We start from the raw sequence: 85,090 nt of genomic DNA, 5'->3' as shown, positions 1-85,090 counted from the left end.
CCAGATCTCCCTGGTGAGCAGCGAGGACCCCAGCGCCAAGCTGGCGTTCGACCCCAACGCTGCCAACAACACCCTCCAGGTCGCGCTGGGCGCCCAGGGCCCCCCCCCCCCCCCCCCCCCCCCCCCCCCCCCCCCCCCCCCCCCCCCCCCGCAGCCAGCGGGGCTACCGGAACTACGCCTTCTTCGCCGCCGCCAGCTCCTCGAACATGGTGCTCAGGAAGGTCCCGCACCAGGCCAGCAACTCCCGCCCGACCACCGGCTTCCCACCGATCCGCGCGGTCGTCGGCCGCGGCACCAGCACCTGCGAGCTGGCCGCCTTCACCTGGCTGCGCGGGTAGAGCCGGTTCAGCCGCAAGGTCTGCGACTCGCGCAGCTCCACCGGCCCGAACCGCACGTTGGCGCCCTGCAGGGTGATGTCCGCGACCCCACAGCGCCGGGCGTACAGCCGCAGCGCCGCCACCAGGAGCAGGTTCTCCACCGGCTCGGGCAGCTTGCCGTAACGGTCCGTCAACTCGGCCCGCACCTGGTCGATGTCGGCCTCCGCGTTGACCGCGGCGATCGAACGGTAGGCCTGCAGCCGCAGCCGCTCGCCGGGGGCGTAGTCGTGCGGCACGTGGGCGTCCACCGGCAGCTCGATCTTCACCTCCAGTGGCTCCTCCTCCGCCTCGCCGCCGCTCGCCAGCGACTCGCGGAACTCGGCCACCGCCTCGCCGACCATCCGCATGTAGAGGTCGAAGCCGACGCCCGCGATGTGCCCGGACTGCTCGCCGCCGAGCAGGTTGCCCGCGCCGCGGATCTCCAGGTCCTTCATCGCGACGTACATGCCCGCGCCCATCTCGGTGTGCTGGGCGATGGTGGCCAGTCGCTCGTGCGCGGTCTCGGTGAGCGGCTTCTCCGGCGGGTAGAGCATGTAGGCGTAGCCGCGTTCCCGGCCACGCCCGACCCGCCCGCGCAGCTGGTGGAGCTGGGAGAGGCCGAAGGTGTCGCCGCGCTCCACGATCAGCGTGTTGGCGTTGGAGATGTCGATGCCCGACTCCACGATCGTGGTGGAGACCAGCACGTCGAACTCCTTCTCCCAGAAGTCGACCACCACCTTCTCCAGGTGGGTCTCCCCCATCTGCCCGTGCGCGGTGGCGATCCGGGCTTCGGGCACCAGGTCCTTCAGCCGGGCGGCCGCCTTGTCGATCGACTCGACCCGGTTGTGGATGTAGAAGACCTGGCCCTCGCGCAGCAGTTCACGCCGGATCGCGGCCGAGATCTGCTTCTCGTCGTACGGTCCGACGAAGGTCAGCACCGGGTGGCGCTCCTCCGGCGGCGTGGTGATCGTCGACATCTCGCGGATGCCGGTGACCGCCATCTCCAGGGTGCGCGGGATCGGGGTCGCCGACATGGTCAGCACGTCGACGTTGGCCCGCAGCTTCTTCAACTGCTCCTTGTGCTCGACGCCGAACCGCTGCTCCTCGTCCACGATGACCAGGCCGAGGTCCTTGAACCTCGTCTCGGCGGAGAAGAGCCGGTGGGTGCCGATCACCACGTCCACCGAACCCTCGCGCAGGCCCTCCAGGACCGCCTTCGCCTCGCTGTCGCTCTGGAACCGCGACAGTGCCTTGACCACCACGGGGAAGTTGGCGTACCGCTCGGCGAAGGTGGAGAAGTGCTGCTGCACCAGCAGCGTGGTGGGCACCAGTACGGCCACCTGCTTGCCGTCCTGCACCGCCTTGAAAGCGGCTCGCACGGCGATCTCGGTCTTCCCGTATCCGACGTCGCCGCAGATCAGCCGGTCCATCGGCACCGACTTCTCCATGTCGGCCTTGACCTCGGCGATGGTGGTCAGCTGGTCGGGCGTCTCCGCGTACGGGAAGGCGTCCTCCAGCTCGCGCTGCCACGGGGTGTCCGGGCCGAAGGTGTGGCCGGGGGCCGCCATCCGGGCCGAGTAGAGCTTGATCAGGTCGGCCGCGATCTCGCGCACCGCCTTCTTGGCCCGCTGCTTGGTCTTCGCCCAGTCCGCGCCGCCGAGCCGGTGCAGGGTCGGGGCCTCGCCGCCGACGTACTTGGTCACCTGGTCGAGCTGGTCGGTCGGCACGAAGAGCCGGTCGCCGGGGTGGCCGCGCTTGGCCGGCGCGTACTCCAGCACCAGGTACTCCCGGGTGGCGCCCTGCACGGTGCGCTGGACCATCTCGACGTAGCGGCCCACCCCGTGCGCCTCGTGCACCACGTAGTCGCCGGCGGCCAGCGCCAGCGGGTCGATCGCGTTGCGGCGCCGGGACGGCATCCGGCGCATGTCCTTGGTGGAGGAGCGCTGGCCGGACAGGTCGGTCTCGGTGATCACGGTCAGCTTGAGCGCCTGGTCCACGAAACCGTGCTCGATCGAGCCGCAGCAGACGTAGACGACGTCGCGGGTGGGCGGCTCGGTCAGGTCGGGGACCAGCCGGGCGGCGATGCCCTCGTTGCCGAGCACCTCGGCCAGCCGGGCGGCCGGCCCTTGGCCCTCGGTCACCATGACGACCCGCCAGTCGGCGGCCAGCCGCTCCTTGGCGTCGGCGATCGCCCGCGCGGTGTCACCGCGGTAGGCCTCGACGGCGTGCATGCCCAGGGTCAGCGTGTTGACGTCGAACTCCAGGACGGAGCTGACATCCGCGTCACTGGTCGCGAACGGGCTGACCGACCACCAGGACAGTCCGATCTCGGCGGCGTGCTCGCGCACCTCGGCCAGCGAGCGCAGCGAGGCGGCCGAGACGTCGATCTGCTCGACGTCGATCGGCCGGTCGCCACCGGCGGCCGCGGCCGCCCAGGAGGCGTGCAGGAACTCCTGACTGGTCGCCACCAGGTCGGCGGCCCGGGTGCGGACCCGCTCCGGGTCGCAGACCACCGCGACCGAGCCGGACGGCAGCACGTCCAGCAGCAGCTCCATGTCGTCCACCAGCACCGGGGCCAGCGACTCCATGCCCTCGACCGCGATCCCCTCGGCGATCTTGTCCAGGATCTCGGCCAGCTCGGGGTGCGCCACGGCCAACTCGGCGGCGCGGGCGCGCACCTGATCGGTCAACAGCAACTCCCGGCAGGGCGGCGCCCACAGGCCGTGCTCGGCGATCTCCAGCGAACGCTGGTCGGCCACCTTGAAGTAGCGGATCTCCTCGACGTCGTCGCCCCAGAACTCCACCCGCAGCGGGTGTTCCTCGGTCGGCGGGAAGACGTCCAGGATGCCGCCGCGCACGGCGAACTCGCCGCGCTTCTCGACCAGTTCGACCCTGGCGTAGGCGGCGGCGGACAGCCGCTTCGCGATCTCGCCCAGGTCCGCCGACTCGCCGCCGCGCAGCGCCACCGGCTCCAGCTCGGCCAGCCCCTTGACCTGCGGCTGGAGCACGGAACGCACCGGCGCCACGACCACCTGCACCGGACCGGCGGCCGGATCGTCCGCCCTCGGGTGGACGATCCGGCGCAGCACCGCGAGCCGGCGGCCGACCGTGTCCGAGCGCGGCGAGAGCCGCTCGTGCGGCAGCGTCTCCCAGGCCGGGAACTCCGCCACCGCGTCCGGCGGCAGCAGCGAGCGCAGGCTGGCGGCCAGGTCCTCGGCCTCCCGGCCGGTCGCCGTCACCGCCAGCACCGGCCGGCCCCGCTCGCCGGCCCCCGCGGCCAGCGAGCGGGCCAGCGCCGCGATGGCGAACGGCCGTGCGGCGGGCGGGCCGACCAGGTCGAGATGAGGGCGGTGGCCGCCGGCCGCCGCCTCGATCGCCTCGGCGAGGGCGGTGTCGCGGACCACGACATCGAGCAAACCGATCAGGCTCATGGAGTCTCTTCGTCCCGTTGCGTCCAGGCGGAGCGCCCGGTGGCGGAACCTGTTCCTGCCGCCGGGCAGCTTGATGGGCCCGGCACGCGGGTACGCAGGGGCCGGGTCAGGCTCCCAGAGTACGCCGAGCGGCCGACCGGACGGCGGCCAGCCACGACCATGCACATGACGGTCGGAGGGGCGGCGATGACCATGCGTTCGGACGCAGTGGCCGATTGTCAAGAAGTGGACATACTCCTGTCACTGGAAGTCCATGGACAGCGCGCAGGATGGATCACGTGCCCGCCGCTCCAACCGTGGGGGATGGACTGGTGGGCCGCACGCACTCCGATGGGGGTCGGGGTGCGAGGCCGGGTGACCCTGGGTGGGGGCACCCGCCCGACCGTCGGGAGTCGTGGCGCCCTTTCCTGGAGGGCGCCACGGGTCCTGGCCGGCTGGTCTTTCCGGTGATCTTCGGGCCGCCCGGAGCCCCTTTCGCAGGCACCCGCCACGGGCACGCCACCGAACCCTGACGCCGCGTCAGGTCCAAGCCCTCAGGTGCGCCGACGTCGCACCGTGTTGGGCAGCGAGTCCAGGCTGACCTCGTCGTCGATGATGACGATCTTCGGGATGATCGCGGTCTCGTCCTCGGCGCGCGGTGCGCCCTCGGTCGGCCGCGCGTCCTCGATCCGTGGCATCAGCGTGGTCTCCGCCGCCGGGTCGGTGGCGGCGGCCACCGGGGGCGGGGTGGCCGGGCGGGGCGGGACCGGCGGCTGGGCGGCACCCGCCGCGCGCAGGGCGGTGCGCGGGTCGGCCTGGGGCTGGGCCGCGGCGGCCGGCGCCTCGAGCGGCCCGGACGGCATCCGCAGCACGGTGGTCGGCTGGTCGGCACCGGCCGACTCGGCGGGGACCGTCTCGGAGGCGGCCGGCAGCGGGACCTCGCCGGTCTCGGCCTCCGAGTCCGGCGCGGGTGCGGCGGGCGCGGGCCCGGCGGGCGCGAATGCAGCGGGCGCGGGTGCGGCGGGCGCGGGTGCGGCGGACGCCTCGCCCGGCTCGATCATGCCGACCGCCTTGCCGGTGAGCGAGGCCAGCGTGCCCTTGATGTGGTCCAGGTGCGTCTGCACCGTCTCCAGGCGCTTCTCGAACTCGGCCCGCTCGGCCGCGGTGCGCGCGTTGATCTGCTCGGCCTCGCGGCGGGCCGCCTCGATCAGCTGGTCGGCCTTGGCCTGGGCGTCGGTGTCGATCTGCTTGATCACGCCGAGCGTGGTCTCCCGGCGCTGCTCGGCCTCCTTGAGGCGGCTGTCGGCGACCAGCGAGATCTTGGCGTCCGCGGCGGCCGCGGCGGCCTCCTCGGCGGCGAACCGCTCGTCGGCGGCGCGGTGCCGCTCGGCCAGCTCGGCCTCGGCCTGCTCGCCCGCCTCGGCGGCGGCGACCCGGATCCGGGCGGCCTCGGCGGTGGCGGCGTCCTGGATCGCGCGGGCGTCCCGGTCGGCGGCGGCGCGCTGCTTCTCGGCCTCGGCGCGGGTGCTCACCTCGGTCCGACGGGCGGCCTCGTCGGCCTCCGCGCGGGTGGCGGTGGCGTAGGCGGTGGCCTCGGCGTGCTGGGTCCGGCCGGCCTCGGCGACCGCGTCACGGCTCTGCACGGCGAACCGCTCGGCCTTCTCACGGATCTGCCGGGTCTCGTTGTCGGCGATCGCCATCAGGTCGCCGGCCTGCTCGCTGAGCGTGCTGTAGTCCGGCTCGGGCGCCTCGGCGGCGGCCTGCTGGGCGGCGGCCAGCGCGGCCTCCAGCTCGCGGATCTGGGCGCCGAGCCGGCTCAGCCGGTGCCAGGCGTGGTCCCGCTGGGCGGTCAGCGCCGCCAGCGAGCGGTCGACCTGCTCGGGCGCGTATCCCTTCCGGGCAGCGGTGAAGCCGTACGACGGGATGGCGTCGCTCATCTACTGTCTTCCCCTCAGTGGCCGGCTGGGCGCGGTGCCTGGCTGGGCTCGATCGTGTGCTCGCTAGCTGCGGTCCTCTTGACCTATTTTGCGCAGATCATTCGTAAAGCCCAAGGAAGCGACACCGCCGGCCGGGGCGGCACCCGCGTGCTGCCCCGGCCCCAGCCGCACAGCGGCTAGAGCAGGCCGTCCCAGAACTGCTCGAGGAGGACCGCCCACCAGGTGTCGGGCGCCTGGAGGGCCGCCGGGTCGAGCGCGGCCAACTCGGCCTGGAAGTCGGCGGTCCAGCGCCCGGCCTGATCCGGGGTCAGGCCGTAGCGCAACGGCCACATCCGACCGAGCAGGGCGAGCGACCGGACGAACTCCGGCACACCACTGTTGACGAAGCGCGGGGCCTCTCCGGTTCCTTCCAGGTCCACCGCGACCACGGCCGCTGTGCCGTACTGCACACAGAGCTGGCGTCCGTAGTCGTTGCCGAGCACCAGGTAACCGCCCGCGTCGGCCGCGGCCGGCCGGCCGCGCTCGGCGGCCAGCTCGGCCAGGGTCGGGATCGGCCGGTCCTTGGGGGCGTGCGCCCAGAAGAACGGCCCGAAGCTGGTCGGCAGACCGGCCCAGACCAGGGTCTGCGCGACCACTTCGGGCACGCCCGCACGGGAGACCGCCCGCTGCTCGTAGCGGAACACGCCCTGGCCGAAGAACTGCGCGAGCTCGGCGCCGAGCTGCTGTGGCGGCACCGGCGGCCGGGGCGGGACGCTCCCGGGTGCCGGCAGCGGCACCCGGACCGGGCGCGGGCGGCGCGGGCCCGCCGCCAGCTGGTGCAGCTCGTCCAGATGGTTGAGCAGGTGGGCCATGCCGGCCTGGCGGGCCTGGTGCTCGCGACCGTACCCGGCCGTGTGGGTGATCCGGACGTTCGGCCAGGAGGAGGCGACCAGCCGCGCGCAGTAGCCGCCCGGCAGGTCGCAGCACTCCAGCTCGGTGTGCAGCTCCAGCACCTGCTCGGCCGGCACGCCCAGGCGGCGCAGCTCTTGCAGGATCTTCCACTCCGGGTGCGGCGTGCCGGGCTCGCTGCGCTGCATCACCTTCTGCTCGGAGCCGTCGGGGGCGCGGTAGCTGAGCACGGCCAGGTAGCCGGGCCCGACGGTGGGCACGCCCGGCGGGACCGGCGCGCCCTGCGGCGGGAGCCCCGGGACCGGCGCGGCGGCACCGGGCACGGGCGCGGCGGGGAACCCCGGACCGCCCGGAGCGCCCGGGAGGGCGGAGGCCAATTGGGTCGCGGCCTGCGCGACACCGCCGCTCTGCGGCGCACGCTGCGGCGCGGGCGCCTTGCTGGTCGCGGCGGAGGCCAGCTCGTCGGCGCCGGGCTCGCCGCGCAGACCCACCGGCGGCGGGGGCGGCGGCGCGCTGCTGGCGCCCCGGCCGGCCGGGGCGGCGTGCGGCTCGCCACCGCCACCCTGGTGCAGCAGACCGCCGGGCGGCGGCGGGGGCGGCGCACTGCCCGCACCACGGCCGCCCGCCGCGGGCGGCGGCACGGGGGCACCGCCCTGGGCAGGCCCGCCACGCAGACCGGGCGGCGCGGGCGGCGGCGGGGCGCTGCCCTCGCCACGGCCGCCACCGGCGGACGGCGGCATCGGCCCGCCGGGGGCACCGGGCGCGCCCGGCAGACCCATCAACCCGGGCGGGCCGTCCGAGGAGAGCATGGTCGGCGCGTACGCGACGCCCTGCCCCTGCCCCTGGCTCTGGGGCGACGGCGTGGCCGGCGGCGGGGCGACGGGCGGCGCGGCGGGAGCCGGAGCGGGCGCGCCGGGCAGACCCATCAGTCCGGGCGGGCCGTCGGCGGCGAGCATGGTCGGCGCGTACCCACCCACCGGCGCGGCGGGGGCGGGCGGCGCCACCGGCGCGGGGGCCGGCGGCGGCGTGGCCGTGGCCGGCGCCTGCGGTGTGTCGGCGACGGGCCGCGCGGGCGGCGGCATCCGGACGGTCAGCGCGTCCGGCGGGGTCTGCGGGGCCGACTCCTGCTCCTCGCCGTGCTCCGCCAGCTCCCAACTGGGCGGCGGGGCGAGCATGCTGGGCGCGTCCCCGGCCGGGCGGTCGGAGATCGGCGGAGCCGTCAGCCGAGCGGGCTCGGGCGTCACCGGCGACGCGGCCGGCGCAACAGGCGCGGCAGGCGCGGCAGGCGCGGCAGGCGCGGGAACGACCGGCGCCGCACCCAGCTGCTCGGCCTCGGCCGCCAGCGCCGCCGCTCCGGCGTCCAGCACCCACTGCGGCGGGCTGAGCAGGAAGGAGGTCGCCTCGACCGGTCCGGGCATCGGCTTGGCCAGCCCGGACGGGGTCGCGCCGGCCGGGCGCCCGTAGGCCTCCTCGTAGCGCCGGACCACCTCGTTGGCCGGCAGCGCGGGCCAGAGCGTGCTCGCCCCGGTGTCCCGGGCGATCACCAGCTTGACCGCACCGCCGTCCGAGGAGGGCCCGCCGTCCCGGTCCTCCGCCCAGCAGACGAAGCCGAGGTCGAACTCCCGCACCCGCACCTCGCGCTGCTGGAAGGGCGGCACCCCGCCGTTGATCCACTCCGCCGCCAGGTCCTGCGCCTGCGCGTACGTCATCATGCCGGGACCGCCTCCGCCCTGTCCGCCACCGCTGTCACACCCATACCGGTACCGCTCGCCGCATGCCTCACGACACCGGCACCGCGCGGGCGAACCCGCCGTCCACCATCAGCTCCGCCACCGTCTCCAGCTCCGGCGGACTGCCGGCCAGCCGGAGCAGGAAGTCGTCGAAGGTGTCGCCGCAGCGCAGCAGCAGCCGTCGCACCCGATCGGTCGGCTCCTCCGGCGCACCGTTGTCGCGGGCGTCGTCGTAGAGGCAGAACCAGACCGAACCGAGCTCCTCGCCGCGCACCTTGAGCGCGAGGATGCCGCCCTGGGCGTACGCGATGCCCAGGTAGTCCTTGGTCAGATGGTCGCGCAGGCACTTGTTGGCATAGACCAGGTCCTCGATCCCGTACTCCTCACCGAGGGTCAGGAAGGGCTGGTCGAGCAGCAGGCCGAGCTCGGTGTCCAGCGCCACGCCGACCGGGGCGTGCCCGCCGGCCAGCTTGAGGAAGCCGCGGTACGGGCCGGGCAGCCGGTAGCCGAGCTTCTCCTCGGCGGCCTGCACCAGGTCCTCGCCGACGCTCAGCGGGCTGCCGCCCTCCTTGGAGAGCGAGAAGTGCGCGGCCTTGCTCTCCTGCAGCGGCCGGGTGCCGCGCCGGGAGTGGTCGGCGGCCGAGGTGGCCAGGCCGCCGTGGTGCCGCAGCAGTGCCTTGACCTCGACCGGCACCAGCTCCATCCGCCGCCAGCCGGGCGCCGCGCGGCCCACCGCGTGGTGCCAGGTCCAGCCGGGCGGGGTGGCCACGGCGACCTCCTGATCGGCCCACAGCTCGTGGCCCTGGCTGAACAGCGCGGCGTTGGCCGAGACGTAGTCGGTCAGCCGCAGCTCGTCCACGCCGAAACCCGCGGGCGGGTCGGCGACCTCGGCGGCGGCCTTGGCGTACGGACCGAAGTCCGGGTAGCCCTGGGCGTCCACCCGCACCCCCTCGGGGTACCTGGCGGCTCGCACCGGGTCGGGAAAGTGGACCACCTGTCCCGCGTAGGCCGCGTTGGGCGCGGCAGCGAGGCCGGGCCGACCTGTCGTCATCTGGGTGCCCCCTGCTGAAGCCGATGTAGCTAGGCACCAGGGTATGGGGTCGACGCTGCGGGCCGTCCCCTGGCCCGGCCGCCCGGGAAAACCGGACCCTCCAGCGCGATTTGTGAATGATCCGTGAACCTGATGGACCATCAGGACACCTGCCCGCCCCCCGGGTGATCCACTGTCCGAGACGTTTGGCAGGCTGGCCCCAGGCTCGCCGTCGACCGGACCAGGCGCGCCGTCGACCAGAGAGGAGCAGCCGTGGACGACACCGCACCGGCCGCGCCGCTGCTGCGCCACCACCGGGACAGCCTGCTGCCCGCGGTGGCCGCCGCCCTCTCGCTGCGCGGCGGCGACGTGCACACCCTGGCCGGGCGCAAGGCCGACCAGGAGCCCGAGTTGCACCCGCTGGTCGGCGAGTTCCTGACCCGCCTGCCGGTGGAGCACCGGGAGCGGTTCACCGGGCGCTGCCCGGAGGCCGTCCTGCTCTCCAACTACCTCGGCACGGTCGAGAGCGGCCGCTCCAAACGCGCCGCGAAGAAGCCGCTCAGCCTGCACGAGGCCCGCAAGGCGCTCAAGGGCGCCAAGCTGACCACGGTGCGGATCCGCGAGCCCGACGATCCGGCCCACGGCACCCACGCGCCACCGTGCCGCTCCTGCGCACCGCTGCTGGAGCACTTCACCGTGCAGAGCGTCGCGGTCGGGCCCCGAGCCCAGGCCTGACCCGGCCTCAGGTCCCTGTCCCCCGAGCCCGGAGTACCCCCTGAACCCGCTCAGCTCAACGACCGCGAGCCCGGTCCGTTCCCAGCCCCGGTTCCCCGCCGAGGTCGCCGCCGCGCTCAAGCAGGCCGGCTGGCACCCGGGCCGGTGGGAGATCCGGCGCGCCGAGGAGTGGGCCGACCAGCTGCTCGGCCGGCCCGCCCCGGACGGCGTCCCGCACGTGGTCTTCCCGGCCGCGATCGAGGCCTGGGCCGAGTTCGGCGGGCTCTCCTTCGACCTGTCGGGCGCCGGCCGCGAGGTGGCCCGCACCCCGTTCCTGCTCGACCCGCTCTGCGGGCTGCACCTGCCGCGCACCCTGGCCGACCTCTCGCGCGCGCTGGACAGCCAGGTGGCGCCGCTGGGCGAGGAGCGCTTCGGGCAGGCGGTGCTGGCGATCGACGAGGCCGGCCGGGTCTACAGCCTGGACCACACCGGTGAGTGGTTCCTCGGCGCCGACCTGGACCACGCGGTCACCACCCTGCTGCTCGGCATCCGCCCCGAACGGCTGCGCACGGTCGCGGACGAGTACTGACCCACCGTCAGCTCAGCCGGTCAGCCGGTCGGCCCGCTCGGCCAGCCGGGAGGGCAGCAGCGCCTCGACCCGGAACCCGCCGTCCTGCTCCGGACCGGCCCGGAAGCTGCCACCCAGCGCCCGGACCCGCTCCTCCATGCCGACCAGCCCGTTGCCCCCGCTGGGCAGCCGGACCTGCTCGCCGCCGACCGGGCTCTCGTTCACCACCGCCACCCGCACCCCGTTGGGCACGTAGGCCAGCAGCACCGAGACCTGGGCACCGCCGGCGTGCTTGTGCGCGTTGGTCAGCCCCTCCTGGACCACCCGGTAGGCGGTCTGCTCCGCCTCCCCCCGGTACGGCTGACGGGCGCCGCTCACCGTGAGGGTGACCCGCATCCCGGCCGCCTTCGACTGGCCCACCAGCTGCTCCAGGTCGGCGAGCCCGCACACGTTCTCGGCCGCCGTGTCCTCGTTCATCCGCAGCACGCCGAGGATCTCGCGCAGCTCGTTCAGCGCCTGCCGCCCGGTCTCGGCCATCAGCTTGGCGCTCTGCGCCGCCTTCTGCGGGTCCCTGGCCACGATCCGCTCCAGCGCGCCGGCGTGCACCACCATCAGGCTGACCCGGTGCGCGACCACGTCGTGCATCTCCCGGGCGATCCGGGTGCGCTCCTCGAGCCGGGCCCGCCGGGCCCGCTCCCTGGCCCGCTCGGCCAGCAGGTCCAGCTCGGCCTCCAGCCCCTGCGCGCGGTCCTTGAGCGACTCGACCAGCCGTCGCCTGGCGCCGATGTAGAGGCCGGTGACCACCGGCGGCACGGTCAGCCCGACCGCCACCAGCACCGAGAGCAGCACGAAGACCCAGCTGGCCGGCAACCGGTCGCCCGGCTGCGGTTTGGTGGTGAACATCGCGAACAGCACCATGCCCAGCGTCTCCACGAAGACCACCGCGGAGAGCGCCATCACCCGGCGCCGCCCCGCCGGCCAGGCCCAGGTCGAGCTGAGCGTGTAGAGCGCGACCACCAGCAGCACGATGCCGAAGAGCCCGGGCACCAGGACCATCGAGACCAGCACCGGCAACGCCGGCCACCGCCGCCGCAGCAGCAGGCTGGCCCCGGCGAGCGCGCCGATCACCGCGGCCGCCACCGCGAACCCGGTCCCCAGGTGCATCCGGTCCAGGACCAGGCTGTAGCCGCCCGTCGCACACTCCAGCGCGGCCAGCGCGGCCAGCAGCGCGTCCAAGAGCGCGCTGCGCCGCCGCTCCCACCACCAGAAGCCACGGTCCTGCGCGCCCGCCCCAGGCGACAAGCTCATGGGCGACAGCCTAAGCGAGGCGCCCCCGGCCGCCCCACCGAGTTCTCGTCACGGGTTCGCCCGGGTCACCTCCGCATCGTGCCGACCGCCCCCGCGCACCGCGCTGTCCGACATGCGACCGGCTCAACCGAGCGGCGAGCGGCGACACATATGCTGATCCGGTCGGACAGCGCGGTCCGCCGCCGCCCACCCACCACCCCAGGGAGCCAGCCGTGACCGCTCCGGTCCCCATCTCGGCCGACCACCCGAGTGCCGACCAGCCGAGCCCGCTCACCACCGATCCCACAGCAACTGATCGCGCGGCCACCAATCGTGCGGCCGACGAACTGCCGCCGCCCGACCCGACCGCCGACAACGCCGCCCTGCGCGCGGACATCCGCCGCCTCGGCGACCTGCTCGGCGAGACCCTGGTCCGCCAGGAGGGCGCGGAGGTGCTCGGCCTGGTCGAGCAGGTCCGGCTGCTCAGCCGCACCGACGGCGAGGCCACCGCGGAACTGCTCGGCAACATCGACCTGGAGACCGCGGCCAAGCTGGTGCGGGCCTTCTCCACCTACTTCCACCTGGCCAACGTCACCGAACAGGTGCACCGCGGCCGCGAGTTCGCCGCCCGCCGGGCCCGCGAGGGCTCGCTGCTGGCGCAGACCGCCGACCAGCTGGTCGAGGCCGACCCCAAGCACCTCGCCGACACCCTGGCCCACCTGGCGGTCCGGCCGGTCTTCACCGCGCACCCCACCGAGGCGGCCCGCCGCAGCGTGCTGAACAAGCTGCGCCGGATCGGCGAGCTGCTGGAGCGCATCCACCGCGAGCACGCGGCCGCCGGCATCTCGCCCACCGACTCGGCCCGGGTGACCTCGGCCAAGCGCTCGGCCGACCGCCGCCTGGCCGAGGTGATCGACCTGCTCTGGCAGACCGACGAGCTGCGGATCGCCCGCCCCGAGCCCACCGACGAGGCCCGCAACGCCGTCTACTACCTGGACGAGCTGTACCGCGAGGCCGTCCCCGAGGTGCTGGAGGAGCTGCACGAGGAGCTGGCCAGGGTCGGCGTCGCGCTGCCCGACGGGGTGCGGCCGCTGACCTTCGGCACCTGGATCGGCGGCGACCGGGACGGCAACCCGAACGTCACCCCGCAGGTCACCTGGGACGTGCTCAACCTGCAGCACGAGTACGGCATCAAGGACGCCCTGGACACCGTCGACGACCTGCGCAACACGCTCTCCACCTCGGTCCGGCTGGCCGGCGCCTCGGAGGACCTGCTCGCCTCGCTGGAGGCGGACCTCAAGGTGCTGCCCGAACTGAGCCCGCGCTACAAGCGGATGAACGCCGAGGAGCCCTACCGGCTCAAGGCCACCTGCGTGCGGCTCAAGCTGGAGAACACCCGCGAGCGGCTGGCTGCCGGCACCCCGCACCTGCCCGGCCGCGACTACCTCGGCACCCGCGAGCTGATCACCGACCTCAAGCTGATCCAGGACTCGCTGCGCTCGCACCGCGGCGAGCTGATCGCCGACGGGCGCCTGGCCCGGGCGATCCGCACCGTCGAGGCGTTCGGCCTGCAGCTGGCCACCATGGACGTGCGCGAGCACGCCGAGGCGCACCACCACGCGCTCGGCCAGCTCTTCGACCGGCTCGGTGAGGAGGCCTGGCGCTACAACGACATGCCGCGCGAGTACCGCCAGAAGCTGCTCGCCAAGGAGCTGCGCTCGCGCCGCCCGCTGGCCCCCACCCCGGCGCCGCTGGACGCCGCGGGGACCAAGACGCTGGGCGTCTTCACCACCATCCGCGAGGGCTTCGAGCGGTTCGGCGACGAGATCGTCGAGAGCTACATCATCTCGATGTGCCAGGGTGCCGACGACGTCTTCGCCGCCGCCGTGCTGGCTCGCGAGGCCGGCCTGATCGACCTGCACGCCGGGGTGGCCAGGATCGGCATCGTGCCGCTGCTGGAGACCACCGACGAGCTGCAGCAGGCCGACCGGATCCTGGAGGAGATGCTCTCCGACCCCTCCTACCGGCTGCTGGTCTCGCTGCGCGGGGACATCCAGGAGGTCATGCTCGGCTACTCCGACTCCTCCAAGTTCGGCGGCATCACCACCTCGCAGTGGGAGATCCACCGGGCCCAGCGCCGGCTGCGCGACGTGGCCCACCGCTACGGCATCCGGCTGCGCCTGTTCCACGGCCGCGGCGGCACCGTGGGCCGCGGCGGCGGCCCCTCGCACGAGGCGATCCTGGCCCAGCCCTGGGGCACCCTGGAGGGCGAGATCAAGGTGACCGAGCAGGGCGAGGTGATCTCCGACAAGTACCTGCTGCCCTCGCTGGCCCGGGAGAACCTGGAGCTCACCCTCTCCGCCACGCTGGCCGCCTCGGCGATGCACACCTCCCCGCGCCAGGCCCCCGAGGAGCTGGCCCGCTGGGACGCCGCGATGGACACCGTCTCCGAGGCCGCGCACACCGCCTACCGGACCCTGGTGGAGCAGGAGGACCTGCCGAAGTACTTCTTCGCCGCCACCCCGGTCGACCAGCTCGCCTCGCTGCACCTGGGCTCGCGCCCGTCCCGCCGCCCCGACTCCGGGGCCGGCCTGGACGGTCTGCGGGCCATCCCGTGGGTCTTCGGCTGGACCCAGTCCCGGCAGATCGTCCCCGGCTGGTACGGGGTCGGCTCGGGCCTGGCCGCCGCCCGCGCGGCGGGCCTGGGCGACGTGCTGCCGGAGATGTACGGCAAGTGGCACTTCTTCCGCAACTTCCTGTCCAACGTCGCGATGACGCTGGCCAAGACCGACCTGCGGATCGCCCGCCACTACGTCGAGCAGCTGGTCCCCGGCGAGCTGCAGCACGTCTTCGACCAGATCACCGCCGAGCACGACCTGACCCTGCGCGAGGTGCTGCGGCTGACCGGCGAGAACGAGCTGCTGGAGCACAACCCGGTGCTCAAGCAGACCTTCACGGTCCGCGACGCCTACCTCGACCCGATCTCCTACCTGCAGGTCGCGCTGCTGCGCCGGCAGCGCGAGGAGGTCTCCGCGGGTCGCCCCGAGGACCCGCTGCGGGCCCGGGCCCTGCTGCTGACCGTCAACGGCATCGCCGCCGGGCTGCGCAACACCGGCTGACGACCGGACGAGGAAGGGGCCCGCACGCCGTCCAGGCGTGCGGGCCCCATCCGTATCCGTATCTCGCCGCTCGGCTGCCGCTCAGGAGTGCTTCTCGCCCCGGCGGCGCTTGAGCAGCCACAGGGCGCCACCGCCGGCCGCGACCGCCACGCCGCCGGCCACCGCCGGTATGCCGGCGTTGCTGCCGAGGGTGGAGATGAAGGCCCCGGAGAGCGCGTTCGGCACGGCGATCGGGGTCGGGACGGGCGAGGGGGCCGGCGGCTGGACGTCGACCAGTTGGGCGTCCAGCGCGGTGGGGTCGGTGGCAGGCCGGGCCGGGCGGACCCGGCCGCCGGCGTGCGAACCGCCGTAGGAGTACACCCTGGTGCGGGTGGCCGTCGGCGTGGGGGTCGGCGTCGGCGTGGGGCAGCCGCTGGGCAGCGGGGCGACGGTCGGCGACGGCGTGGCCGTCGGCGAGGCCGTGGCGCTCGGCGACGGGTCGGCGCTCGCGCTCGGCAGCGGCGGGCAGCTGGGACTGGGGCTGGACGTCGCGGTGGGCGAGGGGCTCGCGCTGGGCGTCGCCGTGCCGGTCTGCGGTGCCCCGGGGGCCGAGGCCGACGCGCCGGCGCCGGGGCCCGGTATCGGCCAGGGGAACGCGCTCACCGACGGGGCCGGCGAGCCGCTCGGCTCAGCGCCAAAGGCGAACCCGGCGCCACCCAGCAGCCCCGCAACCGCCACCATCCACGTACCGGCCACCCGTGCCGTACCCAAGCCCGCGCCCACCAGCGCCCCCATCTTCCCGAGTTCCGGTGAACCGTATCCGATCGGCTGCGGCCTTCCGGCCCCCGAACGGTGCCCGCGGGGAAGAGTTGTACGACTGTTGCCCTGCCTGTCATGCGTGCAGCGGTGATTGACGGACACTCAGGAATCGTCCAGCGGGCTCTCAGGTGTTGTAGGTGCCCTGGGCGCGCTCCAGACCTTCCGTCAGCAGTGCCTCGACCGCGTCCGCCGAGCGGTCCACGAACCAGTCCAGCTCCTTGCGTTCGGCGGACGAGAAGTCCTTGAGCACGAAGTCGGCGACCTCCATCCGGCCCGGCGGGCGGCCGATCCCGCAGCGCACCCGGTAGTAGTCCGGGCCGAGCGACTTGGTGATCGACTTGAGCCCGTTGTGGCCGTTGTCGCCGCCGCCGAGCTTGAGCCGCAGCGTCGCGTAGTCGATGTCCAGCTCGTCGTGGATCGCCACCACGGCCGAGGCGGGGGCCTTGTAGAAGTCGCGCAGCGCGGTGACCGGGCCGCCCGAGAGGTTCATGAAGGTCATCGGCTTGGCCAGCACCACCCGCTGCCCGACCAGCCGCCCCTCGGCCACCTGGGCCCGGCTCTTGTGCGCCTTGAACTTCGCGCCGATCCGCTGGGCCAGCAGGTCGACCACCATGAAGCCGATGTTGTGCCGGTTGCGGGCGTAGCCCTCGCCGGGGTTGCCCAGGCCCACCACCAGCCAGGGGCCGGTGTACTCGTCGCTCATCTCCCACTCCTCCTGTTACGACCACATCATCGCGCGAACGCAGCGCTGCCCCGACTCCCACACGGGAAGTCGGGGCAGCGCTGAAGATACGGACTACCGCAAGGCTCAGGCCTCGGCGGCGGCCTCCTCGGAGGCCTCCTCCTCGACCGGAGCGGCCTGGGCGGCGATGACCTGCACCACGACGGTGTCGGCCTCGACGGCCAGGGTGGTGCCCTTCGGCAGCGCGATGTCGCCGGCGGTGATGGAGGCGCCGGCCTCCAGGCCCTCGACCGAGACGGTGACCGACTCGGGCAGGTGGGTGGCCTCGGCCTCGATCGGCAGCGAGTTCAGCACGTGCTCGACCAGGTTGCCGCCGGGGGCCAGCTCGCCCTCGACGAGCACCGGGATCTCGACGTTGACCTTCTCGCCGCGCTTGACCAGCAGCAGGTCGACGTGCTCGATGGTGCGCTTGATGGCCTCGCGCTGGACGGCCTTCGGCAGCACGAACTCGTCCTTGCCCTCGATCGGGACGACGAGCAGGGCGTTCGGGGTCTTCAGGGCCATCATCAGCGCGTGGCTCGGCAGGTTCAGGTGAACCGGGGTGAGGCCGTGGCCGTAGACGACACCGGGGACGAAGCCGGCGCGACGGGCGCGACGGGCGGCACCCTTGCCGAACTCGTTGCGGGGCTCGGCGGCAAGGCGGATCTCGGACATGCTGCACTCCTGGAGTGAAACGGGTGCAGAAAGCGAAAAACCGCCGAGACCACACCCTCAAGAACATTGGGGCAGCTCGGCGGATATAGATCCAGCGCGTCGATCACGGAGCAAGCGCCCGAAGGCGCACGGCTTCCCTCGCCGAGCAGTCTCACGAGTCTAACCGCACCCCTCGTCAACCGTGAAATCGGCCCCGTCGCTCAGCAGCGACGGGGCCGATCGGGCCGTACCGTTCAGGCCGTGCCGTTCGGACTTGACACGGCGTCAGCGGGGCACCGCCCGACGGTTCAGTGCACGCCCTCGAAGAGCGAGGTGACCGAGCCCTGCTCGAAGACCTCGCGGATCGCGGCGGCGATCGACGGGGCGATCGAGAGGGTGGTGACCTTGTCCAGCTGGAGCTCGGCCGGGCAGGGCAGCGTGTTGGTGAAGACGAACTCGCTGACCCGCGAGTTCTTCAGCCGGTCGGCGGCCGGGCCGGAGAGCACGCCGTGGGTGGCCGCCACGATGACGTCGGCGGCGCCGGCGTCGAAGAGCGCGTCGGCGGCGGCGCAGATCGTGCCGGCGGTGTCGATCATGTCGTCGACCAGGACGCAGACCCGGCCCTTGACGTCACCGACCACCTCGGCGGAGAGGATGGTGTTGGCCTGGCTCATGTCGCGGCGCTTGTGGATGATCGCCAGCGGGGCGTCCAGCCGGTCGCACCACTGGTCGGCCACCTTCACCCGGCCGGCGTCCGGCGAGACGATGGTGAGCTTGTCGCTGGCGACCTTCTGACCCACGTAGTCGGCCAGCAGCGGCAGGGCGAACAGGTGGTCCACCGGGCCGTCGAAGAAGCCCTGGATCTGCGCGGTGTGCAGGTCGACCGCCATGATCCGGTCGGCGCCGGCCTGCGCCAGCAGGTCGGCGATCAGCCGGGCCGAGATCGGCTCGCGGCCCAGGTGCTTCTTGTCCTGGCGGGCGTAGCCGTAGAACGGCAGGATCGCGGTGATGCTCTTGGCCGAGGCCCGCTTCAGCGCGTCGATCATGATCAGCTGTTCCATGATCCACTGGTTGATGGGAGCCGTGTGGCTCTGCATCACAAAGCAGTCCGCCCCTCGGGCGGAGTCCAGGAAGCGGACGTAGATCTCGCCATTGGCGAATTCGAAGGCCTTGGTCGGGACGAGCTCGGTGCCCAGCGCCGCGGCCACCTCCTTCGCCAGCTCAGGGTGGGCACGGCCGGAGAAGAGCTTCAGTTTCTTCTCACCCGACGTCGTGATCCCGCTCACTGCACCGTCTCCTCGTGTTGCTGCCGCATGGTCGCCGCGCCGCACCCGGACGGCAGGAGCCGCCCGGGCCGGTGGTCGACGAGGGAATGGGTACGCCTCGGCACGGGCTACAGCCCCACGGCGCACGTATGTACACCAGGTTACGCGCCCGCTCGCGAAGGACCCGGCCCGGGACCTGTGCGGCTCGCCACTCCAGGCGGCTCAGGCCTCCGGGGCCTCGGCCGCCGCCTTGGCCAGCGCGGCCGCCGCCGCCTCGTCGGAAGCAGTGCCGGGGCGCTTGCGCGCCACCCAGCCCTCGATGTTGCGCTGCTGTGCGCGGTTCACGCCGAGCGCGCCCGGGGGCACGTCGTTGGTGATCACCGAGCCGGCACCGGTGTAGGCGCCGTCACCGATGGTGACCGGGGCGATGAGCATGTTGTCGGTGCCGACCCGGGCGTGCGCACCGATCACGGTGGGGTTCTTGTTCACCCCGTCCCAGTTGGCGGTCACGCAGGCCGCGCCCACGTTGGCGCCCTCGCCGATGGTGGCGTCGCCCATGTAGGAGAGGTGCGGCACCTTGGCGCCGGCCCCGATGCTCGACTTCTTGACCTCGACGAAGGTGCCGACCTTGCCCTTCTCGCCGAGCACCACGCCGCCGCGCAGGTAGGCGAACGGGCCGACGGTGGCGCGGGCACCGATCTCGGCCTGCTCGACCACCGCGTTGGTCAGCGTCGCGCCGGCGCCGACCACGGTGTCGGTCAGCGTGCAGTGCGGGCCCACCTGGCAGCCCGCGCCGAGGTGGGTGGCGCCGTGCAGCTGGGTGCCGGGCAGCACCACGGCGTCCGGCTCGTAGCTCACCTGCGCGTCGATCCAGGTGCTGGCCGGGTCGACCACGGTGACCCCGGCCCGCATCGCCGTCTCCAGCAGCCGGTCGTTGAGCAGCCGGCGGGCCTCGGCGAGCTGGACCCGGTCGTTGATGCCGACGATCTCGCGGTGGTCGGCGGCCACCAGCGCGCCCACCCGGTGCCCGGCCGAGCGCAGGATCTCCAGGGTGTCGGTCAGGTACTCCTCGCCCTGCGTGTTGTCCGTGCCGATCCGGGTCAGCGCCTCGGCCAGCAGCTTGCCGTCGAAGGCGTAGACACCGGAGTTGATCTCGGTGATCGCGAGCTGGACCGGGTCGGCGTCCTTGTGCTCGACGATGCCGGTGACCGCGCCGCCCGCCGGATCGCGCAGGATCCGCCCGTAGCCGCGCGGGTCGGGCACCTCGGCGGTCAGCACGGTGACGCCGTTGCCCTCGGCGGCGTGCCGCCCGGCCAGCTCACGCAGGGTGGCAGCGGACAGCAGCGGGGCGTCCCCGTAGGTGACGATCACCGTGCCGTCCAGCGTGATCCCGTCGACGGCCAGCGCCTCCAGGGCGACCCGGGCGGCGTGCCCGGTGCCGCGCTGCTCCTCCTGCACCACCGAGTGCACCTGCGGATGGGCGTCGGCCAGGTGGGCCGCGACCTGCTCCTTCATGTGCCCGATCACCACCACCAGGTGCTCCGGCGCCAGCTCCTCGGCGGCGGTCACCACGTGTCCCAGCAGGCTCCGGCCACAGATCGGGTGCAGCACCTTGGGCAGTGCCTTGGACTTCATCCGGGAGCCCTCACCGGCGGCGAGCACGATGACGGCGGCAAGGGGGTTGGCACTCACGCGGGAGGCTCCTTGAGGGGTGACCGGAGGACGGGCGGGGATCGTCGACGCGACTCCGCGCACCGCGCGGTCGGCCGGGCCCGAGAATGACCAGTCCTGAGAATAACCGCACAAGGTGATAACACTCGCACACCAGCACGCGTGGCCGGGGCGAACCGCCCCGGCCACGCGCAGTGCTCCGCCGGTTGGATTCGAACCAACACTGCAAGGCTTCAAAGGCCTGCGGGCTGCCGATTACCCCACGGCGGATGGCTGCTCAGACCATACCGGAGTCCTCCCCCGGCTGGGTATCGCCTTCGATCCCCAGGGTGACACCCGAGGCCCGCTCCGCCGCGCCCTGCTTCCCTTGGCGGGCCCGGCAACTTACGATGCCGTAAGTTACGCAACCGTAGGCACCGCTCCTTATCCCTAAGGGACAGCCCATGACGATCCAGGCCGACCAAGCGCCGGCGCCAGCCGCCCGGCCCGCCTCCGAGGTTTCCGCCACCCTGGGCGGCGAGAAGCAGGGACTGGCCGAACGGCTGGCCCTCGGGTTCTTCATCGCCGTGCCGTTCCTCGCCCTGCTGGCCGCCGCACCGGTGGCCTGGGGCTGGGGCCTGGGCTGGCGGGACCTGGCGATCGCGACGGTCATGTACTTCCTCACCTGCCACGGCGTCACCGTCGGCTACCACCGCTTCTTCACCCACCGCTCGTTCAAGACCGGCCGGGCCCTGAAGATCGCCATGGCGGTGGCCGGCAGCCTCGCCGTCGAGGGCCCGCTGGTGCGCTGGGTGGCCGACCACCGCAGGCACCACAAGTTCTCCGACAAGGAGGGCGACCCGCACTCGCCCTGGCGCTACGGCGAGAGCGTCCCGGCGCTGCTCAAGGGCCTCTGGTGGGCGCACATGGGGTGGCTCTTCGACTCCGAGCAGACCCCGCAGCACATCTACGCGCCCGACCTGGTGAAGGACCGCGACATCCGGGCCGTCTCCCGGCTCTTCTGGCTCTGGACCACCATCTCGATGCTGCTTCCGCCGCTGGCCGGCGGGCTGCTCAGCTGGTCCTGGCAGGGTGCGCTGACCGCCTTCTTCTGGGGTTCGCTGGTCCGGGTGGCGGTGCTGCACCACGTGACCTGGTCGATCAACTCGATCTGCCACGCGATCGGCGAGCGCCCGTTCAAGTCCCGCGACCGCTCGGGCAACGTCTGGTGGCTGGCGGTGCTCTCGTGCGGCGAGTCCTGGCACAACCTGCACCACGCCGACCCGACCTCGGCCCGGCACGGGGTGCTGCGCGGCCAGGTGGACTCCTCCGCCCGGCTGATCCGCTGGTTCGAGCAGGCCGGCTGGGCCCGTGACGTCCGCTGGCCCGACGCGGGGCGCATCGACGCCCGGCGCACCGCATGACCCGTCGGCTACAGCATGATGGAGGGGTGAACGGGAGCAACGGAGACAGCGCAGACGGCCATCGCCCGGCCTCCTCCTCGGCGGCCCCGGCCCGCGGGCGAGCGGGCCGGGTTCGGATGACGGGCAAGCAACGGCGCGAGCAGCTGCTGGACATCGGGCGCTCCGTCTTCGCCGAGCGCGGCTACGACGGCACCTCGGTGGAGGAGATCGCCGAACGGGCCGGCGTCTCGAAGCCGGTGGTCTACGAGCACTTCGGGGGCAAGGAGGGGCTCTACGCGGTGGTGGTGGACCGTGAGATGCAGCTGCTGCTCGACATGGTCACCGGGGCACTGACCGGGGGTCACTCGCGGGAGCTGCTGGAGCAGGCCGCCTTCGCGCTGATGGACTACATCGACACCTCCACCGACGGCTTCAAGATCCTGGTCCGGGACTCCCCGGTCGCCCAGGCCACCGGCACCTTCGCCTCGCTGATCAGCGACATCGCCACCCAGGTCGAGGACATCCTCGGCCTGGAGTTCAAGGCCCGCGGCTTCGACGCCCGGCTCGCGCCGATGTACTCGCAGATGCTGGTGGGCATGGTCGCGCTGACCGGGCAGTGGTGGCTGGAGGTGCGCAAGCCGCAGAAGGCCGAGGTCGCCGCGCACCTGGTGAACCTGGCCTGGCACGGCCTGGAGGGGATGGAGCGGCACCCGAAGCTGGTGGGCGACCGGCAGAACTGAGACCGGGCCCCCTAACTGGCGGACCCGCTAAGCCGACGGGTGGTTTCCCGGCGGATCAACGGGCGGTGAACGGTTTCTCGATGTCAAGAGGCTTCATATCGACAGAACCCCCGATACACTGATCCACATGGAGGACGAGGTCGACCGCCTGGTCGCAGCATGGCGCCGAGAGCGCCCCGACCTCGACGTGCAACCGCTCCAGGTGCTCAGCCGGGTCAGCAGGCTCGCCCGCCACCTGGACCGGGCCCGGCGCACGGCCTTCGCCGAGCACGGCCTGGAGCCCTGGGAGTTCGACGTGCTGACGGCGCTTCGGCGGGCCGGGCGCCCCTACCAGCTCTCCCCCGGGCAGTTGCTCACCCAGACCCTGGTGACCTCCGGCACCATGACCAACCGGATCGACCGCCTGGCCGGCAAGGACCTGGTGCAGCGACTGCCCGACCCGGACGACCGGCGCGGAGTGCTGGTCCGGCTGACCGAGACCGGCCAGGAGAAGGCCGATCAGGCACTGGCCGGGCTGCTCGCGCACGAGCGCGAACTGCTCGCCGAGCTGTCGGGCGGTCAGCAGTCCGAACTGGCCTCGCTGCTGCGGCAGCTGGTCGCGCCGTTCGACAACATCCCTGGCTGACCTTCGAGTTCAGCCGGTACGGGCCTCCGGAGTCACTGGGCGCGGCCGGCTCAGGAGGTCGGCGCGCCCGCCGGCTCGGCCGGCCCGACCCCGGCCCGGCGGGCCAGCGCGACGGCGGCCAGGGTGGAGTGCACCCCGAGCTTGCCCAGCACGTTCTGCATGTGGGTGCGCACGGTGTGCGGGGAGAGGTAGAGCCGCTCGGCCACCGCCTGCCGGCCCAGGCCCGCCACCATGCAGCGCAGTACCTGCTTCTCCCGGGGCGTCAGCGACTCGACCAGCCGCTCGCTCTCCGTGCGGTCGCGCCGAGCCGTGGTCAACTCCCGCACCACGCCGGTGAGCAGGGAGGGCGGCAGATGGGTCTCGCCGCGCAGCACCCCGCGCAGCACGGTCAGCAGCCGGGTCAGCGAGCTCTCCTTGGCCACCCAGCCGGCCGCGCCCGCGTAGAGCGCGCGCACCGCCCGGCGCGGATCCTCCTCGGCGGCCAGCACCACCGCGCGCAGGCCCGGATAGGTGTGGCAGGAGCGGCCCAGCAGGGTGATCCCGTCCACCGGGCGGCGCTGCGCCGCCGTGCTGGACGGGCGGGCCTCCACCGGGACGGCGGACGGGCCGACCAGCCGGGCCGGGACCAGCGCGCTGCCGGCCCGGCGCGGGGCCGGCACGACGCCGGTCGGGCGGCGCAACGCCGTCGGGCCCGCGCCCTCGGGCTCCGCCCCCGGCCGCGGGCGGCGCGGCGGGCCGAGCACTGCGGCGGTCGCGCCCAGGTCGGCGTCGACCAGCAGGATGTCGAAGGGCCGACCCTCGGCAGCGGCCCGTTCCAGGGCATGCTCGGCGGCGGCCGCGCTACCCGCGGCGCCGACCTCGATCTCCTGCTCGGCGGAGAGCGCGGTGGCGAGCGCCTCGGCGAAGATCCGGTGGTCGTCGACCACCAGGACGCGGATCCGCCCCATCTTGTTCCCCCTGCTTCGGCTCGGGCCCCCATCCGATACCGGACTCAGGGTACGGGGTGCAGGGCGCGCCGGTGGGGGTTCGGTGAAATTCCGTCAGATCCGGTCATCCTGTGCGAAGTCGACAGCAGGTTCGATCAGCAGGTCGGACCAGCGGATCAGACCAGTCGGCGGGCCCCCGCACTCGCGCTCGCCGGGAAGACCTGCGGAGCCGCGTACCCCGCCGCCAGGAACGCCGCCGTGACGGCCGCTCCGACCGCCTGCGCAGCCTGCTGCGGGGCCAGGGCGATCACCGAACCGCCGAAGCCGCCACCGGTCATCCGGGCGCCCAGCGCACCTGCCAGCAGCGCCGTGTCGACCGCCAGATCGGTCTCCAGGCAGGAGACCTGGAAGTCGTCCCGCAGCGAGGCATGGCCCTCGGTCAGAATCGGTCCGAGCCGGGCGAACTCGCCTCGGTCCAGCAGCGCGATCGCGCGCAGAACTCGTTCGTTCTCGGTCACCACATGGCGCACCAGCGGGCCCAGTTCGGCCGGCAGCGCGGCCAGCGCACCGGACAGCCGCTCGGCGGGCAGGTCGCGCAGCGCCGCCAGCCCGAGCAGCTCGGCCGCCCGCTCGCAGCCGGCCCGCAGCGCGGCGTAGCCGCCGTCCCCGATGTCGTGCTTGACCCGGGTGTCGATCACCAGCAGTTCCAGCCCCTGCTCGGTTGGGCGGAACGGGACCTGACGGTGCGCCAGGTCACGACTGTCCAGGAAGAGTGCGGACCCCTCGGTGCAGCAGCAGGAGGCCATCTGGTCCATCACCCCGCACGGCACCCCCGCGAACCGGTTCTCCGCGCTCTGCGCGAGCAGCGCCAACTCGGCCGAGGTGAGGCCGAGTCCGTACAGCTCGCGGTAGGCCACCGCGACGGCGCACTCCAGCGCGGCGGAGGAGGAGAGGCCCGCACCGGTCGGCACGTCGCTGTCGAAGTACAGGTCGGCGCCGCCGATCCGGTGCCCCGCCTCTCGCAACGCCCAGACCACGCCGGCCGGGTAGCTCACCCAGCTGGTCACCAGGCCGGGCGCCAGCTCGGCCACCGGCAGGTCGGTGACCACATCGTCGCCCTGGGCGCTGTAGAGCCGCAGCCGCCCGTCGGAGCGCGGCCGGGCGGCCACCTTCACAGCCTGCGGGAGAGCGATCGGCAGGGCGAACCCGTCGTTGTAGTCGGTGTGTTCACCGATCAGGTTGACCCGGCCGGGCGCCGCCCACACCCCGGTGGGGGCGGCGCCGAAGATCGACTCGAACTCGTCTCTCACGTTCTCTGCTCTCCCGCAGGGTCGCTACCGCTACTTGGCGTTGAACTTGGCGAGCGTGAAGGCCCAGGCGTCGGCCACGATGGCGTCCAGCTCGGGGCGCTCGGGCGTCCAACCGAGGGCTTGGTGGGCGCGCTCGGCGGAGGCGACCAGGACGGCCGGGTCGCCGGGGCGGCGCTCGGTGGTGACCACCGGGATCTCCCGGCCGGTGACCCGCTTGACCGACTCGATCACCTCGCGGACCGAGAAGCCGCTGCCGTTGCCCAGGTTGCAGATCAGGTGCTCGCCCGGCTTGGCGGCCGTCAGCGCCAGCAGGTGCGCCTCGGCCAGGTCGGCGACGTGGATGTAGTCGCGGATGCAGGTGCCGTCCGGGGTCGGGTAGTCCTCGCCGAAGACCGAGATGTGCGGGCGCTGGCCCAGCGCGGCCTGGAAGACCAGCGGGATCAGGTGCGACTCGGGGTCGTGCCGCTCGCCGTAGGCGCCGTAGGCACCGGCCACGTTGAAGTAGCGCAGGCTGACGGCGGCCAGGCCGTGGGCGATCGCCTCACTGGTGATCAGGTGGTCGACGGCGAGCTTGGTGGCGCCGTAGCAGTTGGTCGGCGAGGTGCGGGCGGTCTCGGCGATCGGGGTGACCTCCGGCTCGCCGTACACGGCGGCGGTGGAGGAGAAGACCAGCTTGCGGACGCCCGTCTTGCGCATCGCGCTGACCAGCTCCAGCGAGCCGGCCACGTTGTTGCGCCAGTACTTCTCCGGGTCCGCGACCGACTCGCCGACCTGCGAGGAGGCGGCGAAGTGCAGCACGGCCTCGAAGGCGCCGCCGTCCAGCACCTCGGCGGCGTCCTGGACCCGGCCCTGGACGAACTCGGCGCCGGCCGGCACACCCTCGCGGAAGCCGGTGGACAGGTCGTCCAGCACGGTCACCTGGTGTCCCGCCTCCAGCAGGTGTGCGGCGACCACGCTGCCGACGTAGCCGGCACCGCCGGTGACCAGGTACTTGCTCATGTTGCGACCTCCCGCAGGCGCTGCGCCGCCGCCTCGGGCGACACATCGTTGACGAACGCGTCCATGCCGGATTCGACACCGGCGAGGAACTTCAGCTTGCCTACCGTACGTCGGATCGTGAACAGCTCCAGATGCAGTGCCAGCTCGGCACCGCCCCTGCGGGGCGCCTGGTGCCAGGCGGCGATGTAGGGGGTGGGGGGCGGCAGCTGGTCCGGGGCCTCGGCGCCCGTGCCGAAGAGCCGGTCGAAGCGGCGCAGCAGCTCCAGGTAGAGGCGCGGGAACTCGGCCCGCTCGGCCTCGTTCAGCGCGGTCAGCGCGGGCACCCGGCGGTTCGGGTAGAGGTGCGCCTCGTACGGCCAGCGGGCGGCGAACGGGACGAAGGCCGTCCAGTGCTCGCCGGCCAGCACCACCCGGACGGGGTCGGCCAGCTCGGCCGCCAGCAGGTCCTCGAAGAGGTTGCGGCCGGTGCGGGCGCGGTGCTCGTTCGCCTGGGTGATCATCTTGACGGTGCGCGGGGTGGTGAAGGGGAAGGCGTAGATCTGGCCGTGCGGGTGAGCCAGCGTCACCCCGATCTCGGCGCCGCGGTTCTCGAAGCAGAAGACCTGGTCGACGTCGGGCAGCGAGCCCAGCTCGGCGGTGCGGTCGGTCCACGCGTCCAGCACCAGGCGGACCTTGGCCTCGTCGAGCCCCGCGAACGAGGCGCGGTGGTCGGCGGTGAAACAGACCACCTCGCAGCGACCGACACCGGGTCGGGCCAGGTGCAGGGTGGGCGACTCGGCGGACGGGTCGGCGGACGGCGCGGTGGACGGCGGCTGGCCGGCCGCCGCCCCTCCCGTCGCCTCGACGTAGGCGGCGGCGTCGGCGGCGAGCGAGGGGAAGCGGTTCTCGAAGACCACCACGTCGTAGTCGGCGGCGGGGATCTCGCTGAGGCGGTCGCCCTGGCTGGGGCAGAGCGGGCACTCGTCGGCCGGCGGGTGGTAGGTGCGGGCCTGGCGGTGCGCGGCCACGGTGACCCAGTCGCCGAGCACGGGGTCGCGGCGGATCTCGGCGAGGCTCGCGGTCGGCTCCAGCGGACGCCGGTCACGGACGTCGCGCAGCGCCGACTCGTCCCGGTCGTAGTAGATCAGCTCGCGGCCGTCCGCCAGCTTGGTCGTGGTCTTCCGCACAGTCTCCGCCCTCGCTGTGGCTATTCGCCGTTCAATGCTTCACACATAATCAAACATTACTCATCAGCAGTCAACAGATCGGGACGCAGATCGGCGTGCCAGGACACGGCGCGACCAAGAAAGATGAGAAGGGCCCGGCGGGCGGGCGCTGTTCGCGGGCCGGCCGGGGGCACACCGAACACCGCTTGGGCCGTGTCGAGCCCGCCCGGGTCCCCGTCGGGCACCCCTCCGGGGACGCGCCGGACGCTCAGGGCGGGGCTACTCGCCGCCCAACCGGGCCAGCAGTCCGGTGCGGTCCGCGACGGCCGCCGCCTCCAGCCGGGTGCGGGCGCCCAGCTTCATCAGCACCCGCTGCACATGCGTGCGCGCCGTGCTCGGGGCGATCCCCATGCCGGCCGCGATCTCCTGGGTGTCCTGGCCCTCGGCGATCCGGGCCAGCACCTGGACCTCCCGACGGGTCAGCGAGCCGAGCAGCCGCAGCGCCTCGTCGTCGGGCTCGTGCACCGGGTGCAGCAACCGCTCGAAGGCCGCCTGGAGCACCTCCACCGCGACCGCCGCCTCGCCGGCCCTGGCCCGGGTGATGGCGCGGTCCACCACGTCGATCCGCTCGTCGCTGCGGACGTAGCCGGCCGCGCCCGCCGCGAAGGCGTTGGCCACCCCCCGCAGGTCGTCCACCGGGCCGAGCACCACCACCGCCACCTCGGGCCGCTCCTGGCGCAGCCGGCGCACCGGCGCGAACGCCCCCGGGGCTCCCGGCCGGGCCACACCGAGCAGGCAGACCTCCGGGCGGCGCTGGGCGGCCAGCTCGGGCCCGGCCGCCGTCGGGCAGCCCACCGCCAGCACTCGGTGACCGCGCACCTGCAGCGCCGCCGCCAGCGCCTCGGCCAGCAATCGGTGATCGTCGACCACGACGAGCCGCACGCCCAAAGGGGCCCTCCCCCGTACCCTGCGCGGAGCCGAACCCGCGCGATGCGTACCGGCCGTACGCCACAGCACTGTTGACGCCCCATCACAGCGCATCGCGGACCTGTTCGCCAGATCTCGGCGGGTCGGATGATGACCGCTCAAGGCAGTGGCAGGAGGATAACGAAAAAGGCCCCCGCCGTGATGGCGAGGACCTTCTCTGATGGAGCCCCCATGCGGAATCGAACCGCAGACCTTCTCCTTACCATGGAGACGCTCTACCGACTGAGCTATAGGGGCGAACCGGTCGAACGAGGAAGACATTACATGGTCATCGGCGGGATTGGGAAATCGGTGCCTGCCCGGATTCACGCGCCCTGCGGCGCGGGGCGCGCCGAGCCGGCCGGCCGGACATGGGCGGCGGACCCGGGCTGCTGACCTGGGCGGCGGACCTGTGCTGCGGAGGGCTGCCGCGCCTCCGGCCACCCCGGTCGACTGGCCTACTGGCGCGCCCGGGCCCACCTCGCAGGACCTCCGCTCACATGGCCGGGCCCCCGCTCAGCGGGCTGGCGGCCCGGCGGCCACGGCGGCCGGCGGGGAGCTGATCACCCGTCAGGTCGAGTCCGCCGGTCTCCGGCAGGAGCAGCAGGCAGAGCACCGAGGCCACCCCGAGCCCGGCCAGATACCAGCCGACCGGCGTCGCCGTCCCGTACGTGGCCGTGAGCCTGGTCGCCAGCAGCGGTGCCGTCCCCCCGCCCACCACGCCACCGAGGTTGTAGGTGAGCGCGGCGCCGGTGTAGCGCACCCGGGTCGGAAAGAGCTCCGGCAGGTAGGCCCCCACCGGCCCGAGCAGCAACCCGATCAGCAGGGCGGAGGCGACCAGCGCGAACAGCACCAGGACCGGCCGCAGGCTCTGCAGCAGCGGGAAGAAGAGCAGCGACCAGGCGACCGCCACCGTGGTGGCCGCCAGGACCGTTCGTCGCCGCCCCCAGCGGTCGGACCCGCCCGAGCTGAACCAGACCGCCAGCGCGCCGGCCGGGGCGGCGAGCAGTTGCAGGGTGAGCATCATCGTCCGGTCCAGTCCCAGTTGACCGGTCGCGTAGGCCAGGGCGTAGGTGTTGGTCAGATAGAAGAGCGCGTACCCGAAGGAGAGCGCGCCACCACCCAGCAGGACGGTCCGCCAGTGCTCGCGCAGCACCGCCAGCACGGGCACCGCGTGCGGGGCCGCCGACCCACCGTCGGCCCCCTCGCCTCCGGTGGCATCCGTGGCACCCGTGGAGTCTGCGGCGTCCGCGACGTCCGCGGCACGGGCCGTCGCCACGGCCGCGACCTCGGCGAAGACCGGGGTCTCCGCGATCCGCAGCCGGACGAAGAGCCCGACGCCGACCAGCAGCAGCGAGCCGAGGAACGGCAACCGCCACCCCCACCCCGCGAACTGGCTCTCGCTGAGCCGGGCCGAGAGCACCAGGAAGACCGCGGTCGCCAGCACCGAGCCGGCACAGGGGCCGAGTTGCAGGTATCCGGCGTACCGGCCACGGCGGCGCACCGGCGCGTACTCCGCGAGCAGCAGCGCCGCGCCGCCCCACTCGCCCCCCAGCCCGAACCCCTGGCAGAACCTCAACAGCACCAGGATCACCGGGGCCCAGACGCCCAACCGCCCGTACCCGGGCAGCACCCCGACCGCCGCCGTCGACAGCCCCATCATCAGCAGCGACGCCACCAGCACGGCCTTGCGGCCCACCCGATCCCCGAAGTGACCGAACACCACCGCCCCGACCGGCCTGGCCACGAACGCCACCGCATAGACCGAGAAGGCCGCGAGCAGCGCGTTGACCGGAGTGAGCACCGGGAAGAACTCACGCCCGAAGACCAGGGCCGCCGCCATCCCGTACAAGAAGAAGTCATAGAACTCGACCGCCGTCCCGACGAAGGCGGCAACCGCCACCCGCCCCAGGCCCTCGCCACTGCCGAGGTCCGGGGCGCCCTGATCCGACGCACCTGACGCCATGTCAATCGCCATACGTCGACGATGCCGGGCGGACCGGGCACCGCGCAGCCGCCAGTCGAGTGACGGGGGCGCACGCCGTTCGTATACGCCCCGGGGTGGTGCGCGGCGATGATTTGTACACCACCCGCCACCGAACGCTATGCTCCGACCACTCACCGTGCCCGCCGGAAACCGGCGGGAATCGCTCCCGATTCGGAGGCCTCATGGGTGGATTCCAGGTCCGGCCCGAGGAGTTGACCGGCGCCGGCCAGTGCGCGCAGGCGATCGCCACGCGCATCCCCGGCCAGAGCGAGCAGCTCACCCCCGCCGGCGCCGCGGCCGCCACCCGGCTCGTGGGCTGGCGCACGGCCGCCGCGCTGCGGGCCTGCGGCGACTCCTGGCGGGCCCTGCTGACTTCCCTGGCGGGCGAGTTGGACGCCCAGGGGAAGCGCCTGGCCACCACCGCACAGCAGTACCGCGACGGCGAGGTCACCGCCGTGGACGCGCTCGGCGCACCGCCGACGCCCCTGCCCGGCCTGCCCGGCCCGCGGCACGCCGCCGACCCCTTCGCCACCCACCCGGCCGGCCGCTGATGGAGCTCGCCGCCCTGCGGGAGGCCGACCCGCTGCTGCTGCCGGACTGTGCCGAGGCCTACGAGCAGTTGGCCGCCGCGTTCCAACAGCACGTCGACGAATGGCAGTCCGGCGTCCACGACCGCACCACCCGCTCCGGCTGGCTCGGCACCGCCGCCGATGCCTGCCGCGCCTCGCTCCAGCAGACCGACGACCGCCTGATCGCCGCCCGCACCGAACTGCGGCGGATCGGCGCCTGCCTGCGGGCCGGCGCCGACGCCCTGCAACTCACCCAGGCCGAGCTGACCTCCGCGCTGGCCGACGCCCGGGCCGCCGGAGTGACCGTCGACGCCGACGGATCGGCCCCACTGGACCCCGCCGAGGCGACCGCCGAACGCCACGACCCCGACGCCCGGGCCCGGCACGGCGAACTGAGCCAGCGCGTCCGTACCGTCCTCGACCGGGCCGACGCGCTCGACCAGGCCCTGGCCGACCAGCTCACCGGCTTCACCCGCGCCGCCACCGACGGCTCCGGCCTCACCGACCGCAGCTTCGCCCCCGACCCGTACACCCCTGCCCCACTCTCCCCCCAGATCACCGCCCCCGACTTCCTACGCAACGCCGTCCCACCCCCGTCCGCCTCCCCCGCCACCGTCGCCGCGTGGTGGCGCTCCCTCCCTGCGGACCAGCAGCAGCGCCTCATCACCACCCGCCCCGACCTGATCGGCAACCGAGACGGCCTCCCCGCCACCGCCCGCGACCAGGCCAACCGCCTGCTGCTCCAGCGCTACCTCACCGACTTCGCCGCCCGCAGCTGGCGATCCGTCACCGACCAACTCAAGCTCGACGGCTTCCGCGCCATCCAGGACCGCCTCGACCGCAGCCCGGCCACCCCACCCGTGCTGCTCTACGGCATCTCCGGCGAGGGCCAGGGCCGCGGCATCCTCTCCTTCGGCAACCCGGACACGGCGAGCAACGTGAGCGCGTACGTCCCAGGGCTGGGGACGGAGCTGCGGTCCGTGGGCGGGAAGGACGGGGACCGGGCGTTCAACGTGTGGTCTGCCGCCCACACCGCGGATCCGACGCGGACCACGGCCTCCATGGTCTGGCTCGGCTACGACCCGCCTCCGGGGGTCGACAAGTTCGACCCGCAGACCCTCGCGGTCATGGGCAAGTCTCGTGCCAGTGCCGGCGCCGAGACCTACGACCGGTTCATGGCCGGCCTGCGGGCCAGTCACGAAGGCCCGCCGGCCCACTTGACCGCGCTGGGCCACAGTTACGGCTCACTGACCGTCGGTCTGGCCGGCCAACGCTCCGGCGGCACGGGCGCGGACGAGATGATCCTGATCGGCAGTCCGGGGACCGGTGCCCAGCAGGCGGCGCAGCTGGGCGTTGGCGCCGGTCACGTCTGGGTCGGCGCGGCCGACAACGATCCGGTGACCTACCTGCCCGATCCGCTGAAGGAGGCAGTCGGCGACCACGAGCAGCGGTGGTTCGGCAGGGATCCGGCGAGCGCGGAGTTCGGGGCTCACCGATTCGAGGTGGCTGACGGACCATCAGGGAGCTTCCGGGCCCACTCGAACTACCTGGACCCCAGCGGCGGGAACTCGTTGTACAACATCGGGCAGATCATCTCCGGCCATCCGGACCGAACGCAGCCTCAGGTTCCGCGATGAGGTCCCGCCTGCCTGCCGCTCTGCTCCTCTCGGTACTGGCCGTGCTGCCCGTCACGGCCTGCCGACAGACCTCCCCCAAGGTGACCACCGCCATGATGAGCCCCGACGAAGCCCGAAACAGGCTGCACGCACTTCTTGATGACACCTTTGCCGCCGTCGCTCCCCCTCTCCGGTTCAGAGAGGGCTGGCCCACCACCACTGAGAACGACGCGCCAAGCGGAACGGCCAACGTAGCCCTCGATCGCTACGTCATGACCAAGGTCTCGTCCGCGAAGTACGGCGCCCTGCTCGGTCTGGTGGAACGCCACTGGAAGGAGCGCGGCTACACGATCGAGAGCGTGAACGCGGACGCGCGCATGCCTGCCATCTACGCCAGGGCGTCCGACGGAGCCGCGCTCAACCTTCGGGTCGGCTACCCCGGCAACATCACCATCACCGCCGCCGTCACCCCCATCCCCCTCACCCCCGTCCCCTTCGGCCCCGAGCCCCCACAGCCCACCCTCGCCAACGGCAACCCGGACATCCTGCCGACCACTGACGACCCGTTCTGGTCCAACTGAGCAATTCGCGCACGCGCGCCGGAGTTGCCTGTGCGTCGTCGGCGGGTGCTTTGGTCACGCGCAGATCCAGGACCCGAATCCGCCCCGCATTGACACCCACGTCACCGGGCCACCACCGCCACATCCCAGCAGCCGCGAGCCGTACACCGTCAGGTAGTCCACCTCGCCATCCAGGCCGCGCGCGGACGCGAACCGCGCCAGCGCGGGCTCGTCGGTGAACGCGTACAACCAGCGCACCCCGGCCGCATCCGCAGCCAGCAGCTCACCGCTCCCGGTCGGCGCCAGCAACAACGCCTCGCGCAACTCCGCCACCAGCGACGGACCGTCAACCTGCCCCACGTGCAGCGCCGCCAGACGCTCGGTCGACCCCACCGGTGACGGCCTAACCCGAAGTCGGGTGCAGCACTGAAAGCCACCAAGTAGCGGATGCCCGCCCCGTATCGGGGCGGGCATCCGCTACTTGGTGGCGAGATCCACGCAGGCCGGTTTGTCGGCGACTCAGCCCTGCGGCGGGTTGGACGGGCCGGACGGCGGCGCCTGCTGGTACGGGTTGCCCGGCGCCGGCTGCGGCGGGTAGACCGGCTGGCCGGAGCCGGAGCCGGGGCCGAAGGCCGGCGGCTGGGGGGTGCCGTAGCCCGGGGGCTGCTGGTACGTCGGGTAGCCGTCCGGGGCGGCGGGGGGCGGCGGCGGGGTGGAGCGCTTGCGGCGGACCAGGAAGACCACCACGCCGGCCACGACGAGGACGACGACCACGCCACCGATGATGAGCGGCAGGCTGCTGCTGGAGGACTTGGCGACGGCGGTCGTGGTGCTCGCCGGGGCCGACTTGCTGCCGGCGGCCGGGGCGCTCGGGTTGGCGGCGGCACCCGAGGAGGCGGCGCCAGGGGCCGAGGCCGGGGCGGACGGCTTGACGTCGATGCCGGCGGCGATCAGCGGGTTCACGTCGGCCGGGCCGGGGTCGCCGGTGTAGTGAATGGAGTTGCGGGGGCTGATGTTGCCGAAGCCGATGTACGGGGAGTGGTTGCTCCCGTCGGTGGGCTTATTGGCCGTGTTGATCATGACGCGGAGGATCTGGTTACCGGTCCAACTGGGGTGGACCTGCCAGAGGATGGCCGCAGCGGCAGCGGTGAGCGCGGTGGCGTCGGAGGTGCCATGGCCCTTGCAGTAACCGGTGGGGTCCGTGCAGGCACCGTAGATGTCGATACCCGGGGCGGCAAGCGCGATCTGCGGCCCGAACTCCGACTCGGCCGTGTTCGTCCCGGTCTGGTCGAACGCAGCGATGGCTGCGACGCCTGCGGCTGCCGATGGGTACATCAGGGGATTTCCAGCTTGGGCACTGTTGCCTGCCCCCGCGACGATCAGGACCCCCTTCCCGATGGCGTAGTCAACTGCCTTCTGGAGCGCGGCAATATCGGACGGCGTCAGCGAGTCAGCCGCAATGGCCTGCGAGATGTTGATTACCTTGGCGCCTTGATCGACCGCATAGTCGATCCCATCGTCCATCTGCTTGAGCGAAGCGGACGGGCCGATAGCTGTACTCGGGATGTCGTTCGTGTTGATCTTGATTGGCAGCACCTTGGCCCCGGGAGCCAGGCCGGTTGCTCCCATACCGTTGAAGCTCTTGCCAGAAGCCGCGATCATGCTGGCCAGGGCCGTCCCGTGACCGACCGGGTCCACGTTGACCCCACCCGGTAGGCCGCTGAGGTCCTTTCCAGGGAGAACCTGGCCGACAAGGTCCGGGAGGTCGGCCTTGACCCCGCTGTCGATCAGCGCGACGGTAACGCCGGCGCCGGTACTGGTCTTCCAGACCTCGGGCATGTGCAACGCGTCCAGGTGCCACTCATCACCTCGCGGCGTGTCAGCTCCCTGGGCCGCCGAAGCGAACCCACCCGCCAAACACGTCGTCAGTGCCAGCAGCGCGGCGACCCGCCGCACCCCCGTGCCAGATCGCCGCATCACGTTCTCCTCATCGCCATGGTTGCCGAACGGCTGAACAGAACTGCCCGGCCACCGGGACTGACCCAGTGGCCGGGCAGACGTCCGATCCTTACCCAATCACGTCCGGGTTGCTGCCCGGGGTACCGCCCACCCACGTCTCCTCGTCCTCGACGAGGTAGTCGGCGCGGTTGCGGCGGTCCTTCTTGCGCTTGCCGGCCTGGCCCATGCCACCGGGCATCATGCCGCTGTGACCGGCCGCACCGCCCTCACCCTCGGCACTGGCAGCGGCACGGGCCCGAAGGCCGCTGCCGCCCGGGGTGAACTCGCCTTCGGCGCCCGGTCCGCGGCTGCCGCCGACCTCGCCGCCCTCAGCCGAGACCAGGCCACGGTTGCGGCCGATGCCACCGCCGACGCCACCACGACCGCCACCGACACCGCCACGACCACCGCCGAAGCCGCCACCGCCGCCGCCCATGCCGCCCGCCGCACCACGGCCGCCGACGCCGGCCCCGCCCTCCTCGGCGCCGATCGCGTTGGCGCCGAGCTGGCTGCGGCCCGAGACCGCGCCGGGGCCGCCGACGCCACCGGAGATGCCTTCGTCGAGGTTGGGTGTGCCGGTGCCGGTGAGACCGCCGTAGGGGCGCGAGCCGCCGGGGTAACTGCCACCGGGGTAGCTACCGCCGGGGTAACTACCGCCGGGGTAACTGCCACCGGGGTAACTACCGCCGGGGTAACTACCGCCCGGCAGGCCACCGAAGCCACCCGGACCGCCGACGTTGCCGCCGCCGGGGCCGCCCTGAGGCGGCGGTCCGCCAGGGACGGTGCCCTGGGGTGGCAGGGTCGGCGGCGGGACGACGTGGTCGATACCGGTGCTGGGCGGCACGACCGGGTTGGTGATCGGCGGGGCCTGGATCGGCGGGGGCGTCGGTCCCGTCACCGGCGGCGGGACGGGGTACCGGATCGGCGGGGCCTGGATCGGCGGGGGCGTCGGTCCCCCGTGGACCGGCGGCGGCGGGCCGGGCTGGACCGGAGCGTTGCGCACCGGGCCGGGCCCGGTAGGCGGCTTGTAGGTGCCGCCACCGCGGTAGGACGAACCCCCACCACCGCCGCCACCGTAACTGACGCCCTGCTCCCCACCGACGCTCTGCCCAGGCGGCGGCGGCCCCATCACCGAAGTCGGCGTCGGCGGAAACAGCGGCGGCGTCAGCGCCTTCAGCTGCGACGTCGACTCGTCGTACGCGCTCGCCAGGCTGGTCATCGCGGCCACGGCGTCCTGGTGGTCCGTGTCGACCTTCGCCTGCGCGGCCTGTGCCTCCTGGGTCGTCACATAGGTCGGATCCAGCATCTTGCGCTGCGCCTGCTCGGGCGGGCTGAGCGGCGGCCCCTGGCTGGCGTAGCGCGAGAGCGTGTCCAGCTCCGTGGTCGGCACCGGCGGCATCGCCTTCGTCGTGCCCAGCGCGGTGGCGGCGGCCTCCAGGGGAGGCGCCGCGGCCACGGCGTAGTCGGAGAGCTGGTTGGTCGCCGTGTTGAGCTTCCCGGCCCAGTCACGGAAGCTGTCAGCCGCGGCGCCGGTCCACTCCAGGTTCTGGACGTTGGTCTTCAGCTGCGCGCTGATCTCGGTCAGCGTGCTCGACGCACCGCGCAGCGCACCGCCACGGGTCGAGATGACGCCGGTGTCCGTGTTCATGACCATGTCGAGCAGTTCCTGGTGCGACTTGGCCGCGAACCAGTCGTGCGGGCCGTCGTCGACGGATGGGTTGGGCATCAGTTGCTCCCCGTGCCAGTGCCAGTACCAGTGCCGGTTCGGTTCCCCACGCAGTCCAACAGGCTCATCCGACGCCTCCGGTGCTGGTCCCCGAAGTGGTGGAGGTGGTGTTCGAGGCGGGCGTGGCCGTGGTGCCGCCCGCACCGGTGCGTCCGCCGGCCGCCGAGGTGTCAACGGTCACCGGGGCCACCACGCCGCCCTGCTGGACACCGTTGTTGTACTGGCTGTCCGTCTGGTTGCGGATGTTCCACAGGAGTGCGCGCTGCGAGTCGTCGACGTTCTGGTAGCCGCGGTTGTTGATGTCGATGGCGATGCTCATCGCCTCGATCTGGTCGGAGAGCGTCTGCGACAGCGTCTGCAGGTTGCTGTGCACGACGTTGTACGCGCCCAACAGGTCGCCCGATTGTGGGAACCCGGAGCCGAGGTGAGTCTGCTCCAGGGTCTGCTGCGCGATCTGGCCCGAGCTGGCGTTCGACGAGTCCAGCTGGGTGAGCATCTGGTCCACCTGGGACTTGAAGCCCTGCAGCGTGTGCAGTTCCGCCGTGACCTGAGCGGTCCCGACCTGAGCCACCAGGTCGCGGGCGTTCAGCGCCTGGATGTTCTTCGCACCCTGCGCGTTGTAGTAGCCGGGCGCGACCCCGCCGCCCCCATCTGCCGACATGAGCTCAACCACTGCGATACACCTCCCCCGTGCACGACCGGCCATCGCCGCCGTGCCGTAACACGTTCTCCACCTTCAACCGTCCCGCGCCCCTACGTGACCAACGCTCCGTGGCCGGACAGTAGCCGTCACGAAACATCCTACCGAGCGGGTCCGACGACATGGCAGGGGCCTTGGGACATCAGGTCGTTATTGGTACGGAGTTGTCACGTGGCACCCGCGCCACGCGGCAGCCGAACTGAGCGTTCGTCAGGGAACCGGGCCGCCGACCGGGGCGATACGCGGGTATGGCAGCTTTGACCGTTATGAGCAGCAGCACGGCCGACCGCACACCCTGGTGGGCCCGGGCGGCCCGGCCCGAGCGGCCGCGGCCGCCGTGGGCGCTGATGGTGCGCGCCGCCGTCGGGCTGGCGGTACCGCTCTTCGCGGGGCTGGCCTGCGGGCAGCTCGGGCTCGGGGTGTTCGCGGCGCTCGGGGCGATGCACGCGACGCTGAGCGACCGGTTGGAGCCGGGCTGGCTGCGGCTGCATCGGATCGGATCGGCGGTCGGCGCCTCGGCGGCCGGGATGGCGGTCGGCGGGGCGCTGCGACACTTCGACGCCGCGCCGCTGCTCACCGCCCTGGTCCTCACCCTGGTCGGCTTCGGCTCCGGCGCGCTCAGCGCCACCGGGCCGCGCGGGTCGGCGGCGGGGATGCTGCTGCTGGTGTCGGCCACGCTGGGCGGCGGCATGGCCGCGCCGCACCCGTGGTGGGCGGCGGCGCCGATGCTGCTGCTGGGCGCGGGGCTGGTGCTGCTGCTCGGGCTGCGCTACCAGCTGCGGCCCGCGACGGATCCGCGACGGCTGGCACTGGCGGCGGTGTACGAGGCGCTCGGCGAGCTGCTGGCAGCGCTCGGGACGCCGGACGGGGCGGCTGCCCGCCGAGTGCTGACGGCCCGGCTGAACCAGCTGCAGGACCTGCTGCCGGACCGTCAGCGGGAGGCCGCGCGACCATACCGGCCCAGGCCCAGGCCCAGACACTGGCACCGGCAGCAGGAGTCCGCGCGACTGCACCGGGCCTACGAGGCCGCGCTGGCGGCGAGCGAGGCGGCCACCGGGCTGCTCTGGGCCTGGCGCCCGGTGCCGCCCGAGGTCGCGGCGGTACCGACGACGCTCGCCCACCGGCTCATCCGGGCGCCGGCACGATCGGCGGAGCCCGGCAGCACGGCCGACTCCCGCGCCGCCGTCCCCGACTGGTCCCCCGACACCCCCGCCCGCCGAGCCCTGGACGCCGCCCTGCACACGGCGGCTGACGCCGTGGCGGACCGCCCGGTCGACCCGGCAACCGCAGTGCGCGCCGCCGTCGCGCCGCCGCCGGACCCGTGGCGACTGCGGGTGCGGCTGCGCTCACGGGCGGCCGCGCGGTACGGGGCACGGGTCGCGCTCTGCGTGGCGGTGGCCGAGGCGGTGACGGTGGGGCTGCCGCTGAACCGGGGCTACTGGGTGCCGATGACGGTGGCCTTCGTGCTCAAGCCGGACCTCGGCTCGGTCTTCCTGCGGGCGGTCAGCCGGGCGGTCGGCACGGTGATCGGGGTGACGCTGACGGCGGCGCTGCTGGCGGTGACCACCGAGCGCTGGCTGCTGGCCGCGGTCGCCGCGCTCTGCGTCGCGCTGCTGCCGTACGCGGCGGCCGCGCACTACGGGCTGAACACGGCGGTGATGACGCCGATGGCGCTGGTGCTGGTGCAGTTGGGCGGCCAGAGCGGGGTGGCGGAGGTCGGGCCGCGGGTGCTGGACTCGGTGCTGGCCAGCGTGATCGTGTTGGTCTTCGGCTACCTGCTGTGGCCCGAACGGGCACCGCACCGGATCGAGCCGCGGATCGTGGCCGCGACCGGGACCCTCGGTGCGTACCTGCTCTCGGTGACGGACGCCGGGCCGACGATCGGACCCGCCGCGAACGACCACCTCGAGACGAAGGTCCCGTCCCAGGTCTGGCTGCGCCGCACCGCCTACCGCGCCCTGGCCGACGCGCGGCAGGAGGTGCGGCACGGGCTGACCGAGCCGCCGCCGGCCGGGCGGCAGGCCGAGGCCTGGCTGCCCGCGACGGCGGCGCTCGAGCGGCTCGGCGGCGCGGTCGCCGCCTACGCGGCGCAGCTGCGGTACGGCGGTCGACGCCCCGAACCCGAGGAGGTGGCGCGGGTGCTGGCCGCGCTGGAGCAACTGGCGGCGGCCGCCCGGGCGCACCGCCCACCGGACGGCCGGGCCGAGCGGCCGCCCGGCCCGCACAACCCGGCGCGCAGCGCGCTCACCCAGGCGGCCGGGGAGTTGGAGCAGTTGCTGACCTGAGGAACCGTCAGGAGAAGTCCTCGGCCAGCTCCATCCAGCTCAGCTCCAGCTCCTCCTTCTCCTCCCGGACCTTGCGCAGCTGCGCGTCCAGCTCGGCGACCTTGGCGAAGTCGGCGGCGTGCTCGGCCATCTGACCGTGCAGCTTGGCCTCCTCCTTGTCGAGCTTGGCGATCTGGCGCTCGATCCGCTGCAGTTCCTTCTTCGCCGCCCGGGTGTCCCCCACGGCCTTCACCGGGATGGCCGCGGCGGCCGGCACGGCGGCGGCCACCACGGCGGCGCGGCGCTCCAGGTACTCGTCCACGCCGTTCGGCAGCATCCGCATCCGGCGGTCGCCGAGCAGCGCCTGGACCGTGTCGGTGGTGCGCTCGATGAAGAAGCGGTCGTGGCTGATCACGATCATCGAGCCGGGCCAGCCGTCGAGCAGGTCCTCCAGCTGGTTGAGCGTCTCGATGTCCAGGTCGTTGGTCGGCTCGTCCAGGAAGAGCACGTTGGGCTCGTCCATCAGCAGCCGCAGCAGCTGCAGGCGGCGCCGCTCACCACCGGACAGGTCGCCGACCGGGGTCCACTGCTTGTCCTTGCCGAAGCCGAACTGCTCGCAGAGCTGGCCCGCGCTCATCTCCCGGCCCTTGCCGAGGTCGACCCGGCCGCGCACCTGCTCGACGGCCTGCAGCACCCGGGTGGTGGGCTCGAGCTCGGCGATCTCCTGGGAGAGGTAGGCCAGCCGCACCGTCTTTCCGACCTTGACCACGCCGGACGCGGGCTGCACGTCGCCCTGCGTGGCGTAGGCGGCCTGCATGGCGCGCAGCAGCGAGGTCTTGCCGGCACCGTTGACGCCGAGCAGACCGATCCGGTCGCCGGGGCCGAGGTTCCAGGTCAGGTGCTCCAGCAGCAGCTTGTCACCGGCCTTGACCGTGACGTCCTCCAGCTCGAAGACGGTCCGGCCCAGGCGCGCGTTGGCGAACTTCATCAGCTCGCTGCGGTCGCGCGGCTCCGGCACGTCGGCGATCAGCGCGTTGGCCGCCTCGATCCGGTAGCGCGGCTTGGCGGTCCGGGCGGGGGCGCCGCGGCGCAGCCAGGCCAGCTCCTTGCGGGCCAGGTTCTGCCGCTTCTGCTCCTCGGTGGCCTCGATCCGGGAGCGCTCGGCGCGCGCGAAGACGTAGTCGGAGTAGCCGCCCTCGTACTCGCGGACCTCGCCCTGCTGCACATCCCACATCCGGGTGCAGACCTGGTCCAGGAACCAGCGGTCGTGGGTCACGCAGACCAGCGCCGAGCGGCGGTTCTGCAGGTGCTGGGCCAGCCAGGCGATGCCCTCGACGTCGAGGTGGTTGGTGGGCTCGTCCAGCACGATCAGGTCGGGCTCGCCGAGCAGCAGCTTGGCCAGCGCGATCCGGCGCCGCTCGCCACCGGAGAGCGGGCCGATCACGGTGTCCAGGCCGTCGGGGAAGCCGGGCAGGTCGAGGCCGCCGAAGAGGCCCTGGATGATGTCGCGGATCCGGGCGTCGCCGAGCCACTCGTGGTCGGCCCGGTCGGCGATCACCTCGTGCCGGATGGTGGCCTTCGGGTCGAGCGAGTCGTGCTGGGTGAGCACGGCCATCCGCAGCCCGCCGGAGTGGGTGATCCGCCCGGTGTCGGGCTCCTCCAGCTTGGCGAGCATCCGGATCAGCGTGGTCTTCCCGTCGCCGTTGCGTCCGACGACGCCGATCCGGTCCCCCTCGCTGACGCCGAGGCTGACCCCGTCCAGAAGGGCCCGGGTGCCGTAGACCTTCGTGACGGACTCGATGGTGGCGAGGTTGACGGCCACGTGTGCTGCGCTCCTGGGATGGACGGACTGGAGCCTCCAGCCTAGTCGGCGCGCCCGCGCTCCCCGTCGGCGCTGCCTCGCCCTCAGGCCCGGGCGACCACCCGGGCTCCGGGCACCGGGCCGTACGTGGCGTGCGCGGTGCGGCAGCTGGCGGAGGCGGTCAGCGCCGCGGCGACCGAGCCGGCCTCCACGGCGTCCTTGACCAGGAACGCGCAGGTCGGTCCGGACCCGGAGACCAGCGCGCCGAGCGCCCCGGCCGCCAGGCCCGCCGCCAGGCAGTCGGCCAGCGCGGGGCGCAGCGTGAGGGCGGCGGCCTGCAGGTCGTTGGCGAGCGCGGCGGCCAGCGCGACCGGGTCGCCCTCGGCCAGCGCGGCCAGCAGCGCCGGGTCGGCGTCGGGGGTCGGCACGTCCTGCTCGCTCGAGCCGGTGCCGGCCGCCTCGCGCAGCCGGTCGCACTCGCGGAAGACGGCGGGGGTGGAGAGGCCGCCGTCGGCCACCGCGAAGACCCAGTGGAAGGTGCCGCCGACCGCCAGCGGCTCCAGCAGCTCGCCCCGGCCACGGCCGAGTGCGGCGCCGCCGAGCAGCGCGAACGGCACGTCGGAGCCCAGCTCGGCGGCCAGCTCGAGCAGTTCGGGCAGCGGGGTGCCCAGGCCCCAGAGCGCGTCGCAGGCGACCAGCGCGGCCGCCCCGTCGGCGCTGCCGCCGGCCATGCCGCCGGCCACCGGGATGGCCTTGGTGATGTGCAGCGCGACGTTCGGCTCGATCCCGTGGTGCGCGGCCAGCAGGCGGGCGGCGCGGGCGGCCAGGTTGGTGTCGTCCAGCGGGACCTGGTCGGCGTCCGGCCCTTCGCAGGTCAGGCTGACCCCGACGCCCTGACGGGCCGTCACCTCGTCGCCCAGCGCGACCGCGAAGAAGACGTTGGCCAGGTCGTGGAAGCCGTCACCGCGCAGGCCGCCGACGCCGAGCTGGACGTTGACCTTCGCGGGAACCCGGACGCCGACCTCGGAGTGTGGAGTCACAGCACCGGTCCCTTCGGCTTGTGCTCGGCGATGGCGGCGAACTGCTCGACCGTCAGCATCTCGCCGCGCAGCGTGTGGTCGATGCCGGCGGCGGCGATCGCCTGCTCGGCGGCGGCCGGCGAGCCGGCCCAGCCGGCCAGCGCGGCGCGCAGCGTCTTGCGGCGCTGGGCGAAGGCGGCGTCCACCACCTGGAAGACCTCGGTCCGGGTCGCCGTGGTGACCGGCGGCTGCCGGCGGACCAGCGAGACCAGGCCCGAGTCGACGTTGGGCGCGGGCCAGAAGACGTTGCGTCCGATCGCGCCGGCCCGCTTGACCTCGGCGTACCAGTTGGCCTTGACCGAGGGCACCCCGTAGACCTTGTTGCCGGGCTTGGCGGCCAGCCGGTCGGCGACCTCGGACTGCACCATCACCAGGGTGCGCTCGATGCTGGGGAAGGTGGCCAGCATGTGCAGCAGCACCGGGACGGCGACGTTGTACGGCAGGTTGGCCACCAGCGCGGTGGGCGCGGGGCCCGGCAGCTCGGCGACCTCCATGGCGTCGCTCAGCACCAGGTCGAAGACGCCCGCCTTGTCCGGCATCCGGGCGGCGACGGTGGCCGGCAGGTGCTGGGCGAGCAGCGGGTCGATCTCGACGGCGGTGACGTGCGCGGCCACCTCCAGCAGCGCCAGGGTGAGCGAGCCGAGCCCGGGGCCGACCTCCACCACGGCGTCCTCGGGCGTCACCCCGGCGGCCCGGACGATCCGGCGCACGGTGTTGGCGTCGATCACGAAGTTCTGGCCGCGCTGCTTGGTCGGGCGGACCCCGAAGGCGGCGGCCAGCTCCCGGATGTCGGAGGCGCCGAGCAGGTGACTGTCAGGGGTGGGGTCGGTGGTGCTCACCGGGTAAGGCTACAAGCCGTACTCAGTACCCGAAGGCACGCGCGGTGTTCGCCGCGATCGCGCTGCTCAGCTCCTCCTCCGCCAGCCCCAGGGTCTGCGCCATCGAGCGCACCGTGACCGGGATCAGGTACGGCGCGTTCGGGCGCCCCCGGTAGGGGTGCGGGGTGAGGAAGGGCGCGTCGGTCTCCACCAGCACCCGGTCCAGCGGGGTGACGGCCAGCGCGTCGCGCAGGGGCTGGTTGGCCTTGAAGGTGACCGGGCCGGCGAACGAGAGGTACCAGCCGTGCTCGGCGCAGACCTCGGCCATCGCCGCGTCGCCGGAGTAGCAGTGGAAGACGGTCCGCTCCGGGGCGCCCTCGGCCAGCAGCACCTCGATCACGTCCTGGTGCGCGTCCCGGTCGTGGATCACCAGGGCCTTGCCGTGCCGCTTGGCGATCTCGATGTGCCGGCGGAACGACTCCTGCTGGATGTCCACGCCCTCGGGCCCGGTGCGGAAGTAGTCGAGCCCGGTCTCGCCGACCGCCTTGACCTGCGGCAGCGCGGCCAGCCGGTCGATCTCGGCCAGCGCCTCGTCCAGCGCCTTCGACCCGCCCGGGGTGCGCCGCTGACCTGACCAGCCGTCAGGGTCGCCGAGCACCAGCCGCGGCGCCTCGTTGGGGTGCAGCGCGACCGCCGCGTGCACCTGCTCGAACTCGGCGGCCAGCGCGGCGGCCCAGCGCGAACCCGGCAGGTCGCAGCCGACCTGGACCACCGTGGTCACTCCCACCGAGGCGGCCGTGGCGAGCGCCTCGGCCGGGGTGCCGGACTGCATGTCCAGGTGGGTGTGCGAATCGGCCACCGCCACCGCGAGCGGCGCGGGCGGCGGAGGCGGGGTGGAGCGGTCGTCCTTGGCAGCCATGGTCCAGAAGCCTAGCGGCGCGCCGCGCGGGCCCGTCCGGCGAGACGGGCCCGCGCCGAGCGACCGTGGCACAACCGGCGGCGCACTACGGCTTGGCGCCCTACGGCTTCGGCAGCCAGAGCTGGTACCAGTGCTCCCTGGTCCGCAGCTCCTGTGGCTGCGGCGGGTCGGCGGGCTCGGCGTGCGCGGCGAATCCGGGCGAGTGGTGCCACAGGCTCTCGGCCGTGCGGATCCGCCCTGGCTGCATGATCCGGACCGTGTGCCCGCCGCAGCCGGGGCAGGTCGGCTGCAGCAGCGGCGAGGGCACTCGCACACCGTTGGCGTAGTACTGGACCACGGTGTGCCCGTCCTTCGCCTGGTGGTGCTCGATGTCGTACGCCTGCTCCCAGCCGTAGCCGCAGTTGAGGCAGGCGAAGGAGTAGGCCTCCTGGACCATCTCCCCGCCCCGCTGGAGTCGGCCCACGTGCGCGGCGGCCATGCCGCCGGGTCCGGGGCGGGTGGCCCGCCCGGACTCCTCCGGGGCCGACGTGAGGCCGGTCAGCGGAGTGCCACCGACAGGGCTACCGATTGTCTCGCTCATCGCGGTCTCCCAGCGCCCGCCGGACGTTCGTCCGGTTCGGGTCTTTCCATCCGATGGAATGCCCAAGCGCCCGAACCCGATGCCCGGCTTGCCGAGACTTGGCCCGGACTTGGGGATCCCTGTACGAAGAGCCTGTGAAACCCCAGCTCAGCAGGGGTTTAGCAGGCCTCCGCTTTACCTTTTCAGGGGCTGCGGGGCGTACGCCCCGACCCGTCGGACCGCTGCCGCCGACCGCGCGCACCGGCGTGCGCGGTGCTGCCCATCACTCCACCGTACGCGCCTGCGGCTGCTTGGGCGAGGGACAGTTCAGCTGCCTTGACCAGGGATGATCACGGAGCGTGCTTGACCGCCACGACCGCGTCGAACACCTCGCGCTTGGGCAGCCCGAGAGCGAGCGCGACGGCCGCGATCGCCTCCTTGCGGCGCTCGCCGGCCGCCTCCCTGGCGGCCACCCGCTCGGCCAGCTCGGCCGGGGTGAGCTGGGCGGGCGCGGCGGGCGGGGCGCCGGCCACCACCACGGTGATCTCGCCGCGCACCCCCTCGGCGGCCCAGGCGGCCAGCTCGCCGAGCGGGCCGCGCTTGACCTCCTCGTAGGTCTTGGTCAGCTCGCGGCAGACGGCGGCGGGCCGCTCGGCGCCGAAGGCGTCGGCCATCGCCGACAGCGTCTCGGCGATCCGGTGCGGGGCCTCGAAGAAGACCATGGTGCGCGGCTCGGCGGCGATCTCGGCCAGCGCCCGGGAGCGGTCGCCGGCCTTGCGCGGCAGGAAGCCCTCGAAGGTGAAGCGGTCCACCGGCAGCGCGGAGAGCGCCAGCGCGGTGAGCACGGCGGAGGGCCCCGGCACGGCGGTGACCTTGATGCCGGCCTCGACGGCGGCGGCCACCAGGCGGTAGCCGGGGTCGGAGACCGAGGGCATCCCGGCGTCGGTCACCAGCAGCACCCGGGAGCCGCCGGTCAGCGCCTCGACCAGCTCGGGGGTGCGGCCCACCTCGTTGCCCTCGAAGTAGGAGAGCACCCGCCCCGCCGGGGTGACGCCGAGCGCCTGGGTGAGCCGGCGCAGCCGCCGGGTGTCCTCGGCCGCGATCACGTCCGCCGAGGCGAGCTCGGTGAGCAGCCGGGGCGGAGCGTCCGCGACGTCGCCGATGGGGGTTCCTGCCAACACGAGTACACCTGTCACGGGCACATCCTGTCAGGGAGTACCGGAGGACCCCAAAGACAGAATCCGAAGAAGAAAAGTGACGAACCGGGCAGCTTACGAGGGAGGGGTCCGGCTTTTCGGCCCCGCCCCTACGATGTGCGGGTGAATGGCGAGACGGCGGCAGAGACGGCGGTGGTAGAGACCATCGCGGACACCCCGGGCGGCACCGACCTGGGCGGCGAGGCCGGCGGGCTCGACCCCGCCGGCATACCGGCGCCCCGGGCGGGCGACGGCTGGCTGCGCCGGCTGGCCGCGCTCGGCTACCAGGCGCCGAGCCAGGTTCCCGTGGCCGAGCGTCTCGTTCCGCCGATGCCGGACGGCCCCGGGGTGACCCCGGCCGTGGTGGCGCCCTCGCCGCTGCTGCTGCGGGCCGGCATCCGGCTGCCCGCGGGCCTGTGGACCTGGCTCTGCCGCTGGTCCGGCTGGCTGGGCCCGCTGGCGGTGGCACTCTTCGGCGGCCTGCTGCGGTTCTGGAACCTGGGCAGCCCGGGCGCGATCATCTTCGACGAGACGTACTACGCCAAGGACGCCTACGCGCTCTGGCGGGGCGGCTACGAGACCTCCTGGCCGGACAGCGCGAACACCCAGATCGTCCAGCCGCACCAGGTGATCCCGTACCAGGCCGACCCCGCCTTCGTGGTCCACCCGCCGGTCGGCAAGTGGATCATCGGGATGGGCGAGCAGCTCTTCGGGATGCACCCGTTCGGCTGGCGGTTCATGGTCGCGGTGCTCGGCACCCTCTCGATCCTGATGATCGCGCGGATCGCCCGCCGGCTCTTCCGCTCCACCCTGCTGGGCTGCGTGGCCGGCCTGCTGCTCTCGGTGGACGGGCTGCACTTCGTGATGAGCCGCACCTCGCTGCTCGACCTGGTCGTGATGTTCTGGATCCTGGCCGCCTTCGGGTTCCTGCTGCTCGACCGCGACCACACCCGGGCCAGGATCGCCCGCCGGCTCACCGAACTGCCCGATGGCGCGCTGGCCGACGCCGCGCTCGCCCACCGGATGCGACTGGGCCTGCGCCCCTACCGGCTGGCCGCCGGCGTCTGCGTGGGCCTGAGCTGCTCCACCAAGTGGAGCGGGATGTACGTGGCGGCCTTCTTCGGCCTGCTGACCGTCTTCTGGGACCTGGGCGCCCGCAAGCTCGCCGGGGCCCGCCGCCCGTACTGGTCCACCCTGATCCGCGACGGCCTGCCCGCCTTCGCCTCGATCGTGCTGGTCTCGCTGGTCGTCTACGTCGGTTCCTGGTCCGGCTGGCTGGCCAGCAGTTCCGCACCGGGCAAGGGCGGCTACGGCCGGGACTGGGCGGTGGGCCGCCACGGCCTGTCCTCCGAGTTCGTCTCGCTGCCGCTGCTCGGCAAGGTCAAGATGCCCTTCCAGGTGGACATGACCTGGGTGCCGGGGAGCCTGCGGGCGCTCTGGCACTACCACTCGCAGATGTACAACTTCAACATCGGCCTCTCCACGCCACACCTGTACCAGTCCAACCCGTGGAGCTGGCTGGTGCTGGGGCGGCCGGTCTCCTTCTACTACGAGTCGCCGCACCTGGGGCAGAGCGGCTGCAAGGCCACCGAGTGCGCCTCCGAGGTGCTCGCGATCGGCACCCCGGTGCTCTGGTGGGCCGGCGTGGTGGCGCTGGTGTACTGCCTGTACCGGTGGGTGCTGCGGCGCGACTGGCGGGCCGGCGCGGTGCTGTGCGGGCTGGGCGCGGGGTACCTGCCCTGGTTCGAGTACCAGCACCGGACCATCTTCCTGTTCTACGCGGTGGCCTTCGTGCCGTTCCTGGTCCTGGCGGTCACCATGATGATCGGCGCGATGATCGGGCCGGCCACGGCGGTCTACGAACGCCGGCTCGCGGGGGGCGCGGGGGCCGGACTGCTGGTGCTCGCGGTGCTCTGGAACTTCCTCTACTTCTATCCGCTGTACACCGGCCAGGTGATCCCGATGGACGACTGGCGCTCCCGGATGTGGTTCACCAGCTGGATCTGACCGGTGATCCGCACGCCTGTGCGCAGCTGGGAGGTGTGTACCAGCTCTGTCACGAGGGGCCTGGGTGGATGAGAGTGCGCTGAATGGCGGCTTACCCTGGGTTGCCCGGTTTCGGCCGGTCACCCAGTCCTCGTCGTCTTCCAGGGGGAGCACCACCATGCGTCAGGGCGCGAAGACCGCCATCGTCAGCGTTGCCGCCGCCGCCATGCTCGCGGCCGGCGGTTACGGTGCGTACTCGTTGGTCGGCTCGGGCAGCAAGTCCCCCGCGGCCGCGCCCAAGCCACGCACCGTCGTCGCCGAGCCACCGTCGGCCGATCTGGCTGCCAGTGGCGCCAAGAGCTTCCTGGCCGCCTGGTCCAGCGGCGACCTGCAGGGAGCTGCCAAGCTGACCGACGACCCGCAGAGCGCGCTGGCCGCGCTGACCGCGTTCCAGCAGCAGGTGAAGCCGAGCGCGGTGACGCTGACCCCGGGCACGCCGACCACCCCCGCCGCGTTCGCCTCGGCCACCGCGCAGCCCTCCGGCGCCGCCACCGCGAAGCCCTCCACCGCTGCCTCGGCCGGCGCGTCCGCCTCGCCCTCGGCATCGGCCTCGGCGGGGCCGACCGGGGTGCTGCTCAACTTCAAGTCGCACGTCGAGTTCGCCGGCACCACCAACACCTGGGACTACACCGGGTTCCTGGGCGTGGTGAAGATGAGCGACGGGACGGCCGCGGTGCACTGGGCGCCGACCGTGATCAACCCGCACCTCGGGCCCGGCGAGCAGATCGTCACCCAGCCGGTCTACAACCCGCCGACCAAGATCACCGACCGCAACGGCCAGTCGCTGGCGAACTTCCCCTCGCTGAGCCAGATCCTGCTGAACTTCCAGCAGAACCCGCCCGCCGTGAACCCGGCCGACGCCGGCAGTGGCGTGGCGATCGTCAACCCGGCGGGCAAGGGCAAGCCCGAGCCGCTCTTCACGGTCACCGACCCCAAGCCCGGCCAGCCGATCAAGCTGACCCTGGACGCGACCCTGGAGGCGGCCGCGCAGACGGCGGTCGACGAGCAGGCCGCCAAGCTCAAGCAGCCCGCGGCCATGGTCGCCATCGAGCCGAGCACCGGAAACATCCTGGCCGTCGCCAACTCCCCGGCGACCGGCTTCAACACCGCGCTGCAGGGCCAGACCGCGCCCGGCTCCACGATGAAGGTGATCACCGCCAGCGCACTGCTGGAGGCCGGGATCGACCCGAGCGCCACCATGCCCTGCCCGTCCAGCTACACCGTCGGCACGACGTACCACAACGACTTCAAGGACGACGAGCCCAACAACACGTTCATGCAGGACTTCACCGTCTCCTGCAACACCGCCTTCATCAAGCAGAGCACGACCACCCTGCAGTCCGGCCAGCTCGCCAAGCAGGCGGGGGACGTCTTCGGCATCGGGCTGAACTGGAAGATCGGCTTCCCCAGCTTCGACGGCTCGGTCCCGGGGCCGGGCCAGACCAAGGACGAGACGGCCGGTGAGTACTTCGGCCAGGGCAAGGACCTGATGAACCCGCTGACCATGGCCTCGGTCGCGGCCACCGTGGAGAGCGGCACGTTCAAGCAGCCGGTCCTGCTGGCGGGTCTGCCGCAGCTCCCGGCTGCCCGGCAGCTGTCGCCGGACACCCTGACCAAGCTGCGCTCGATGATGAACAGCGTCCTGACCAACCCGGCGGGCACCGCCTACAACGCGCTGCAGGGGGTCAGCGGCACCATCGGCGGCAAGACCGGCACCGCCGAGACCTCCAGCGACCCCAAGGCCCCCACCAACAGCTGGTTCACCGGCTACCGGGACAACCTGGCGGTCTCCGCCGAGGTGATCAACGGCGGCTTCGGCGCCGCCGCCGCAGTGCCCGCGGCGGCCGAGGTGCTCAAGGTCGGCAACAACGGCTGAGTCGTCCGGAGATGACGGTGGGCCCGGTCAGGCAGTTGCCTGACCGGGCCCACAGCCGTCTCTCACTGACCGTAGACCGCCGCCACGTTGTCCTGCGGCGGGTGCGCCGCGCCGGCCGGCCCGGCGGCGAAGGCCCGCAGCAGGTTCTCGGTCACCTTCTGGGTCAGCGCCCCCGCCTTCGCGTCCATCGCGTGGTCGGCCCCCGAACGGCCGTCACCGCTGGCGTCCAGCGCCTCCACCCAGCGCATGGTGCCGCTGGCGAACACCCCGGCCCCACTGGGCGCGCGGTAGAAGGCGGTGTCGCTGAAGCTCTTGCGCCCCTCGCAGACCACCGGCGAGTGCGCCAGGATCTCGATCGGCCGGGGCGTGTCGAAGCCGGTGTTCACCCGGTCGTACTCCACCCCCACCAGGTGCGGGAAGCTGTCGCCCGCCTGCACTCCGGTCCCCGCGAAGAGCCAGTGCCCCGGGTCGCCCACCACGTAGGGCGCGTCCACCGGGTAGCCGTCGTAGATCACCCCGAGCATCGAGCTCTCCGGGTCCGCGTGCGGGGCCGCCCGGTAGTCGTTGGTCGGCAGACCGGTCTGCTGGAAGCCTGGATCCTGCTTGTACGAGTCCTTGTAGCAGACCACCTGGCGGTCGGCGCCGGTCGGCGAGGGCTCGTAACGGACCCGGCGGAAGCAGCAGTTGGCGCCCAGGATGGCCAGGTTGGTCCCGGCGTCCCGGGCCGCGACCACGTTGGCGCGCTGCTCGGGCGACCAGTACTCGTCGTGACCCGGTGAGAGCACCGCGAGCGCGCCCTTGAGCAGGCCCGGCTGCCCGGCCAGGTCGGTGCTGGTGGCGTACGCCAGCGGCAGGCCCAGCTTCTCGGCCAGCGCGATCAGCGGCGTCTCGTAGACCATGAAGAGCCCGGCGCCGTCGTACTCGTGGTACGGACGGTCGTGGGAGACCACCAGCGAGCGGGTCGCGTAGGCGCCGTTCTCGCCGTTGTAGAGGTTGTAGCCGCCCCAGGTGTTGTAGGCCTGCCAGGTGGCGGTCGCGTTCACCACCACCAGCTTCCCGGCGGTGCTCGCCGAGCGGACGGTGACCGGCACGTACCGCTGGCCGGCACCGCCGGCCGCGTCCAGCCGCAGCAGGTAGCTGCCCTCGGGCCAGCCGGCGGTGTCCACGGTGGTGGTCTTCGACCAGTCGGTGCTGATCATCCGGGTGTGCGGATCGAGGGCGGCCGCCGACTGGGTGCTGCCGGGCAGCTGGTCCGACTGCCAGACCAGGCGGCCCCGGGCACCGCCGTACCAGCCCATCCGGTAGGCCGAGACCTTGAAGGTCGACGCGGTGGTGGAGACGTGCAGGCCGAAGCTCTCGCCGGGCAGCACGCTCGTCCGGTCGGCCCAGCCCTCGATCGCCCGGTCGGGCCCCGCGGTGCCGATCCGCCAGTCGGCGTTGCCGGGCTTGGCGTTCTCCTGCTGCGGAACGGCGCTGCTCCCGGCGCCCGAGGAGGGTATCGAGCCGCCGCCCGCCGTGGCCGCCACCGCGGCCTGCCGCAGGCCTGCGGAGCCGCCCGTCCCGCAGGCCGTCAGCCCCACCCCGGCCGCCGCCGCGCCCGCCAGGCCGAGGAACCGCCGTCGGCCGGTGCCTGGCCGCTGCCCGTCCGACGGGTCGTCAACTGCCTGCTGCTCGGCCATCCGGGTGCCTCCTGACGTCTGGGCTGGGCGGCTCGAGGCGCCCTCACTGGTCGTCAGCGCCCGGCTACCGGAGTGCCGCGACGCCTTCGCTCTCCACCGTACGGGTGCTGTATGAAGGCCGCCCGGTCCACGAGCGGGCGGCCAACCGGGGCCAGATGGCCAGCACGGCGGGCAGCGCGAGATAGCCGAACCGCCCGGCGGGCGCCAGCATGAAGGCCACCGTGAGCCCGGCGGCCAGCAGGTCGGCGGCGGCCACCGCGGTGGCCGGCGGGCGCAGCAGCAGCCAGCCCGCCACCACGAGGCCGCCCAGCACCAGCAGCACGATCGAGATGGTGTGCCCCACCGGGCCGAGGTCGGCCAGCACCTTGCCGGGCAGCGGGCTGCCGGCCGGGGTGCGCACCGAGGTCAGGCCGAGCGGGAAGCGGATCACCTGGTCCAGGAAGTCCTGCGGCCGCTGCAGCGCGAACGGCACGATCACCGCGACGCCGGCCAGCGCGGCGGTCAGCGCGGCGCGGCCGGCCGGGCGCCGGCCGTACAGCCGCCAGAGCAGCAGCGCGGCCACCGGCAGCGCCGGCCAGGCGGTCCACTTGAGGGTGCAGGCCAGCGCGAGCACCAGCCCGGCGCCGATCGTGCGGCCGCGGGCGGCCAGCGCCATCGCCAGGCAGCAGACGCCGATCAGCGGCAGGTCCACCCCTCCGACGGCCAGCATCAGCGCGACCAGCGGCGAGCCGGTGAGCACCCCGAGCGGCAGCAGCGGCGAGTGCCTGCGGGTGGGGCGCAGCAGCCGCCAGCTGACGGTCAGGCAGCTCAGGAAGCTGAGGGCGAACCAGATCCGGGCGTCGCCCAGCACCCGGGTGAACTCGTTGCCCGAGCCGAGCACCGCGCGCGGCAGCCCGAACAGCGCCATGGCCGGCAGGTACGGGTTGAAGTCGGTGACCTTCACCGGATGCGGCAGGTACGGGGTGCCGGTGTGCAGCAGCAGTTGGGCGGAACGCTCGACCACCATCACCTCGGACTGGTGCTGGCCGTTGGCGGCCAGCAGCCCGAGCGGCAGCAGCACCGCGCCCAGCAGCGCCACGACGGCGGCGACCCGGCCCGCGTAGCGGCGTGGCAGGGTGACCACGGCCAGCCCGGCAAGCAGGTAGGCGGGGGCCGCCACCTCGCCCCAGAGCCGCTGGTTGCCCAGGTCGGAGACCAGCGGGAAGGCGCCGGCCCAACCGGCCGCGATCAGGCAGCCGAGCAGGTGAACGCTGCGCCGAGCGCCCAGCCGCATCGCCAGCACGGCCAACCGCTGACCGCGCCCGGCCGAAGCCGACGGACCGTCGGGGCGTTGCCGCGGCATCCCGGCGCGCGGCTCGCCACCGGCCGGCCCGACGACGGGCCCCAGGTGCGCGGCCTCGGGCCGGGCCCGGCGACCTGCCTGCTGACCGCCGGGGTGCCCGACGGGCCGGCTGTCCTGCGCCGGGCGGCCGCGCCGGACACCGAACCGGCCGCGGCTGCGCGGGGCGCCGGACGAGCGGGTGGTCACCATGGGTGAAGGTTATTTGGGCGCCGCCGCCCGTGTCGTCAGACTGCAGGGGCTAGCCAGAACCCGATCGATCGGTTAGGGCGTCAGCCCTGCGGCGTGAGCTCGGATCGCGGGGCCACAGCGGTGTACTCCAGTCGGGAGTGCCGGATCCCGTACCCGAGGTAGCAGGCCGCCGCGAGCAGCAGCGCGACGCCGAAGAAGACGAAGGTCAGCGGCTGCAGGCCGCGAATCAGGTAGATGCAGAAGGCCACGCTGAGTAGCGGGGTGACGGGGTATCCGGGGACCTTGAAGCCGCGGCGCAGCTCCGGGCTGCGCCGGCGCAGCACGATGACGCCCAGTGAGACCACCGTGAAGGCGACCAGCGTCCCCAGGGAGGTCAGGTCGGTCAGGATGTCCAGCGGCACGAAGGCGGCCAGCGCGGCGACCGCGACGCCGACCACCACCGTGTTCCAGACCGGCGTGCCGGTGCGCGGCGAGACCTCGGCGAAGCGGGCGGGCAGCATCCCGTCACGCCCCATCGAGTAGAGGATCCGGGTCTGACCGTAGATCACCACCAGCGTGACGCTGAAGATCGAGACGATCGCACCGAGCGCGAACAGCAGCGCCGGCCAGGTCTGCCCGGTGAGGTCCTGCAGGATCTGCGCGAGCCCGGCCTCCTGCCCGCCGAAGCGCTGCCAGGGCTGGGCACCGATCGCGGCGACGGCCACCAGGACGTAGAGCAGGGTGACCACCACCAGCGAGATGATGATCGCCAGCGGCAGCGTGCGGCGCGGGTCGCGGACCTCCTCGCCCGCCGTGGAGACGGCGTCCAGGCCGATGAACGAGAAGAAGATGCCGGAGGCCGCGGTGCCCACCCCGGACCAGCCCAGCGGCATGAAGTCGTGCAGGTTGCCGGAGCGGTAGCCGGTCAGCCCGACCGCGACGAAGAGCAGCAGCACCGCGATCTTGATCGCCACCATGGCCGCGTTCACCTTGGCGCTCTCGCTGACCCCGCGCACCAGCAGCAGGCAGACCAGCGCCACCAGCACCACGGCCGGCAGGTTGACGTAGCCGCCGTCGCCGGGCGGCTGGGCCAGCCAGGCCGGGATGCCGAAGCCGAAGGCCAGCTCGCAGAACTTGTTCAAGTACTGCCCCCAGCTGACCGCGATCGCCGAGGCGGAGACGCCGTACTCCAGCAGCAGGCAGACCCCGACCCCGAAGGCGGTGGCCTCGCCGAGGGTGGCGTAGGCGTAGCTGTAGGAGGAGCCGGCCACCGGGATCGCCGAGGCCAGCTCGGCGTAGCAGAGCGCGGTCAGGCCTGCGGTGACGGCGGCCAGCAGGAAGGAGAGCACCACGGCCGGGCCGGCCTCGGGGACGGCCGAGGAGAGCACGAAGAAGATGCCGGTTCCGACGGTGGCCCCGATGCCGATCGCGGAGAGCTGCCAGAGCCCGATCGAGCGGCGCAGCCGGCCCGGGTCGCCGCTGCCGGCGCTCTCGGCTATCAGGGTCTCGACCGGCTTGCGCCGCAGCAGGCGGCTGCTCAGGGAGGTGGTGCTCGGCACGACGGGGAACTTTCTGCAGATTTCGACGATCAGCGCATAAATATACACATCATCGGATAATCGCGGTCACTGGCTCCCGCTAGCTCTTCCCCGCCAGCACCGCCTGCATCACCGACTTGGCGATCGGTGCGGCCAGCTTGCCGCCGCTCACATCGGTCGCCGCGCTGTCCGCGATCACCACCGCGACGGCCACCGGCGGCACGCCCGAGGAACCGGTCGGCTTGGCCCAGGAGATGAACCAGGCGTACGGCGTGCCGGTGTTGTCCACCCCGTGCTGGGCGGTGCCGGTCTTGCCGCCGACCACCGCACCGGGGATCCGGGCGTTGCCGCCGGTGCCGTTCTGCACCACGTCGGTCATCAGCTGCTGCAGCTGCCCCGCCACCGAGGGGCTCATCGCCTGCTTGTAGACCTGCGGCTTCATCAGCTGGACGGTGCTTCCGTCGGACTTCGTCAACTTGTCCACAAGCTGGGGATACATCACCGTGCCGTTGTCGGCCACGCCCGCCGCGACCATCGCCATCACCAGCGGGGTGGCGGCGGTGTCGAACTGGCCGATCGAGGAGAGTGCGAGCTGGGACTGGTCCATCCGGGTGTCGAAGTTGCTGCGTGCCGCGCGCACCGGGATGTCCAGCTTCGGGTCGTTGAAGCCGAAGTTCTGCGCCATCCCCACCATCTCGTCCAGCCCGGTCTGCACGCCCAGGTAGCCCATGACGCTGTTGCAGGAGAGCGTCATCGCGGTGTCCAGGTCGAGGTTGGCCTGGTCGCACGAACTGGTGTCGTTGACCAGCGTGGTGGTGGTGCCGGGCAGCACGTAGGGGTAGGGCGTGCCGGTGGGGGCGTTGATGTCGGTGACCACCCCGTTCGCCAGCGCGGCCGCGGCGGTGACCACCTTGAAGGTGGAGCCGGGCGGGTAGGTCTGGCGCAGCGCCCGGTTGAGCATCGGCTGGTCGGTGTCGGCCTGCAGCTTGGTCCAGGCGTTCTGGTCCGCGGTCGAGGAGCCGGCGAAGCTGCCCGGGTCGTAGGACGGGGTGCTGGCCAGCGCGAGGATCCGCCCGGTGCTCGGCTCGATCGCCGCCACCGCGCCCTTCTGGTTGCCCAGGCCCTGCATCGCGGCCTGCTGGGCGGCCTTGTCGATGGTGGTGTGGACGTCGCCGCCGGGGTTCTGCTTGCGGGTGATCTCGTTCCAGACCGCCCAGCCGGACAGCCGGTTGTCGGTGCCGGCCAGGATGCCGTCCTCGATGCCCTCCAGCTGGGTGTTGCCGTAGATCTGCGAGGAGAAGCCGGTGACGGCGGCGTAGCCCGGTCCGTCGGTGTAGGTGCGCTTGTAGTCGAACCGGCCGCCGGTGGCCGCCGAGCCGGTCACCGGGTCGCCGCCGGCCAGGATGTTGCCGCGCGGCTGGTCGTAACGTTGGATCGCCTTGCGCTGGTTGGCCGGGTTGTTGTCGTAGCCCTTGGCCTGGAAGACCTGGATCCGGGTGGCCTGGGCGGCCAGCAGCAGGATCAGCACCAGGCAGAACAGCCCGGCCCGGCGCCCGGTGGTGGACATCCCGGGCAACCCCTGCGGGCCGTTGCCCCTGGGCTTGCGGGCCTTCGGCTGCTTGCGGGTCATCGGGTCTCCCCCTCCGGCGCCGGCCTGCGGGCCGTGTCACTGAGTCGCACCAGCAGCGCCACGATGATCCAGTTGGTCACCACCGAGGAACCGCCCTGCGCGATGAACGGCAGCGTCGCCCCGGTCAGCGGGATCAGGTCGAGCACGCCGCCGGCCACCACGAAGACCTGTAGGCCGATGATGGTGGCCAGACCGATCGCGAGCAGCCGCCCGAACGGGTCGCGCAGCGCGATCCCGGCCCGGTAGCCGCGGGAGACCAGCAGCAGGTAGAGCAGCAGCAGCGCCACCATGCCGACCAGCCCGAGCTCCTCGCCGATGGTGGCGAGGATGAAGTCGGACTTGGCCGCGAAACCGATCAGGATCGAGTGGCCCAGCCCGAGCCCGGTGCCCAGCACCCCGCCCCAGGCGAAGGCGAAGAGCGACTGCGCGATCTGGTTGGCGCCCTGCCCGGCGGCGACCGAGGCGAGCGGGTGCAGCCACTGGTCGACCCGGGCGTGTACGTGCGGCGACAGCCAGCCGACCATCACCACGCCCGCGGCGGCCAGCACCAGACCGATCGCGATCCAGCTGATCCGGGCGGTGGCCACGTAGAGCATCACCACGAAGATGCCGAAGTACAGCAGCGACATCCCGAGGTCGGTCTCCAGCACCAGGACCCCGATGAAGGCCGCCCAGACCAGCAGCACCGGCCCGAGCACCCGGCCCGGCGGCAAGGTGAAGCGCCAGATCCGACGCCCCGTCAACGCCAGCGCGCCGCGGTGCGCGGACAGGTAGGCTGCGAAGAAGATCACCAGCAGGATCTTGGCGAACTCGCCCGGCTGGATGGAGAAGGGCCCGATGGTGATCCAGATCCGCGAGCCGTACACCGCCGGGAAGAAGATCGGCACCACCAGCAGCACCAGCGCCACCAACGCCCCGCTGTAGGCGTAGCGCCGCAGGATCCGGTAGTCGCGCAGCAGCACGATCACGGCCACGCAGAGCGCCACCCCGAGGGTCGACCAGAGCAGTTGGGTCGGCGCCGCGTGGCTGCTCGGGGTGGCCCGGTCCAGCCGGTAGATGACGACCAGTCCGATGCCGTTGAGCAGCACCGCGATCGGCAGCAGCAGCGGGTCGGCGTACCGCGCCCGCCAGCGGATCACCCCGTGCGCGATCAGCGCCAGGCCGCCGAGCGCCGCGCCGTACTCGGCGGCGTCCGGCGGGACCTTGTCGTCGATGTTGACGCCGACCTCGATGTAGCCGAACACCGCGATCGCCACCGCGCAGAGCACCAGGGCGAGTTCGACGTTGCGTCCGGTGCTGGGCCGGGGCCCGGTGGGCCCACCACGGACGGCGGCGACTGCGGGTGTGGCCATGGGCGGACCGCGGCTCCTGTCTGGTGCTCGGGGCTATCACCGGACTCTGCTCCTCAGGCGGCGCACGGCACGGTCCCATCCGACTCGACGGGCATACTGGCGCCACGGTAGGACGATTAGCCATATTTATCGAGCTTCTGCGACGGTGTGTCCGCTTTTACCCCATGGGCCGCGAGCCCGCGAGCTCGGCGGTCCGTCAGCTCGGCGGTCCGTCAGCTCGGCGGTCCGTCAGCTCGGTGGTCCCTCAGCCCGTCAGCGGGTCGGCCCGACGGCAGGTCAGCCGCAGACGGCGTCCGGCCAGCGGTGCACGAGCAGCCCGGAGAGCATCTCGTGCAGCAACTCCCGGTGGCCCTCCGGGAGGCGGGCGAAGAAGGCCCGCTCGGCCCGCTCCGCCACCGCCTGGGCCTCGGCCAGGGTCTGCCGCCCGCCCGGCGTGAGGCCCAGGATGTAGCGGCGGCGGTCAGCCGGGTTGCGACGGCGCTCGACCGCGCCGGCCCGCTCCAGCTCGTCGATCAGCGAGACCACGGTGGTCGGGTCGAGGTTGATCACCTGGCTGAGGTCCTGCTGGGAGAGTTCGGCCCCGCCGGCCAGCGTGGCCAGCACCAGGAAGTCGCGGAGCTTGAAGCCGGCCGTCTGGAGTTCCCGGTCGACCTCCTCGGCGATCAGCAGCCCGGCCTTGTGCAGCAGCACGCCGGTGTGGCCGGCGAGCGGGAAGTCGCGGCGCGGGGTGCCGGCGGCCGCGTCGGAACTGGTCACGGGGGCGGTGCGGGCCATCGGGGATCTCCCAATCCATCGGGAGTCTTTGGACTCTTCAACTTTTCAAGAATCTATCATCGGGCCTGTTCATCACCAATGAATCGGGCGGCCGCCCGCAAGGAACCGGGCGGCCACCGAATCGGTTGCGGGTCGGGCTCAGTGACCCAGCTCGGCGCCGGCCAGCGCGCTCTCGTGCAGGTCCCGGGTGCGGATGAAGAGGAAGCCGGCCAGCGCGCCGGCGGCCGCCACCGCGCCACAGCCCACCAGCACGTCGGTCAGCCCGTGCACGAAGGCCGCGCGGGCCGCCGCCTGGACTGCTGCACGCAGCTGGGCCGGCACCGTGGCGGCCAGCTCCCGGCCGCCGCCGGCCGCCACCGCCTGCCCGGCCGCCTGGGCCTGCCCACCGAGCGCGGCTCCGGCGGCGGAGTGCGCGAAGGCGTCGGTCACCCGGTGCTGGAAGAGCGCGCCGAAGCCGGCGATCCCGATCGCGATGCCGACCTGCTGGAAGGTCTCGCCGATGCCGGCCGCCATCCCCGCCTTGGCCGGCTCGGCCACCCCGATCGCCAGCGAGGACCGGGGCGGGTTGAACATGCCCATCCCCAGGCCGGTCAGCAGCATGGCGGGCAGCAGCGCGGTCCAGTCACTGCCCGGCTCGACCAGGCCGACCAGGAAGAGCCCGGCCGACATCATGGTGATCGCGGTGCCGACCAGCAGCCGCGGCGAGACCGAGGCGGTCAGGCTGCCGGTGACCGCTGCGGCGACGAAGAGGGTCAGGGTCAGCGGCAGGAAACGCAGACCGGTGGCGAGCGGCGAGTAGCCCAGCACGTTCTGCATGTAGGAGACCTCCAGGAAGATCGCCGACATGCCGGCCGCGTTGCCGAGCAGGGTGGCCACCGAGATCCCGTTGAAGGTGCGGTTGCGGAACAGCCCGAGGTCGAGCATGGCCGCGGCGCCGAGCCGCCGCTCGATCAGGGTGAACAGCACCAGCAGCAGCACCGCCCCGGCGAACATGCCGAGCACCGCCGCACTGGTCCAGCCCAGCGCCTCGCCGCGCAGGAAGCCCAGCACCAGCAGCCCGAGCGCGGCGGAGAAGACCAGCAGGCCGGCCCAGTCCACCCGGTGCGCGGCGGGGTCGCGCGACTCGCCGATCCGCAGCGCGCCGAGCACCATCGCGACCAGCCCGATCGGGACGTTCACCAGGAAGATCCAGCGCCAGCCGACGCCGTCGGTGAGCGCGCCGCCGATCAGCGGCCCGAAGGCGATGGCCAGCCCGGAGACCCCGCCGAAGACGCCGAAGGCGAGCGCCCGGTCCTTGCCCCGGAACTCCTGCCCGATCAGCGCCGGGCCGACCGCGAAGAGCACCGCGGCACCGACCCCCTGGAGCCCGCGCGCCAGGTTCAGCAGCAGGATGTCCGGCGCCGCACCGCAGGCCAGCGAGGCCGCGATGAAGACGGCGAAGCCGATCCCGTAGATCCGCTTGCGACCCAGCCGGTCGGCCAGCGAGCCGCCGGTGAGCAGGAAGGCGGCCAGCGTCAGCGCGTAGGCGTCCAGCACCCACTGCAGGTCGGAGAAGCCGGCGTGCAGCGCGGTGCGCAGGTCCGGCAGCGCGACGTTCACCACGGTCAGGTCGAGCATCAGCATGAAGGTCGCGATCGAGACGATGCCGAGCGTCCACCACCGTCCGGCGGACTTGGCGGCCGGCGCGGTGGCGCCCGCCTCGATGACGGTCGGTGCGATGGACATCGGAAACCCCCAGCAGTCGATGCTTAGATCATCGAAAACTCGATGATTAGTGAAGCTAGTGATCCTGATTCCGACTGTCAATCCCTGTATGATCTGTACTCCCGACGATGGGCCACCCCGCAGCGACAACCGCCGCACATGCCGAAGGGCCGCCGATCGGTGATCGGCGGCCCTTCACCCGGCCCTCGACGGGTCGTGGCGGCTACTCGGTGCGGCGCCGGGACAGCGCGGCCGTGCCCGCCGCGGTCAGCAGGGCCAGCAGCGCGGCGACGGCGGGTGCGGCGAGCGGGTAGCGGACCTCGGCCCGCAGCGAGCCGGACACCAGCGCCCGCACCGCCACGTTCGCCGGCGAGAACGGCACCACCAGCACCAGCACCGAGAGGCCGAGCGCGGCCAGGATCCCGTACGAGCCGCGCAGCAGCACCGGACGGTGGCTCAGCGCCCCGACCGCCAGCCCGACCAGCACGCAGCAGACGGCCGCCAGCAGCCCGGCCAGCGCGGCCCTGGCCCACGACACCTCGCGCCCCGGGATGATCGTGGTGCGCCCGCAGACCAGCCAGATCGCCGCCACCGCCACGACCGCCAGCACCAGCCCGGCGATCAACGCGGCGGCCAGCGAGGCCAGTTGCACTCGGGCCGGACCGGCGGCCGCCACCCGGCAGGCCCGCGCCTGCGGCGGGTCGGCGGTCAGCGTGCAGCGCACGTACCAGGCGGTGATCGGCACCAGCAGGGCGGCCGCGTAGCCGAGGCAGTCCATCATCGGCTGGTCGCCCGAGACCCCCAGGCCAAGCACCAGCAGATAGCCGAGGAACGGCGGCAGCCAACGCTGGGAGCGCAGCAGCAGCTCGACCTGATAGCGGATCAGCGCGCTCACCGGGCAACCTCCGGTGCGTCGGCGGGCTCACTCACGGGCTTGCCCACCGGCGCACCGTCGATCTTGCTGACGTCCAGGATCCGCAGCTCGGCCGGGGCCGTGAGCAGTCGCCGCAGCAGCGCGTCCGACTGCCCGGCGGCCACCCGCAGCAGCACCGTGCCGTCCGGCCGGTCCTCCCGCTCGGGTGTGCCGGGCAGCCACTCGGGCAGCTCGCCCGCCGCGACCAGGACGCTCATCCGCTCGCGCGGCTCCTCGGCACCGGGCGGCTGAACCTCCGTCAGCCCGCCCTGCCGAAGCTGGAAGGCGCGGCTGGTCAGCCCGGCCAGCCGGTTCGGGTCATGGTCCACGAAGAGGACGACGCCGCCCGCCCCGGCCCGCTCCATCGCCGCCTCGTCCAGGGTGGTCCGGGCGGCCTGGTCGAGCCCGGTCCAGGCCTCGTCCAGCAGCAGCACGTCGGCCTCGGCGAGCAGCGCCTGGGCCACCGCGACCTTCTGGCAGGTGCCTTTGGAGAGCCGGGCGAGCGGGGTGCCGGCCCGATCGGTGATGCCGAAGCGGTCCAGCCAGAACTCCGCGCGGTCGGCCGCCACCGCGGTGCTCAGCCCGTGGATCCGGCCGAGATGGCGCAGATAGCCGGCCGGATCGAAGGGCAGCGCGGGCGGAAAGCGCTCGGGGACGTAGGCCCGGCGCCCGGCGACTCGCAACCGGCCCCGGCTCGGCGGCTCGATCCCGGCGACCAGCTTGAGCAGCGTCGACTTGCCGCTGCCGTTCACTCCCTCGATCCGCACCAGTACTCCGGGCTCCAGTGCCAGGCCCACCCCGCGCAGCACCCAGGGGCCCGAGCGCCCGTACCGTTTGCCGACCTCCGTCAGCCGCAGCGCTTCCATCCGGCCTCCCCCGAAAATTCGGTCGCGCCCGATCGGGACGGACCGCAGACTGCACCGGTGAACAGTGCGTCCGATCGTACGGCGAGTGTCCTGGTGTCCTGTGGCGAACAGCAGTTGGGGGTGGTGGGACCGTTCACCGTGGCGGGCCGGCCCCGCTGGCACGACGTGCAGCCGGTGGCCGAGCGGCTGACGGCGGTGCTGGGGGTGCCGACCGTGGTGCTGCGCCTGCTGGACGTCGAGGGCGGCGCCGACGGTCAGGGCGGGCTGGTGCGCTACCACGCGCAGGCCCTGCGCGAGCCGGTCACCGGTGCGCTGACCCGCCCCGCCACGGCGGACGAGTCGGCGCTGCTCGCGCCGCACCCGCGCCGCGCCGAGTACGCGACCGCCGCCGGGGTGCTGGCGGCGCTGGCCTGGGCCGAGCAGGCGCTGGCCGGGCTCGGCCGGCCGGCGGTCGGGCCGGTGGAGCAGGTGAAGACCTGGAACCTGGCCGGGCTGTTCCGGCTGCCCACCGCCACCGGGCCGGTCTGGCTGAAAACCGGGCGCCGGTTCGCGGTCGACGAGGCCGAGGTGATCGGGCTCTTCGCCGCGGTGGACCCGCGGTTCGTCCCGGCGGTGCTGGCCGCCGACCCGGCGCGGCGGCTGCTGCTGCTCGACCACGTCCCCGGCGCGGACTGCTGGGGCCCGTCGGCGGCGGTGGTCGAGGCCGCGGTGCCGCGGCTGGCCCGGGTCCAGGCGGCGCTGGCCGCGCGCCGGCCAGGCCGACCGCCCGGCGGGCTGCCGGACCGCTCGCCGCGCCTGCTGCCGGCCGCGCTCGAAGCACTCCTGAACGGCCCGACCGGGGCCGAGCTGACGCCGGACGAGCTGACCCGCGCCGGCCGGCTGCTCGACCGACTCCCCTCACTGGTCGACCGGTTGACGGCCTGCGGGCTACCGGAGACGGTGCTGCACGGGGACTTCCACCCCGGCAACTGGCGGGCGGCCGGGCCGGACTCGGTGGTGCTGGTCGACTTCGCCGACAGCTGCTACGGCCACCCGGCCCTCGACGGGCTGCGGCCCAAGAGCTTCACCTCCGCCGAGCGCTGGGGCCAGGCGGCCGAGGCCTGGTGCGCGGCCTGGCGGACCCTGGCCCCCGGCTGCGATCCGGTCACCGCCCTGCGCCTGGCCGAGCCGCTCGCCCACCTCGCCCACGCGGTGCGCTACCAGGAGTTCCTCGACGGGATCGAGCCCAGCGAGGAGCGCTACCACGCCGGCGATCCGGCCGCCGAGCTGCGCGCGGCACTGGCGGCCGCCGAGCAGCTCCGGTAGCCGCTACCGGGCGGCGGCCAGGTCGGCGTTGTCCTGCCAGGCGTAGAGCTGGTCGCCGTCCAGCGCCACCCGGTAACTCCCGCAGTGCGCGCCGGGCTTGGCCGCCATCCGGCCGGCCGGGAACCAGGTGGCGCTCAGCTTGACGGCGCCGGCCCCCGGCGCACCGCTGGCGCACCCGGCCGGCAGCACCCCGCCCGGCAGGTGGGCGCGCAGCAGGCGGTCGCCGCCGGTGGTCGACATCTTGTACCGGACGGCCGTCGCGCCGTCCGGCAGCCAGCGCGGCACCGAGGCCCGCGCCGTCTTCGCCTGGGCACCGGAGCTGTAGTTGGACTCCTCGATGTGCCGGCTCGCCAGCACGTCGCCGGCCATCGGCACCAGGGCGACACCCAGCACGCCGAGGCCGAGGACGGTCACGGTGACAGCGGCGACGGTGGCGGTCCTGGGCGGCATGAGCGGTCCTTCGGACGATGGGCTGATGGCTCCATCCTCCCGAGCGGGTGGGCGGCCCGCGTCGCTCCCGGGACGGAGAGCGCGTCTCCACCTTGGGGCGCAGCCTCTCAGCCTTGAGGCTGACCCGCCCGGCACCGGCCCCCGGTCATCCGGCGGGGCGCGCGACACGCCACCCGCTCGGCCGCCCGGGTCCACGCCTGGCGCCCCCGTTCCGGCTATCCATGGAAATGAGTACTAATCCGGACAATACGGACAGAGACTCAGGACTGAGGGAGCCCGCCGTGCACCTGACCCTGCCGCCCCGGCCACTGGTCATCGTCCCGGACACCTGCGGCCTGGTCGACGAGATCGAGGCCTACCTGGCCTCGCTGCCCGGTCCGACCCGGCCGCCCGCGCCGTACGTCTGCCCGAACATCTGCCGCTACGGCCAGGTGCTGCGGCCCTGGAACGCCGACCACCCGCTCCCCCGCCGCACCCTGCGCGACCGGCTGACCCGCCGCCCGGCCCGGCCCGCCCCGGTCAGTGCCGCCGACCACCTGCGCCTCACCTCGCGCTACCTGACCCAGTACGGCTGGCTGCAGGGCGCGATGTGGGATCCGGCGGGGCGGGTCTGCCTGCTCGGCGCGCAGGCCGCCGTGCTCGGCCACGGCTACGGCACCGCCAGCACCGTGCGGACCGCCCGAGCGCAGGTGATGGAGGTGCTGCACGCCACCGGACGGCCGGTCAGCTCGCCCGACGAGTACAACGACCGCCCGGACACCCGGCCCGCCGACGTCCACCGCCTACTGGAGCACGCGGCCCTGCGAGCCGCACGCCTTCGGCTCTGACCAACGATCACCCCTCCCGGTCCGGCCCCTGCGCCCGCAGCCGCCGCACCTGCTCCAGCGAGTCGCGCAGCTCGGTCAGCCAGCTGTCCGAGTGCTTCTGCACCAGCCGCACGCACCAGGCCAGCGCCTCGCTGCGACTGCGCGCCACACCGGCCTCCACCAGCGTGTCCAGCACCTGCCGCTCCGGCTGCCGCAGCCGGGTCATCACCGGCGCGGAGACCGTGGTGAACAGCCCCCGCACCCCGTCGCACTCGACCCCCCAGGACACCTTGCGCCCGTACCGGTGCTCAGCCTCCCGGGCCACCCCCATCCGCGCCTCCCGCGTACGCTCGCGGAACTCCGCGATCCGCCCCTCCACCGCGGCCCGCCGCTCGGCGTCCGACACCTCCGCCGCAAGCTCGGGCCCGGGAATCCGCCCGATCACGGTGATCTCCTCGCGGTCGACCGCGACCTCCGCGAGTTCGGTGAACAGACCTTCAGGCAGTCGTCCGCCGAACCAGCCGCGGACCGCCTCGAACTCCTTCTCTGTAATCATGTAATCAGTCTTACTCGCCACCTCGGCCACGGCAAGCGCCCGACAACGCGAAGAGTCCCGCCCGATCGGATCGATCGAGCGGAACCAGCGTCCGGCTATGAAGCCCGCGCCTGGCTGCCTCCCGGCAGGCCGAACATCTGTAGGCAAGGGGACAGCCCGCTGATCGAGACCGGGACGTATTGGTGCGTCTCCCAGCGCTCGCGGGCCAGCCTGAGCCGTCTCGTGGTCGTGGGTCGGCCACGGACCACGTGACGGTCGATGCCGTCGAGTTCGTAGCCGTGCCTCTGGGACACGGCGAACGAGGAGGTGTTGTCCTCGAAGGCGCCCGACGTCGCCTCCAGCGCGTTCAGGCCGGCGAAGGCCAGGTGCAGTACGGCGGCGCGCATCTCGGTGCCGATCCCTTGGCGCTGATACCGCGTGCCGAGCCAGGAGCCGGTGCTGACCTGCCGCAGCACGGCGAAGTCGCGGGCGGCGACGGTCTGCAGGCCGACGACCTGGCCGTTCTCGAAGACGGCCAGGGTCAGGGCCCAGTTGTCCGGGGACCAGGTCCCTCGGCGCAACCAGTGGTGCTGCACCACCGAGCGCGCCCGTTCCGCCGGCGGAAGGTCGGTCCACGGCACGAGGAAGGGCATCCGGTCCGGCTCGTGGATGCCTTCAGCCGCCAGGTTGGTCAGCTCGGCCAGCTCGTTGTCGCCGGGCAGTCGAAGTTCCAGGCGGGGCGGGTTCAGACGCAGTCCCAGCAGCGGCCAGTGATCAATCAGCATGCTCATTGTTGAAGACGCTGGCAGCTCCGGTCACCTGATTTCCGGTGCGCCTAGCTAGGGTTCGGCTTGAGGACCGCCGATGATCGATTCGTGACCGGGGGATGGCACGTGGAGCGTGAACAGCTCGCTGGGCTGCTCGGCGACCAGACCGAGGCGTGCGGTCCGGCATCCGATGCTCTGCTGGGAGGCGGCGATTTCGTCGTGTGGGACGGCTCGGTACCTGCCGGCTTATTGGCGCGGACCTACGCGGTGCGGCTGGAACGCACCCGGGCGAAGGGCATTGAGAAGCCGTTGCTGGCCTGCGCAGGCGTCAAGCAACGGGGGCGGTGACGTGGCGGAATCGGGTGCTGCGAGCTGGGCGATGCCGCCGACGCACCTGGCGGTCGAACACGAGCAAGTCGGCGAGCTCACAAGGCTGTTAGACGGCGGGGCGGACCCGAATGAGACGTGGTCGAACATGACGCTGCTGTTGCACGCCATCGACATCGAGGCGGACGGCTCCAAGCAGACTGGCGAGCCGCTGACAGCCGCCTGCACCGCAGTCCTGCTCGCCTACGGGGCGGATCCCCAGCTTCCTGGACCTGATGGAACCCTCCCGTTGTGGTTCGCCCGTCGATGCGGACACGAGCTCGCCGAGCGCTTGTTGACGGCGTGGGCTGCCCGGGCTTCCTGAGCGACTCCAAATCTGGAGGCGTGGGGAACTCGCCGGGCGGTACGGTGCGGCACATGACCGTGGACGCCGCCTCAGCGCAGCCGTTGTTGCTTCTGGACGTGGACGGGCCGCTGAACCCATACGCCGCGAAGCCTTCTCGCCGTCCGCGCGGGTACGAGACACACCGGCTGTTGACCCCTCGCTGGGTTGCCGCCGAGCGGCTGCGGCTGTCCGCCTGGGGCACACCGAACAAGCGGCCCAAGCCCTTGCGAGTCTGGCTGAACCCCGATCACGGTCCCGAACTGGCGTCGCTGCCTTTCGATCTGGTGTGGGCAACGACATGGGAGGAGGAGGCCAACGCCTACGTTGCTCCCGTCCTCGGCCTTCCCGAGCTGCCGGTCATCACCTGGTCCGCGCCCCGGCCCGAGCCGGACGGCGGGGTGTTCTGGAAGACCCCGGAGATCGTCGCCTGGGCGAGCGGGCGCCCGTTCGCCTGGTTGGACGACGAGATCACGCAGGCGGACCGGGACTGGGTCGCCGTCCACCATGCTGGTCCGGCCCTGCTGCACCGGGTCGATCCTCGGCTCGGACTGCTGCCGGAGGACTTCACGGTGCTGCACGCCTGGGCTTCGGGCCTGGCCGCCGGCGGAGGGGTCAGTTCCCGGTTGCCCACTCAGCAAGCCTGATCTTCACCTGGCAGTTGTGCTCCGCGTGCCAGATGACCTCGCCGGTCACTACGGCGCCGACGAGAGGAAGGGTGGCGTCGCGAGGCATGGCCGTGATCTCGGCAAGGCCGATCGCGTCCTGGAAGTCGTTGATGGAGATGAAGACACCGAAGGGCCTTCGACCGATGACCTCGCCGGTCACGTGGGTTCCAACAGGCAGAGCCTGACACGTCGCGGACCAGCCCGCCCGCGCCCGCGCTCCAGCTTCAACGCCGTCGTCAGGCCACGAGTACTCGTTCACCCTTCGATCATGCCAGAGTGCAAAGTCACCAGTGGGGGTGACCAGGCCGCCAACAGATACCGCGAAGATCGCTTCCCGCACACTCAGTGATCGTTTCCCGAAAGCGCGATCCGGCCTACGTGTTGGCTGCGTTCTGCCGCCACGGACGAAATGGTCGAGGACGTAGTGCGCGAGCCCTTCCGGCCAGAGGTACTAACCGTCGGTGAAGTCACGGCAGCTGTTGAGGGGCGAGCAGACCCTGCACCTCGACGAGCCCGTCCAGCCCCTGCACACTGTCCGCAGTTACCGACCTCTCGATCCGCTCTCCGCAGGACCTGGCGGACGTCGCCGATCGCTTCAACCGCCGCCCACGCAAAACGCTCGGCTGGGAAACCCCAGCCGAGCGTCTGACTGAACTCCTCGCGGCCTGGACGACCGACCACGTGTTGCAACGACTGCTGGAAACCGACGGCGAGGACCGGGCAGGGCCCTTGGATCAGGTGGCGCGGTGGGCTCAGCCGGCGCTGAAGTAGCCGAACAGGTCGACCGCCACGTGGGTGTTGCCCGCGTGGTTGAAGACCGCGAAGTTCCCGTTGGCGTCGAGCCCGGTGATGACGTGGTTGGCCACCGTCACACCCGGCGTCAGGTTGAGGTTGCTGGTGCTGGGCACGCCCGTGCCGTCCGCGCGGACCGCCAGGTAGCTCGGCGTGTCCGGCCCGATGGCCGTCACGTTGACTACGGCGGACGTCGCGTTCGCCGGCGCGGCACCGACCCCACGGGCGCCGACCGGCAGCCAGCTGTTCGCGCCGAGCGGGATGTCGGCGCCCTCACGGGTGTCGACCAGCCGGGACGGGGTGACCGGCGTGAACAGGCCCGTCCCCTCGGGGCTGTAGTAGCCGAACAGGTCCACCGCGATCTGGGTGTCGGCGCCGTGGCTGAACACCTCGACCTTGCCGTCAGCGCCCAGCGGGACGATCACCTGGTTCGGCACCGTCTGCCCCCGGGTGAAGTTGAGGTTGCTGGTCCACGGGTTCGCCGTGCCGTCGGCGAACGCCGACACGTAGCCGTCCGCGTCCGGGGCGATCGCCGTCACGTTCAGCACGGCCGCCGTCGCATCGGACGGCACACCGTCGACCCCCGCCACCTGCACGGCAGTGGTGGCCTCCGACGCCAGCGGGGCACCCGGCCGGGTGTCCAGCAGACGGGCCGGCGTCGTGGCGGTGAACTTGCCCGCCGCACCGGGCGTGTAATAGCCGAACAGGTCGACCACCAGATCCACCGAGCCCGCGTTGTTGCGGGCGTAGACGTAGCCGTTGGGACTGAGAGGCACGGTCACGAGGTTGGCCACCGTCGCGCCAGCGCTGAGGTTCAGCGACGACGTCCCCGACCCCAGAGCCGGCGAGACGTCGATGTGGGTGTCGGCCGTCGCATCCGTCGCGGTGACGTTGAGCACCACCGCCGTGGCGCCGACGGGCAGCGCCGGAGCGATCACGATCGACCCGCCGGGCCCCACCTTGCCGGACTGGGAGCTGAAGGGCAGGCGGGTGTCCACCAGCCGGCTCGGGGTCAGGGCGACGAAACCGCCGGGCTGTGCAGCGGCCTGCACAACCTGCTGCACCTCCTGCGAGCGCCCCGCCTCGTCCGTGACCGTCAGCGTGGCCGTGTACGTCCCCGGCGTCTGGTAAGTGTGGGTAGTGGAGGCGCCGGAGCCGGTGGTGCCGTCACCGAAGTCCAGCGCGTAGGTGGTCACCCGCCAGGTGCTGGCGGGGACCGAGGCGGTGAACGAGTAGGTCAGCAGCTGGCTGGCCGGCCTCACCGTCAGGACCGGAGCCAGCGGCGCGAGGTCGGTCGCCACCACCGGGGTCGGGGCGGCGGCGGTCACGGTTCCGCCGACACCGTCCGTGACCGTGACCGAGGCCGTGTAGGTCCCCGGCGTCAGGTACGTGTGGCTGAACTGCGCCTGCGTGGTGACGACCGGCGCAGTCCCGTCGCCGAAGTCGTAGGTGTAGGTCAAGGTCGTGTTCCAGCGGTTGCTCGCCGTCGCATGCGCCGTCACCGCCAGCGGCGCCGGCCCCTGGGCGGACAGGTACTGGGCGCCGCTCAGGCTGAGGGAGACCGACTGCAGGCCCACGAACTCGACGGCTCCGCGGTCGCGGAAGCCGCCGGCGCCGACGCCGGTGTTCGCAACGGTCGGATCGTCGACGGGCGCGTGACCGACCAGGTCGGTGGCGAGGACTCCGGGAGCCTGCGCATTAGCGGAGTCGACGGCCGCGGATCCCTCCAGCAGTCCGACATGCGTGCCGGCGATGTTGTCGAACCTCACGGCACTGTCGACATCGTGTGGCGCCTGACCGGTCGCGCTCTGCAGCGCCGCCGGAGAGCTGTAGCCGGTACCTGCCCAGCTGTAGGAGGACTGGCCGCTCAGCGGGTGGACGATGTTGTAGTCCACCGTGCTCTGCACGACGGAGTCGGCGGAGAGCGAGATCAGGGTGCCCGAGCCGGTCGTGCAGTTACTGTCGCTGACGATGATGTTGTTCTGCACCGAGGCACCCGAGGAGGCTCCGGTCAGACTCACTCCCCCGTGACACTGGTAGCCGATCGTGTTGTTGGTGATCACGGTACCCGGCGCGTCCGCCACCGTGAGTGCCGGCCCGCTGTTGATGGCGCCGATCTCGTTGGTGCTGATCAGCGTGGACTGCGCCCCGGCGGAGACGGATACGCCGAACCCGGCCTCCATCTCGTTCCTGGTGATCGAGACGTGGTCACTGTGGCCCGAGACCACCACCGATGCGGGGTAGGGGAGTTGCGCGCCGATCGTCAGCCGGGCGCTGATGACGTTGTTGTCGACGGTGACGCGGCTGGAGTCGGTCACGGAGACCGGCTGCAGCGCGTTGGTGAAGCCGAACCCGGCGAACGTGATGTCGTGCTGGCCGGCGATGCTCACCGCGTGCGGCCACGGGTTTCCGCCCGGGCCGTAAAGACCCTGGATGGTGGCTCCCGGGCTGCCGTCGGGGTTGCTGCCGACGAAGGTGATCGGCTGGTCCGGCGTCCCGGACCGGGTGAGGTCCACCTCCCCCTGGTAGCCGAACCTGCTCGGCGTCACCCGGACGGTCTGCCCGGGCTGGACGACCTTGGCGGCGGCGGAGATGGTGCAGTACGGCTGGGTCTGGGTGCCAGTGCCCGCATCGCTGCACTGGCTGCCCGGATCGTTGTTGACGTACAGCGTGGTCGGCGCGTCGGCGGCGGCCGGCAGGGCTGGCAGTCCGAGCAGCGTGATGGCAGTCGCAACGGCGAAGCCGGCGACATGGCGAAGGCGCAAAGTGGGATCCCCGAATCGGCGAACTGGCGTGCGCATTCTCCTCGCCAAGATCGACTGCTACAAGCCTTCCCTCTGCTCTCGACCAAGCCGTGATCGTCCCCTGCCGTCAAGCGGGCCAGCCTGATCGCCAAGACCGCAGGGCTCGCCTCCACCGCCTCCCCGGCCGCCGCAAGCGGCAGTGACCAGGACTACGGCGGACTCACCCCGATGCCGCTTGCCGCCAACGGACTTCCGCCACCGCCCGGCTGACGAGCCCTCCGCCCGCATCCCGAAGAGCCCGCTCCCCGGTCGCCGTTGGTCTCCATCCCAGCGGCGCCCCTTGCATCCCGGAACACCCCCGAACCACCACAGCAGGCCACTGAACACCGCTCCCGAAGGCCAGCCGAGTTCGGACACCACCTCGAACAAGCCCCCGCAACGCAAAGATCCCGCCCAGTCCTTACGGACCGAGCGGGATCTCGTGACCATTCACGAGTCAGAACCGTGAACAGTCGTTGGGTGGAGCTGAGGGGATTCGAACCCCTGACCCCCTCGATGCGAACGAGGTGCGCTACCGGACTGCGCCACAGCCCCAACGAGAAGAAACAATAGCACCTTCTGAAGGGGGCCCGTGACCACCCCCTCGCTGGTGGGACGGGGTGGGCTACTCGCCCGCCGCGCGTGGGCGGGCGGCGGGCGGGGTCTCGTACTGGTCGAAGAGCGGGGTGTGCGTGGACTCGGCGGGGCGGCCGGAGGTCCAGGTGCCGGGGGCCGCGAGGTCGAGGCCGCGGGTGACCCGGGGAGCGACTGGCGCGGTGACGTAGGTGGGCAGCGGGACCGGGACCGGCTCCCAGGAGTCGGGGCCGGCCGCGGCGCGCTCGCGCAGGCCGTCCACCCACTCCTGGTGGTCGGTGGCCTCGACCAGTGCCTGCCGGGCGGCGGGCGGCTCGGGCTGAGCGGCGGCGAACCGTGGCTGCGGGTGCTCGCGCTCCGGCTCGATGACGATCGGCGCGGTGGCCGTCGCGAGGGTGGGCGCCGACCGGGCCTGCTCGCGCTCGCGCACCCGCTGGGCGGCCTGGGCGGCCCGGACGCGGTCCAGCTTCACCTCGTAGCGCTGGCGCTCCAGCCGGCGCAGGTGGCCGATGTAGAGGGTGAGCAGCAGGGCTGGCAGCCCGGGCGCCCAGAGGAAGCCGACACCCGCCACCGCGGCCACGATCGCGCCGAGCGCGAAGGCCAGGAAGAGCACGGTGACCATGCGCCGGCGCCGGGCCAGCACCCGTGCCCGCCGGTCGCCGGCCGGATCGGCCACCGGGCTGGAGGGCCCCGCAGGCACAGTCGACGGCGCCGCTGATGGCGCGCCGGAGGGCACGGCGCCGCTCGACGGGGGGTCGGCCGACGGTGCGTCAGCCGACTCGGCGTCAGGGGTGCCGTCGGAGGTCGTGGTGGGGTCGTTGTCGCCCAGGGCCCGGGACGCCCGGCGCTCCATCGCCGACCGCCCGGCGAGCAGGCGGATGGCGGTGCTGAAACGTTCGGTCGGGCGCGCTTCGTTGAGCTCGTCCTGCCTGCGGAGCCACATGGGCACCAGATAGGCAGCCCAGGCCCCTACGATGACCGCGTAGATGAGGCCGCTACTGCTCACGTTTCACACCGTACGGGCGTTGGGTAAGGGTGGGCAGCAATTTGGCGCGGCGTGTCGCACCGCCAAGCTGATTCTCTGACTATTTTGCCGGAATTTGTCACCGCTTGCCGGGCCGGCGATGCCATATCGATATGATTTTCGAACACTTATTCAATTACCTCGAACGCCAACGTTCCAGCAGTCCTTCCGGGACTTCCTCGGCCGTCAACGCGTAGACCAGGTGGTCGCGCCAGTCCCCGTCGATGTGCAGGTAGCGCGGCCGCAGCCCCTCGGAACGGAAGTCGAGTTTCTCCACCACCCGGCGGCTGGGCCGGTTCTCGGGGCGGATGCAGACCTCCACCCGGTGCAGCCCGAGAACCTGGAAGCAGTGGTCCACCGCGAGGGCCACGGCGGTCGGCATGATGCCGCGGCCGGCCACCGCCTCGTCGACCCAGTAGCCGACATTCGCCGAGCACATCGAACCCCAGGTGATCCCACCGACCGTCAGCTGGCCGACCAGCTCACCGCGGTAGAGCACGACGAAGGGCAGCATCCGCCCCGCCGCCGCCTCACGGCGCAGGTAGCGGACCATCTGACGGTAGGACGGCCGTGGCCCGACCAACCGGCCCAGCGGCACCGGCGGGACGGTGGCCTCCCACCGCCGCAGCCAGTCCCGGTTGCGGCGGCTCGCCTCCTGCCAGGCGGCGCCGTCGCGCAGCCGGATCGGGCGCAGCACGATGTCGCCGTCCCGCAGCTCCGCCGGCCAGCCGGCGCTCAGTTCTCTCCCCCCGGCTGCAGCGGCGGCCGCGGGTGGTCACCGCCCGCGAGCTGGTCGACGGCGTGCGCCAGCAGCGGCTCCAGCACCGCGAGGCCGTCGCGCACGCCGCCCGTCGAGCCCGGCAGGTTGACGATCAGGGTGCGCCCCGCCAGACCGGCCAGGCCCCGGGAGAGCGCCGAGGTGGGCACCTTCTCGCGCCCGTAGGCGCGGATCGCCTCGGCGATGCCGGGGATCTGACGGTCGATCACCTGAGCGGTCATCTCGGGGGTCAGGTCCATCGGCGAGATGCCGGTGCCACCGGTGGTGAGCACCACGTCGTAGCCGGCCGCCACCGCCTCGCGCAGCACGTCCGCCACCGGGTCGCCGTCCGGCACCAGCCGCGGGCCGTCCACCGTGAAGCCCATCCGGCCCAGGCCCTCGACCAGCAGCGGGCCGCCCTTGTCCTGGTACACCCCGGCCGAGGCGCGGTTGGAGACGGTGACCGCGAGCGCCCTCACGAGCCCTCACCGCGCGCCCAGTCGCCGCTCTTGCCACCGGTCTTGGTGAGCACCCGGACGTCCTCGATCGCGGCGGCCTTGTCGACCGCCTTGACCATGTCGATCACGGTCAGCCCGGCCACCGCCACCGCGGTGAGCGCCTCCATCTCGACGCCGGTGCGGTCGGCGGTGCGCACGGTGGCGGTGATCTCGACGGCCTGGTCGGTCACTTCGAGGTCGACGGTGACGCCGGAGATCGCGATCGGGTGGCAGAGCGGGATCAGCTCCGGGGTCTTCTTGGCGCCCATGATCCCGGCGATCCGGGCGACCGCCAGCGCGTCCCCCTTGGGCAGGCCCTCGCCGCGCAGCAGCTCGATCACCCGTGGGGCGACCCTGACCCGCCCGGCCGCGACCGCGGTGCGGACCGTGGTGGCCTTCTCGGAGACGTCGACCATGCGGGCGGCGCCCGTCTCGTCCACGTGGGTCAGGCGGTCGCCGGGTGGTGTGGTCACGTCAGTTACTCCAGCAGAACGGGGTGAATACCGCGCTACCGTACCGCTCCGCCCGCGCCGGATCGCCGTCGGTCCGTCAGTGGGACGGTGGCGCTAGGCCGAAGGGCCCAGCACCGCCGTACCGCGGGACCGCTGGACGGCGGCGGTCAGTCCGCCAGCAGGACGACCTTGACGCGCTCGCCGGCCGCCACCGCCACCGCGTCCTCATCGACCACGATCAGGCAGTTCGCCCGGGCCAGCGCCCCGACCAGGTGCGAGTCCGCGCCGCCGACCGGCGCCACGGTGCCCTGGTCCCCGTCGTACCAGCCGCGCAGGAACTGCCGCCGCCCGGCCGGCGAGCGCAGCGCGCCGGTGCAGACCGCGCGGGTCACCGGGCGGTGGACGTCCGGAGCGCCCAGCATGGTGCGGATCACCGGGCGGACGAAGAGCTCGAAGGAGATGTACGCGCTCACCGGGTTGCCCGGCAGCGCCAGCAGCGGGATGCCCGAGACGCCTTCGCCGATCCGGCCGAAGCCCTGCGGCTTGCCCGGCTGCATCTTGAGCTTGCGGAAGTCCATCCCCGCGTAGTCCGCGAAGACCTCCTTGACCACGTCGTAGGCCCCGACGCTGACACCGCCGCTGGTGACGATCAGGTCGGCCCGGCCCAGCTGGTCGTCCAGCACGCCGCGCAGCACCGCCGCGTCGTCCGGCACCCCGCCGACCCGGTAGGCGATCGCGCCGGCCTGCTGGGCGGCGGCGGTCAGGGTGAAGCTGTTGGAGTCGGAGATCTGCCCGGGGCCCACCGGCTCACCGGGCTGCACCAGCTCGCTGCCGGTGGAGAGCACCACCACCCGGGGGCGCGGGTGGACCCGCACGGTGCCGCGGCCGATCGCGGCCAGCAGCCCGAGCTGGGTGGGGCCGAGCCGGGTGCCGGCGGTCAGCACCGTCGCGCCGGCCCGGATGTCGCTGCCCCGGCGGCGGATGTGCGCGCCCTCGGCGACGTCCTGGAAGACCCGGACCTCCTCGCCGGCCGCCGGCGGGGCCATGGTGTCGGCGGCCTGTCCGGTCCCGCTGCCGCCGTCGGTCCACTCGACCGGGGCGACGGCCTGGGCGCCGGGCGGCATCGGCGCGCCGGTCATGATCCGGGCGGCCTGCCCGGGGCCGACCTTGGGCAGTTCCGCCGCACCCGCCGCGACCTCGCCGACCACGGCGAGGACGGACGGGTAGCGGGCGGTGGCGCCGACGGTGTCGGCGGTGCGCACCGCGTAGCCGTCCATCGAGCTGTTGTCGAAGGGCGGCAGGTCGCCGTCCGCGACCACGTCCTCGGCCAGCCGGCAGCCCTGGGCGTCGAGCAGCTGCAGTTCGATCGCCGGCAGCGGGGCGACGCCCGCCAGCACGTCGGCGAGGTGCTCATCGACGGTCCAGTGGCGCTGCCCGGGCGCCTCGGCCCCGCACGCGTCCGGAGTGCTGCCGTGCTGCTCGGTCATCGCCACCGACGCCTCTCGCTCGTCGCCGCCGCGGCCGGTCGGCCGCGGCGGCTGCCCAACTCTGCGGCTCTGCTCAGTCCTGCATCTCGCTGCTCACGAACTCCCGCAGCCAGCTGCGGAAGTCCGGGCCGAGGTCCTCGCGCTCGCTGGCCAGCCGGACGATCGAGCGCAGGTAGTCCGCGCGGTCGCCGGTGTCGTAGCGGCGGCCCTCGAAGAGCACACCGTGCACCTGGCCGCCCTCCGCCAGGCTCAGCGTGGCCAGCGTGCGCAGCGCGTCGGTCAGCTGGATCTCGCCGCCGCGGCCCGGCTCGGTCTTCTTCAGCACCTCGAAGACCGCCGGGTCGAGCACGTACCGGCCGATCACCGCGTAGTTGGACGGCGCGTCGGCCCGCTCCGGCTTCTCGACCAGGTCGGTGATGTGGAAGACGTCCGGGCCGAAGCCGTTCGCCTCGACCGCCGCGCAGCCGTACAGGTGGATCTGCGCCGGGTCGACCTCCATCAGCGCCACCACCGAGCCGCCCAGCTCCTGCTGGACCTCGATCATGCGGGAGAGCAGCGGGTCGCGCGGGTCGATCAGGTCGTCACCGAGCAGGACGGCGAACGGCTGGCCCGCCACGTGCTGCTCGGCGACCAGCACCGCGTGGCCCAGGCCCTTGGGGTCGCCCTGGCGCACGTAGTGCATGTTGGCCAGCGAGACCGACTCCCGGACCCGGCGCAGCTTGTCCACGTCGCCCTTGCGGGAGAGCAGCTCCTCGAGCTCGTAGGCGCGGTCGAAGTGGTCCTCCAGCGCGCGCTTGTTACGGCCGGTGACCATCAGTATGTCGGAGAGGCCGGCCGCGGCCGCCTCCTCCACCACGTACTGGATCGCCGGCTTGTCGACGACCGGCAGCATCTCCTTGGGCGTGGCCTTGGTGGCCGGCAGAAAGCGCGTCCCGAGACCAGCGGCAGGCACGACGGCCTTCGTGACGGGCAGGCGGGGATTCGTCGTCGTCATGCGTTGACCTTACTCAGGCAGGATGACCGCCCTGACCGGTGGCGAGGTCGATCGGCTACGCGTGGACCTCGTCAGCACCGGTCACGGCAGCGACAGTACGGGCGGCACCGGCCTGGACGATGGGGCCCGGACCGGCACAGGGCGACAGGTTACCGTGCCTTTCCGCGCTCATTGCCCGGGTACGGCCCCGCTCCGCGAGCTCCGCCCGCTCCACCCGCTTGGCCGCGGCCAGCGCCCGGTCGGCGGCGCGCAGCAGCGGCACGGGGTGGCCGCCGTCGGCGGGCAGCACCGCGATGCCGGCGGTGGCGCGCAGGCCGTTGCCGCTGCCCGGCGCCGGGTCGGCGGACCAGGGGGTGCCGGACCAGTCGAGCAGCCGGTGCCGGCGCACCGTCCAGCAGAGCCGCTCGGCGACCTTGGCCGCGCCGGCCCGGTCGGTGTCGGGCAGCAGCACCAGGAACTCGGTGCCGCCGTACCGGCCCAAGGTGTCCGTGCGGCGCACCTCCAGGCTGAGCCGCTGGGCCAGGTCGCGCAGGATCGCCTGGGCCCGGCCGCGCCCCTGCTCGGCGGTGACCAGCTCGAACCCCTCGACCTCCAGCAGCACCACGGCCAGCTCCCGTTGCGGCTGGGTGGGCGGTCGGCGGCCGCAGCGCGCCACCTCGCGCTCCAGGGTGCGCTTGAGCAGGTCGAGGTTGGCCACGCCGGTCAGCGGATCGCGCACCGCGCTGTCCGCCAGCTCGGCGCAGCGGCGCTCCAACTCGGCGAGCCGTCCGCGCAGGCCGCTCTCGCGGGCGGCGGCCGAGCGGGCCGCGCGGCGCAGGCGCACGGCGAGCAGCGTGCTGAGCCCGGCCAGCGGTGCGCTGAGCAGGGCGGCGGCCTGCACCAGGAGCTCAGTGGACATCGGACTCCCTGCCGGGTACGGGTAACCAGAGGATCGGCCTGCGAGAGGATCAGCGGACCACCCGCGCACCGAGGAGCGGCCATGACCGACGATCCCTTGTACAACGACAAGGCCGCCCTGAGGTCACACCTGCTGGCCGAACGCCGCGCACTGTCCCCCGAACGGCGGGCGGCGGCCGCGCTGGCGCTGGCCGAACGGGCGCTGCCGCTGCTGCCCGGGGGTGCCACGGTGGCCGCCTACGTCTCGGTGGGCGCGGAGCCGGGCACCGGGCCGCTGCTCGACCTGCTGCGCGAGCGGGGCGTACCGGTCCTGCTGCCGGTGCTGCTGCCCGACAACGACCTCGACTGGGCGCCCTACCAGGGCCGCGAGCGGCTCGCCCCGGCCGACCGGGGCCTGCTGGAGCCGATGGCGCCGACCCTCGGCCCGGCGGCGATCGCCACGGCCGGCCTGGTGCTGCTGCCCGGTCTCGCGGTGGACCGGCGGGGACTGCGGCTGGGCCGCGGCGGCGGCTCCTACGACCGGGTGCTGGCCCGGCTGGCCCGGCTCGGCGCCGAGCCGCTGCTGGCCACCCTGCTCTACGAGTCGGAGCTGCTGGACCTGCTGCCCACCGAGCCGCACGACCGACCGGTGCACGCCGCCGTCACCCCGGCCGGCGTGCACCGCTTCGACCCTCGCGTCACGGGGTCAGGGTGAGCTTGTTCTTCGTCGCGGCGTTCACCGAGCTGCTGGTGTAGGCCCAGGTCAGCAGCTTGCCCTGGGACCAGAGCGCGGTCTGGTCGTCGTAGTTGGGGCTGAACGCGTGCCCCGACTCGCCGCCCACGTTGATCCACCGCGAGGCGTCGAAGTCGCTCAGGTCGACCACCATCCGCATCGACGGGATCCAGTCCACGTCGTAGCCCTCGGCCGCCGTCCAGCCCGCCGCGTCGACCGCGGCCGAGCCGCCGCCGAGGTTGACCGGGCCGCGGTTGAGCAGCCGGTGCATCACGCCGGAGAGGAACCCGGAGTTGTCGATGCCGAGCGTCTGGTTCTTGAGGTTCAGCTGGTGCAGCCGGCCCCAGCTCCAGGTGGAGACGTCCTTGCCGAGGTGGGCGGTGAGGTCCTGGCGGGCGTCCTTCATCGCCTCCTTGAGGATGTTGTCCAGGCCGTGCTGCTGCTGGTGGTTGGAGTCGATGTAGCTCCACCAGGGGCTGTTGGGGTTGCCCAGCTGCTGGCGGACCACCTCCATCCACTGGTCACCACCGTCCGGCTGCGCCTGGCTCGGGTTGCGGGTGCCGCACTGGTTCACCACCCGGGTCTCGCCGCCCACGGTGCCGGCCGGCTGGTTCGGGTCCGCCTTCTGCTGGACCAGCAGGCAGTCGCCCTGCGCGCGGACCGAGGCCGGGAACTTCTGCCCGAAGGCCAGGATCAGCAGCTGGCGCCAGACGCCGTTGTAGTAGGCGGCGGCGGCCGAATCGGCGTCCTGGTTGTAGTTCCAGTCCTTGAGCAGGTCCTGCGCCTGGCGCACGTACGGGTCGTTGATCTGCTCCTTGAGCAGCATCGGGACCAGGGTCTTGGCCATCACGCTGGTGTTGTCCAGCTGCATCGACTGCATGTCGTCCGGCGAGATCTTGCCGCCGTTGGCCAGCTTGGCGTTGATCTGGTCGGTGATCTCCTTGGCCCGGGTGCCGTACTCCCAGTCCGTGGTGATCAGGTACTTGTAGGACGGGTCGACCACCGGCTGGTTGGCGGTGACGATGTAGCCGGAGGTGGGATTCTCCTCATACGGCAGGGACTTGAACGGGATGTAGCCCGTCCAGTTGTAGCTGGAGTCCCAGCCGGGGGCCGGGTAGCTGCCGTCGCCCTTGCCGCGGATCGGGATCACGCCCGGGGCCTGGTAGCCGATGTTGCCCTGGGTGTCGGCGTAGATCAGGTTCTGCGCGGGGACGGAGAAGTTGGCGGCCGCGGCGCGGAAGTCGTTCCAGTTGGTCGCCTGGTCGAACCCGAGGATGGCGTCCATGGTCCGGCCGCTCTTGCTGTCCTCGTCGAGCCCGGTCCACTTCAGCGCCACGCCGTAGCCGGTGGTGCCGCGGTCGGGCGCCGCGTTGCCGACCGGCGCGTAGGTGCCGACCTGCTGCTGCTCGGTGCTCTGGTCGGAGATCAGCGGGCCGTTGTTGGTGGTCCGTACGGTGATCACCCGGTCCGGGCCACCGGCCACCTTGATGGTCTCCTGGCGGGTGGCGAACTGCTGGTCGTTTCCGTTGACCAGGTAGGTGTTCGGCCCGGTGACCTTCTCCAGGTACAGGTCCGCCACGTCGGCGCCCATGTTGGTCATGCCCCAGGAGATGTTCTGGTTGTGACCGATCATCACCCCGGGCATCCCGGCGTAGGTGAAGCCGGTCACGTCGAACGGGCAGCTCGTGCTGACGCTCCGGCAGTGCAGGCCCATCTGGTACCAGTCGTTGGGCATGCTGGGGCCCAGGTGCGGGTCGTTGGCCATCAGCGGCTTGCCGGTGGTGGTGTTGGTGCCCGCCACCACCCAGGAGTTGGAGCCGATGCCCGAGCCCTGCGGGCCGAGCAGCTGCGGCAACGAGCTCATCTGGTCCGAGACGTTCTGCAGCAGGCCCTGGGTGACGGCCGCGCTCTGCTTGGTGCCGCTCTGGTTGGTCGAGCCGGGCGGCGGCTGGTAGCCACCGCCGGCGTCGACGGTGCCGGTCGGCACGATGGTGCCGTTGCGGGTGTAGGGGTAGTCCGGGTAGAGCTGGGCGAGCTGGTCCGGGGTGAAGGTCTGGCTCAGCAGCGAGCGGTCGATCTCCTGCTGGACGTTGCCCGAGAGGTTCCAGGCGATGGCCTTGAGCCAGGCGACCGAGTCGACCGGGGTCCACTGCTCCGGCTTGTAACCGCTGTGCACCGTGCCGAGCAGGGTGTACTCCAGCGAGGCGCTGGCACCGCCCGGGTGCTGGCTCAGCCAGGCGTTGACACCGTCCGAGTAGGCCTGCAGGTACTGCTTGGTCTGCGGGCTGAGCTGGGTGTCGTACTCCTGCTGCGCGACGTTGCGCCAGCCCATGGTGCGCACGAAGGCGTCGGCGTTCACGTCGGCGGCGCCGAACATCTCGGAGAGCCGGCCCGCGGTGATGTGCCGCCGGACGTCCATCTCCCAGAACCGGTCCTGCGCCTGGACGTAGCCCTGCGCCTTGAACAGGTCGGCGGGCGTGTCGGCGTAGACCTGCGGGATCCCGTTGGTATCCCGTTCGACGTCCACCGAGGACCCCAGGCCGGGGACCTTGACGGTCCCGCTGAGCTGCGGCAACGAGGCTTGCACGGTGTGCACCGCGTACCACCCGCCGGCGCCGGTGCCGGCCACCAGGAGCACGACGAGCACGAGCACGATCAGACGGGCGCGCCGGAACTTCTTGGGAGAGCGGGGCGAGCGGGGCATCTGGGTCCTAGCGGCAGAGAGCGGAGCAACGTCACAGAGGTGGGTCGGGCCGTGGCCGCTCACCACATTAGGACGACTCGGGTGGCGCGAGCGCACGGGGGACACCCACGGTGGAACCAGAGGGACCCTACCGGGCCCGCGTGAGGGGGACGGCTCACCCGTCCAGGTCAAAGATCAGGTAAAATGTTAGACTGGTTAACGATCCATCCGGTGACCATCCGCGGATGGTCGTCCGCCAGTCCGCTCCGGGCCGCCCACCAGGCCGTTCGGGGCGTTTCGTGCCACCACAGTGACCCCTCCCGCGCCGCCGGCCGACCTTCGAAGGCCGCCCCCGACCCTGAGGTGCCCCTGCGTGACCGTTGACCACCTGAACAAGCTGCTGCTCGAATCCTCCGTCGTCCTGCTGGTCGCCGTGGTAGCGGTGCGCCTCTCCACCCGCTCCGGCCTGCCCAGCCTGCTGCTCTACCTCGGCATCGGCGTGGTGATCGGCCAGAACGGACTGGGCGTCACCTTCAACAACGCGGAGCTGACCCAGGTGCTCGGCTACGCGGCCCTGGTGGTGATCCTGGCCGAGGGCGGTCTGAAGACCAGCTGGCGCGAGATCAAACCGGTGATGCCGGCCGCCACCGTGCTGGCCACCTTCGGGGTGGGGATCAGCGTCTTCGCCACCGCCGCCGGCGCGCACTGGCTGGTCGGCCTGGACTGGCGGATGTCGCTGCTGCTCGGCGCGATCGTCTCCTCCACCGACGCGGCCGCGGTCTTCTCGGTGCTGCGCACCGTGCCGCTGCCGAGCCGGCTGAGCGGTCTGCTGGAGGCGGAGTCAGGGTTCAACGACGCGCCGGTGGTGATCCTGGTGGTCGCCTTCGCCACCACCGGGCCGTTCGACTCCTGGTACGTGCTGGTCGGCAAGATCCTCGCCGAGCTGGCGATCGGCGTCGCGGTCGGCCTGGCGGTCGGCAAGCTCGGCGCGCTCGGCCTGCGGCACGTCGCGCTGCCGTCCAGCGGCCTGTACCCGATCGCGGTGATGGCGCTGACCTCGCTCGCCTACGCGGGCGGCGCGCTGCTGCACGGCTCGGGCTTCCTCGCCGTCTACGTCAGCGCGGTGCTGCTCGGCAACGCCAAGCTGCCGCACGGCCCGGCGGTGCGCGGCTTCGCGGACGGGCTGGCCTGGATCGGGCAGATCGGCATGTTCGTGCTGCTCGGCCTGCTCTGCACGCCCGCCACGATGGGCTCGGCGGTGGTCCCGGCGCTGGTGATCGGGCTGGTCCTGGTGCTGATCGCCCGGCCGCTCTCGGTGCTGCTGACCCTCACCCCGTTCAAGCTGCCCTGGCAGGAACAGGCGCTGCTCAGCTGGGCCGGGCTGCGCGGGGCGGTGCCGATCGTGCTGGCCACCATCCCGCTGGTGGCCGACGTGCCGCGTGCCCAGGACGTCTTCAACATCGTCTTCATCCTGGTGGTCGTCTTCACGCTGGTGCAGGGCCCGACGCTGCCCTGGCTGGCCAAGCGGCTGCGGATCTCCGAGGGCGCGATCGGCCAGGACCTCGGCATCGAGTCGGCGCCGCTGGAGCATCTGCACGGCCACCTGCTCTCGGTCTCGCTGGCACCCGGCTCGCGGATGTCCGGGGTCGAGGTGAGCGAGCTGCGGCTGCCCGCCGGGGCCGCGGTGACCCTTGTGGTGCGCGAAGGCAGCAGCTTCGTACCGGACCGCACGACGGTGCTGCGGGAGAAGGACGAGCTGCTGGTGGTGACCACCACGGCGGCCGAGGAGGCGACCGAGCGGCGGCTGCGCGCGGTGGACCGGGGCGGAAAGCTGGCGGGGTGGCTGGCGGGGAAGTGAGGGCGGGGGCTCGCCTGTTCTGGCGAGGCGCTTTTCTATGCGCGTAGACAAGGCCGTCCCGTCCCCGTAGACTGACCGCGGGTACGCATCACCCGTGCGCACCCGGCACAGAGGTATCTACAGACACCCGCAACATCTGCCTGAAGCAGAGTTGGCGCGACCGCTCGGCGGCCGCGGTCCGCAGCAGTTCCTGGCCCCCCGCTTCCGCCTGGCCAGCCGGACCCGGTAACAACCCCGGTCGACGCGCGAGAGGACGACTCTCGGCGCCGTCGGGGCTTTCCCGTCCCCGGCCGCGCTACCAGGCAGCAGGAAGGACCGACCGTGACGGCCCGCCGAACGGTCGACAACCCCCGAGCCCACACGGCCGGCAGCGTCGAGACAGTCGACGCGTCCGGCCCGCTCACCGCGCTGGACGGACCCGGCGCGCTGGACGAATCCGCCATGACGGGCGGTGCCGGCGCGCTGGACAGCTCCGCCGCACCCGCCCGCGTCGGATACGGCACCCTGCTGCGCACCCCCGGCGCGTGGACCTTCCTGGCCCCCGCCCTCGCCGCTCGCCTGCCCTACGCCATGCTCAGCCTGGGCATCGTGCTGCTGATCCGCGACACCAACGGCTCCTACGGCATCGCCGGCACCGTCGCGGCGGTCGCCGCCGTGGCCCAGGCCCTGGTCGGGCCGCAGACCGGCCGGCTGGCCGACCGCTTCGGCCAGGCCGCGGTGCTGGTCCCGAGCGTGCTGGTGCACGCGGTCTCGGTGGGCGCGCTGATCGCGCTGGCCCTGGGCCACGCACCGGTCTGGACGCTCTTCCTGGCCGCCACGCCTGCCGGTGCCACCGTGCCGCAGATCGGCGCGATGGTCCGGGCCCGGTGGGTGGGCCGGCTGGCCGACCGGCCGGCCCACCTCAGCACCGCCTTCGCCTTCGAATCGGTGACCGACGAGTTCACCTTCGTCATCGGCCCGGTGCTGGCCGGTGCGATCGCCACCACCGTGGCCCCGGCGGCCGCGCTGATCACCGAGGCCGCGCTCACCCTCTTCGGCGGGCTGGCCTTCGCCGCCCAGCGGCGCACCGCCCCGGCCCGCCACCTGCCCGAGCCCGGCGCCCGGCGGGCTTCGGCCCTGGCCTCGCCTGGCGTCCGGCTGCTGGCCGGCACCTTCCTCGGCGTCGGCAGCGTCTTCGGCGGCATGCAGATCTCCGTCACCGCCACCGCCGAGGCGGCCGGGCAGGGCGGGCTGAGCGGCATCGTCTACGGGATCTTCGCCGGCGGCTCGATGCTGGCCGGCGTGCTGTACGGGCTGGTCGCCTGGCGGCGCTCGGCCCAGCAACGGATGCTCGGCAGCTACACGCTGCTGGTGCTCGGCTGCTCGACGCTCTGGGCGATGCCCAGCCTGACCACCCTGGCGGTGGCCGGACTGGTCTGCGGGCTGGCCATCGCGCCGACCCTGATCACCGGCTACACGCTGGTCGAGAGCCTGGTCGCGGACGGCGCCAAGACCGAGGCCTTCACCTGGCTGACCGGGGCGATCGGTCTGGGCCTGGCGGTCGGCTCGACCGTGGCCGGGCAGCTGATCGACGCGGGCGGACCGTGGACCGGATTCCTGGTGCCGCTGGCCGGGTCCGGGCTCGGGCTGGTGGCGCTGGTCACGTTGCGGCGGCTGCTGCAGGCTCCGGGCACTCGGGGCCGTACCGTTGCCAGGGGCGGCAGTGCGGTGACCTCGCTCGTCGGGGTGTCGGAGCACTGAGCCGGCGCGGTCGCCGGCGGGCTGGTCCAGCTCCGACATGTCGGCGCTGGACTGAACAGGCGGAATGCCGCATCATGGACCGTCGTTAGCACTCATCAGGCGAGAGTGCCAGGAGGAAGACAAAGTGCCCACGTACCAGTACCAGTGCACCGAGTGCGGCAACGGCCTTGAGGCGGTGCAGAAGTTCACCGACGAGGCGCTGACCGTGTGCCCGAACTGCCAGGGACGCCTGCGCAAGGTCTTCTCGGCGGTCGGTGTGGTGTTCAAGGGCTCCGGGTTCTACCGGACCGACAGCCGCTCCTCCTCCACCAGCTCGGTGGGGTCCTCCTCGTCCTCGACGACGGCCGCGCCGTCCTCGGGCGGGTCGGGTTCGAGCTCGGCTGGGGCTTCGAGCTCCTCGTCGTCTTCGTCGTCTTCTTCCTCGTCGTCGTCTTCTTCGACGTCCTCGTCGACGTCATCGTCCTCGAAGTCGACTTCGGCGAGCTGACGCGGCTTCCAGGTTCTTCTGCGGCAAGGCCCTTGCCGGCGCCCCGATCGGGTGCCGGCAAGGGCCTTGCGGCGTTCTGGGGGCTCTGAGTTGTCCACAGGTGCCGGGTTGTCCACAGGAATTCGGTGGGTGCTGTCGGCGGTGCCGCGCGGCGCGGATGCTGGTCCGGCAA

At 72.8% G+C, this 85,090-nt stretch carries 70 protein-coding genes and 3 tRNA genes; 22 read left to right on the top strand and 51 right to left on the bottom strand.

Annotated features, from left to right (window positions below):
• Positions 1–172: 172 nt before the first annotated feature.
• The 4 genes from mfd to ABH937_RS13025 all read right to left on the bottom strand — a co-directional run bounded on the left by mfd (position 173) and on the right by ABH937_RS13025 (position 9,372).
• Positions 173–3,787: a transcription-repair coupling factor gene (mfd, locus tag ABH937_RS13040; RefSeq protein ID WP_370218261.1), complete on the bottom strand. Its 3,615-nt coding sequence runs from the start codon at positions 3,785–3,787 to the stop codon at positions 173–175.
• 533 nt (positions 3,788–4,320) lie between these two features.
• A complete protein-coding gene (locus ABH937_RS13035) occupies positions 4,321–5,703 on the bottom strand; it encodes a hypothetical protein (RefSeq protein ID WP_370218260.1) in 1,383 nt (460 codons plus the stop codon).
• Between the two features lie 176 nt (positions 5,704–5,879).
• A complete protein-coding gene (locus tag ABH937_RS13030; RefSeq protein WP_370218259.1) occupies positions 5,880–8,303 on the bottom strand; it encodes an SUKH-4 family immunity protein in 2,424 nt (807 codons plus the stop codon).
• A gap of 67 nt (positions 8,304–8,370) precedes the next feature.
• Complete coding sequence (locus ABH937_RS13025; RefSeq protein WP_280687939.1) at positions 8,371–9,372, bottom strand: HNH endonuclease; 1,002 nt, start codon at positions 9,370–9,372, stop codon at positions 8,371–8,373.
• A 252-nt stretch (positions 9,373–9,624) separates the two neighbouring features.
• Here ABH937_RS13025 and ABH937_RS13020 point away from each other — a divergent pair, with 252 nt between their 5' ends.
• Positions 9,625–10,086: a YwqJ-related putative deaminase gene (locus ABH937_RS13020; RefSeq protein ID WP_280687941.1), complete on the top strand. Its 462-nt coding sequence runs from the start codon at positions 9,625–9,627 to the stop codon at positions 10,084–10,086.
• A 40-nt stretch (positions 10,087–10,126) separates the two neighbouring features.
• Positions 10,127–10,654, top strand: a complete 528-nt coding sequence (locus tag ABH937_RS13015) for an SUKH-3 domain-containing protein (RefSeq protein ID WP_280688053.1) — start codon at positions 10,127–10,129, stop codon at positions 10,652–10,654.
• A 12-nt stretch (positions 10,655–10,666) separates the two neighbouring features.
• Here ABH937_RS13015 and ABH937_RS13010 read toward each other — a convergent pair whose 3' ends face one another.
• Positions 10,667–11,941, bottom strand: coding sequence for a sensor histidine kinase (locus ABH937_RS13010; protein WP_280687943.1), 1,275 nt, complete (start codon positions 11,939–11,941; stop codon positions 10,667–10,669).
• Positions 11,942–12,267: 326 nt separating this feature from the next.
• Here ABH937_RS13010 and ppc point away from each other — a divergent pair, with 326 nt between their 5' ends.
• Entirely contained in the window at positions 12,268–15,039 is a 2,772-nt protein-coding gene (ppc, locus tag ABH937_RS13005) for a phosphoenolpyruvate carboxylase (RefSeq protein WP_370218267.1), read from the top strand.
• Between the two features lie 81 nt (positions 15,040–15,120).
• Here the strand turns inward: ppc and ABH937_RS13000 are convergent, their stop codons facing one another.
• Positions 15,121–15,399, bottom strand: a complete 279-nt coding sequence (locus ABH937_RS13000; RefSeq protein WP_280687944.1) for a hypothetical protein — start codon at positions 15,397–15,399, stop codon at positions 15,121–15,123.
• Between the two features lie 10 nt (positions 15,400–15,409).
• Between ABH937_RS13000 and ABH937_RS12995 the strand changes: the two genes are divergently transcribed.
• Positions 15,410–15,928 (top strand): hypothetical protein, encoded by a 519-nt coding sequence (locus tag ABH937_RS12995; protein ID WP_280687946.1) that lies wholly within the window; start codon positions 15,410–15,412, stop codon positions 15,926–15,928.
• Between the two features lie 33 nt (positions 15,929–15,961).
• Here ABH937_RS12995 and pth read toward each other — a convergent pair whose 3' ends face one another.
• The 5 genes from pth to ABH937_RS12970 all read right to left on the bottom strand — a co-directional run bounded on the left by pth (position 15,962) and on the right by ABH937_RS12970 (position 20,418).
• Positions 15,962–16,540, bottom strand: a complete 579-nt coding sequence (gene pth / locus ABH937_RS12990) for an aminoacyl-tRNA hydrolase (protein WP_280687948.1) — start codon at positions 16,538–16,540, stop codon at positions 15,962–15,964.
• A gap of 105 nt (positions 16,541–16,645) precedes the next feature.
• Positions 16,646–17,233 (bottom strand): 50S ribosomal protein L25/general stress protein Ctc, encoded by a 588-nt coding sequence (locus ABH937_RS12985; protein WP_280687950.1) that lies wholly within the window; start codon positions 17,231–17,233, stop codon positions 16,646–16,648.
• A 287-nt stretch (positions 17,234–17,520) separates the two neighbouring features.
• The gene (locus tag ABH937_RS12980) at positions 17,521–18,498 is read right to left on the bottom strand and encodes a ribose-phosphate diphosphokinase (protein ID WP_280687952.1); all 978 of its coding nucleotides are present in this window, start codon (positions 18,496–18,498) and stop codon (positions 17,521–17,523) included.
• A 201-nt stretch (positions 18,499–18,699) separates the two neighbouring features.
• A complete protein-coding gene (glmU, locus tag ABH937_RS12975; RefSeq protein ID WP_280687953.1) occupies positions 18,700–20,169 on the bottom strand; it encodes a bifunctional UDP-N-acetylglucosamine diphosphorylase/glucosamine-1-phosphate N-acetyltransferase GlmU in 1,470 nt (489 codons plus the stop codon).
• 176 nt (positions 20,170–20,345) lie between these two features.
• Positions 20,346–20,418, bottom strand: a tRNA-Gln gene (locus tag ABH937_RS12970).
• Positions 20,419–20,591: 173 nt separating this feature from the next.
• On the opposite strand from ABH937_RS12970, the gene ABH937_RS12965 reads away from it, so the two are divergent.
• The 3 genes from ABH937_RS12965 to ABH937_RS12955 all read left to right on the top strand — a co-directional run bounded on the left by ABH937_RS12965 (position 20,592) and on the right by ABH937_RS12955 (position 22,895).
• Complete coding sequence (locus ABH937_RS12965) at positions 20,592–21,551, top strand: acyl-CoA desaturase (protein ID WP_280687955.1); 960 nt, start codon at positions 20,592–20,594, stop codon at positions 21,549–21,551.
• 26 nt (positions 21,552–21,577) lie between these two features.
• The gene (locus ABH937_RS12960; RefSeq protein ID WP_280687957.1) at positions 21,578–22,270 is read left to right on the top strand and encodes a TetR/AcrR family transcriptional regulator; all 693 of its coding nucleotides are present in this window, start codon (positions 21,578–21,580) and stop codon (positions 22,268–22,270) included.
• A gap of 127 nt (positions 22,271–22,397) precedes the next feature.
• Entirely contained in the window at positions 22,398–22,895 is a 498-nt protein-coding gene (locus ABH937_RS12955) for a MarR family transcriptional regulator (protein WP_280687959.1), read from the top strand.
• Positions 22,896–22,945: 50 nt separating this feature from the next.
• Here ABH937_RS12955 and ABH937_RS12950 read toward each other — a convergent pair whose 3' ends face one another.
• The 7 genes from ABH937_RS12950 to ABH937_RS12920 form a co-directional block, all read right to left on the bottom strand.
• Positions 22,946–23,842: a response regulator transcription factor gene (locus tag ABH937_RS12950; protein ID WP_280687961.1), complete on the bottom strand. Its 897-nt coding sequence runs from the start codon at positions 23,840–23,842 to the stop codon at positions 22,946–22,948.
• A 155-nt stretch (positions 23,843–23,997) separates the two neighbouring features.
• Positions 23,998–25,131: a galactokinase gene (galK, locus tag ABH937_RS12945; RefSeq protein ID WP_280687963.1), complete on the bottom strand. Its 1,134-nt coding sequence runs from the start codon at positions 25,129–25,131 to the stop codon at positions 23,998–24,000.
• A gap of 30 nt (positions 25,132–25,161) precedes the next feature.
• Positions 25,162–26,130, bottom strand: a complete 969-nt coding sequence (gene galE, locus ABH937_RS12940) for a UDP-glucose 4-epimerase GalE (RefSeq protein ID WP_280687965.1) — start codon at positions 26,128–26,130, stop codon at positions 25,162–25,164.
• On the bottom strand, positions 26,127–27,296 hold the full coding sequence (gene galT / locus ABH937_RS12935; RefSeq protein ID WP_370218258.1) for a galactose-1-phosphate uridylyltransferase: 1,170 nt from the start codon (positions 27,294–27,296) through the stop codon (positions 26,127–26,129). Before galT ends, galE begins: the two co-directional genes overlap by 4 nt.
• A 258-nt stretch (positions 27,297–27,554) precedes the next feature.
• Positions 27,555–28,217, bottom strand: coding sequence for a LuxR C-terminal-related transcriptional regulator (locus ABH937_RS12930; protein ID WP_370218256.1), 663 nt, complete (start codon positions 28,215–28,217; stop codon positions 27,555–27,557).
• 206 nt (positions 28,218–28,423) lie between these two features.
• Positions 28,424–28,499, bottom strand: a tRNA-Thr gene (locus tag ABH937_RS12925).
• A gap of 238 nt (positions 28,500–28,737) precedes the next feature.
• Positions 28,738–30,219 (bottom strand): MFS transporter, encoded by a 1,482-nt coding sequence (locus ABH937_RS12920; protein ID WP_370218255.1) that lies wholly within the window; start codon positions 30,217–30,219, stop codon positions 28,738–28,740.
• Between the two features lie 191 nt (positions 30,220–30,410).
• Between ABH937_RS12920 and ABH937_RS12915 the strand changes: the two genes are divergently transcribed.
• From ABH937_RS12915 to ABH937_RS12905, 3 genes are all read left to right on the top strand, one after another.
• On the top strand, positions 30,411–30,779 hold the full coding sequence (locus ABH937_RS12915; RefSeq protein ID WP_370218254.1) for a PE domain-containing protein: 369 nt from the start codon (positions 30,411–30,413) through the stop codon (positions 30,777–30,779).
• Complete coding sequence (locus ABH937_RS12910; RefSeq protein ID WP_280687975.1) at positions 30,779–32,434, top strand: alpha/beta hydrolase; 1,656 nt, start codon at positions 30,779–30,781, stop codon at positions 32,432–32,434. The genes ABH937_RS12915 and ABH937_RS12910 overlap by 1 nt, the downstream gene beginning before the upstream one ends.
• Before the next feature lie 251 nt (positions 32,435–32,685).
• Positions 32,686–32,994: a hypothetical protein gene (locus ABH937_RS12905; protein WP_280687977.1), complete on the top strand. Its 309-nt coding sequence runs from the start codon at positions 32,686–32,688 to the stop codon at positions 32,992–32,994.
• Between the two features lie 54 nt (positions 32,995–33,048).
• Here the strand turns inward: ABH937_RS12905 and ABH937_RS12900 are convergent, their stop codons facing one another.
• The 4 genes from ABH937_RS12900 to ABH937_RS12885 form a co-directional block, all read right to left on the bottom strand.
• On the bottom strand, positions 33,049–33,366 hold the full coding sequence (locus tag ABH937_RS12900) for a hypothetical protein (RefSeq protein ID WP_280687979.1): 318 nt from the start codon (positions 33,364–33,366) through the stop codon (positions 33,049–33,051).
• A gap of 126 nt (positions 33,367–33,492) precedes the next feature.
• Entirely contained in the window at positions 33,493–34,950 is a 1,458-nt protein-coding gene (locus ABH937_RS12895; RefSeq protein ID WP_370218253.1) for a S8 family serine peptidase, read from the bottom strand.
• A 91-nt stretch (positions 34,951–35,041) separates the two neighbouring features.
• Positions 35,042–36,697: a WXG100 family type VII secretion target gene (locus tag ABH937_RS12890; RefSeq protein WP_370218252.1), complete on the bottom strand. Its 1,656-nt coding sequence runs from the start codon at positions 36,695–36,697 to the stop codon at positions 35,042–35,044.
• A gap of 64 nt (positions 36,698–36,761) precedes the next feature.
• On the bottom strand, positions 36,762–37,358 hold the full coding sequence (locus ABH937_RS12885; protein ID WP_280689554.1) for a hypothetical protein: 597 nt from the start codon (positions 37,356–37,358) through the stop codon (positions 36,762–36,764).
• Positions 37,359–37,663: 305 nt separating this feature from the next.
• Here ABH937_RS12885 and ABH937_RS12880 point away from each other — a divergent pair, with 305 nt between their 5' ends.
• Entirely contained in the window at positions 37,664–39,682 is a 2,019-nt protein-coding gene (locus tag ABH937_RS12880) for an FUSC family protein (protein ID WP_280689555.1), read from the top strand.
• A gap of 7 nt (positions 39,683–39,689) precedes the next feature.
• Here ABH937_RS12880 and ABH937_RS12875 read toward each other — a convergent pair whose 3' ends face one another.
• The 6 genes from ABH937_RS12875 to rsmI all read right to left on the bottom strand — a co-directional run bounded on the left by ABH937_RS12875 (position 39,690) and on the right by rsmI (position 46,033).
• Positions 39,690–41,483: an ABC-F family ATP-binding cassette domain-containing protein gene (locus tag ABH937_RS12875; protein ID WP_280689556.1), complete on the bottom strand. Its 1,794-nt coding sequence runs from the start codon at positions 41,481–41,483 to the stop codon at positions 39,690–39,692.
• Positions 41,484–41,566: 83 nt separating this feature from the next.
• Positions 41,567–42,502 (bottom strand): 4-(cytidine 5'-diphospho)-2-C-methyl-D-erythritol kinase, encoded by a 936-nt coding sequence (locus ABH937_RS12870; RefSeq protein WP_280689557.1) that lies wholly within the window; start codon positions 42,500–42,502, stop codon positions 41,567–41,569.
• On the bottom strand, positions 42,499–43,380 hold the full coding sequence (gene rsmA / locus ABH937_RS12865) for a 16S rRNA (adenine(1518)-N(6)/adenine(1519)-N(6))-dimethyltransferase RsmA (RefSeq protein ID WP_370218250.1): 882 nt from the start codon (positions 43,378–43,380) through the stop codon (positions 42,499–42,501). The genes ABH937_RS12870 and rsmA overlap by 4 nt, the downstream gene beginning before the upstream one ends.
• 22 nt (positions 43,381–43,402) lie before the next feature.
• Entirely contained in the window at positions 43,403–44,278 is an 876-nt protein-coding gene (locus ABH937_RS12860) for a TatD family hydrolase (protein WP_280689559.1), read from the bottom strand.
• A 100-nt stretch (positions 44,279–44,378) separates the two neighbouring features.
• Positions 44,379–44,858, bottom strand: coding sequence for a hypothetical protein (locus ABH937_RS12855; protein WP_280689560.1), 480 nt, complete (start codon positions 44,856–44,858; stop codon positions 44,379–44,381).
• Between the two features lie 329 nt (positions 44,859–45,187).
• Positions 45,188–46,033: a 16S rRNA (cytidine(1402)-2'-O)-methyltransferase gene (gene rsmI / locus ABH937_RS12850; protein ID WP_280689561.1), complete on the bottom strand. Its 846-nt coding sequence runs from the start codon at positions 46,031–46,033 to the stop codon at positions 45,188–45,190.
• A gap of 123 nt (positions 46,034–46,156) precedes the next feature.
• On the opposite strand from rsmI, the gene ABH937_RS12845 reads away from it, so the two are divergent.
• Positions 46,157–48,040 (top strand): dolichyl-phosphate-mannose--protein mannosyltransferase, encoded by a 1,884-nt coding sequence (locus ABH937_RS12845; RefSeq protein WP_280689562.1) that lies wholly within the window; start codon positions 46,157–46,159, stop codon positions 48,038–48,040.
• A gap of 157 nt (positions 48,041–48,197) precedes the next feature.
• A complete protein-coding gene (locus ABH937_RS12840; protein ID WP_280689563.1) occupies positions 48,198–49,955 on the top strand; it encodes a penicillin-binding transpeptidase domain-containing protein in 1,758 nt (585 codons plus the stop codon).
• Between the two features lie 62 nt (positions 49,956–50,017).
• Here the strand turns inward: ABH937_RS12840 and ABH937_RS12835 are convergent, their stop codons facing one another.
• The 9 genes from ABH937_RS12835 to ABH937_RS12795 form a co-directional block, all read right to left on the bottom strand.
• On the bottom strand, positions 50,018–51,634 hold the full coding sequence (locus ABH937_RS12835; RefSeq protein ID WP_280689564.1) for a N,N-dimethylformamidase beta subunit family domain-containing protein: 1,617 nt from the start codon (positions 51,632–51,634) through the stop codon (positions 50,018–50,020).
• Positions 51,635–51,698: 64 nt separating this feature from the next.
• On the bottom strand, positions 51,699–53,165 hold the full coding sequence (locus tag ABH937_RS12830; protein WP_280689565.1) for a glycosyltransferase 87 family protein: 1,467 nt from the start codon (positions 53,163–53,165) through the stop codon (positions 51,699–51,701).
• Between the two features lie 80 nt (positions 53,166–53,245).
• Positions 53,246–54,703 carry an APC family permease gene (locus ABH937_RS12825; protein WP_280689566.1) on the bottom strand — a complete coding sequence of 486 codons (1,458 nt, stop codon included), beginning with the start codon at positions 54,701–54,703 and terminating at the stop codon, positions 53,246–53,248.
• A gap of 79 nt (positions 54,704–54,782) precedes the next feature.
• Positions 54,783–56,249: a penicillin-binding transpeptidase domain-containing protein gene (locus ABH937_RS12820; protein ID WP_280689868.1), complete on the bottom strand. Its 1,467-nt coding sequence runs from the start codon at positions 56,247–56,249 to the stop codon at positions 54,783–54,785.
• A gap of 59 nt (positions 56,250–56,308) precedes the next feature.
• The gene (locus tag ABH937_RS12815) at positions 56,309–57,664 is read right to left on the bottom strand and encodes an FtsW/RodA/SpoVE family cell cycle protein (RefSeq protein WP_370218249.1); all 1,356 of its coding nucleotides are present in this window, start codon (positions 57,662–57,664) and stop codon (positions 56,309–56,311) included.
• Between the two features lie 276 nt (positions 57,665–57,940).
• Positions 57,941–58,438, bottom strand: a complete 498-nt coding sequence (locus ABH937_RS12810) for a MarR family winged helix-turn-helix transcriptional regulator (RefSeq protein ID WP_280689568.1) — start codon at positions 58,436–58,438, stop codon at positions 57,941–57,943.
• Positions 58,439–58,576: 138 nt separating this feature from the next.
• Positions 58,577–60,163 (bottom strand): DHA2 family efflux MFS transporter permease subunit, encoded by a 1,587-nt coding sequence (locus tag ABH937_RS12805; RefSeq protein WP_280689569.1) that lies wholly within the window; start codon positions 60,161–60,163, stop codon positions 58,577–58,579.
• Positions 60,164–60,365: 202 nt separating this feature from the next.
• The gene (locus tag ABH937_RS12800) at positions 60,366–61,037 is read right to left on the bottom strand and encodes an ABC transporter (RefSeq protein ID WP_280689570.1); all 672 of its coding nucleotides are present in this window, start codon (positions 61,035–61,037) and stop codon (positions 60,366–60,368) included.
• A complete protein-coding gene (locus tag ABH937_RS12795; RefSeq protein ID WP_370218248.1) occupies positions 61,034–61,921 on the bottom strand; it encodes an ATP-binding cassette domain-containing protein in 888 nt (295 codons plus the stop codon). The genes ABH937_RS12800 and ABH937_RS12795 overlap by 4 nt, the downstream gene beginning before the upstream one ends.
• Positions 61,922–61,978: 57 nt before the next feature.
• On the opposite strand from ABH937_RS12795, the gene ABH937_RS12790 reads away from it, so the two are divergent.
• Positions 61,979–63,226 (top strand): aminoglycoside phosphotransferase family protein, encoded by a 1,248-nt coding sequence (locus ABH937_RS12790; RefSeq protein ID WP_370218247.1) that lies wholly within the window; start codon positions 61,979–61,981, stop codon positions 63,224–63,226.
• A gap of 3 nt (positions 63,227–63,229) precedes the next feature.
• Here ABH937_RS12790 and ABH937_RS12785 read toward each other — a convergent pair whose 3' ends face one another.
• On the bottom strand, positions 63,230–63,676 hold the full coding sequence (locus tag ABH937_RS12785; RefSeq protein ID WP_280689573.1) for a hypothetical protein: 447 nt from the start codon (positions 63,674–63,676) through the stop codon (positions 63,230–63,232).
• A 281-nt stretch (positions 63,677–63,957) separates the two neighbouring features.
• On the opposite strand from ABH937_RS12785, the gene ABH937_RS12780 reads away from it, so the two are divergent.
• Positions 63,958–64,503 (top strand): hypothetical protein, encoded by a 546-nt coding sequence (locus tag ABH937_RS12780; protein ID WP_280689574.1) that lies wholly within the window; start codon positions 63,958–63,960, stop codon positions 64,501–64,503.
• A 7-nt stretch (positions 64,504–64,510) separates the two neighbouring features.
• On the opposite strand, the gene ABH937_RS12775 is transcribed toward ABH937_RS12780, so the two are convergent.
• On the bottom strand, positions 64,511–65,038 hold the full coding sequence (locus tag ABH937_RS12775) for a hypothetical protein (protein WP_280689575.1): 528 nt from the start codon (positions 65,036–65,038) through the stop codon (positions 64,511–64,513).
• Between the two features lie 95 nt (positions 65,039–65,133).
• On the bottom strand, positions 65,134–65,802 hold the full coding sequence (locus ABH937_RS12770) for a GNAT family protein (RefSeq protein ID WP_280689576.1): 669 nt from the start codon (positions 65,800–65,802) through the stop codon (positions 65,134–65,136).
• A 108-nt stretch (positions 65,803–65,910) separates the two neighbouring features.
• Here ABH937_RS12770 and ABH937_RS12765 point away from each other — a divergent pair, with 108 nt between their 5' ends.
• From ABH937_RS12765 to ABH937_RS12755, 3 genes are all read left to right on the top strand, one after another.
• Positions 65,911–66,132 carry a hypothetical protein gene (locus tag ABH937_RS12765; RefSeq protein ID WP_280689577.1) on the top strand — a complete coding sequence of 74 codons (222 nt, stop codon included), beginning with the start codon at positions 65,911–65,913 and terminating at the stop codon, positions 66,130–66,132.
• 127 nt (positions 66,133–66,259) lie between these two features.
• Positions 66,260–66,475: a hypothetical protein gene (locus ABH937_RS12760; RefSeq protein ID WP_348533646.1), complete on the top strand. Its 216-nt coding sequence runs from the start codon at positions 66,260–66,262 to the stop codon at positions 66,473–66,475.
• A 53-nt stretch (positions 66,476–66,528) separates the two neighbouring features.
• Positions 66,529–67,140 (top strand): hypothetical protein, encoded by a 612-nt coding sequence (locus tag ABH937_RS12755; protein ID WP_280689579.1) that lies wholly within the window; start codon positions 66,529–66,531, stop codon positions 67,138–67,140.
• Here ABH937_RS12755 and ABH937_RS12750 read toward each other — a convergent pair.
• The 10 genes from ABH937_RS12750 to ABH937_RS12705 all read right to left on the bottom strand — a co-directional run bounded on the left by ABH937_RS12750 (position 67,109) and on the right by ABH937_RS12705 (position 77,439).
• The gene (locus ABH937_RS12750; protein ID WP_280689580.1) at positions 67,109–67,420 is read right to left on the bottom strand and encodes a hypothetical protein; all 312 of its coding nucleotides are present in this window, start codon (positions 67,418–67,420) and stop codon (positions 67,109–67,111) included. The genes ABH937_RS12755 and ABH937_RS12750 overlap by 32 nt on opposite strands.
• A gap of 493 nt (positions 67,421–67,913) precedes the next feature.
• Positions 67,914–70,718, bottom strand: coding sequence for a PKD domain-containing protein (locus ABH937_RS12745; protein WP_280689581.1), 2,805 nt, complete (start codon positions 70,716–70,718; stop codon positions 67,914–67,916).
• A 499-nt stretch (positions 70,719–71,217) separates the two neighbouring features.
• A tRNA-Ala gene (locus ABH937_RS12740) sits at positions 71,218–71,291 on the bottom strand.
• A gap of 70 nt (positions 71,292–71,361) precedes the next feature.
• Positions 71,362–72,336 carry a gephyrin-like molybdotransferase receptor GlpR gene (gene glpR, locus ABH937_RS12735; protein ID WP_370218246.1) on the bottom strand — a complete coding sequence of 325 codons (975 nt, stop codon included), beginning with the start codon at positions 72,334–72,336 and terminating at the stop codon, positions 71,362–71,364.
• Positions 72,337–72,490: 154 nt separating this feature from the next.
• Entirely contained in the window at positions 72,491–73,093 is a 603-nt protein-coding gene (locus tag ABH937_RS12730; RefSeq protein WP_280689869.1) for a GNAT family protein, read from the bottom strand.
• Entirely contained in the window at positions 73,090–73,590 is a 501-nt protein-coding gene (locus ABH937_RS12725; RefSeq protein ID WP_280689583.1) for a MogA/MoaB family molybdenum cofactor biosynthesis protein, read from the bottom strand. The genes ABH937_RS12730 and ABH937_RS12725 overlap by 4 nt, the downstream gene beginning before the upstream one ends.
• Entirely contained in the window at positions 73,587–74,024 is a 438-nt protein-coding gene (gene moaC, locus ABH937_RS12720) for a cyclic pyranopterin monophosphate synthase MoaC (protein WP_280689870.1), read from the bottom strand. The genes ABH937_RS12725 and moaC overlap by 4 nt, the downstream gene beginning before the upstream one ends.
• A gap of 203 nt (positions 74,025–74,227) precedes the next feature.
• A complete protein-coding gene (gene glp, locus ABH937_RS12715; protein ID WP_280689584.1) occupies positions 74,228–75,547 on the bottom strand; it encodes a gephyrin-like molybdotransferase Glp in 1,320 nt (439 codons plus the stop codon).
• Between the two features lie 73 nt (positions 75,548–75,620).
• Entirely contained in the window at positions 75,621–76,541 is a 921-nt protein-coding gene (galU, locus tag ABH937_RS12710; RefSeq protein WP_280689585.1) for a UTP--glucose-1-phosphate uridylyltransferase GalU, read from the bottom strand.
• A 55-nt stretch (positions 76,542–76,596) separates the two neighbouring features.
• Positions 76,597–77,439, bottom strand: coding sequence for a GGDEF domain-containing protein (locus tag ABH937_RS12705; protein WP_370218245.1), 843 nt, complete (start codon positions 77,437–77,439; stop codon positions 76,597–76,599).
• Between the two features lie 81 nt (positions 77,440–77,520).
• Between ABH937_RS12705 and ABH937_RS12700 the strand changes: the two genes are divergently transcribed.
• Positions 77,521–78,132 (top strand): 5-formyltetrahydrofolate cyclo-ligase, encoded by a 612-nt coding sequence (locus ABH937_RS12700; RefSeq protein WP_370218243.1) that lies wholly within the window; start codon positions 77,521–77,523, stop codon positions 78,130–78,132.
• Here the strand turns inward: ABH937_RS12700 and ABH937_RS12695 are convergent.
• On the bottom strand, positions 78,116–80,854 hold the full coding sequence (locus ABH937_RS12695) for a penicillin acylase family protein (RefSeq protein WP_370218242.1): 2,739 nt from the start codon (positions 80,852–80,854) through the stop codon (positions 78,116–78,118). The genes ABH937_RS12700 and ABH937_RS12695 overlap by 17 nt on opposite strands.
• Positions 80,855–81,206: 352 nt before the next feature.
• Here ABH937_RS12695 and ABH937_RS12690 point away from each other — a divergent pair, with 352 nt between their 5' ends.
• The 3 genes from ABH937_RS12690 (at position 81,207) to ABH937_RS12680 (ending at position 84,918) form a co-directional block, all read left to right on the top strand.
• Positions 81,207–82,691, top strand: coding sequence for a potassium/proton antiporter (locus ABH937_RS12690; protein WP_280689589.1), 1,485 nt, complete (start codon positions 81,207–81,209; stop codon positions 82,689–82,691).
• A gap of 441 nt (positions 82,692–83,132) precedes the next feature.
• Positions 83,133–84,431 (top strand): MFS transporter, encoded by a 1,299-nt coding sequence (locus tag ABH937_RS12685; protein WP_280689872.1) that lies wholly within the window; start codon positions 83,133–83,135, stop codon positions 84,429–84,431.
• A gap of 124 nt (positions 84,432–84,555) precedes the next feature.
• Positions 84,556–84,918, top strand: a complete 363-nt coding sequence (locus ABH937_RS12680) for an FmdB family zinc ribbon protein (RefSeq protein ID WP_280689590.1) — start codon at positions 84,556–84,558, stop codon at positions 84,916–84,918.
• The last annotated feature ends 172 nt before the right edge of the window (positions 84,919–85,090 follow it).

This window comes from Kitasatospora sp. GAS1066B, from assembly GCF_041262605.1.
GTDB lineage: Bacteria > Actinomycetota > Actinomycetes > Streptomycetales > Streptomycetaceae > Kitasatospora.
The sequence above is the reverse complement of the archived record's forward strand: the minus strand, read 5'-3'. Positions and strand labels throughout refer to the sequence as shown.

What these genes read in the sequence shown, in the direction of transcription:
- mfd (WP_370218261.1), bottom strand. Translation starts at nt 3,787, where the DNA reads ATGAGCCTGATCGGTTTGCTCGATGTCGTGGTCCGCGACACCGCCCTC.
- ABH937_RS13035 (WP_370218260.1), bottom strand. Translation starts at nt 5,703, where the DNA reads ATGAGCGACGCCATCCCGTCGTACGGCTTCACCGCTGCCCGGAAGGGA.
- ABH937_RS13030 (WP_370218259.1), bottom strand. Translation starts at nt 8,303, where the DNA reads ATGATGACGTACGCGCAGGCGCAGGACCTGGCGGCGGAGTGGATCAAC.
- ABH937_RS13025 (WP_280687939.1), bottom strand. Translation starts at nt 9,372, where the DNA reads ATGACGACAGGTCGGCCCGGCCTCGCTGCCGCGCCCAACGCGGCCTAC.
- ABH937_RS13010 (WP_280687943.1), bottom strand. Translation starts at nt 11,941, where the DNA reads ATGAGCTTGTCGCCTGGGGCGGGCGCGCAGGACCGTGGCTTCTGGTGG.
- pth (WP_280687948.1), bottom strand. Translation starts at nt 16,540, where the DNA reads ATGAGCGACGAGTACACCGGCCCCTGGCTGGTGGTGGGCCTGGGCAAC.
- ABH937_RS12985 (WP_280687950.1), bottom strand. Translation starts at nt 17,233, where the DNA reads ATGTCCGAGATCCGCCTTGCCGCCGAGCCCCGCAACGAGTTCGGCAAG.
- ABH937_RS12965 (WP_280687955.1), top strand. Translation starts at nt 20,592, where the DNA reads ATGACGATCCAGGCCGACCAAGCGCCGGCGCCAGCCGCCCGGCCCGCC.
- ABH937_RS12955 (WP_280687959.1), top strand. Translation starts at nt 22,398, where the DNA reads ATGGAGGACGAGGTCGACCGCCTGGTCGCAGCATGGCGCCGAGAGCGC.
- ABH937_RS12950 (WP_280687961.1), bottom strand. Translation starts at nt 23,842, where the DNA reads ATGGGGCGGATCCGCGTCCTGGTGGTCGACGACCACCGGATCTTCGCC.
- galE (WP_280687965.1), bottom strand. Translation starts at nt 26,130, where the DNA reads ATGAGCAAGTACCTGGTCACCGGCGGTGCCGGCTACGTCGGCAGCGTG.
- ABH937_RS12920 (WP_370218255.1), bottom strand. Translation starts at nt 30,219, where the DNA reads ATGGCGATTGACATGGCGTCAGGTGCGTCGGATCAGGGCGCCCCGGAC.
- ABH937_RS12915 (WP_370218254.1), top strand. Translation starts at nt 30,411, where the DNA reads ATGGGTGGATTCCAGGTCCGGCCCGAGGAGTTGACCGGCGCCGGCCAG.
- ABH937_RS12910 (WP_280687975.1), top strand. Translation starts at nt 30,779, where the DNA reads ATGGAGCTCGCCGCCCTGCGGGAGGCCGACCCGCTGCTGCTGCCGGAC.
- ABH937_RS12905 (WP_280687977.1), top strand. Translation starts at nt 32,686, where the DNA reads ATGACCAAGGTCTCGTCCGCGAAGTACGGCGCCCTGCTCGGTCTGGTG.
- ABH937_RS12895 (WP_370218253.1), bottom strand. Translation starts at nt 34,950, where the DNA reads ATGCGGCGATCTGGCACGGGGGTGCGGCGGGTCGCCGCGCTGCTGGCA.
- ABH937_RS12890 (WP_370218252.1), bottom strand. Translation starts at nt 36,697, where the DNA reads ATGCCCAACCCATCCGTCGACGACGGCCCGCACGACTGGTTCGCGGCC.
- ABH937_RS12885 (WP_280689554.1), bottom strand. Translation starts at nt 37,358, where the DNA reads ATGTCGGCAGATGGGGGCGGCGGGGTCGCGCCCGGCTACTACAACGCG.
- ABH937_RS12880 (WP_280689555.1), top strand. Translation starts at nt 37,664, where the DNA reads ATGAGCAGCAGCACGGCCGACCGCACACCCTGGTGGGCCCGGGCGGCC.
- ABH937_RS12860 (WP_280689559.1), bottom strand. Translation starts at nt 44,278, where the DNA reads ATGGCTGCCAAGGACGACCGCTCCACCCCGCCTCCGCCGCCCGCGCCG.
- ABH937_RS12855 (WP_280689560.1), bottom strand. Translation starts at nt 44,858, where the DNA reads ATGAGCGAGACAATCGGTAGCCCTGTCGGTGGCACTCCGCTGACCGGC.
- ABH937_RS12840 (WP_280689563.1), top strand. Translation starts at nt 48,198, where the DNA reads ATGCGTCAGGGCGCGAAGACCGCCATCGTCAGCGTTGCCGCCGCCGCC.
- ABH937_RS12835 (WP_280689564.1), bottom strand. Translation starts at nt 51,634, where the DNA reads ATGGCCGAGCAGCAGGCAGTTGACGACCCGTCGGACGGGCAGCGGCCA.
- ABH937_RS12830 (WP_280689565.1), bottom strand. Translation starts at nt 53,165, where the DNA reads ATGGTGACCACCCGCTCGTCCGGCGCCCCGCGCAGCCGCGGCCGGTTC.
- ABH937_RS12820 (WP_280689868.1), bottom strand. Translation starts at nt 56,249, where the DNA reads ATGTCCACCACCGGGCGCCGGGCCGGGCTGTTCTGCCTGGTGCTGATC.
- ABH937_RS12815 (WP_370218249.1), bottom strand. Translation starts at nt 57,664, where the DNA reads ATGGCCACACCCGCAGTCGCCGCCGTCCGTGGTGGGCCCACCGGGCCC.
- ABH937_RS12810 (WP_280689568.1), bottom strand. Translation starts at nt 58,438, where the DNA reads ATGGCCCGCACCGCCCCCGTGACCAGTTCCGACGCGGCCGCCGGCACC.
- ABH937_RS12805 (WP_280689569.1), bottom strand. Translation starts at nt 60,163, where the DNA reads ATGTCCATCGCACCGACCGTCATCGAGGCGGGCGCCACCGCGCCGGCC.
- ABH937_RS12795 (WP_370218248.1), bottom strand. Translation starts at nt 61,921, where the DNA reads ATGGAAGCGCTGCGGCTGACGGAGGTCGGCAAACGGTACGGGCGCTCG.
- ABH937_RS12785 (WP_280689573.1), bottom strand. Translation starts at nt 63,676, where the DNA reads ATGCCGCCCAGGACCGCCACCGTCGCCGCTGTCACCGTGACCGTCCTC.
- ABH937_RS12775 (WP_280689575.1), bottom strand. Translation starts at nt 65,038, where the DNA reads ATGATTACAGAGAAGGAGTTCGAGGCGGTCCGCGGCTGGTTCGGCGGA.
- ABH937_RS12770 (WP_280689576.1), bottom strand. Translation starts at nt 65,802, where the DNA reads ATGCTGATTGATCACTGGCCGCTGCTGGGACTGCGTCTGAACCCGCCC.
- ABH937_RS12760 (WP_348533646.1), top strand. Translation starts at nt 66,260, where the DNA reads ATGACGCTGCTGTTGCACGCCATCGACATCGAGGCGGACGGCTCCAAG.
- ABH937_RS12755 (WP_280689579.1), top strand. Translation starts at nt 66,529, where the DNA reads ATGACCGTGGACGCCGCCTCAGCGCAGCCGTTGTTGCTTCTGGACGTG.
- moaC (WP_280689870.1), bottom strand. Translation starts at nt 74,024, where the DNA reads ATGGTCGACGTCTCCGAGAAGGCCACCACGGTCCGCACCGCGGTCGCG.
- glp (WP_280689584.1), bottom strand. Translation starts at nt 75,547, where the DNA reads ATGACCGAGCAGCACGGCAGCACTCCGGACGCGTGCGGGGCCGAGGCG.
- galU (WP_280689585.1), bottom strand. Translation starts at nt 76,541, where the DNA reads ATGACGACGACGAATCCCCGCCTGCCCGTCACGAAGGCCGTCGTGCCT.
- ABH937_RS12705 (WP_370218245.1), bottom strand. Translation starts at nt 77,439, where the DNA reads ATGTCCACTGAGCTCCTGGTGCAGGCCGCCGCCCTGCTCAGCGCACCG.
- ABH937_RS12700 (WP_370218243.1), top strand. Translation starts at nt 77,521, where the DNA reads ATGACCGACGATCCCTTGTACAACGACAAGGCCGCCCTGAGGTCACAC.
- ABH937_RS12695 (WP_370218242.1), bottom strand. Translation starts at nt 80,854, where the DNA reads ATGCCCCGCTCGCCCCGCTCTCCCAAGAAGTTCCGGCGCGCCCGTCTG.
- ABH937_RS12685 (WP_280689872.1), top strand. Translation starts at nt 83,133, where the DNA reads ATGACGGGCGGTGCCGGCGCGCTGGACAGCTCCGCCGCACCCGCCCGC.